The sequence below is a fragment of the Streptomyces sp. NBC_00094 genome (assembly GCF_026343125.1).
GTDB lineage: Bacteria > Actinomycetota > Actinomycetes > Streptomycetales > Streptomycetaceae > Streptomyces.
Window position 1 is genome coordinate 3561491 of record NZ_JAPEMB010000001.1, and the last position, 115084, is coordinate 3676574.

The 115084-nt window shown below is 70.3% G+C and carries 98 protein-coding genes and 6 rRNA genes (2 of these 104 cut by a window edge); 40 read left to right on the forward strand and 64 right to left on the reverse strand.

Annotation, left to right across the window (positions count from 1 at the left end; all coding sequences use genetic code 11):
* Both OG580_RS15440 and OG580_RS15445 read left to right on the forward strand, forming a co-directional pair.
* On the forward strand, positions 1-157 hold the 3' end of the coding sequence (locus tag OG580_RS15440; RefSeq protein ID WP_267044252.1) for an SDR family NAD(P)-dependent oxidoreductase. Its footprint begins 608 nt before the window's first position; the window shows 157 of its 765 coding nt (coding positions 609-765); the start codon falls outside the window, past its left edge; it ends in the stop codon at positions 155-157.
* 337 nt (positions 158-494) lie between these two features.
* Positions 495-908, forward strand: coding sequence for a hypothetical protein (locus tag OG580_RS15445; RefSeq protein WP_267048019.1), 414 nt, complete (start codon positions 495-497; stop codon positions 906-908).
* 60 nt (positions 909-968) lie between these two features.
* On the opposite strand, the gene OG580_RS15450 is transcribed toward OG580_RS15445, so the two are convergent.
* Positions 969-2162: an RtcB family protein gene (locus OG580_RS15450; protein ID WP_267044253.1), complete on the reverse strand. Its 1194-nt coding sequence runs from the start codon at positions 2160-2162 to the stop codon at positions 969-971.
* A gap of 174 nt (positions 2163-2336) precedes the next feature.
* On the opposite strand from OG580_RS15450, the gene OG580_RS15455 reads away from it, so the two are divergent.
* From OG580_RS15455 to OG580_RS15465, 3 genes are all read left to right on the forward strand, one after another.
* Positions 2337-3338, forward strand: coding sequence for a DUF3558 domain-containing protein (locus OG580_RS15455; protein WP_267044254.1), 1002 nt, complete (start codon positions 2337-2339; stop codon positions 3336-3338).
* Between the two features lie 122 nt (positions 3339-3460).
* On the forward strand, positions 3461-4189 hold the full coding sequence (locus OG580_RS15460) for a DUF3558 domain-containing protein (RefSeq protein ID WP_267044255.1): 729 nt from the start codon (positions 3461-3463) through the stop codon (positions 4187-4189).
* Between the two features lie 121 nt (positions 4190-4310).
* Positions 4311-5630: a DUF2637 domain-containing protein gene (locus OG580_RS15465; RefSeq protein WP_267044256.1), complete on the forward strand. Its 1320-nt coding sequence runs from the start codon at positions 4311-4313 to the stop codon at positions 5628-5630.
* Positions 5631-5705: 75 nt separating this feature from the next.
* On the opposite strand, the gene lysS is transcribed toward OG580_RS15465, so the two are convergent.
* Positions 5706-7430 carry a lysine--tRNA ligase gene (gene lysS, locus OG580_RS15470; RefSeq protein ID WP_267044257.1) on the reverse strand — a complete coding sequence of 575 codons (1725 nt, stop codon included), beginning with the start codon at positions 7428-7430 and terminating at the stop codon, positions 5706-5708.
* A gap of 189 nt (positions 7431-7619) precedes the next feature.
* On the opposite strand from lysS, the gene argS reads away from it, so the two are divergent.
* The gene (argS, locus tag OG580_RS15475; RefSeq protein WP_267044258.1) at positions 7620-9395 is read left to right on the forward strand and encodes an arginine--tRNA ligase; all 1776 of its coding nucleotides are present in this window, start codon (positions 7620-7622) and stop codon (positions 9393-9395) included.
* Positions 9396-9459: 64 nt separating this feature from the next.
* Here argS and OG580_RS15480 read toward each other — a convergent pair whose 3' ends face one another.
* From OG580_RS15480 to OG580_RS15510, 7 genes are all read right to left on the reverse strand, one after another.
* Complete coding sequence (locus tag OG580_RS15480; RefSeq protein WP_267048020.1) at positions 9460-9729, reverse strand: DUF1876 domain-containing protein; 270 nt, start codon at positions 9727-9729, stop codon at positions 9460-9462.
* 62 nt (positions 9730-9791) lie between these two features.
* Complete coding sequence (gene hemB / locus OG580_RS15485) at positions 9792-10796, reverse strand: porphobilinogen synthase (RefSeq protein ID WP_267044259.1); 1005 nt, start codon at positions 10794-10796, stop codon at positions 9792-9794.
* A gap of 128 nt (positions 10797-10924) precedes the next feature.
* The gene (locus tag OG580_RS15490; protein WP_267044260.1) at positions 10925-12595 is read right to left on the reverse strand and encodes a uroporphyrinogen-III synthase; all 1671 of its coding nucleotides are present in this window, start codon (positions 12593-12595) and stop codon (positions 10925-10927) included.
* Complete coding sequence (hemC, locus tag OG580_RS15495; protein WP_267044261.1) at positions 12592-13578, reverse strand: hydroxymethylbilane synthase; 987 nt, start codon at positions 13576-13578, stop codon at positions 12592-12594. Before hemC ends, OG580_RS15490 begins: the two co-directional genes overlap by 4 nt.
* Positions 13575-14966 carry a glutamyl-tRNA reductase gene (locus OG580_RS15500; protein ID WP_267044262.1) on the reverse strand — a complete coding sequence of 464 codons (1392 nt, stop codon included), beginning with the start codon at positions 14964-14966 and terminating at the stop codon, positions 13575-13577. The genes hemC and OG580_RS15500 overlap by 4 nt, the downstream gene beginning before the upstream one ends.
* Positions 14963-15757 carry a redox-sensing transcriptional repressor Rex gene (locus OG580_RS15505; protein WP_267044263.1) on the reverse strand — a complete coding sequence of 265 codons (795 nt, stop codon included), beginning with the start codon at positions 15755-15757 and terminating at the stop codon, positions 14963-14965. The genes OG580_RS15500 and OG580_RS15505 overlap by 4 nt, the downstream gene beginning before the upstream one ends.
* A gap of 272 nt (positions 15758-16029) precedes the next feature.
* Entirely contained in the window at positions 16030-16308 is a 279-nt protein-coding gene (locus OG580_RS15510; RefSeq protein ID WP_267044264.1) for a glutaredoxin family protein, read from the reverse strand.
* A 91-nt stretch (positions 16309-16399) separates the two neighbouring features.
* Between OG580_RS15510 and OG580_RS15515 the strand changes: the two genes are divergently transcribed.
* The 3 genes from OG580_RS15515 to OG580_RS15525 all read left to right on the forward strand — a co-directional run bounded on the left by OG580_RS15515 (position 16400) and on the right by OG580_RS15525 (position 20146).
* The gene (locus OG580_RS15515) at positions 16400-17362 is read left to right on the forward strand and encodes an HAD family phosphatase (RefSeq protein ID WP_267044265.1); all 963 of its coding nucleotides are present in this window, start codon (positions 16400-16402) and stop codon (positions 17360-17362) included.
* A gap of 446 nt (positions 17363-17808) precedes the next feature.
* Entirely contained in the window at positions 17809-18600 is a 792-nt protein-coding gene (locus OG580_RS15520; protein ID WP_267044266.1) for an ECF subfamily RNA polymerase sigma factor, BldN family, read from the forward strand.
* A 298-nt stretch (positions 18601-18898) separates the two neighbouring features.
* Positions 18899-20146 carry a DUF5667 domain-containing protein gene (locus OG580_RS15525; protein WP_267044267.1) on the forward strand — a complete coding sequence of 416 codons (1248 nt, stop codon included), beginning with the start codon at positions 18899-18901 and terminating at the stop codon, positions 20144-20146.
* 64 nt (positions 20147-20210) lie between these two features.
* Here the strand turns inward: OG580_RS15525 and OG580_RS15530 are convergent, their stop codons facing one another.
* From OG580_RS15530 to OG580_RS15595, 14 genes are all read right to left on the reverse strand, one after another.
* Complete coding sequence (locus OG580_RS15530) at positions 20211-21278, reverse strand: lysophospholipid acyltransferase family protein (protein ID WP_267044268.1); 1068 nt, start codon at positions 21276-21278, stop codon at positions 20211-20213.
* 15 nt (positions 21279-21293) lie between these two features.
* Complete coding sequence (locus OG580_RS15535; protein WP_267044269.1) at positions 21294-22352, reverse strand: NAD-dependent epimerase/dehydratase family protein; 1059 nt, start codon at positions 22350-22352, stop codon at positions 21294-21296.
* 137 nt (positions 22353-22489) lie between these two features.
* Positions 22490-22588: an AURKAIP1/COX24 domain-containing protein gene (locus OG580_RS15540; protein ID WP_003948845.1), complete on the reverse strand. Its 99-nt coding sequence runs from the start codon at positions 22586-22588 to the stop codon at positions 22490-22492.
* A gap of 166 nt (positions 22589-22754) precedes the next feature.
* Entirely contained in the window at positions 22755-22964 is a 210-nt protein-coding gene (locus OG580_RS15545; RefSeq protein ID WP_030223786.1) for a helix-turn-helix domain-containing protein, read from the reverse strand.
* 127 nt (positions 22965-23091) lie between these two features.
* Complete coding sequence (locus OG580_RS15550) at positions 23092-23907, reverse strand: phosphatase (protein ID WP_267044270.1); 816 nt, start codon at positions 23905-23907, stop codon at positions 23092-23094.
* 94 nt (positions 23908-24001) lie between these two features.
* A complete protein-coding gene (locus tag OG580_RS15555; RefSeq protein WP_267044271.1) occupies positions 24002-25177 on the reverse strand; it encodes an acetoin utilization protein AcuC in 1176 nt (391 codons plus the stop codon).
* Positions 25146-26345 carry an MFS transporter gene (locus OG580_RS15560; RefSeq protein ID WP_267044272.1) on the reverse strand — a complete coding sequence of 400 codons (1200 nt, stop codon included), beginning with the start codon at positions 26343-26345 and terminating at the stop codon, positions 25146-25148. The genes OG580_RS15555 and OG580_RS15560 overlap by 32 nt, the downstream gene beginning before the upstream one ends.
* 43 nt (positions 26346-26388) lie before the next feature.
* Positions 26389-27036 carry an HAD family phosphatase gene (locus OG580_RS15565; RefSeq protein ID WP_267044273.1) on the reverse strand — a complete coding sequence of 216 codons (648 nt, stop codon included), beginning with the start codon at positions 27034-27036 and terminating at the stop codon, positions 26389-26391.
* Between the two features lie 67 nt (positions 27037-27103).
* A 5S ribosomal RNA gene (gene rrf, locus OG580_RS15570) occupies positions 27104-27220 on the reverse strand.
* An 87-nt stretch (positions 27221-27307) separates the two neighbouring features.
* Positions 27308-30430, reverse strand: a 23S ribosomal RNA gene (locus tag OG580_RS15575).
* A gap of 288 nt (positions 30431-30718) precedes the next feature.
* Positions 30719-32244: ribosomal RNA gene (locus OG580_RS15580) — 16S ribosomal RNA — on the reverse strand.
* A 626-nt stretch (positions 32245-32870) separates the two neighbouring features.
* Positions 32871-32987 (reverse strand): 5S ribosomal RNA (rrf, locus tag OG580_RS15585).
* An 87-nt stretch (positions 32988-33074) separates the two neighbouring features.
* Positions 33075-36197: ribosomal RNA gene (locus tag OG580_RS15590) — 23S ribosomal RNA — on the reverse strand.
* Between the two features lie 288 nt (positions 36198-36485).
* Positions 36486-38011, reverse strand: a 16S ribosomal RNA gene (locus OG580_RS15595).
* The 16S, 23S and 5S rRNA genes sit together here, the layout of an rRNA operon.
* Before the next feature lie 754 nt (positions 38012-38765).
* On the opposite strand from OG580_RS15595, the gene trpS reads away from it, so the two are divergent.
* The gene (gene trpS, locus OG580_RS15600) at positions 38766-39764 is read left to right on the forward strand and encodes a tryptophan--tRNA ligase (protein WP_267044274.1); all 999 of its coding nucleotides are present in this window, start codon (positions 38766-38768) and stop codon (positions 39762-39764) included.
* Here trpS and OG580_RS15605 read toward each other — a convergent pair.
* Positions 39731-40774: a GlxA family transcriptional regulator gene (locus OG580_RS15605; protein WP_267044275.1), complete on the reverse strand. Its 1044-nt coding sequence runs from the start codon at positions 40772-40774 to the stop codon at positions 39731-39733. The genes trpS and OG580_RS15605 overlap by 34 nt on opposite strands.
* Positions 40775-40819: 45 nt before the next feature.
* Here OG580_RS15605 and OG580_RS15610 point away from each other — a divergent pair, with 45 nt between their 5' ends.
* On the forward strand, positions 40820-41422 hold the full coding sequence (locus OG580_RS15610; RefSeq protein ID WP_267044276.1) for a cysteine hydrolase family protein: 603 nt from the start codon (positions 40820-40822) through the stop codon (positions 41420-41422).
* Positions 41423-41440: 18 nt separating this feature from the next.
* Here the strand turns inward: OG580_RS15610 and proC are convergent, their stop codons facing one another.
* The 5 genes from proC to OG580_RS15635 form a co-directional block, all read right to left on the reverse strand.
* On the reverse strand, positions 41441-42250 hold the full coding sequence (proC, locus tag OG580_RS15615) for a pyrroline-5-carboxylate reductase (protein WP_267044277.1): 810 nt from the start codon (positions 42248-42250) through the stop codon (positions 41441-41443).
* 118 nt (positions 42251-42368) lie between these two features.
* Positions 42369-43106 carry an ABC transporter permease gene (locus OG580_RS15620; protein ID WP_267044278.1) on the reverse strand — a complete coding sequence of 246 codons (738 nt, stop codon included), beginning with the start codon at positions 43104-43106 and terminating at the stop codon, positions 42369-42371.
* A complete protein-coding gene (locus OG580_RS15625; RefSeq protein WP_267044279.1) occupies positions 43103-43957 on the reverse strand; it encodes an ABC transporter ATP-binding protein in 855 nt (284 codons plus the stop codon). Before OG580_RS15625 ends, OG580_RS15620 begins: the two co-directional genes overlap by 4 nt.
* Before the next feature lie 90 nt (positions 43958-44047).
* On the reverse strand, positions 44048-44572 hold the full coding sequence (locus OG580_RS15630; RefSeq protein ID WP_267044280.1) for a hypothetical protein: 525 nt from the start codon (positions 44570-44572) through the stop codon (positions 44048-44050).
* A 35-nt stretch (positions 44573-44607) separates the two neighbouring features.
* The gene (locus OG580_RS15635) at positions 44608-44925 is read right to left on the reverse strand and encodes an SH3 domain-containing protein (protein ID WP_267044281.1); all 318 of its coding nucleotides are present in this window, start codon (positions 44923-44925) and stop codon (positions 44608-44610) included.
* Between the two features lie 156 nt (positions 44926-45081).
* Between OG580_RS15635 and OG580_RS15640 the strand changes: the two genes are divergently transcribed.
* Complete coding sequence (locus OG580_RS15640; protein WP_267044282.1) at positions 45082-47253, forward strand: serine/threonine-protein kinase; 2172 nt, start codon at positions 45082-45084, stop codon at positions 47251-47253.
* A gap of 73 nt (positions 47254-47326) precedes the next feature.
* Here the strand turns inward: OG580_RS15640 and ilvD are convergent, their stop codons facing one another.
* From ilvD to OG580_RS15660, 4 genes are all read right to left on the reverse strand, one after another.
* The gene (gene ilvD / locus OG580_RS15645; RefSeq protein WP_267044283.1) at positions 47327-49180 is read right to left on the reverse strand and encodes a dihydroxy-acid dehydratase; all 1854 of its coding nucleotides are present in this window, start codon (positions 49178-49180) and stop codon (positions 47327-47329) included.
* Positions 49181-49329: 149 nt separating this feature from the next.
* Positions 49330-49953, reverse strand: coding sequence for a TetR family transcriptional regulator (locus OG580_RS15650; RefSeq protein WP_267044284.1), 624 nt, complete (start codon positions 49951-49953; stop codon positions 49330-49332).
* On the reverse strand, positions 49950-50786 hold the full coding sequence (locus tag OG580_RS15655) for a sugar phosphate isomerase/epimerase (protein WP_267044285.1): 837 nt from the start codon (positions 50784-50786) through the stop codon (positions 49950-49952). The genes OG580_RS15650 and OG580_RS15655 overlap by 4 nt, the downstream gene beginning before the upstream one ends.
* 251 nt (positions 50787-51037) lie before the next feature.
* Complete coding sequence (locus OG580_RS15660; RefSeq protein WP_267044286.1) at positions 51038-51970, reverse strand: Ppx/GppA phosphatase family protein; 933 nt, start codon at positions 51968-51970, stop codon at positions 51038-51040.
* A gap of 41 nt (positions 51971-52011) precedes the next feature.
* On the opposite strand from OG580_RS15660, the gene OG580_RS15665 reads away from it, so the two are divergent.
* Positions 52012-52866 (forward strand): hypothetical protein, encoded by an 855-nt coding sequence (locus OG580_RS15665; protein WP_267044287.1) that lies wholly within the window; start codon positions 52012-52014, stop codon positions 52864-52866.
* A gap of 123 nt (positions 52867-52989) precedes the next feature.
* Here OG580_RS15665 and OG580_RS15670 read toward each other — a convergent pair whose 3' ends face one another.
* Positions 52990-54843: a hypothetical protein gene (locus OG580_RS15670; RefSeq protein ID WP_267044288.1), complete on the reverse strand. Its 1854-nt coding sequence runs from the start codon at positions 54841-54843 to the stop codon at positions 52990-52992.
* A 217-nt stretch (positions 54844-55060) separates the two neighbouring features.
* Here OG580_RS15670 and radA point away from each other — a divergent pair, with 217 nt between their 5' ends.
* Positions 55061-56464, forward strand: a complete 1404-nt coding sequence (gene radA / locus OG580_RS15675) for a DNA repair protein RadA (RefSeq protein ID WP_267044289.1) — start codon at positions 55061-55063, stop codon at positions 56462-56464.
* 287 nt (positions 56465-56751) lie between these two features.
* Complete coding sequence (gene disA / locus OG580_RS15680) at positions 56752-57876, forward strand: DNA integrity scanning diadenylate cyclase DisA (RefSeq protein WP_267044290.1); 1125 nt, start codon at positions 56752-56754, stop codon at positions 57874-57876.
* 43 nt (positions 57877-57919) lie between these two features.
* Here disA and OG580_RS15685 read toward each other — a convergent pair whose 3' ends face one another.
* On the reverse strand, positions 57920-58807 hold the full coding sequence (locus OG580_RS15685) for a hypothetical protein (protein ID WP_267044291.1): 888 nt from the start codon (positions 58805-58807) through the stop codon (positions 57920-57922).
* Positions 58808-59031: 224 nt separating this feature from the next.
* Between OG580_RS15685 and OG580_RS15690 the strand changes: the two genes are divergently transcribed.
* From OG580_RS15690 to cseC, 6 genes are all read left to right on the forward strand, one after another.
* A complete protein-coding gene (locus tag OG580_RS15690; protein WP_267044292.1) occupies positions 59032-59715 on the forward strand; it encodes a phosphatase PAP2 family protein in 684 nt (227 codons plus the stop codon).
* A 32-nt stretch (positions 59716-59747) separates the two neighbouring features.
* On the forward strand, positions 59748-60683 hold the full coding sequence (locus OG580_RS15695) for an A/G-specific adenine glycosylase (RefSeq protein WP_267044293.1): 936 nt from the start codon (positions 59748-59750) through the stop codon (positions 60681-60683).
* Positions 60684-60893: 210 nt separating this feature from the next.
* Positions 60894-61466, forward strand: coding sequence for a SigE family RNA polymerase sigma factor (locus OG580_RS15700; RefSeq protein ID WP_267044294.1), 573 nt, complete (start codon positions 60894-60896; stop codon positions 61464-61466).
* The gene (locus tag OG580_RS15705; protein ID WP_267044295.1) at positions 61454-62203 is read left to right on the forward strand and encodes a hypothetical protein; all 750 of its coding nucleotides are present in this window, start codon (positions 61454-61456) and stop codon (positions 62201-62203) included. The genes OG580_RS15700 and OG580_RS15705 overlap by 13 nt, the downstream gene beginning before the upstream one ends.
* A 172-nt stretch (positions 62204-62375) precedes the next feature.
* Positions 62376-63080: a two-component system response regulator CseB gene (cseB, locus tag OG580_RS15710; RefSeq protein ID WP_267044296.1), complete on the forward strand. Its 705-nt coding sequence runs from the start codon at positions 62376-62378 to the stop codon at positions 63078-63080.
* A gap of 17 nt (positions 63081-63097) precedes the next feature.
* Positions 63098-64420 carry a two-component system sensor histidine kinase CseC gene (cseC, locus tag OG580_RS15715; protein ID WP_267044297.1) on the forward strand — a complete coding sequence of 441 codons (1323 nt, stop codon included), beginning with the start codon at positions 63098-63100 and terminating at the stop codon, positions 64418-64420.
* Positions 64421-64598: 178 nt separating this feature from the next.
* Here the strand turns inward: cseC and OG580_RS15720 are convergent, their stop codons facing one another.
* Positions 64599-66188, reverse strand: coding sequence for an MDR family MFS transporter (locus OG580_RS15720; RefSeq protein WP_267044298.1), 1590 nt, complete (start codon positions 66186-66188; stop codon positions 64599-64601).
* Between the two features lie 97 nt (positions 66189-66285).
* Between OG580_RS15720 and OG580_RS15725 the strand changes: the two genes are divergently transcribed.
* Positions 66286-66849 (forward strand): TetR/AcrR family transcriptional regulator, encoded by a 564-nt coding sequence (locus tag OG580_RS15725; RefSeq protein WP_267044299.1) that lies wholly within the window; start codon positions 66286-66288, stop codon positions 66847-66849.
* Between the two features lie 7 nt (positions 66850-66856).
* On the opposite strand, the gene OG580_RS15730 is transcribed toward OG580_RS15725, so the two are convergent.
* Positions 66857-67570, reverse strand: coding sequence for a M23 family metallopeptidase (locus tag OG580_RS15730; RefSeq protein ID WP_267044300.1), 714 nt, complete (start codon positions 67568-67570; stop codon positions 66857-66859).
* Between the two features lie 477 nt (positions 67571-68047).
* Here OG580_RS15730 and OG580_RS15735 point away from each other — a divergent pair, with 477 nt between their 5' ends.
* The gene (locus OG580_RS15735; RefSeq protein ID WP_267044301.1) at positions 68048-70792 is read left to right on the forward strand and encodes an NACHT domain-containing NTPase; all 2745 of its coding nucleotides are present in this window, start codon (positions 68048-68050) and stop codon (positions 70790-70792) included.
* Positions 70793-70865: 73 nt separating this feature from the next.
* Here the strand turns inward: OG580_RS15735 and OG580_RS15740 are convergent, their stop codons facing one another.
* On the reverse strand, positions 70866-73388 hold the full coding sequence (locus OG580_RS15740) for an ATP-dependent Clp protease ATP-binding subunit (RefSeq protein WP_267044302.1): 2523 nt from the start codon (positions 73386-73388) through the stop codon (positions 70866-70868).
* A 472-nt stretch (positions 73389-73860) separates the two neighbouring features.
* Here OG580_RS15740 and OG580_RS15745 point away from each other — a divergent pair, with 472 nt between their 5' ends.
* Positions 73861-74457 carry an SCO3374 family protein gene (locus OG580_RS15745; RefSeq protein WP_267044303.1) on the forward strand — a complete coding sequence of 199 codons (597 nt, stop codon included), beginning with the start codon at positions 73861-73863 and terminating at the stop codon, positions 74455-74457.
* On the opposite strand, the gene OG580_RS15750 is transcribed toward OG580_RS15745, so the two are convergent.
* From OG580_RS15750 to OG580_RS15795, 10 genes are all read right to left on the reverse strand, one after another.
* On the reverse strand, positions 74436-74771 hold the full coding sequence (locus OG580_RS15750) for an Lsr2 family protein (RefSeq protein WP_267044304.1): 336 nt from the start codon (positions 74769-74771) through the stop codon (positions 74436-74438). The genes OG580_RS15745 and OG580_RS15750 overlap by 22 nt on opposite strands.
* 191 nt (positions 74772-74962) lie before the next feature.
* Positions 74963-75508 (reverse strand): amino-acid N-acetyltransferase, encoded by a 546-nt coding sequence (locus OG580_RS15755; protein WP_267044305.1) that lies wholly within the window; start codon positions 75506-75508, stop codon positions 74963-74965.
* 9 nt (positions 75509-75517) lie between these two features.
* Entirely contained in the window at positions 75518-75970 is a 453-nt protein-coding gene (locus OG580_RS15760; protein WP_267044306.1) for a BlaI/MecI/CopY family transcriptional regulator, read from the reverse strand.
* Positions 75971-76227: 257 nt separating this feature from the next.
* Positions 76228-76407: a hypothetical protein gene (locus OG580_RS15765; protein WP_267044307.1), complete on the reverse strand. Its 180-nt coding sequence runs from the start codon at positions 76405-76407 to the stop codon at positions 76228-76230.
* Positions 76408-76421: 14 nt separating this feature from the next.
* Positions 76422-77015, reverse strand: coding sequence for a hypothetical protein (locus OG580_RS15770; protein ID WP_267044308.1), 594 nt, complete (start codon positions 77013-77015; stop codon positions 76422-76424).
* A gap of 115 nt (positions 77016-77130) precedes the next feature.
* Positions 77131-77937, reverse strand: coding sequence for a type III pantothenate kinase (locus OG580_RS15775; protein WP_267044309.1), 807 nt, complete (start codon positions 77935-77937; stop codon positions 77131-77133).
* A complete protein-coding gene (gene nadC / locus OG580_RS15780) occupies positions 77937-78959 on the reverse strand; it encodes a carboxylating nicotinate-nucleotide diphosphorylase (RefSeq protein WP_267044310.1) in 1023 nt (340 codons plus the stop codon). Before nadC ends, OG580_RS15775 begins: the two co-directional genes overlap by 1 nt.
* Positions 78960-80654, reverse strand: coding sequence for an L-aspartate oxidase (locus OG580_RS15785; RefSeq protein ID WP_267044311.1), 1695 nt, complete (start codon positions 80652-80654; stop codon positions 78960-78962). It abuts the gene before it with no gap.
* On the reverse strand, positions 80651-81655 hold the full coding sequence (gene panC, locus OG580_RS15790) for a pantoate--beta-alanine ligase (protein ID WP_267048021.1): 1005 nt from the start codon (positions 81653-81655) through the stop codon (positions 80651-80653). The genes OG580_RS15785 and panC overlap by 4 nt, the downstream gene beginning before the upstream one ends.
* A 194-nt stretch (positions 81656-81849) precedes the next feature.
* On the reverse strand, positions 81850-82851 hold the full coding sequence (locus OG580_RS15795; RefSeq protein ID WP_267044312.1) for a Rossmann-like and DUF2520 domain-containing protein: 1002 nt from the start codon (positions 82849-82851) through the stop codon (positions 81850-81852).
* 69 nt (positions 82852-82920) lie between these two features.
* Between OG580_RS15795 and OG580_RS15800 the strand changes: the two genes are divergently transcribed.
* Positions 82921-84126: a low specificity L-threonine aldolase gene (locus OG580_RS15800; RefSeq protein WP_267044313.1), complete on the forward strand. Its 1206-nt coding sequence runs from the start codon at positions 82921-82923 to the stop codon at positions 84124-84126.
* A gap of 38 nt (positions 84127-84164) precedes the next feature.
* On the opposite strand, the gene OG580_RS15805 is transcribed toward OG580_RS15800, so the two are convergent.
* Entirely contained in the window at positions 84165-84371 is a 207-nt protein-coding gene (locus OG580_RS15805) for a hypothetical protein (protein ID WP_267044314.1), read from the reverse strand.
* Positions 84372-84477: 106 nt separating this feature from the next.
* Here OG580_RS15805 and OG580_RS15810 point away from each other — a divergent pair, with 106 nt between their 5' ends.
* Positions 84478-85560, forward strand: a complete 1083-nt coding sequence (locus OG580_RS15810; RefSeq protein ID WP_267048022.1) for a DUF5937 family protein — start codon at positions 84478-84480, stop codon at positions 85558-85560.
* A 55-nt stretch (positions 85561-85615) separates the two neighbouring features.
* On the opposite strand, the gene OG580_RS15815 is transcribed toward OG580_RS15810, so the two are convergent.
* The gene (locus tag OG580_RS15815; protein WP_267044315.1) at positions 85616-86296 is read right to left on the reverse strand and encodes a response regulator transcription factor; all 681 of its coding nucleotides are present in this window, start codon (positions 86294-86296) and stop codon (positions 85616-85618) included.
* Between the two features lie 96 nt (positions 86297-86392).
* Positions 86393-87595 carry a sensor histidine kinase gene (locus OG580_RS15820; protein WP_267044316.1) on the reverse strand — a complete coding sequence of 401 codons (1203 nt, stop codon included), beginning with the start codon at positions 87593-87595 and terminating at the stop codon, positions 86393-86395.
* A gap of 97 nt (positions 87596-87692) precedes the next feature.
* On the opposite strand from OG580_RS15820, the gene OG580_RS15825 reads away from it, so the two are divergent.
* Together OG580_RS15825 and OG580_RS15830 are read left to right on the forward strand one after the other, a co-directional pair.
* Entirely contained in the window at positions 87693-88691 is a 999-nt protein-coding gene (locus OG580_RS15825) for an SAM-dependent methyltransferase (RefSeq protein ID WP_267044317.1), read from the forward strand.
* A gap of 34 nt (positions 88692-88725) precedes the next feature.
* Positions 88726-89868, forward strand: a complete 1143-nt coding sequence (locus tag OG580_RS15830; RefSeq protein WP_267044318.1) for an NADH-quinone oxidoreductase subunit D — start codon at positions 88726-88728, stop codon at positions 89866-89868.
* A 111-nt stretch (positions 89869-89979) separates the two neighbouring features.
* Here OG580_RS15830 and OG580_RS15835 read toward each other — a convergent pair whose 3' ends face one another.
* The 4 genes from OG580_RS15835 to OG580_RS15850 all read right to left on the reverse strand — a co-directional run bounded on the left by OG580_RS15835 (position 89980) and on the right by OG580_RS15850 (position 93656).
* A complete protein-coding gene (locus tag OG580_RS15835) occupies positions 89980-91128 on the reverse strand; it encodes a hypothetical protein (protein WP_267044319.1) in 1149 nt (382 codons plus the stop codon).
* Positions 91129-91258: 130 nt separating this feature from the next.
* Positions 91259-92260: an ABC transporter substrate-binding protein gene (locus OG580_RS15840; RefSeq protein WP_267044320.1), complete on the reverse strand. Its 1002-nt coding sequence runs from the start codon at positions 92258-92260 to the stop codon at positions 91259-91261.
* Positions 92261-92290: 30 nt separating this feature from the next.
* Positions 92291-92968: an ABC transporter permease gene (locus OG580_RS15845; RefSeq protein WP_267044321.1), complete on the reverse strand. Its 678-nt coding sequence runs from the start codon at positions 92966-92968 to the stop codon at positions 92291-92293.
* Position 92969: 1 nt separating this feature from the next.
* Complete coding sequence (locus OG580_RS15850) at positions 92970-93656, reverse strand: ABC transporter permease (protein ID WP_267044322.1); 687 nt, start codon at positions 93654-93656, stop codon at positions 92970-92972.
* A 145-nt stretch (positions 93657-93801) separates the two neighbouring features.
* On the opposite strand from OG580_RS15850, the gene OG580_RS15855 reads away from it, so the two are divergent.
* Positions 93802-94794 carry an ABC transporter ATP-binding protein gene (locus tag OG580_RS15855; protein ID WP_267044323.1) on the forward strand — a complete coding sequence of 331 codons (993 nt, stop codon included), beginning with the start codon at positions 93802-93804 and terminating at the stop codon, positions 94792-94794.
* A gap of 76 nt (positions 94795-94870) precedes the next feature.
* Here OG580_RS15855 and OG580_RS15860 read toward each other — a convergent pair whose 3' ends face one another.
* Positions 94871-95983, reverse strand: coding sequence for an esterase family protein (locus OG580_RS15860; protein ID WP_267044324.1), 1113 nt, complete (start codon positions 95981-95983; stop codon positions 94871-94873).
* A gap of 165 nt (positions 95984-96148) precedes the next feature.
* Here OG580_RS15860 and OG580_RS15865 point away from each other — a divergent pair, with 165 nt between their 5' ends.
* The 6 genes from OG580_RS15865 to OG580_RS15890 all read left to right on the forward strand — a co-directional run bounded on the left by OG580_RS15865 (position 96149) and on the right by OG580_RS15890 (position 101115).
* On the forward strand, positions 96149-98068 hold the full coding sequence (locus OG580_RS15865; protein ID WP_267044325.1) for a phosphatidylglycerol lysyltransferase domain-containing protein: 1920 nt from the start codon (positions 96149-96151) through the stop codon (positions 98066-98068).
* A gap of 28 nt (positions 98069-98096) precedes the next feature.
* The gene (gene folP / locus OG580_RS15870; RefSeq protein WP_267044326.1) at positions 98097-98957 is read left to right on the forward strand and encodes a dihydropteroate synthase; all 861 of its coding nucleotides are present in this window, start codon (positions 98097-98099) and stop codon (positions 98955-98957) included.
* Positions 98954-99451 carry a nuclear transport factor 2 family protein gene (locus OG580_RS15875; protein WP_267044327.1) on the forward strand — a complete coding sequence of 166 codons (498 nt, stop codon included), beginning with the start codon at positions 98954-98956 and terminating at the stop codon, positions 99449-99451. The genes folP and OG580_RS15875 overlap by 4 nt, the downstream gene beginning before the upstream one ends.
* 155 nt (positions 99452-99606) lie before the next feature.
* Positions 99607-99966 carry a dihydroneopterin aldolase gene (gene folB, locus OG580_RS15880; RefSeq protein ID WP_017240053.1) on the forward strand — a complete coding sequence of 120 codons (360 nt, stop codon included), beginning with the start codon at positions 99607-99609 and terminating at the stop codon, positions 99964-99966.
* On the forward strand, positions 99963-100562 hold the full coding sequence (gene folK, locus OG580_RS15885; RefSeq protein ID WP_267044328.1) for a 2-amino-4-hydroxy-6-hydroxymethyldihydropteridine diphosphokinase: 600 nt from the start codon (positions 99963-99965) through the stop codon (positions 100560-100562). Before folB ends, folK begins: the two co-directional genes overlap by 4 nt.
* 61 nt (positions 100563-100623) lie before the next feature.
* Complete coding sequence (locus OG580_RS15890; protein ID WP_267044329.1) at positions 100624-101115, forward strand: DUF3180 domain-containing protein; 492 nt, start codon at positions 100624-100626, stop codon at positions 101113-101115.
* Between the two features lie 86 nt (positions 101116-101201).
* Here OG580_RS15890 and OG580_RS15895 read toward each other — a convergent pair whose 3' ends face one another.
* The 7 genes from OG580_RS15895 to dacB form a co-directional block, all read right to left on the reverse strand.
* On the reverse strand, positions 101202-102083 hold the full coding sequence (locus OG580_RS15895) for a hypothetical protein (RefSeq protein ID WP_267044330.1): 882 nt from the start codon (positions 102081-102083) through the stop codon (positions 101202-101204).
* Positions 102084-102259: 176 nt separating this feature from the next.
* On the reverse strand, positions 102260-102868 hold the full coding sequence (gene folE, locus OG580_RS15900; RefSeq protein ID WP_056652716.1) for a GTP cyclohydrolase I FolE: 609 nt from the start codon (positions 102866-102868) through the stop codon (positions 102260-102262).
* Between the two features lie 98 nt (positions 102869-102966).
* A complete protein-coding gene (gene ftsH / locus OG580_RS15905; RefSeq protein ID WP_267044331.1) occupies positions 102967-104994 on the reverse strand; it encodes an ATP-dependent zinc metalloprotease FtsH in 2028 nt (675 codons plus the stop codon).
* A gap of 183 nt (positions 104995-105177) precedes the next feature.
* Positions 105178-105717, reverse strand: a complete 540-nt coding sequence (gene hpt, locus OG580_RS15910) for a hypoxanthine phosphoribosyltransferase (RefSeq protein ID WP_030219931.1) — start codon at positions 105715-105717, stop codon at positions 105178-105180.
* A 41-nt stretch (positions 105718-105758) separates the two neighbouring features.
* Positions 105759-106778, reverse strand: coding sequence for a tRNA lysidine(34) synthetase TilS (gene tilS / locus OG580_RS15915; RefSeq protein ID WP_267044332.1), 1020 nt, complete (start codon positions 106776-106778; stop codon positions 105759-105761).
* A gap of 207 nt (positions 106779-106985) precedes the next feature.
* On the reverse strand, positions 106986-108125 hold the full coding sequence (locus OG580_RS15920) for a zinc-dependent metalloprotease (protein ID WP_267044333.1): 1140 nt from the start codon (positions 108123-108125) through the stop codon (positions 106986-106988).
* A 104-nt stretch (positions 108126-108229) separates the two neighbouring features.
* Complete coding sequence (gene dacB / locus OG580_RS15925; protein WP_267044334.1) at positions 108230-109717, reverse strand: D-alanyl-D-alanine carboxypeptidase/D-alanyl-D-alanine-endopeptidase; 1488 nt, start codon at positions 109715-109717, stop codon at positions 108230-108232.
* A gap of 103 nt (positions 109718-109820) precedes the next feature.
* On the opposite strand from dacB, the gene OG580_RS15930 reads away from it, so the two are divergent.
* Positions 109821-110312, forward strand: coding sequence for an inorganic diphosphatase (locus OG580_RS15930; RefSeq protein WP_056652730.1), 492 nt, complete (start codon positions 109821-109823; stop codon positions 110310-110312).
* Positions 110313-110440: 128 nt separating this feature from the next.
* Positions 110441-112120 (forward strand): threonine/serine exporter ThrE family protein, encoded by a 1680-nt coding sequence (locus OG580_RS15935; RefSeq protein WP_267044335.1) that lies wholly within the window; start codon positions 110441-110443, stop codon positions 112118-112120.
* Positions 112121-112190: 70 nt separating this feature from the next.
* Here the strand turns inward: OG580_RS15935 and OG580_RS15940 are convergent, their stop codons facing one another.
* On the reverse strand, positions 112191-112910 hold the full coding sequence (locus tag OG580_RS15940; protein WP_267044336.1) for a DedA family protein: 720 nt from the start codon (positions 112908-112910) through the stop codon (positions 112191-112193).
* A gap of 152 nt (positions 112911-113062) precedes the next feature.
* On the opposite strand from OG580_RS15940, the gene OG580_RS15945 reads away from it, so the two are divergent.
* From OG580_RS15945 to OG580_RS15955, 3 genes are all read left to right on the forward strand, one after another.
* The gene (locus OG580_RS15945) at positions 113063-113431 is read left to right on the forward strand and encodes a YbjQ family protein (RefSeq protein ID WP_267048023.1); all 369 of its coding nucleotides are present in this window, start codon (positions 113063-113065) and stop codon (positions 113429-113431) included.
* A gap of 288 nt (positions 113432-113719) precedes the next feature.
* Positions 113720-115009, forward strand: coding sequence for an ion channel protein (locus OG580_RS15950; RefSeq protein ID WP_267044337.1), 1290 nt, complete (start codon positions 113720-113722; stop codon positions 115007-115009).
* A 33-nt stretch (positions 115010-115042) separates the two neighbouring features.
* Positions 115043-115084 carry the 5' end (the start) of a glutamate decarboxylase gene (locus OG580_RS15955; RefSeq protein WP_267044338.1) on the forward strand. It continues 1377 nt past the right edge of the window, so only the first 42 of its 1419 coding nucleotides appear in the window; its start codon is at positions 115043-115045; the stop codon falls past the right edge of the window.

Below are 115084 nucleotides of genomic sequence, written 5' to 3' on the forward strand. Positions count from 1 at the left end.
CAAGGTCTACGCGGGCGTGGCCGAACCCCTCACGGCGGACGACGTGGCCGACACGGTCACCTGGGCCTGCACCCGCCCCCCGCACGTCAACATCGACCTCCTGGTCGTCCGCCCCCGCGCCCAGGCCTCCAACACGAAGGTCCACCGCGAGCTGTAGGACGACCCACGGCACGTCCGGGTGAACAACCTCGATCCCCCGGACAACAACCGAAGACCCGACCTAACGTCGAAGACAACTCCATACAGAACGGCCCTCGACCCCGTACTACAGCTCCGTCACGGAGCGAGTCCGCACCACCAAGTTCGCCGAGCAGTACCACTCGGCCACATGGTCCCTGTGTGCACTCGAGGCCAGGACCATCGTCAACGAGCTCGGAATCCCCTACGGCAAGAAGTCACGGATCATCCGGCCACCCCGCCTCGAGTTCTCCCGACCGGACTACCTCCGCGGCTGCATCGACGCCGACGGGTCGCTCGGCTGGACCACGGAGGGCATCCCGTTCCTCTCGTTCACGTCGGCCAGCACAGCCCTGGCTGCGTACCTGTGCCACTACACGAAGAAGATCACGGGCACCGAGCGCATCGCCCGCCGCAACACCCGTGACCAGGTCTACGTCATCACGTACTACAAAGAGCAGGCGCAGCAGCTCGCCGAGCACCTCTACTACCCCGACTGCCTCGGCCTGGACCACAAGAAGGCCAACGCCGCCGCGATCCAGACCTGGGTGCGTCCAGCAGACATGAGGATCGCACCACCCCGTCGGCGCTGGACCGAGACGGACGACCGCGAACTCCTGCGGCTCAACGACCCCGCCGCCGCAGCCATCACGCTCGACCGAACCGAGCAGAGCTGCCACATGCGCTTGTGGCGGCTTCGCACCGGTCAGACACCGTCGCCCACCCGGTAACCCTCCACGAGGACCGATGACGGGGTGCCGCTGACGCGGCACCCCGTTCCGGTTCCACCCTCAGCCCTTCACGCAGACGACCTGCTTCAGCTGCGCGACCACCTCGACCAGGTCCCGTTGCTGCTCCATCACCCGCTCGATCGGCTTGTACGCACCCGGGATCTCGTCCACGACACCTGAGTCCTTACGGCACTCCACGCCCCGCGTCTGCTCCTCCAGATCCCGCGTCGAGAAGCGCCGCTTCGCCTCGCTCCGGCTCATCCGCCGACCCGCTCCATGCGAGGCCGAGTTGAAAGCCGCCTCGCTGCCGAGCCCCTTCACGATGAACGAGCTGGTACCCATGGAACCGGGGATGATCCCGAACTCCCCAGATCCGGCCCGGATCGCACCCTTCCGCGTGACCAGTAGGTCCACTCCCTCGTACCGCTCCTCCGCCACGTAGTTGTGATGGCAGGAGATCACCGGATCGAAGGCCACCTTCGCCTTCCGGAACTCCCGGCGGAGCACTTCCTGGAAGAGCGCCATCATCACGGCCCGGTTGTACTTCGCGTACTCCTGAGCCCAGTGGAGGTCGTTCCGATAGGCAGCCATCTGCGGGGTGTCGGCGACGAATACCGCAAGATCCCTATCCACCAAGCCCTGATTGTGCGGCAGCTTCTGCGCCTCGCCAATGTGGTACTCGGCAAGCTCCTTGCCGATGTTGCGCGACCCGGAGTGAAGAACGAGCCACACCCCACCCTGCATATCTATGCAGACCTCAGCATAATGATTCCCTCCACCCAGTGTCCCCATCTGCTGCTCCGCCCGCCCTCGACGGAACTTGACGGATTCCGTGATCCCGTCGAACCGCGACCAGAAGTCCCCCCACCCCGCCGTCGGGAACTGGTACAGCCGCCCCGGGTCCACCGCGTCCCGATGCAGTCCCCGCCCCACCGGAATCGCCTGCTCGATCTTCGACCGCAGTCGTGACAGGTCACCCGGCAGGTCGTTCGCCGTCAGCGAGGACTTGACCGCCGACATCCCGCAGCCGATGTCCACCCCGACCGCCGCCGGACAGACCGCCCCCTGCATCGCGATCACCGAACCGACCGTCGCGCCCTTGCCGTAGTGCACGTCCGGCATCACGGCCAGGCCCTTGATCCACGGCAGCGTCGCCGTGTTGCGCAGCTGCTGCATCGCGCCGGCGTCCACCGTGGAAGGATCGGTCCACAGACGGATGGGAACCTTCGCCCCCGGTACCTCTACGTACGACATACTTCCTCAATTCCCCCGAGAAGTCTGATAACGCAAAAACCGGAACCAAAGCCCGTACAGGTGACAACGGACCGGCATCAACAGCTGCGTGTGCGATAGACATTGTGTCCACCGGCCGGGTTCGCGCGGCAAACAGTTTTCGGGAAAGACTTCGGGAGAAGGGAGCCTGGGACCGTGCAGCGAAAGAAGTACGCCCCCGGCCGCACCGGGTCCACGGCACGTACCGCCGCCGTCCTCACCAGCGTCCTCGGACTGGGCCTCGGGCTCGGCCTCACAGGATGCTCGGCGGGCGCTCCGGTCGACGACATCGCCGTCGACGCCAAGGCCGGCGCCGTCACCCCCGCCGCACCCCCCGGCCGCTACCGCACCCTCTTCGAGCCCTGCGGCTCCGTCCCGCAGGCCATGCTCAAGGACCTGCTCCCGGGCGCCGCCGCGCTGCCCGAAGCCGAGCGCGCCACGGTGTACCGCGGCACCGCCGCCGTCACCTACGACACCGACCGGCGCGTCGGCTGCACATGGAAGGCCGACACCCCGGAGACCTCCCACCGGCTCGTCCTCGACGTCGAGCGGGTGGTGTCGTACGACCCCGCCGTCAGCGACGACGCCCGGGCGCAGGAGGTGTACCTCCGCCGGCAGCTCGCGGCGGGCATCCCCGTGCCCCCCACGGCCCCGCCCACACCCACCGGCACGGCGACGGGAACCGTCGGCGGCAGCGCGACGCCCCCCGGCGGCGCCACCGGCGGCACGGCCCCCACAGGCCCCACGAGCCCCACCGCACCGACGGGCGACACCCCACCCACCCTCGCCACCCTCGCCACCGGCCCCACCGCCGTCGGCACCCCGGCCTCCGGCACTCCGACCACCGGCCAGGCCACCGGCGCGACCACCGGCACGCCCTCCACCGGCCCCACGCCTCCCGGTGCCACCTCCACCGGCCTCGAACCCCGCGTCCTCGACGGCCTCGGCGACATCGCGTACCTCGACGACACCCTGAACACCGTCGGCGCGAACGGCCGTCAGCGCGCGGTCAGCGTGGTGTTCCGCACATCCAACGTCATCGTGACCGTCGCCTACCGGGAGCAGACCACCGGTCCCGCCGAGGCCCCCGACAGCGCGAAGCTGCAGGAAAAGGCCCGAAACCTGGCCCGGCTGCTCGCCGGACGCCTGGAGGAGTAGCCGTTCGGCTCCGATCCGTGAGCGGAGGGTGAGCACGTAACGTGTCGGCGTACCCGTGGCCGCCCGATGGCCGTGGCCGCCGACCGGCCGGCCTGACCGTACGACAAGCGACTGAAGGAACCATGCAGCGATCAGCCTCGCGACTCCCCCGCATACTCGCCTGCGCAGCCGTCCCGGTGATGCTCGTCGTCGCCGGCTGCTCCTCGGACTCCGGCGACTCCGGCAAGAAGGGGAGCCAGGACAACGCCGCCGCGTCGGCCTCCGCGGCCCCGAAGCCGTCGCCGACGCCGACGGTCGAGCCGGCGAAGTTCACGAAGCTGCCCGAGGCCTGCAAGTCGATCTCCGCCAAGACGTCGGCCTCCCTGGTGCCCAAGGCGAAGAGCAAGAACGGCACGCCGGCGGCCTCCAGCGACCTCGCCAGCCGCGGTGGCTGCTCGTGGAACGGCCTCGTCGACAAGGGCGTGAAGGGCTCGCACTACCGCTGGCTCGACGTCTCCTTCTACCGGTACGAGTCCGACGTGTCGCTCGGCAGCGGCCAGGAGCGCGCGCAGGAGAACCTGACGAAGGAGCTCGCCAAGATCCAGGAGACCCCTGGCGCGAAGAAGCTCCGCACCTCGACGGCCGTGGGCATCGGCGACGAGGCGAAGGCCGTCGCGTACGACCTGCGCAAGACGGACGAGGACTTCAGGTACGCCTCCGTCGTCGCGCGCACGGGCAACGTGCTGGTCCTGCTCTCGTACAACGGAGCCGGTTACGCGGGCGCCGCCGCCCCGTCGGAGAAGACCGTCATGGACGGCGCGGTGAAGGCGGCCAAGGAGGCCGTGGCCGCCGTCGCGGCAGCCAACAAGTAGTCACAAACCAGCACGGACCGGTACTCCGGTACGGAGCCCGTCCCTCCCCCGAGGGCCGGGCTCCGCACGCATGTGCCACTCTGTGCGCGCGAGATGTCGTTTGACGGGGAGGGGATCGCGGGTGGCCGCGATGCAGCTGACACGCACACACCGGATACTCATCGGCCTCGTCATCGCCGGTGCGCTGATCATCGCGGGCATCGGTTTCGCGGGTTCGTACGCCGCCGTCCGCGAGCTCGCCGTGGACAAGGGCTTCGGCACCTTCTCGTACTTCTTCCCGATCGGCATCGACGCCGGCATCTGCGTCCTGCTCGCGCTCGACCTGCTGCTGACCTGGCTCCGGATCCCGTTCCCTCTGCTGCGTCAGACCGCCTGGGTCCTGACGGCGGCGACCATCGCCTTCAACGGCGCGGCGGCCTGGCCGGACCCGCTGGGCGTCGGCATGCACGCCGTGATCCCGATCCTGTTCGTCGTGTCCGTGGAAGCCGCCCGCCACGCGGTGGGCCGGATCGCGGACATCACGGCCGACAAGCACATGGAGGGCGTGCGGCTCACCCGCTGGCTGCTCTCCCCGGTGCCGACGTTCCGGCTGTGGCGCCGGATGAAGCTCTGGGAGCTCCGCTCGTACGAGCAGGTCATCAAGCTGGAGCAGGAGCGGCTGATCTACCAGGCCCGGCTGCAGGCCCGTTACGGCCGAAACTGGCGCCGCAAGGCACCGGTGGAGGCGCTGATGCCGCTGCGTCTCGCCCGCTACGGCGTGCCGCTGGCGGAGACCGCGGCGGCGGGCCTGGCGGCGGCCGGCATCGAGCCGGCCCTCCTCCCGCCCCAGCCGCAGCCGGTCCACACGGTGCACCCGGTCCAGCCCCAGCAGCTGCCGCACGCGCCCCAGCAGCCCCAGCAGCCCCAGCAGCCCCAGCTCCCCCATCAGCCGCAGCAGCCCCTGCAGCAGCCCCAAGGACAGCCGGTCGCGCAGGGCCACCCCGACGCGCGGAACGGTCTGCCCGACGAGGCGGAGGCCCCGAACCACGACAGCCCGTGGTTCCAGTCGCCGCAGCTCCCGTCCGAGGCGATCGAGACGGCGTACGACCCGCAGTACGTCGACGGTCTGGCCCCCACTCCGGTCGCCGTGCCGCTCGGCCCGGAGGACGTCCCCGGCCCGCGCCACGAGCAGGGCCCCGAGGCGTTCGAGCCGTACCCGGAGTACGTGGAGGAGCCGGAGCAGCCCGAGCTCCCGGTCGACAACTTCGAGGAGACCGTCTACAAGATCACGTGGTCGTACGTCCACGAGCACAAGCAGTTCCCCGGCAAGGGTGAGCTGCAGCAGCTGGTGGCCGGTCACTACGGCGTCACGGACTTCCCCGACACCGACCTGCTGCACCAGCTGACCCCGGTGATCCAGCACCGCATCCAGCAGGAGATGGCCGACTTCGACACGGCCTGACAGACCTGGGACCACGGGAAAGGGCCGCCACCCGGCATCCGGGTGGCGGCCCTTTCACGACCTCACGTCACACGCTCACGCGCCGAGCAGCTTCCGCACCCGGTCCGCGCCCACGGCGAGAAGCAGCGTGGGCAGTCGCGGCCCGGTCTCCCGGCTCACGAGGAGCTTGTAGAGCAGGGCGAAGAAGGCGCGCTGGGCGAGCTTCAGCTCGGGCGTCGGCTTGGCCTCGGCGTCGAGACCGGCCATGACCTTCGGGACGCCGTAGACGAGCGTGGTGAGCCCGTCGAGCGACCAGTGGCTGTCCAGGCCCTCCAGGAGCAGGCGCAGCGACTCGCGGCCCTCGTCGTCCAGGGAGCCGAGGAGCTCGGTGTCGGGCTCGTCGCGGACGATGGTGCGCTGGTCGGCCGGGACCTGGTTGGTGATCCAGTTCTCGGCGCGGTCGAGTCGCGGCCGGACCTCGTCGAGCGAGGTGACCGGGTTCTCCGGATCGAGCTCGGTCAGGATCCGCAGGGTCTGCTCGTCGTGACCGGCCGTGATGTCCATGACCGAGGCGAGCGTCCGGTACGGCAGCGGGCGCGGCGTCCGGGGCAGCTCACCGGCGGCCGTACGGGCAGCGCGGGCGTGGGCGGCGGCGTCGGCGGGCAGCACGGAGCCGTCGGCGACCTTGGCCTCCAGCTTGTCCCACTCGTCGTAGAGCCGCTGGATCTCCTGGTCGAAGGCGATCTTGAAGGACTGGTTCGGCTTGCGGCGCGCGTACAGCCAGCGCAGCAGCGGAGCTTCCATGATCTTCAGCGCGTCGGCCGCGGTCGGGACGCCACCGCGCGAGGACGACATCTTGGCCATGCCGCTGATGCCGACGAAGGCGTACATGGGCCCGATGGGCTGCACGCCGTCGAAGATCTCGCGGACGATCTGGCCGCCGACGACGAAGGACGAGCCGGGCGAGGAGTGGTCGACGCCGGAGGGCTCGAAGATGACGCCCTCGAAGGCCCAGCGCATCGGCCAGTCGACCTTCCACACCAGCTTGCCGCGGTTGAACTCGCTGAGCTTCACGGTCTCGGCGAAGCCGCAGTTCGTGCAGGTGTAGGCCAGCTCGGTCGTCTCGTCGTCGTACGACGTGACGGTCGTGAGGTCCTTCTCGCACTGCCCGCAGTAGGGCTTGTACGGGAAGTAGCCCGACGCGCCGCCGGAGCCGTCGTCCTCGGCCGCCGCGCCGGAGCCCTCCTCGGCCTCCAGCTCGGCCTCGTCGAGGGGCTTCTGCGACTGCTTCTTCGGGGCCTTCTTCGTCCGGTACTGGTCGAGGATGGCGTCGATGTCGCCACGGTGCCTCATGGCGTGCAGGATCTGCTCGCGGTAGGTACCGGCCGTGTACTGCTCGGTCTGGCTGATCGGGTCGTACTCGACGCCCAGCTCGGCCAGCGACTCGATCATGGCGGCCTTGAAGTGCTCGGCCCAGTTCGGGTGGGGCGAGCCGGCGGGGGCCGGGACGGACGTCAGCGGCTTGCCGATGTGCTCGGCCCAGGACGCGTCGATGCCCTCGATGCCGTTCGGCACCTTGCGGTAGCGGTCGTAGTCGTCCCAGGAGATGAGGTGCCTGACCTCGTACCCGCGACGGCGGATCTCGTCGGCGACCAGGTGCGGGGTCATGACCTCGCGGAGGTTGCCCAGGTGGATCGGGCCGGACGGGGAGAGGCCGGAGGCGACGACGACCGGTTTGCCAGGCGCACGTCGCTCCGACTCGGCGATGACCTCGTCCGCGAAACGGGAGACCCAGTCGGTCTCGGTGCTGCTCTGAGCCACGGTCGGTACGTCCTTCTTCCTGAGGGGGTCTGCTGGCTGGCCTCGCTGCGGTACAGCCCTACGTGAGCCATTCTCCCAGACGTGAGCACGGACTCCGGGGTTGTCCACAGGCGGAGAAAACACGTTGCTCTCCCATGGGACACTTGACAAGCGAAATAGACCTGACGAACTCAACAGGAACGGAAGCTCATGGCCTCGGTCCCTTCCCTCGCTTCGACCGTGCAGCAGCGCCTCGCGGACGGACTCTCGGCAGCCCTGCCGGAGGCCGCGTCCGCCGACCCGCTGCTCCGACGAAGCGACCGGGCCGACTTCCAGGCCAACGGCATCCTGGCGCTGGCCAAGCAGCTCAAGGGCAACCCGCGTGAGCTGGCGACGAAGGTCGTCGACGCGATCCCGGCGAACGACGTCCTGAAGGAGATCGAGGTCTCGGGCCCCGGCTTCCTGAACATCACGGTGACCGACGCGGCGATCGTGCGGACCCTCGCGGCCCGCGCCGCCGACGCCCGGCTCGGCGTGCCGTTCAACGAGTCGGCCGGCACGACGGTCATCGACTACGCCCAGCCGAACGTGGCGAAGGAGATGCACGTCGGTCACCTCCGCTCCGCCGTGATCGGCGCGGCGATGGTCGAGATCCTGGAGTTCACCGGCGAGACGGTGGTCCGTCGCCACCACATCGGCGACTGGGGCACCCAGTTCGGCATGCTCATCCAGTTCCTCATCGAGCACCCGCACGAGCTCGACCACAAGGCCGAGGACGGTGGCGAGGTCTCCGGTGAGGAGGCCATGTCGAACCTGAACCGGCTGTACAAGGCGTCGCGTGCCCTCTTCGACTCCGACGAGGAGTTCAAGACGCGGGCCCGTGCGCGTGTCGTGGACCTCCAGGCAGGCGACGAGGAGACGCTCGCGCTGTGGCAGCGGTTCGTCGACGAGTCGAAGATCTACTTCTACTCGGTCTTCGACAAGCTCGACATGGACATCCGCGACGGCGATGTCGTCGGCGAGTCCGGCTACAACGACATGCTGGTGGAGACCTGCCGCATCCTCGAGGAGTCGGGCGTCGCGGTCCGCTCCGAGGGTGCGCTGTGCGTCTTCTTCGACGACGTGAAGGGTCCGGACGGCAACCCGACCCCGCTGATCGTCCAGAAGTCCGACGGCGGCTTCGGCTACGCGGCGACGGACCTGTCCGCGATCCGCGACCGGGTGCAGAACCTCAAGGCGACGTCCCTGCTGTACGTGGTGGACGCCCGCCAGTCGCTGCACTTCAAGATGGTCTTCGAGACGGCCCGCCGGGCCGGCTGGCTGAACGACGAGGTCAAGGCCGTCCAGCTGGCCTTCGGCACGGTCCTCGGCAGGGACGGCAAGCCGTTCAAGACCCGTGAGGGCGAGACGGTCCGGCTGGTCGACCTGCTCGACGAAGCCGTCGACCGGGCGACGGCGGTCGTCCGCGAGAAGGCCGAGAAGGTGGGCCTGACCGAGACGGAGATCGTCGAGAACGGCCTGCACGTCGGCATCGGCGCCGTGAAGTACGCCGACCTGTCCACGTCCGCGGCGCGGGACTACAAGTTCGACCTGGACCAGATGGTGTCGCTGAACGGCGACACGTCGGTGTACCTCCAGTACGCGTACGCGCGTATCAAGTCGATCTTCGGCAAGGCGGGCGACCGCACCCCGGCCGCCCACCCCGAGCTGGAGCTGGCTCCGGCGGAGCGTGCGCTCGGCCTCCACCTGGACCGGTTCGCCGAGACGGTGGCCGAGGCGGCGACCGAGTACGCCCCGCACAAGCTCACCGCGTACCTGTACCAGCTCGCCTCGCTGTACACGACGTTCTACGACCAGTGCCCGGTCATCAAGCCGGAGCCGCCGAAGGAGATCGCGGAGAACCGCCTCTTCCTCTGCGACCTGACCGCCCGCACCCTCCACCAGGGCATGGCGCTGCTGGGCATCCGGACGCCCGAGCGCCTCTGACGGCTCGGGACGGTAGCGAAGCGAAGCCCCCGGCACGGGAAACACCGTGCCGGGGGCTTCGTCGTCAACGAATCGTGTGCGAGGTCCTGCCCGAGACCTCGTCGATCTCCGTGTGAGCCTTCTGGAGCAGCTGTGAGGCGAGGTCCATGAGCGCGCGGGCGCCCGCGATCTCCTCGCCGACCCGCAGCTGATCAGGATCGGAGGGGTGCCGATTGGCCGTGCCGTGGGCCCGGAACTCGGTGCCGTCGGAGAGCCGGACCATGGCCGCCGCCCGCGTCCGGTCACCCTCCTCCTGGAACTCCATCTCCACATGCCATCCGACAAGCGTGTGCATCATGAGGACCACCTCCAGCGAGGTACCTGTCGGGTACCTCTCCAGAGTGCGCCGCCCGGCCTTCAGAGTCGAGCCGACCCCAGCTTCTGCGCGACCTCGGTCGCCCAGTAGGTCAGGATCATCCGCGCCCCGGCCCGCCGGATGCCGGTCAGGGTCTCGAAGATCGCCCGGTCCCGGTCGATCCAGCCCTTCTCGGCGGCCGCCTCGACCATCGCGAACTCACCACTGATCTGGTACGCGGCGACGGGGACGTCCACCGACTCGGCGACCTTGGCGAGCACGTCCAGGTACGGCCCGGCGGGCTTCACCATCACCATGTCCGCACCCTCCTCCAGGTCGAGGGCGAGCTCCCGCAGCGACTCCCGCAGGTTCGCCGGATCCTGCTGGTAGGTCTTGCGGTCGCCCTGGAGGGAGGAGCCGACGGCCTCACGGAAGGGGCCGTAGAAGGCGGAGGAGTACTTCGCGGTGTACGCGAGGATCGACACGTCCTCCTTGCCGATGGTGTCGAGGGCGTCCCTGACCACCCCGACCTGCCCGTCCATCATCCCGGAGGGCCCCACGACGTGGACGCCGGCGTCGGCCTGGACCTGCGCCATCTCGGCGTAACGTTCCAGCGTGGCGTCGTTGTCGACGCGGCCGTCGGCGTCGAGGACACCGCAGTGCCCGTGGTCGGTGTACTCGTCGAGGCACAGGTCCGACATGATGACGAGCTCGTCGCCGACCTCGGCCTTCACGTCACGGATGGCGACCTGGAGGATTCCGTCGGGGTCGGTCCCGGCCGTACCGGCGTTGTCCTTCTTGGCGTCCTCGGGCACACCGAACAGCATGATCCCGGAGACCCCGGCCTCCAGCGCCTCCACCGCGGCCTTCCGCAGCGTGTCCCGCGTGTGCTGCACGACTCCGGGCATGGTCCCGATCGGCACGGGCTCGGCGATGCCCTCCCGCACGAACGCGGGAAGGATCAGATCGGCCGGCCGCAGCCGCGTCTCGGCAACCATGCGCCGCATGGCGGGCGTCGTCCGCAGCCGCCTCGGCCGCGCCCCGGGAAAGGATCCGTACGAGTTCATCCTCCGAGGCTACGCCCGCGGAAACGATGCACTTACCGACCGCTTGTGGGCATACACAAGGGGTGCGGGCCCCCGAAGGGACCCGCACCCCAAGAAACCCGACGACGACGTCGGAAAGGAGAACCCGACTACGTCGTACGACGCCGCCGCGCACCCGGCCGGCGCTCACTGGGCCGCGTCACCGGATCCCCCGCCTCCAGCGCCGCCTCCCGGCGCCGCAAGCCGAAGTCCGCCAGCGCCTCCGCGAGCTTGTGCACGGAAGGCTCGGGCGACAGCACGTCCACCCGCAGCCCGTGCTCCTCGGCCGTCTTGGCCGTGGCGGGCCCGATACAGGCGATCACGGTCACGTTGTGCGGCTTGCCCGCGATCCCCACGAGATTCCGCACGGTCGACGACGACGTGAACAGCACGGCGTCGAAGCCACCGCCCTTGATCGCCTCCCGCGTGTCCGCCGGCGGCGGCGACGCCCGGACGGTCCGGTAGGCGGTCACGTCGTCGACCTCCCACCCGAGCTCGATGAGCCCGGCGACGAGCGTCTCCGTCGCGATGTCGGCCCGCGGCAGGAAGACGCGGTCGATCGGGTCGAAGACCGGGTCGTACGGCGGCCAGTCCTCAAGGAGACCGGCGGCCGACTGCTCACCGCTCGGCACCAGATCGGGCTTCACACCGAAGTCGACGAGCGCCGCGGCAGTCTGCTCGCCCACCGCCGCGACCTTGATCCCGGCGAAGGCGCGCGCGTCGAGCCCGTACTCCTCGAACTTCTCCCGCACCGCCTTCACCGCGTTGACGGACGTGAAGGCGATCCACTCGTACCGCCCGGTCACCAGGCCCTTGACCGCACGCTCCATCTGCTGCGGCGTCCGCGGCGGCTCGACGGCAATCGTCGGCACCTCGTGCGGCACGGCCCCGTAGCTGCGCAGCTGGTCGGAGAGCGAGGCGGCCTGCTCCTTGGTACGCGGCACGAGCACCCGCCACCCGAAGAGCGGCTTCGACTCGAACCACGACAGCTGGTCCCGCTGCGCCGGAGCGCTGCGCTCGCCGACCACGGCTATGACCGGCCGGTGGCCCTCGGGCGAGGGGAGGATCTTGCCCTGCTTGAAGACCTGGGCGATGGTGCCGAGCGTCGCGTTCCAGGTCCGCTGCCGGGTGGTCGTACCGGCGATCGTCACGGTGAGCGGGGTGTCCGGCTTACGGCCTGCCGCCACCAGTTCACCGGCGGCCGCCGCCACCGAGTCGAGCGAGGTGGACACGACGACGGTGCCGTCGGAGGCACCGACCTCTGCCCAGCACCGCTCGTCGGCGGTCCTGGCGTCCACGAACCGCACGTCCGTGCCCTGCGCGTCGCGCAGCGGGACACCGGCGTACGCGGGCACGCCGACGGCGGTCGCGACACCGGGAACGACCTCGAAGGGGATGCCCTCGGCGGCGCAGGCGAGCATCTCGGCGCCCGCGTTCCCGTCGAGACCGGGGTCGCCGGTCACCGCACGGACGACCCGCCTGCCGCCCCTCGCGGCCTCCATGACAAGATTGGCGGCATCCCTCAACACGGGGACTCCGGCGGCTGTTGACGCCTCGTCAACAACCGTCAGCTCAGGCGTGCTCACCCCCGCGCGCGCATGGTCGCGAACGACCTCGAGCACCTCCGGCTCGGCGATCAGGACGTCCGCGCCCGCGAGGGCCTCGACGGCCCTGAGGGTCAGCAGTCCGGGATCTCCCGGTCCTGCGCCGAGGAACGTGACGTGCCCGTGGCCGTTGAAGGCCGAGGACACTGGGCTGGTGGTCGGGCGGGTGGGGTTCAAAGTGCTCGCTCCCCCATAAGACCAGCCGCACCCTTGGCGAGCATCTCGTCCGCGAGTTCGCGTCCGAGCGCCATCGCCTCGTCGTGCGAGGTGGGTACGGGACCGGTGGTGGACAGCTGCACCAGCGTCGAGCCGTCGGTGGTGCCGACGACGCCGCGCAGGCGCATTTCGGTGACAACCTGCCCGTGACCGGGGTCGTCGGCCAGCAGGTCGGCCAACGCACCCACAGGTGCGGAGCAGCCGGCCTCCAGGGCGGCGAGCAGGGATCGCTCGGCGGTCACGGCGGCCCGCGTGAACGGGTCGTCGAGAGCGGCGAGCGTGGCGACGAGCTCGGCGTCGGACGCCGGGCACTCGATCGCCAGGGCCCCCTGGCCGGGGGCGGGCAGGACGGAGTCGACCGACAGGTGGTCGAGCGACAGGGAGCCGATCAGCTCCGCGGTCCCGCCGATGCGGTTGAGACCGGCCGCGGCGAGAACCACCGCGTCCAGCTCACCGCTGTGCACGTAGCCGACCCGGGTGTCGACGTTCCCCCGGATCGGGACACAGGTGATCTCCAGACCGTGGCTGCGCGCGTACGCGTGGAGCTGGGCCATGCGTCGCGGCGAGCCGGTGCCGACCCGGGCGCCCTTCGGCAGCCGGTCGAGCGTGACGCCCTCGGGCGCGATCAGCACGTCGCGAGGGTCCTCGCGCTTCGGGATCGCGGCCAGCACCAGTTCGGGGTGCTGGGTCGTCGGCAGGTCCTTCAGGGAGTGGACGGCGAAGTCCACCTCACCGGCGAGCAGCGCGTCGCGCAGGGCGGCGACGAAGACGCCGGTGCCGCCGATCTGCGCGAGGTGCTCCCGGGAGGTGTCCCCGTACGTCGTGATCTCCACGAGCTCGACGGGCCGGCCGGTCAGCTGCCGGACGGCATCGGCCACGTGCCCGGACTGGGCCATGGCGAGCTTGCTGCGCCTGGTCCCGAGCCTCAGTGCCCTCTCGGTCATACTCGCCCTCGGTTCTTGACGTCGGCGTCATTCAGGTCGGCCCGGCTGACGGATGCCACCGTCTCCGGGTCGAGGTCGAAGAGTGTCCGCAGCGCGTCCGCGTACCCGGCGCCGCCGGGCTCGCTGGCCAGCTGCTTGACCCGCACGGTCGGCGCGTGCAGGAGCTTGTCGACCACGCGTCGCACGGTCTGGGTGATCTCGGCGCGCTGCTTGTCGTCGAGGTCGGGCAGCCGGCCCTCCAGCCGGGCGACCTCGCTGGCCACGACATCGGCGGCCATCGTGCGCAGGGCGACGACGGTCGGGGTGATCTGCGCGGCGCGCTGGGCGGCGCCGAAGGCGGCCACCTCGTCGGAGACGATGCCCCGGACCTTGTCGACGTCGGCCGCCATGGGCGCGTCGGCGGAGGCCTCGGCGAGCGACTCGATGTCGACGAGCCGGACCCCGGGGATCCGGTGCGCGGCGGCGTCGATGTCGCGGGGCATGGCGAGGTCGAGCAGGGCGAGCGGGGTACGGCGGCCCTGGACGGCGTCCTCGACGGCCTCGCCGGTGAGGACGAGCCCGGTGGCGCCGGTGCAGGAGACGACGACGTCGGCACGTGTCAGTTCGTCGCCGACGGCAACCATGTCGACCGCGCGCGCGGTCACCCCCGTGCCGCCGGGCTCGCTCAGGATCTGCGCGAGCCGCTCGGCGCGGGCGAGGGTGCGGTTGGCGATGACGATCTCGGAGACGCCGGAGCGCGCGAGCGTGGCCGCGGCCAGCGAGGACATCGATCCGGCCCCGATGACGAGGGCGCGCTTGCCCTTGGCCCAGGTCTCGACATCCGTACCGAACGTACCGAACGCACCGTCCGAGCCGTCCGTGCCGTCGGCGAGCTGCTCCAGACCGAACGTGACGAGCGACTGCCCGGCCCGGTCGATCCCGGTCTCGCTGTGGGCACGCTTGCCGACCCTCAGGGCCTGCTGGAACAGGTCGTTGAGAAGGCGTCCCGCGGTGTGCAGCTCCTGGCCCAGCGCGAGGGTGTCCTTGATCTGGCCGAGGATCTGACCCTCGCCGACGACCATGGAGTCGAGCCCGCACGCCACCGAGAAGAGGTGGTGGACGGCCCGGTCCTCGTAGTGCACGTAGAGATAAGGAGTGAGCTCCTCCAGGCCGACGCCGCTGTGCTGCGCGAGCAGCGTGGACAGCTCGGCGACACCGGCGTGGAACTTGTCCACGTCGGCGTAGAGCTCGATGCGGTTACAGGTGGCCAGGACGGTGGCCTCGGCCGCCGGCTCGGCGGCGAGGGTGTCCTGCAGCAGCTTGGCCTGGGTGTCCGCCGACAGCGAGGCCCGCTCCAGGATGGAGACCGGGGCGCTGCGGTGGCTCAGCCCGACGACGAGAAGACTCATGCCGGCATCACGGCGGGGACGTCCCCGTCGGGTCCCTTGCGGCTGCTGCCCGCGGCACGGGTGGCGGGCGGCGCGGCCGGCGCATCGGTCGCCGCGCCCGTCTCCGGGCCCTCTTCGGCGCCCGCCTCCTCGCCGGCCTTCCGCTGCTCGTGGAAGGCGAGGATCTGGAGCTCGATGGAGAGGTCGACCTTGCGCACGTCCACGCCGTCGGGCACGGAGAGCACGGTCGGGGCGAAGTTCAGGATGGAGGTGACTCCGGCGGCCACGAGCCGGTCGCAGACCTGCTGGGCGACGCCGGCCGGGGTCGCGATGACGCCGATGGAGACGCCGTCCTCGTTGATGATCTTCTCGAGCTCGTCGCTGTGCTGGACGGGGATCCCCGCGACCGGCTTGCCGGTCATCGCGGGGTCGGCGTCGATCAGCGCGGCGACCCGGAAGCCACGGGAGGCGAAGCCGCCGTAGCCGGCGAGCGCGGCACCGAGGTTACCGATGCCGACGATGACGACCGGCCAGTCCTGGGTCAGTCCCAGCTCGCGGGAGATCTGGTAGACGAGGTACTCGACGTCGTAACCGACACCACGGGTGCCGTACGAGCCGAGGTAGCTGAAGTCCTTGCGCAGCTTCGCGGAGTTGACGCCCGCGGCGGCCGCGAGCTCCTCGGAGGAGACCGTGGGTACGGAGCGCTCCGACAGCGCGGTGAGTGCGCGCAGATACAGCGGAAGCCGGGCGACGGTGGCCTCGGGAATTCCTCGGCTACGGGTCGCCGGTCGGTGAGTTCGGCCAGTTGCCACGGTGCTCCTGCGGGATGAGCGGGGCTGCAGGCGGCCGTATGTCCCAAGACCGCCCCGTCGAATGCAGGCTATGTCTTTGTGAACGCGTGCACAAAGATGGTGTCCGTTTTGTCCGGCCAAAGTGACCGGGGTCACGCGGCTGGTTCCCATCCTCACGGAACCGCGGAGTGCCGCAGAGCGTTGAGATCCCGAAGGGGGCAAAACCGCACACACTCCTCACGATGCCGCCCCCGAAAGCCTACAAAACGTCCACGATGGTAACCGCCTTTCGGTCACGCACCCAGTTCGCGCCGGAGACGCTCGGCGTCCACGCGCCAGAAGGTGTGCTGCTCACCGTCGATCAGGACGACCGGGATCTGCTCCCAGTACGCCCGGTGGAGCTCCTCGTCGCGAGTGATGTCCTTCTCCTCCCAGAGTGCGCCTGTTTCGGCGCACACGGACTCGATCACCACCCGGGCGTCGTCACAGAGATGGCATCCCGGCTTGCCGATCAGCGTCACGGTGCGCGATCCGGCGTCGTTCTTCTTCTTCCGTCCGAACATGACGTCCATTCTGTCCAATTAACAGGGGAGCCCCGCAGTGTTCACGCCCCGGCATCGTCACAAGTCGGGAAGTACCGAACAGACTGGCTATGCTCACGACATGGCCGCTCTGGGATGGCTCACCCCCCGTAGGCGCTCCGCCACCGCGCGCAGCGTCCTCGCAGGCGAGGCCGCTGCCGAGGCAGCACGGAAGTCCTCACTCCAGCTGGAACAGGAGCGGGAGGCGGCCGCCGAGGCCGAGGCCCCGGAGACCGCCGCACCACCGGCCGAGCCCGAGTTCCCGGTCGTCGGCGACGTCCAGGCCGCGGCCTTCTTCGACCTCGACAACACCGTGATGCAGGGCGCCGCGATCTTCCACTTCGGCCGCGGCCTCTACAAGAGGAAGTTCTTCCAGCGCCGCGAACTCGCCCGCTTCGCCTGGCAGCAGGCATGGTTCCGGCTCGCCGGCGTCGAGGACCCCGAGCACATGCAGGACGCCCGCGACAGCGCCCTGTCCATCGTCAAGGGCCACCGCGTCTCCGAACTGATGTCGATCGGCGAGGAGATCTACGACGAGTACATGGCCGACCGCATCTGGCCCGGCACCCGCGGTCTCGCCCAGGCCCACCTGGACGCGGGCCAGAAGGTCTGGCTCGTCACGGCCGCCCCGGTCGAGACGGCCACGATCATCGCCCGGCGGCTCGGCCTGACCGGCGCGCTCGGCACCGTCGCCGAGTCCGTCGACGGCGTCTACACCGGCAAGTTGGTCGGCGAGCCCCTGCACGGACCGGCCAAGGCCGAGGCGGTACGGGCTCTCGCCGCCGCCGAGGGCCTCGACCTGAACCGCTGCGCCGCGTACAGCGACTCGCACAACGACATCCCGATGCTCTCGCTCGTCGGGCACCCCTACGCGATCAACCCGGACACCAAGCTCCGCAAGTACGCGAAGGCCCGGGAGTGGCGACTGCGCGACTACCGGACCGGCCGCAAGGCCGCCAAGGTCGGCATCCCCGCCGCCGCGGGCCTGGGCGCACTGGCCGGCGGCACCGCCGCCGCGGTCGCCCTGCACCGCCGCCGCCACTGACGCGACCGGGACACCCGCGAGACCGTCGCACCTCGGCGCGCCGCCGCCCTGCCGATACGTTTCGGCTGCGATCATCTGCGACAACCCCGGACCAAGCGCCCTCACCCGTCCGTGGTCGAACACCACCGCACAGGTCGACTCCCAGGCATTCCGGGCTCCCTACCCAGCAGCGGCCTCGATCACTCCACCGTTCTGCACTTGAGCACAACGCAACGCTCGTGCAGTCACACTCGTAAGCGATCCGATCAACAATCGGTCACGAACAGGGACTTGTTCCGACTGCAAGCAGTAACGAAAACGACGTAATCGGTGATTTGGGCAACTGGGTGTAGCGCTGCCTGTACGAAGCGTTATTCTCCTCAGACGCACAAAGGACCCCTCCCGTCGCCACGACGAGTGAACGGTCCCGTACTGCACGTGATGGAAGCTCTGCCTCTGGGAGTCCCGTGTACCCACACGTCGGGGTTGACACCTCGGGCCTGGCTACGCTGCGCGCAACGGTCCTCGACCACTTGCGCGGCTTCGTCCCCACCGCGTACGCCGGCCCTGTCCCCGCCTTCGCCTTCGCCTCACCGGCACCCGCCGGCCCTTGCTATGCCCTGGCCGACGGCAGCGCCGCCGTGGGCAGACGGGGAACCCGCGGCGGCGCCGGAACCTCGACACCCGCCCGCCGCCCCACCGCCGACAGCGACAGCGCTCGCATGATGGACCTGGTCGAGCGCGCCCAGGCCGGCGAAGCCGAGGCCTTCGGCCGCCTGTACGACCAGTACAGCGACACCGTCTACCGCTACATCTACTACCGCGTCGGCGGAAAGGCGACGGCGGAGGACCTCACCAGCGAGACCTTCCTGCGCGCCCTGCGCCGGATCTCCACCTTCACCTGGCAGGGCCGCGACTTCGGCGCCTGGCTCGTCACCATCGCCCGCAACCTGGTCGCCGACCACTTCAAGTCCAGCCGCTTCCGCCTCGAGGTCACCACCGGCGAGATGCTCGACGCCAACGAGGTCGAGCGCAGCCCCGAGGACTCCGTCCTGGAGTCCCTCTCCAACGCGGCCCTTCTCGACGCCGTCCGCCGCCTCAACCCCCAGCAGCAGGAGTGCGTGACCCTGCGCTTCCTCCAGGGCCTCTCGGTCGCCGAGACCGCCCGCGTCATGGGGAAGAACGAGGGCGCCATCAAGACCCTCCAGTACCGGGCCGTCCGCACCCTGGCCCGCCTTCTCCCGGACGACGCACGCTGACCGGTTCGCGCCCCCCACACGCGACCCCATCCACCGGTCCACGCCCCACCCCCCACACCACCCCCTACATCCCCACGACCCCCGTACTACTCACAGTCGGTGACCTCTCGGTGACGCACTGGTCCGATCATCTTTCGCGCGTAACCCAAGTGCCGCGCCGCTCGTTGTGCGGAATGCAGGCTCCCTGTGGTCACGCCATGCCCGCAGCCACTCACTCTTTCGTGTGGATGCGTTCAAGGCGTGCAACCTTCCGGACACCCCGGGGAGTCGACCGTCATGACGAGAGGAGGTGCCGCCAGTGATCGCGAACGTATCGGCGCACCGGCGGGCGAACGCCTTCGCCCAGGCCCTGGAGGACCGGGCGGCCGAGGGCGCGGCAGCCGAACAGCCCGAAGCTCCGCCCGAACCGGCGGAGCAGGGGCGGCTGTTGGCCTTGGCGAACGGTCTCGGCGAACTGCCGAAGCCGCAGCTGGACCCCGAGGTCAAGGTGGTGCAGCGAGCGCAGCTCGTCGCCGCCATGGAAGCGATGCTCATGGAGGGGAGCGCGGCCGCGGGCCCTTCGGTACCGGAACAACGGACACCGAGCGGCCGGGGAGCCCACCGGGCATCCCCGCTCCGCAAGCTCCGGCCCCGCTCCCGCTGGACCAAGGGCCTCGCCGCCGGCGGCCTCACGGTCGGTGTGGCCGCGGGAGCCTTCGGCGGAGTGGCCGCTGCCAGCTCCGACGCGCTGCCCGGTGACTCGCTCTACGGGCTCAAGCGGGGCATGGAGGACATCAAGCTCGGGATGGCGGACGACGACGCGGATCGCGGCGGCATCTACCTCGACCAGGCGTCCACCCGGCTCAGCGAGGCCCGCAGACTCATGGAACGCGGCCGCTCCGGCGACCTCGACCACGAGTCCCTCACCGAGATCCGTCGCGTCCTGGGCGGAATGAAGCACGACGCCGTCGAAGGCCACCGCCTGCTCCGCCAGGCGTACGAACGGGACGGCGAGATCGGCCCGATGGCCCGGCTCAACTCCTTCGCCCATGCCCACCGGGACACCTGGAACGGCATCCGCGACCGGCTCCCCGTCCAACTGGCGGACGTCGGCAGCGAGGTGACCGGGGTCTTCGAGGCCATGGACGAAGAGGTCGAGCCCCTCCAGTCGGTGCTTCCCCGCACCGTGGAGAAGGGCGCGGTCGGCACCCAGAGCCCGACCGGCGGGACCAGCACCCCGCCGAGCAACCAGGACCCGGACACCCAACATCCGCCGTCCGCCCAGGAGTCGTCCCCCACGGACAGCCACTCCGCGCCGCCCCGCCCGTCCGGTCCTCCCCCGAGCACCGGTACGAGCACCGAAAGCGGCAGCACCACATCACCGGAGGACGACGGTCTCCTCGGCGACAGCACCGGTGGGCTGCTCCAGCCGCCCTCCCCGACCGGCCCGCCGACGGCACCCTCGGACACGACCGCGACACCCTCCGAGGTGCCGGACGTGACCCTTCCGCCACTCCTGCCGGGCCTGCTACCAGGCCTCGGCATCGACAGCGAGGACGCTCGCTAGCAAGAGTGGAGGGCGCCCCACGGACGGGGGCGCCCTCCACTCTTTTCCCTGCCGCTCTCGTGACTCAGAAGAACACCGACCGCCGCTGCACCAGCAGCTTGTACAGCGTGTGCTGTATCTGCTCCCGGACCTGATCCGTCAGGTTGAACATCAGCATCGGATCCTCCGCCGCCTCCGGCGCGTACCCGTCCGTCGGGATCGGCTCCCCGAACTGGATGGTCCACTTCGTCGGCAGCGGCAGCGCCCCGAGCGGCCCCAGCCACGGGAAGGTCGGAGTGATCGGGACGTACGGGACGCCGAGCACCCTCGCCAGCGTCCGGGCGTTCCCGATCATCGGGTAGATCTCCTCCGCCCCCACGATCGAGCAGGGCACGATCGGCACCCCGGCCCGCAGCGCCGTCGAGACGAAACCGCCCCGTCCGAACCGCTGCAGCTTGTACCGCTCCGAGAACGGCTTCCCGATGCCCTTGAAGCCCTCCGGCATCACGCCGACGATCTCCCCGGCCCGCAGCAGCCGCTCCGCGTCCTCCGCACAGGCCAGGGTGTGCCCCGCCTTCCGCGCCAGCTCGTTGACGACCGGCAGCATGAAGACCAGGTCGGCCGCGAGCAGCCGCAGGTGCCGCCCCGCCGGGTGCCGGTCGTGCACGGCGACCTGCATCATCAGCCCGTCCAGCGGCAGGGTCCCCGAATGGTTGGCGACGATCAGGGCCCCGCCCTTGTCGGGGATGTTCTCGATGCCCTTCACCTCGACCCGGAAGTACTTCTCGTACAGCGGGCGCAGCAGCGACATCAGGACCTGGTCGGTGAGCTCCTCGTCGTAGCCGAACTCGTCGACCTCGTACTCACCGGTGATCCGACGCCGCAGGAACGCGAGCCCGCCCGCGAGCCGCCGCTCCCAGCCCCCGCTCCCGGCCACGACCCCGTCCGCTCCCCCGGGTCCGCTCCCCGTCCCGGCCGTGACCTCCGGCCCGGCCCCGGGCGGCACCTCTCCCCCGGCCCCCTCCGCGCCCTGAGAGCCCTGCTGCGCCCCCGGCAGGGCCCGTACGGCCGCCGCCTCCCCGTCGGCCCGGCTGGGCCGACGACGGGCCCGCGAGCGGTCGTCGTCGAACGGAATGACCTTGGCGTCCGCCATCGCTGTCCGGTCTCCTCAGGCGCCGTGGTGATGTGAGTGAACGGTGGTCGGGGCGAGGCGGCCGGCCACCCGGTCCACCGCCCCGGCGAGCATCTCGGGCGGCAACAGCCCCGGCCCCCGACTGCCCGCGAAGTCGGCGAAGGCCTCCGCCGTCGTATGGCGCGGCGAGAAACCGAGGACCTCGCGCATCTGCACCGTCGAGACGACCCGGCCATGGGTGAGCAACCGGATCTGCTCGGGCGCGAAGTCGGTGATCCCGACCGTACGCAGCGCCGTTCCCACCCAGGTGACCGCGGGCAGCAGCACCGGGACGGTCGGCCGCCCGAGCCGCCGCGCGCACTGGGAGAGCAGCAGCACCCCGTCCCCGGCCACGTTGAAGGTGCCGCTGTTCATGGTCGCCCTGCGGGGCTCGTGCGCCGCCAGGCGCAGGACGTCGATCACGTCGTCCTCGTGGACGAACTGGAGCCTCGGGTCGTAACCGAGCACGGTCGGCATGACCGGCAGCGACAGGTACTCGGCCAGCGGCGAGTCGACCCGCGGCCCGAGGATGTTCGCGAACCGCAGCACGCACACGGCCACGTCGGGACGGCGCCGGGCGAAGCCCCTTACGTACCCCTCGACCTCGACGGCGTCCTTGGCGAAACCCCCGCTCGGCAGCGACTTCGCCGGCGTGGTCTCGGTGAAGACGGCCGGGTCGCGCGGCGCGGAGCCGTAGACGCTCGTACTCGACTTGATCACGAGCCGCTTGATCCGCGGCGACTTCTGGCAGGCCCCGAGCAGCTGCATGGTGCCGATGACGTTGGTCTCCTTGACCGACGTACGGCCGCCGGCGCCGAGCGCCGTCCCGGTCACGTCCATATGGACGACCGTGTCGACCTCGTACTCGGCGAGGACCTTCGCGATGGCCGGCCGGCGGATGTCCGCCCGTACGAACTCGGCGGCGCCGAGCTGGTGCGCCGGGTCGACCGCGTCCACCGCGATCACCCGCTCCACTTCCGGATCCCGCTGGATACGCCGTACGAAACGGCCCCCGAGATGCCGGGCGGCACCGGTGACGAGCACGACCCTGCCCAAGATCAGCGCCTTCCGTCCGTCTTCCGTTGGTCGCCACCGTAGCGCCTTCGGATTTCGGCGGGATAAAAGCGTGGCCCTCCACCGCGAACGGTGAAGGGCCACGCCTGGTGCACGAAACGCTGCGATGCAGCGGTCGCTTACTTCTTGTTGCGACGCTGAACGCGCGTGCGCTTAAGCAGCTTGCGGTGCTTCTTCTTCGCCATCCGCTTGCGCCGCTTCTTGATAACAGAGCCCACGACTACCCTCGCTCACTTCTCGGAACATCCCCGCCTCCCGGCGGGAATCGGTGCGGGGCGTCTGGGCCCACACGACCTACGTCGGCCTAGCCTACCGCCCCGAGCACCGCGCTTGTAATCCGAGGGCCGTACGCGACTTTCCCGACCTTTTGCGGCAGCGCGCTCGCTACGCGGTCCCCACCCCCACGAAGGACTCCCTCAGGTACTCGTGAACCGCCTGTTCCGGCACCCGGAAGGACCTGCCCACCCGGATCGCCGGCAGATGACCGCTGTGCACCAAGCGGTACACGGTCATCTTCGACACGCGCATCACCGAGGCGACTTCCGCCACGGTCAGAAACTTGACCTCGTTGAGAGGTCGATCGCCAGCAGCCATGACCCACCTGTACCTTCCGCCGCGACGCACACCGGCTTCCCCTCCGGTGACTCTTCGTCGCCAAGCGCTCACTCGCCAGACTAGGGGCGGGTGGTACGAGTGGGGAAGAGGTGCTGCCATCGGCCGTTTACCGTGACAGAAACGCTCGATTGAGTACATAGCGCGTGAGCGGCCGGTAGTAGTCGGAGCGCACGCCGTCATCAAGCGGAACGACCACCGACACCTGCCCCTCCGCCTCACCCACGAACAGCGCCGGATCATCCGTATCGGCAAGACCGATGGCCTCGATACCCAGCTGACCTGCACCGCAGACCCATCCGTGATCCCCGACCACGAGCTCCGGCAGCGGCCCTCCGCACTCGGCCGCGCTGTCGAGCGCGGCCCTAACCGGCAGCGCGGAATGCGAGTGCGCCCCCGGCTCGCGTCCACCCCCCGGCAGCCCGGGCTCACGCACCAACGCGACCCCCCGTACGTAGTCGAGCAGGTACGTACGTACGCCGAACCGGGTCGTTATGTCGACACATCGCCCCTGCGCCGGGGTGAGAACAAGACATCCCGCCGCCGACAAAGCGTCTGCAAGCGCGACGTAGAAACCGAGCAGACGGTGCGGATGCCCCGTCCCGAACAGCACGGGAACCCGTCGCGCCGCCGCCGACCCCAACCGCGCGGCGAAGGCGTCGAGCCCCCTCAACGTACGCTCCGGATCGATGACGTCAGGCCCCGACCGGTGCGCCGGATCCCCCGACACCCCGCACTTGTCCGCCATCAACCTCAGCAGATCGGCCTCGCCCCACCCCCAGGCGGGATCGAGCCCCAGCAACACCCGCGGATCACGCGCGGCGAAGAGCCGATAACTCCGCAGGCTCTCCTCCCGCGACGTCGCCACCGTCCCCGCCAACCCCGCCGCCAACAGATGCGCCCGCAGCGCCCCGGTACTCAACACCCTCCCGATGCTGCCGGAACACCCCGCCGCCCGAGCCCAAACCCCTCGGACACCGCACGGTCGGCGTAACCACGGGAAGAACGGCCCACGGCGTCTACGGCAGCAGCCCCCGCAACGGGAAGGCCGCCTTACGCGTCGCGAGCACCGCCTGGTCCAACCGGTCCGCCGGGTCGTACCCCTCGGCCCAGTCCCGGAAGCCCACCGGCCACCGCCCGTCGGTCATCCGCGCCGGCCCGTGCTGCCGGGTACGCGCGTACGCCTCGTCCCGCCAGGACGAGGGGATCACCGACTCCGGATCCACCGGCTCATGCGCCGCGATCCCCACCAGATGCGTCCACGACCGCGGTACGACGTCCACCACCGCGTACCCACCACCACCCAGGGCCACCCAACGCCCCTCGGCATACGCGTGCGCCAGCTCGTGACAGGCCGACTGCACCGCCCGCTGCGCGTCCAGCGACACCGCCAGATGCGCGAGCGGGTCCTCGAAGTGGGTGTCCGCCCCGTGCTGCGTCACGAGCACCTGCGGCCTGAAGTCCGCGATCAGCTCCGGCACCACCGCGTGGAACGCCCGCAGCCACCCCGCGTCCCCCGTCCCGGCCGGCAGCGCCACGTTCACCGCCCCGCCCTCACCCGCCCCAGGCGCACCCGTCTCCTCCGGCCACCCGGTCTGCGGGAACAGCGTCCGCGGATGCTCGTGCAGTGAGATGGTCAGAACCCGCGGGTCCTCCCAGAACGCCGCCTGCACCCCGTCCCCGTGGTGCACGTCCACGTCCACGTACGCGACCCGCTCCGCCCCCAGCTCCAACAGCCGGGCGATGGCCAGCGACGCGTCGTTGTAGATACAGAACCCGGACGCGCTCCCCGGCATCGCGTGATGCAGCCCGCCCGCGAAGTTCACCGCGTGCGGGGCCTCCCCGCGCCACACCGCCTCCGCCGCCGCGACCGACTGCCCGGCGATCAGCGCCGACACCTCGTGCATCCCGGCGAACGCCGGGTCGTCGACCGTCCCGATCCCGTAGGCCTGGTCGGCATGGCGGGGGTCCGCAGAGGCCGCCCGCACCGCCGCCACATAGTCCTCACGGTGCACGAGCCGCAGCGTCGAATCCCCGGCCGGCGGCGCCGCGACCACATCCACGGCCCGGTCGAGCCCGTACGCCCGCACCAGCCCCATGGTCAGCGCGAGCCGTACCGGATCCATCGGATGCTCGGACCCGAAGTCGTACTGCGTGACAGCTTCATCCCACATCAACAGTGCGCGGCCGCTCATGACCGCCACCGTATCGGGCCTCCCGCGAACCGAACGACGTGGCGTACACCACCGTCACCAGGACCAGCACCATCGGCACCAGCATCGCCCCCCGATAGCTCCACGCGTCCCCCAACGCCCCCACCAGCGGGGCCCCGATCAGGAACCCGACGTAGTTGAAGACATTGAGCCGAGCGACCGCCGCGTCACTCGCCCCGGGGAACAGCTTTCCCGCCGCGGCGAAGGTCTGCGGCACGATCACGCTCAGCCCGAGCCCCAGCACCGTGAACCCGACGATCCCCACCCACGCCCCCGGCGCCACCGCCACCACCGCGAATCCCAGAGCCGCGAGCACCGCCCCGCCCCGGACGACCGTCGCCGCCCCGAGCCTCCGCACCCCGAGATCCCCCACGGCCCGCCCCAGAAGCGTCGTCACCATGTACGCGTTGTACGGCACCGTCGCCAGCTCCTCCGAACTGCCGAGCACGTCCTGGAGGTACTTGGCACTCCAGTTGGACACGGTGGAGTCACCTATATAGGCGAAGGACATCACGAGACAGAGCGGCAGCAGCAGCGCGAAGGCCACCCGGCCCCCCTCGCCCGTACGCACTCCGCCTCCCCCACCGACCTCGCCGACCACGTACCACCGGCTGCCCACGAGCGCGACGGGCAGCAGGATCGCCACGACCGGCAGGTACGACACGAAGAGCGACAGATGCCAGTGCGCCCCCACCCAGGCCAGCGAGGCACCCACGATCCCACCGAGGCTGTACGAGGCGTGGAAGCCGAGCATGATGCTCCGCCCGTACGCCCGCTGGAGGCTCACCCCCAGCATGTTCATGGAGGCGTCCAACGCCCCCACCGCGAACCCGAAGAGCCCGAGGGCGACCGCCACCTCCCACAGCTCCGTACCGGCCCCCACCCCCAGCAGGGCCAGCAGGACGACGGGCTGAGCCCACCGCAGCACCACCGCCGGCCCCACCAGGGCGACGATCTTCTCCGTCGCCACGCTCGAGACCCCGGCCAGGATCGGCACCGCGGCGAGAAAGACGGGCAGCAGGGCGTCGGAGATCCCGTACCGATCCTGGATCCCCGGTATTCGGGTCACGAGCAAGGCGAAGGTGACCCCCTGCACGAAGAAACTGACCGCCAGGGATCCCCGCCCACGCCGCAACCGCGCATCCGTCATGGCGGCTCAGCGTAGGGCCGGAACCTACCGAGGGGTAGATGGATCACAGTCCCAATGTCGCCGGGAGCTCGTCCATCCTGCCGAAGAACCCGGTGGCCCCCGCGAGCTTCGCCTCCGGAGTCATCGCCGTGAACCCGTAGACGTCCATCCCGGCCGCCACGGCAGCCTGAACCCCGAGCCGGCTGTCCTCGACCACCACACACCGCTCCGGCACCACCCCCATCCGCGAGGCCGCGTACAGGAACAGGTCCGGCTCCGGCTTGCCCCGGCCCACGTCCTCGGCGCTGAAGACGATCTCGTCCCGGAACCACGCGTCGAGCCCCGTCTTCCGATGCCCCACCCGAATCCGCTCATGACTCCCGGACGAGGCCACACAGTACGGAACCCCGGCCTCGGCCAGCCCCTTGAGCACCTCCGCAGCCCCCGCCACGGCCTCCAACTCCCGCTGGAAGGCCGCGAAGACCCGCGCGTGGAACGTCTCGTCGAAATCCACGGGCAGCCGCTTCCCCGTCCGCTCCTCGACCAGCTCGTGAATACGATGCATGGCCGACCCCATGTAGTCGCGCACCGATTCCTCGTACGAGGTGGGATGCCCGAGTTCCGTGAGATAACCGGCGAGGAGCGTATTGGAAAGAGGCTCACTGTCCACGAGCACACCGTCGTTGTCGAAGATGACCAAGTCGTATCGCATGGACCAAGCCTAGAACGCAAAAATGCCTCAACCCCCGGACAGAGTCCGGGGGTTGAGGCTAAAAATTGTTCGGCGGCGTCCTACTCTCCCACAGGGTCCCCCCTGCAGTACCATCGGCGCTGAAAGGCTTAGCTTCCGGGTTCGGAATGTAACCGGGCGTTTCCCTAACGCTATGACCACCGAAACACTATGAAGATATGAACCGCCGCACCACCCAAACGAGGGGGGCGTGTTCGTTACTTCAGAACTAACACAGTGGACGCGAGCAACTGAGGACAAGCCCTCGGCCTATTAGTACCGGTCAGCTCCACCCATTACTGGGCTTCCACATCCGGCCTATCAACCCAGTCGTCTACTGGGAGCCTTACCCTCTCAAGGAGGTGGGAATACTCATCTCGAAGCAGGCTTCCCGCTTAGATGCTTTCAGCGGTTATCCCTCCCGAACGTAGCCAACCAGCCATGCCCTTGGCAGGACAACTGGCACACCAGAGGTTCGTCCGTCCCGGTCCTCTCGTACTAGGGACAGCCCTTCTCAATATTCCTGCGCGCGCAGCGGATAGGGACCGAACTGTCTCACGACGTTCTAAACCCAGCTCGCGTACCGCTTTAATGGGCGAACAGCCCAACCCTTGGGACCGACTCCAGCCCCAGGATGCGACGAGCCGACATCGAGGTGCCAAACCATCCCGTCGATATGGACTCTTGGGGAAGATCAGCCTGTTATCCCCGGGGTACCTTTTATCCGTTGAGCGACGGCGCTTCCACAAGCCACCGCCGGATCACTAGTCCCGACTTTCGTCCCTGCTCGACCCGTCGGTCTCACAGTCAAGCTCCCTTGTGCACTTACACTCAACACCTGATTGCCAACCAGGCTGAGGGAACCTTTGGGCGCCTCCGTTACCCTTTGGGAGGCAACCGCCCCAGTTAAACTACCCATCAGACACTGTCCCTGATCCGGATCACGGACCGAGGTTAGACATCCAGCACGACCAGAGTGGTATTTCAACGGCGACTCCACCATGACTGGCGTCACGGCTTCAAAGTCTCCCACCTATCCTACACAAGCCGAACCGAACACCAATATCAAACTGTAGTAAAGGTCCCGGGGTCTTTCCGTCCTGCTGCGCGAAACGAGCATCTTTACTCGTAGTGCAATTTCACCGGGCCTATGGTTGAGACAGTCGAGAAGTCGTTACGCCATTCGTGCAGGTCGGAACTTACCCGACAAGGAATTTCGCTACCTTAGGATGGTTATAGTTACCACCGCCGTTTACTGGCGCTTAAGTTCTCAGCTTCGCCACACCGAAATGTGACTAACCGGTCCCCTTAACGTTCCAGCACCGGGCAGGCGTCAGTCCGTATACATCGCCTTACGGCTTCGCACGGACCTGTGTTTTTAGTAAACAGTCGCTTCTCGCTGGTCTCTGCGGCCACCCCCAGCTCACGGAGTAAATCCGATCACCAGTGATGGCCCCCCTTCTCCCGAAGTTACGGGGGCATTTTGCCGAGTTCCTTAACCATAGTTCACCCGAACGCCTCGGTATTCTCTACCTGACCACCTGAGTCGGTTTAGGGTACGGGCCGCCATGAAACTCGCTAGAGGCTTTTCTCGACAGCATAGGATCATCCACTTCACCACAATCGGCTCGGCATCAGGTCTCAGGCTTAATGTGTGACGGATTTGCCTATCACACGCCCTACACCCTTACCCCGGGACTACCACCGCCCGGGCTGGACTACCTTCCTGCGTCACCCCATCGCTTACCTACTACAAGTCTGGTTCGCCGGCTCCACCACTTTCCTTTCCCCGAAGGGTCCGGAACGGCTTCACGGGCTTAGCATCGCCTGATTCGATATTGGGCGTTTCAAAGCGGGTACCGGAATATCAACCGGTTGTCCATCGACTACGCCTGTCGGCCTCGCCTTAGGTCCCGACTTACCCTGGGCAGATCAGCTTGACCCAGGAACCCTTAGTCAATCGGCGCACACGTTTCTCACGTGTGTATCGCTACTCATGCCTGCATTCTCACTCGTGAACCGTCCACAACTCGCTTCCGCGGCTGCTTCACCCGGCACACGACGCTCCCCTACCCATCACAGCGGGCGTTGGCCCTATTGCTGCAATGACACGACTTCGGCGGTACGCTTGAGCCCCGCTACATTGTCGGCGCGGAATCACTTGACCAGTGAGCTATTACGCACTCTTTCAAGGGTGGCTGCTTCTAAGCCAACCTCCTGGTTGTCTCTGCGACTCCACATCCTTTCCCACTTAGCGTACGCTTAGGGGCCTTAGTCGATGCTCTGGGCTGTTTCCCTCTCGACCATGGAGCTTATCCCCCACAGTCTCACTGCCGTGCTCTCACTTACCGGCATTCGGAGTTTGGCTAAGGTCAGTAACCCGGTAGGGCCCATCGCCTATCCAGTGCTCTACCTCCGGCAAGAAACACACGACGCTGCACCTAAATGCATTTCGGGGAGAACCAGCTATCACGGAGTTTGATTGGCCTTTCACCCCTAACCACAGGTCATCCCCCAGGTTTTCAACCCTGGTGGGTTCGGTCCTCCACGAAGTCTTACCTCCGCTTCAACCTGCCCATGGCTAGATCACTCCGCTTCGGGTCTTGAGCGTGCTACTGAATCGCCCTATTCGGACTCGCTTTCGCTACGGCTTCCCCACACGGGTTAACCTCGCAACACACCGCAAACTCGCAGGCTCATTCTTCAAAAGGCACGCAGTCACGACCCATTGGGTAAACCCAATGAGCGACGCTCCCACGGCTTGTAGGCACACGGTTTCAGGTACTATTTCACTCCGCTCCCGCGGTACTTTTCACCATTCCCTCACGGTACTATCCGCTATCGGTCACCAGGGAATATTTAGGCTTAGCGGGTGGTCCCGCCAGATTCACACGGGATTTCTCGGGCCCCGTGCTACTTGGGTGTCTCTCAAACGAGCCGTTAATGTTTCAGCTACGGGGGTCTTACCCTCTACGCCGGACCTTTCGCATGTCCTTCGCCTACATCAACGGTTTCTGACTCGTCTCACAGCCGGCAGACTGTGAAAGAGAGATCCCACAACCCCGCATGCGCAACCCCTGCCGGGTATCACACGCATACGGTTTGGCCTCATCCGGTTTCGCTCGCCACTACTCCCGGAATCACGGTTGTTTTCTCTTCCTGAGGGTACTGAGATGTTTCACTTCCCCTCGTTCCCTCCACATGCCCTATGTGTTCAGGCATGGGTGACAGCCCATGACGACTGCCGGGTTTCCCCATTCGGAAACCCCCGGATCAAAGCCTGGTTGACGGCTCCCCGGGGACTATCGTGGCCTCCCACGTCCTTCATCGGTTCCTGGTGCCAAGGCATCCACCGTGCGCCCTTAAAAACTTGGCCACAGATGCTCGCGTCCACTGTGTAGTTCTCAAACAACGACCAGCCACCCATCACCCTGCTCCATAAAGAAGCAAGTTCACTGGGGCCGGCATCACGAAGGCAACGACCATACGGCCGCACCCTCAGATACCCAACAACGTGCCAAGCACAGCCGATTCATCGATCCCGTTTTCCACGCCGAAGCAGTACTCACGATCTCTCAGACAGCGACTGTGCCAACTAATCAACGTTCCACCCATGAGCTGACCGTGCAGAACGTTTGTCTGCAATCGGTACTGTGCTCCTTAGAAAGGAGGTGATCCAGCCGCACCTTCCGGTACGGCTACCTTGTTACGACTTCGTCCCAATCGCCAGTCCCACCTTCGACAGCTCCCTCCCACAAGGGGTTGGGCCACCGGCTTCGGGTGTTACCGACTTTCGTGACGTGACGGGCGGTGTGTACAAGGCCCGGGAACGTATTCACCGCAGCAATGCTGATCTGCGATTACTAGCAACTCCGACTTCATGGGGTCGAGTTGCAGACCCCAATCCGAACTGAGACCGGCTTTTTGAGATTCGCTCCGCCTCGCGGCATCGCAGCTCTTTGTACCGGCCATTGTAGCACGTGTGCAGCCCAAGACATAAGGGGCATGATGACTTGACGTCGTCCCCACCTTCCTCCGAGTTGACCCCGGCGGTCTCCTGTGAGTCCCCATCACCCCGAAGGGCATGCTGGCAACACAGGACAAGGGTTGCGCTCGTTGCGGGACTTAACCCAACATCTCACGACACGAGCTGACGACAGCCATGCACCACCTGTATACCGACCACAAGGGGGGCACTATCTCTAATGCTTTCCGGTATATGTCAAGCCTTGGTAAGGTTCTTCGCGTTGCGTCGAATTAAGCCACATGCTCCGCTGCTTGTGCGGGCCCCCGTCAATTCCTTTGAGTTTTAGCCTTGCGGCCGTACTCCCCAGGCGGGGAACTTAATGCGTTAGCTGCGGCACCGACGACGTGGAATGTCGCCAACACCTAGTTCCCAACGTTTACGGCGTGGACTACCAGGGTATCTAATCCTGTTCGCTCCCCACGCTTTCGCTCCTCAGCGTCAGTAATGGCCCAGAGATCCGCCTTCGCCACCGGTGTTCCTCCTGATATCTGCGCATTTCACCGCTACACCAGGAATTCCGATCTCCCCTACCACACTCTAGCCTGCCCGTATCGGATGCAGACCCGGGGTTAAGCCCCGGGCTTTCACACCCGACGTGACAAGCCGCCTACGAGCTCTTTACGCCCAATAATTCCGGACAACGCTTGCGCCCTACGTATTACCGCGGCTGCTGGCACGTAGTTAGCCGGCGCTTCTTCTGCAGGTACCGTCACTTTCGCTTCTTCCCTGCTGAAAGAGGTTTACAACCCGAAGGCCGTCATCCCTCACGCGGCGTCGCTGCATCAGGCTTTCGCCCATTGTGCAATATTCCCCACTGCTGCCTCCCGTAGGAGTCTGGGCCGTGTCTCAGTCCCAGTGTGGCCGGTCGCCCTCTCAGGCCGGCTACCCGTCGTCGCCTTGGTAGGCCATTACCCCACCAACAAGCTGATAGGCCGCGGGCTCATCCTTCACCGCCGGAGCTTTTAACCAGCCTCCATGCGGAAGCCGGTGTTATCCGGTATTAGACCCCGTTTCCAGGGCTTGTCCCAGAGTGAAGGGCAGATTGCCCACGTGTTACTCACCCGTTCGCCACTAATCCACCCCGAAGGGCTTCATCGTTCGACTTGCATGTGTTAAGCACGCCGCCAGCGTTCGTCCTGAGCCAGGATCAAACTCTCCGTGAATGTTTACCCGTAATCGGGTCGACACCACGAGAGCGGAACGATCGAGTCGGAATAAGACCGATCGTTCACAGCGTCCTCGCTGTGCGCCACCCGGCTAAGGGTGGACTTTTTCAAAGGAACCTCGACCATCCGAAGATGGACGGGGTATCAACTAATCTGGCGTTGATTTTTGGCACGCTGTTGAGTTCTCAAGGAACGGACGCTTCCTTTGTACTCACCCTCTCGGGCTTTCCTCCGGGCTTCCCTTCGGTATTTCGTGTTTCCGACTCTATCAGATCTTTCCGATCCGATTTCCTCGGTGCTTTCCGGTCCCTTTCGCTTTCGCGTTAGGCCCTTCCGGCGGTTCCGAGTCTATCAGATCTTTTCGGCCTGATTTCCTCGGTGCTTTCCGGTCCCTGAGCTTTCGCTCTGGTCCCTTCCTGCGTCTCCGACTCTATCAGATGTTTAGGGGTCCGATTCCCACGTCCGGCGCCTCCGCCGGCACGTCTCCAGACGTGCTCCGGGCCGGAGCGACCAGGTGCGTTGCCGTGCCGGCCCGGCCCACCGCGAGAGGAGTGGCCGGCTGATTGGCCCGTAAACGCAGAAAAGCCCCGCACCATAAGGTGCGGGGCTTTCCCACAATGATTGTTCGGCGGCGTCCTACTCTCCCACAGGGTCCCCCCTGCAGTACCATCGGCGCTGAAAGGCTTAGCTTCCGGGTTCGGAATGTAACCGGGCGTTTCCCTAACGCTATGACCACCGAAACACTATGAAGATATGAACCGCCGCACCACCCAAACGAGGGGGGCGTGTTCGTTACTTCAGAACTAACACAGTGGACGCGAGCAACTGAGGACAAGCCCTCGGCCTATTAGTACCGGTCAGCTCCACCCATTACTGGGCTTCCACATCCGGCCTATCAACCCAGTCGTCTACTGGGAGCCTTACCCTCTCAAGGAGGTGGGAATACTCATCTCGAAGCAGGCTTCCCGCTTAGATGCTTTCAGCGGTTATCCCTCCCGAACGTAGCCAACCAGCCATGCCCTTGGCAGGACAACTGGCACACCAGAGGTTCGTCCGTCCCGGTCCTCTCGTACTAGGGACAGCCCTTCTCAATATTCCTGCGCGCGCAGCGGATAGGGACCGAACTGTCTCACGACGTTCTAAACCCAGCTCGCGTACCGCTTTAATGGGCGAACAGCCCAACCCTTGGGACCGACTCCAGCCCCAGGATGCGACGAGCCGACATCGAGGTGCCAAACCATCCCGTCGATATGGACTCTTGGGGAAGATCAGCCTGTTATCCCCGGGGTACCTTTTATCCGTTGAGCGACGGCGCTTCCACAAGCCACCGCCGGATCACTAGTCCCGACTTTCGTCCCTGCTCGACCCGTCGGTCTCACAGTCAAGCTCCCTTGTGCACTTACACTCAACACCTGATTGCCAACCAGGCTGAGGGAACCTTTGGGCGCCTCCGTTACCCTTTGGGAGGCAACCGCCCCAGTTAAACTACCCATCAGACACTGTCCCTGATCCGGATCACGGACCGAGGTTAGACATCCAGCACGACCAGAGTGGTATTTCAACGGCGACTCCACCATGACTGGCGTCACGGCTTCAAAGTCTCCCACCTATCCTACACAAGCCGAACCGAACACCAATATCAAACTGTAGTAAAGGTCCCGGGGTCTTTCCGTCCTGCTGCGCGAAACGAGCATCTTTACTCGTAGTGCAATTTCACCGGGCCTATGGTTGAGACAGTCGAGAAGTCGTTACGCCATTCGTGCAGGTCGGAACTTACCCGACAAGGAATTTCGCTACCTTAGGATGGTTATAGTTACCACCGCCGTTTACTGGCGCTTAAGTTCTCAGCTTCGCCACACCGAAATGTGACTAACCGGTCCCCTTAACGTTCCAGCACCGGGCAGGCGTCAGTCCGTATACATCGCCTTACGGCTTCGCACGGACCTGTGTTTTTAGTAAACAGTCGCTTCTCGCTGGTCTCTGCGGCCACCCCCAGCTCACGGAGTAAATCCGATCACCAGTGATGGCCCCCCTTCTCCCGAAGTTACGGGGGCATTTTGCCGAGTTCCTTAACCATAGTTCACCCGAACGCCTCGGTATTCTCTACCTGACCACCTGAGTCGGTTTAGGGTACGGGCCGCCATGAAACTCGCTAGAGGCTTTTCTCGACAGCATAGGATCATCCACTTCACCACAATCGGCTCGGCATCAGGTCTCAGGCTTAATGTGTGACGGATTTGCCTATCACACGCCCTACACCCTTACCCCGGGACTACCACCGCCCGGGCTGGACTACCTTCCTGCGTCACCCCATCGCTTACCTACTACAAGTCTGGTTCGCCGGCTCCACCACTTTCCTTTCCCCGAAGGGTCCGGAACGGCTTCACGGGCTTAGCATCGCCTGATTCGATATTGGGCGTTTCAAAGCGGGTACCGGAATATCAACCGGTTGTCCATCGACTACGCCTGTCGGCCTCGCCTTAGGTCCCGACTTACCCTGGGCAGATCAGCTTGACCCAGGAACCCTTAGTCAATCGGCGCACACGTTTCTCACGTGTGTATCGCTACTCATGCCTGCATTCTCACTCGTGAACCGTCCACAACTCGCTTCCGCGGCTGCTTCACCCGGCACACGACGCTCCCCTACCCATCACAGCGGGCGTTGGCCCTATTGCTGCAATGACACGACTTCGGCGGTACGCTTGAGCCCCGCTACATTGTCGGCGCGGAATCACTTGACCAGTGAGCTATTACGCACTCTTTCAAGGGTGGCTGCTTCTAAGCCAACCTCCTGGTTGTCTCTGCGACTCCACATCCTTTCCCACTTAGCGTACGCTTAGGGGCCTTAGTCGATGCTCTGGGCTGTTTCCCTCTCGACCATGGAGCTTATCCCCCACAGTCTCACTGCCGTGCTCTCACTTACCGGCATTCGGAGTTTGGCTAAGGTCAGTAACCCGGTAGGGCCCATCGCCTATCCAGTGCTCTACCTCCGGCAAGAAACACACGACGCTGCACCTAAATGCATTTCGGGGAGAACCAGCTATCACGGAGTTTGATTGGCCTTTCACCCCTAACCACAGGTCATCCCCCAGGTTTTCAACCCTGGTGGGTTCGGTCCTCCACGAAGTCTTACCTCCGCTTCAACCTGCCCATGGCTAGATCACTCCGCTTCGGGTCTTGAGCGTGCTACTGAATCGCCCTATTCGGACTCGCTTTCGCTACGGCTTCCCCACACGGGTTAACCTCGCAACACACCGCAAACTCGCAGGCTCATTCTTCAAAAGGCACGCAGTCACGACCCATTGGGTAAACCCAATGAGCGACGCTCCCACGGCTTGTAGGCACACGGTTTCAGGTACTATTTCACTCCGCTCCCGCGGTACTTTTCACCATTCCCTCACGGTACTATCCGCTATCGGTCACCAGGGAATATTTAGGCTTAGCGGGTGGTCCCGCCAGATTCACACGGGATTTCTCGGGCCCCGTGCTACTTGGGTGTCTCTCAAACGAGCCGTTAATGTTTCAGCTACGGGGGTCTTACCCTCTACGCCGGACCTTTCGCATGTCCTTCGCCTACATCAACGGTTTCTGACTCGTCTCACAGCCGGCAGACTGTGAAAGAGAGATCCCACAACCCCGCATGCGCAACCCCTGCCGGGTATCACACGCATACGGTTTGGCCTCATCCGGTTTCGCTCGCCACTACTCCCGGAATCACGGTTGTTTTCTCTTCCTGAGGGTACTGAGATGTTTCACTTCCCCTCGTTCCCTCCACATGCCCTATGTGTTCAGGCATGGGTGACAGCCCATGACGACTGCCGGGTTTCCCCATTCGGAAACCCCCGGATCAAAGCCTGGTTGACGGCTCCCCGGGGACTATCGTGGCCTCCCACGTCCTTCATCGGTTCCTGGTGCCAAGGCATCCACCGTGCGCCCTTAAAAACTTGGCCACAGATGCTCGCGTCCACTGTGTAGTTCTCAAACAACGACCAGCCACCCATCACCCTGCTCCATAAAGAAGCAAGTTCACTGGGGCCGGCATCACGAAGGCAACGACCATACGGCCGCACCCTCAGATACCCAACAACGTGCCAAGCACAGCCGATTCATCGATCCCGTTTTCCACGCCGAAGCAGTACTCACGATCTCTCAGACAGCGACTGTGCCAACTAATCAACGTTCCACCCATGAGCTGACCGTGCAGAACGTTTGTCTGCAATCGGTACTGTGCTCCTTAGAAAGGAGGTGATCCAGCCGCACCTTCCGGTACGGCTACCTTGTTACGACTTCGTCCCAATCGCCAGTCCCACCTTCGACAGCTCCCTCCCACAAGGGGTTGGGCCACCGGCTTCGGGTGTTACCGACTTTCGTGACGTGACGGGCGGTGTGTACAAGGCCCGGGAACGTATTCACCGCAGCAATGCTGATCTGCGATTACTAGCAACTCCGACTTCATGGGGTCGAGTTGCAGACCCCAATCCGAACTGAGACCGGCTTTTTGAGATTCGCTCCGCCTCGCGGCATCGCAGCTCTTTGTACCGGCCATTGTAGCACGTGTGCAGCCCAAGACATAAGGGGCATGATGACTTGACGTCGTCCCCACCTTCCTCCGAGTTGACCCCGGCGGTCTCCTGTGAGTCCCCATCACCCCGAAGGGCATGCTGGCAACACAGGACAAGGGTTGCGCTCGTTGCGGGACTTAACCCAACATCTCACGACACGAGCTGACGACAGCCATGCACCACCTGTATACCGACCACAAGGGGGGCACTATCTCTAATGCTTTCCGGTATATGTCAAGCCTTGGTAAGGTTCTTCGCGTTGCGTCGAATTAAGCCACATGCTCCGCTGCTTGTGCGGGCCCCCGTCAATTCCTTTGAGTTTTAGCCTTGCGGCCGTACTCCCCAGGCGGGGAACTTAATGCGTTAGCTGCGGCACCGACGACGTGGAATGTCGCCAACACCTAGTTCCCAACGTTTACGGCGTGGACTACCAGGGTATCTAATCCTGTTCGCTCCCCACGCTTTCGCTCCTCAGCGTCAGTAATGGCCCAGAGATCCGCCTTCGCCACCGGTGTTCCTCCTGATATCTGCGCATTTCACCGCTACACCAGGAATTCCGATCTCCCCTACCACACTCTAGCCTGCCCGTATCGGATGCAGACCCGGGGTTAAGCCCCGGGCTTTCACACCCGACGTGACAAGCCGCCTACGAGCTCTTTACGCCCAATAATTCCGGACAACGCTTGCGCCCTACGTATTACCGCGGCTGCTGGCACGTAGTTAGCCGGCGCTTCTTCTGCAGGTACCGTCACTTTCGCTTCTTCCCTGCTGAAAGAGGTTTACAACCCGAAGGCCGTCATCCCTCACGCGGCGTCGCTGCATCAGGCTTTCGCCCATTGTGCAATATTCCCCACTGCTGCCTCCCGTAGGAGTCTGGGCCGTGTCTCAGTCCCAGTGTGGCCGGTCGCCCTCTCAGGCCGGCTACCCGTCGTCGCCTTGGTAGGCCATTACCCCACCAACAAGCTGATAGGCCGCGGGCTCATCCTTCACCGCCGGAGCTTTTAACCAGCTTCCATGCGGAAGCCGGTGTTATCCGGTATTAGACCCCGTTTCCAGGGCTTGTCCCAGAGTGAAGGGCAGATTGCCCACGTGTTACTCACCCGTTCGCCACTAATCCACCCCGAAGGGCTTCATCGTTCGACTTGCATGTGTTAAGCACGCCGCCAGCGTTCGTCCTGAGCCAGGATCAAACTCTCCGTGAATGTTTACCCGTAATCGGGTCGACACCACGAGAGCGGAACGATCGAGTCGGAATAAGACCGATCGTTCACAGCGTCCTCGCTGTGCGCCACCCGGCTAAGGGTGGACTTTTTTCAAAGGAACCTCGACCATCCGAAGATGGACGGGGTATCAACTAATCTGGCGTTGATTTTTGGCACGCTGTTGAGTTCTCAAGGAACGGACGCTTCCTTTGTACTCACCCTCTCGGGCTTTCCTCCGGGCTTCCCTTCGTTCTTGTGTCTCCGACTCTATCAGATCCTTTCGGCGCCTGATTCCCAGTCAGCGGGATTTGTCTTTCCGGCTGTTCGGCCGTTCCGACGAGTGAGACTTTAGCGAATTCCTGCCTCCGACGCTAATCGGGCGGCCTGCGCTCAAACCTTCGAACGCGGATTCCTCGTTTCGCAAAAACACACGGGAAGACGGACGGCGCGACAAGGCGTCGTCAGCTTCTGTGGGTCTTGCGGAATGGCTGTCCGGGGCCGACCGGAGTCGGTGCTCACGTCGGACAACTCGGAGAACACTACGGACCTGGTAATCCCGTGTCAACCCCGGTCCTCGGGCGTAGCCTCTCCGTATGAGTACGCATGCGCACACCACCCAGTGGTGGGCCGCCTGACCGGCGGCCCGCACTCGCGCATGTACCAAGCGGCCGCCGTCTCGGCGGCCGTTCGCGTATCCCCCTCCGGGAGCCGGGCCGTCGGGCCGGTGGCCCGTAGCTGAGGGAGAAGGAACGCGATGACGAGGATCTTCAGCGGGATCAAGCCCACCGGGCATCTGACGCTGGGCAACTACCTCGGGGCCGTACGGCGGTGGGTCGAGGTCGACCAGCATCGGGCGGAGGCGCTGTTCAGCGTCGTGGACCTGCACGCGCTGACCGTGGAGCACGATCCGGCGCGGGTGCGGCGGCTCAGCCGGCAGGCGGCGACGCTGCTGCTGGCCGCCGGGCTGGATCCGGAGCTGTGCACCTTGTTCGTGCAGAGCCATGTGGACGAGCACGCCAGGCTCTCCTATCTGCTGGAGTGCACGGCCACCGACGGCGAGCTGCGGCGGATGATCCAGTACAAGGAGAAGAGCGTGGCGGCGCGGGCGGCCGGGGAGGGTGTGCGGCTGTCGCTGCTGACGTATCCGGTGCTGATGGCGGCGGACATCCTGGCCTACGGGACCGATGAGGTGCCGGTGGGTGAGGACCAGACGCAGCACGTGGAGCTGACGCGGGACCTGGCGGTGCGGTTCAACCAGCGGTACGGGCACACGTTCACCGTGCCGAGGGCAACGCGGCCGAGGGTGGCGGCGCGGGTCATGGACCTGCAGGACCCCACGTCGAAGATGGGGAAGTCGCACGCGAACGGGGCCGGGATCGTCTATCTGCTGGACGACGCGGAGACCGTGCGGAGGAAGGTCATGCGGGCCGTGACCGACAGCGGGCGGGTCGTGGAGTACGACCGGGACGTCAAGCCGGGACTCGCAAATCTGCTCGATCTGATGGCGGCCGCGACGGACGGGAACCCGGAGGAGCTGGCCGGTGTATACGAATCGTACGGAGCGTTGAAGAAGGACACGGCGGACGCGGTCGTCGAGCTGCTGAGGCCCCTGCGGGAGCGGCATGCCGAGCTCGCGGCGGACCAGGGCTATGTGGATCAGGTGCTACGGGACGGGGCCGAGCGGGCCCGGGGGACGGCGCGGCCGTTGGTGGACCGGGCCTATCGCGCGATCGGGTTGTTGCCCGCGGGGTGACGGAAGGCGTTGCGGTAGTCGCGTGGGCTGGTGGCGAGGTGCGAGGCGAAGTGCTGGCGCATCGTGACCTCGCTGCCGAAGCCCGCGCGGCGGGCCACCTCGGGGAGGGGATGGTCGGTGAGTTCGAGGAGTTTCTGGGCGGCGGCGACGCGCTGGGTGATGAGCCAGTGCAGGGGGGTGGTTCCGGTGGTGGCCTGGAAGTGGCGGGCGAAGGAGCGGGGGGACATGCCGGCGTGGGCCGCGAGGCTCGCGACGGTGTGGGGTTCGTCGAGGTGCGCGAGGGCGTGGGCACGGACGACGGCGAGGGCATCGGCGTCGCGGTCGGCGCGTGGGGTGGGGTGCTCGATGAACTGGGCCTGGGTTCCCGTGCGGAAGGGGGCGGTGACCATGGAGCGGGCGACGGAGGCGGCAGCTTCGGCTCCGTGGGCGGTGCGGACGAGGTGGAGGCAGAGGTCGATACCGGCGGCGGTGCCGGCCGAGGTCCAGATGCCGGAGTCCTCGACGAAGAGCGCGTCGGGCTCGACCCGGATCTCGGGGTGGCGGGTGGCGAGGGTCTGGGCCAGGTGCCAGTGGGTGACGGCCCGGCGGCCGTCGAGGAGGCCGGCGCGGGCGAGGACGAAGGCGCCGGCGCAGAGGGAGGCGACGGGGATGCCCGCGGTGTGGGCGCGGCGGAGGGCGTCGAGGACGGCTGCCGGCACGTCGGCGTCGGGGTCCTCTATACCGGGGACGAGCACCAGGTCCGCGGGGGTGAGCTCGTCGAGCCAGGTGAGGGGGCGGTCCGGGGTGAGGGTGAGGCCGCCGCGGAGGGGGACGGGGGTGTGCGGGTCTGCGGCGACCCGGTGGAGGTCGAAGGGCGGGACGCCGCGCAGGGTGCGGTCGCTGCCCCAGACCTCGGTGATGACGGAGACGTCGAAGGCGCGGATGCCGGGGAAGGAGAGGAGGGCGATGCGCTGGGGGCTGGGGGCTGGGGTCGGCTGCACGGGTGGCAGTAAACCATCGATCGTCGGCATTCAACCCTCTGGGGGAGGTGGCCGGGCGGCGGCAGGATCGTCCGTATGGAGATCGCGGAGAACGCAGCGCTGGTGGTCGTCGACGTGCAGAAGGGCTTCGAGGAGGAGTTCTGGGGGAAGCGGAACAACCCTGCCGCGGAGGAGAACATCGCGGAGCTGATCGACCTGTGGCAGGAGACGGGGCGTCCGGTCGCCTTCGTGCGGCACGACTCCCTGGAGGGCTCGCGGTCGCCGTTGCGGAAGGGGTACGTGGGGAACGACTTCAAGGACTTCGTCGAGGAGCGGCGGGGGAAGGGCGCCGGGCCTGAGCTGCTGGTGACGAAGTCGGTGAACTCGGCCTTCTACGGGGAGCCGTCGCTGGACGGGTGGCTGGCCGGGCTGGGCGTCGCGCAGATCGTGATCGTCGGGATCCAGACGAACATGTGCAACGAGACGACGGCCCGGATGGGCGGGAACCTCGGGTACGAGGTGGTGTTCCCGCTGGACGCGATGCACACCTTCGACCTGGAGGGGCCGTTCGGCTGGTCGCGGACGGCCGAGGAGCTCTCGCAGGCCACGGCCGTCTCGTTGCACGGGGGTGGGTTCGCGCAGGTCGTGACGGTGCGGGATGTGGTGGAGGGGGCTTCGGCTTCCGCCGGGGTGCGGTGACCCCGGCGGAGGGAGGCGTCAGCCGTTGCCGGAGGCGAGTTCGCGGCTGCGGTCGCGGGCGGCTTCGAGGGCGGCGATGAGGGCGGCCCGGACGCCGTGGTTCTCCAGCTCGCGGATGGCGCTGATGGTGGTGCCGGCCGGGGAGGTGACGGCCTCGCGGAGCTTGACGGGGTGCTCGCCGCTGTCGCGGAGCATCACGGCGGCGCCGATGGCGGCCTGGACGATGAGGTCGTGGGCCTGGGCGCGGGGCAGTCCGAGGAGGATGCCGGCGTCGGTCATGGCCTCGACGAGGAAGTAGAAGTAGGCCGGGCCTGAGCCGGAGAGGGCGGTGGCCGCGTCCTGCTGGGACTCGGGGACCCGGAGGGTCTTGCCGACGCCGCCGAAGATCTCCTCGGTGTGGACGAGGTGGGCGGGGGTGGCGTGGCTGCCGCCCGAGATGACGGACATGCCTTCGTCGACGAGGACGGGGGTGTTGGGCATGACGCGGACGACGGGGGTGCCGGCGGTGAGGCGCTCCTCGATGAAGGAGGTGGGGATGCCGGCGGCGGCGCTGATGACGAGGCGGTCGGCGGCGACGTGGGGGGCGAGCTCGTCGAGGAGGCGGCCCATGTCCTGCGGCTTGACGGCCAGGATCAGGGTGTCGGCGCGCTTGGCGGCCTCGGCGTTGGTGACGGCCTCGACGCCGTAGCGGGCGTGGAGCTCCTCGGCGCGTTCGGTGCGGCGGGCCGTGACCAGGAGGTTCGCGGGGCGCCAGCCGGCGCGGATCATCCCGCTGAGGAGCGCTTCACCGATCTTGCCGGTGCCGAGGACTGCGACGGTCTGGGTCATGGGGCTTTCACCTCGCCGGAAGGGGCTTGCGCCTGTTCGGGCGGATGAATGCGTTGTCCATCCGCCTGAACATCCTCGCACCGGGTGGTGGGGCTGTGCGTGGCTGTCCGAGGGGCGGTCATGCCGTGCGGCGGCGGAGGGTGGCCGCGCCGAGGGCGAGGACGAGGACGGCGCAGCCGGCGACGACGAGGGCGTCGCGGACGAAGTCGCCGGTGACGTCGGGGTGGCGGAGGACCTGGTTCATGCCGTCGACGGCGTACGACATGGGCAGGACGTCGGAGAGCGCTTCGAGGGCGGGGGCCATCTGGTCGCGCGGGGTGAAGAGTCCGCAGAGCAGGAGCTGGGGGAAGATCACGGCCGGCATGAACTGGACGGCCTGGAACTCCGAGGCGGCGAAGGCGGAGACGAAGAGGCCGAGGGCGGTGCCGAGGAGGGCGTCGAGGAGGGCGACCAGGAGGAGGAGCCAGGGGGAGCCGACGACGTCGAGGCCGAGGAACCAGACGGCGAGGCCGGTGGCCAGGACGGACTGGACGACGGCGAGGAGGCCGAAGGCGAGGGCGTAGCCGGCGATGAGGTCGGCCTTGCCGAGGGGCAGGGCGAGCAGCCGTTCCAGGGTGCCGGAGGTGCGCTCCCTGAGGGTGGCGATGGAGGTCACCAGGAACATCGTGATGAGCGGGAAGATGCCGAGCAGTGAGGCCCCGATGTTGTCGAAGGTGCCCGGGCTTCCGTCGAACACGTACCGGAGCAGGAAGAGCATGACGCAGGGCACGAGGAGCATCAGGGCGATCGAGCGGGGGTCGTGGCGCAGCTGACGCAGGACGCGGGCGGCGGTGGCGAGGGTGCGGGCGCTGCTCATGACCGGGGCTCCTCGTGGGCGGTGTCGGGGTGGCCTGCTCGGGCGGCGGCCGCGTCGACGAGGCGGAGGAAGGCCTCTTCGACGGTGGCGGTGTCGTTGCGGCGGCGGAGGGCCTCGGGGGTGTCCTCGGCGAGGATCTCGCCCTCGCGCATGAGGAGGAGGCGGTGGCAGCGTTCGGCCTCGTCCATGACGTGGGAGGAGACGAGGAGCGTCGTCCCGCGGTCGGCGGCGATCTGGTGGAAGAGGTTCCACAGGTCGCGACGGAGGACGGGGTCGAGGCCGACGGTGGGTTCGTCGAGGACGAGGAGCTCGGGGGTGCCGAGGAGGGCGACGGCGAGGGAGACCCGGCTGCGCTGGCCACCGGAGAGCCGGCCGGCGAGGGAGTCGGCGTGCGAGGTGAGGTCGACGTCGGTGATGGCCCGGTCGACGGCGGTGCGGCGGTCGTGGCGCAGGGCGCGGCCGGGGAGCAGGACGGCGGCGAAGTAGTCGAGGTTCTGGCGGACGGTGAGGTCGTCGTAGACGGAGGGGGCCTGGGTGACGTAGCCGATGCGGGAGCGGAGGGTGGGGTCGCCGGCGGGGCGGCCGAGGACCTGGAGGGTGCCGCCGACCTTGGCCTGGGTGCCGACGATCGCGCGCATCAGGGTGGTCTTGCCGCAGCCGGAGGGGCCGAGGAGGCCGGTGATGCGGCCGGACGGGACGGTGAAGTCGAGGCCGCGCAGGACGGTGCGCTCGCCGCGGACGGCGGTGAGGGCCTGGGCGGTGATGGCCGCGGGGGTGGCTGTGCCGTCGGCGTTGTCGGTTGTGGGGGCCGGTTCCGTCGAGCCCGTCACACCCGTCGGGTAATTCATCATGTGATGAATAGTGCTCCTGGGGGTGCCGGCCGTCAAGCATCCGCGCAGGGCGGAGCCAGGCGGGGCGGGTGGAGGGTGGAGCGGGGGTGGTTACTTGCGCTTGGGCTTCTTGCGGGCGGCCGGGTTGCCCGTGCGGGCGTCGCGGCGCTTCTCGTACTGGGCGCGAGACGTCTCGTACTCCGCGCGGCGCAGCTTCTCGCCGGGCGCCTCGGTGAAGGAGCGGAAGAAGTAGGCGAGGAGCGAGCCGATGAAGCCGATCGCCTTGAGGCTGCGCAGGGACTCCTCGCGGGCCGGGTCGGCGGGGCGGCGGAGGAAGCCCTCCCAGGTCTTGCGGAAGGCGATGGCGCTGCAGACCGCGAACATGACGACGACCAGCACGTTCACGAAACTGCCGATGTTCGCGATCTCCAGGCCTTCGTAGGCGAAGCGCAGCACGAAGCAGGCCGCGACGGCGGCGGCCAGCGAGCCGGCGGCCACGCCGACGCGGCGCAGCGCGTAGTTGCCGCTGCGGTCGACCCAGGTCGTACCGAAGAAACGGATCTCCTCGGGCTGCGGGCCGCCTGCCGTCGTGCTGGGGGTCTGCTCCGTGCCGGGGGTCTGCTCGTCGTCGCTCACGAGGTCGATTATCCCCGGAGCGAGAGAGGAGAGCCTCAGGCGCAGCGCGATGCGACGTAGCCGTCGCTGCCCGTGTTCACGTACGCGTCGGAGACGTACTCGCCCGGGGCGATGTTGTCCCAGAGGTTGGTGGTGCCGTACGGGCCGCTGATCCATTCGCCGGGCTTCTGGCAGTGGATCGGCACCGTGGAGCCCGCTGCCAGCGCCCGGACGATCGGGTACTGGGTGCTCGGGCCCGAGCGCACGTTGACCCGGTAGCCGGGCGCGGTCGCGTAGCGCTTGACCGTGCCCGTCGTCGTCACGGCCACAGCCGTCGTCACGGCCGCGGTGGCCTGCTTGTCGTCGGTCCCCATGGTGTCCTCCCCCATTGGCGCAAAAGCGCTCCGCCGAGTTTCACTCTCTGCGACGCGCAGGCTAGCAAGCCCCTCCGACATCGCGAACACCATGGACTAGGCTCCGTCGGGTCGCGCACGCGCGCGATGTGACGGGGAATCACACGGGGGTGGGCGATGCCACCGTTGCGCAGCACCGGTGCCGACCGGGACGCGGAAGGGCCCGAGTACGCGGGCGGCTACCGCCTCCAGGCGTGTCTGGGATCCGGCGGCATGGGGGTCGTCCACCTCGCCGCATCGGCCTCCGGCCTGCGGCTCGCGGTCAAGGTCGTCCACGCTCGGTACGCGGAGGACCCTGAGTTCAGGGCTCGTTTCCGCCAGGAGGTCGCGGCCGCCCGGCGGGTCAGCGGGGCCTTCACCGCGCCGGTCGTCGACGCCGACCCCGATGCCGTACGCCCCTGGATGGCCACGCTCTACGTGCCGGGGCCGACCCTCGCCGACCAGGTGAAGCGGAACGGCCCCCTGTCCCCCGCCGAACTGCGCCGGCTCACCGCCGGGCTCGCGGAGGCGCTGCGCGACATCCACCGCGCCGGAGTCGTCCACCGGGACCTCAAGCCCAGCAACGTCCTGCTCACCGACACCGGTCCCAAGGTCATCGACTTCGGCATCTCCCGGCCCGTCGACAGCGACCTGCACACCGAGACGGGCAAGCTCATCGGCTCGCCGCCCTTCATGGCGCCCGAGCAGTTCCAGCGACCCCGCGAGGTCGGACCCGCGGCGGACGTCTTCGCGCTGGGTTCGGTCCTCGTGCACGCGGCGACCGGTCACGGCCCGTTCGACTCCGACAGCCCGTACATCGTGGCCTACCAGGTCGTCCACGACGATCCCGATCTGACGGGCGTGCCGGAGGAGCTGGCGCCGCTCGTCGCGCGCTGCCTCGCCAAAGAGCCCGCCGAGCGGCCGACCCCCGGCGAGATCATGTCTGCGCTGCTGCCGCCCTCGTACGAGGCGGAGGCTTTCATACCGGCGCAGCGGCGACGCCCCACCCTGCCGGAGGGCGAGCCCGGAATCTCGCCCGCCTGGGACGCGGACACCCCGGTCCGGACCACCACCGCGCCTCCCCCGCGCCGTCGGCGCCCGCGCGTCCGTCCGCGCATCCGTCCGCGGCTGACGGCCGCCTTGGTCGCGGTGCTCGCGCTCACCGGCGCCGGGCTGTACGGAGCGCTCAGCACTCCGTCGGGCGGCGGGCCCGCGGCGCCCGCCCGCCCCGACGAGGTGGCCACGGTCTTCGCCGGCTGGCGGACCTCGCTGCAGGAGCGCGGTCCCACGGCCGCCCCCGCCTGCGCGCACGGCGACGGCGCGCTGTACTGCGTGGCCCGGGGCGTCGGCATCGCCCGGCTCGACCCCGTCACCGGGCGGGTCCTCTGGTCGCGGACCACTCCCATCGACTCGGAGACCCCGACCACGCCCGTACTCCTGGGCAACGGCCTGGTCGGCGCCGCCGCTCCGACGGGCCCGCTGCGGGCGTACGCGGTCGGCGCCGGCACTCCCGGCTGGAGCGCCGAGGCGGATCTCCCCGAGCTGTACCGGCCGGCCGGCGACACCGTCGTCCTCTCCGACGGACGGGGCGGGCTCCGGGCCCTCGACAGCCGCAGCGGCAAGGAGCTCTGGCGGCACGGCCTGACCGGTTTCGAGCTGCCGCGGATCGGCACGTACGACGCGCCCTCCGGGCTGCTGACCGTCTCCGAGGTCTCGGCCGACGGCACGAGCACGCGGGTCGGCACGGTCCGGCCCCGGACCGGCGAGGTCGCCTGGCACCGGAGCCTGGAGGGCGACCTCGCCCCGGTGGGCCGTACCGGCGACGGAACGCTCGTCCTCGCCGACCACTACCAGGACCCGCTGATCGACGGGCTCGTCCTGCTGGCCCCCGACGGCGCCGCGAAGTCCGTACGACGGCTGTCCCTGCCCTACCGGATCGACGTCCGGGGCGTCGCCGTGCGCGGCGCGGTCGTCCACGTCCTCGACGCGAACGGGCACCTCACCGCCTTCGACACCGCCGCGCCGAAGGGGCGGGTGCTGTGGGAGCTGGAGACGGGCGCCGGAAACGTCTCCGTGCCGGTCCTCGGCGGCGACGACCGCCTCTACTTCTCCGTGCAGGACGGACGGCTCCTCGCCGTCGACACCAAGCGCGGGGCGCTGATCGGCCAGACCCGGCCCCGGCTGCGGAACGGGCGGCTCGGCTACGCGCCGATGGTGCCCGAGCCGCTGGCCGCCGGGGACCGGGTCTTCGGGACGGCGCCCGACGGCTCCGTCTTCGCGGTCGACGCGCGCGAGCCCGAGTCCTGGTGAGGCGCCGGTAGACACGACGACGGCGGGGAGTGGGCGCAGTGCCCGCTCCCCGCCGTCGTCACGTCTCCCGGGCTCAGCCCAGCTTCGTCACGTCCCGGACCGCGCCCTTGTCCGCGCTCGTCGCCATCGCCGCGTACGCGCGCAGCGCCGCCGACACCTTGCGCTGCCGGTTCTTCGGCTCGTACACGCCGTTCAGCGCCTCGCGGCGGGCGGCGAGGGTGGCCTCGTCGACGAGGAGCTCGATCGAGCGGCTCGGGATGTCGATACGGATCCGGTCGCCGTCCTCGACGAGGGCGATCGTGCCGCCCGAGGCAGCCTCCGGCGAGGCATGGCCGATGGACAGGCCCGACGTACCGCCGGAGAAGCGGCCGTCCGTGACCAGCGCGCAGGTCTTGCCCAGGCCCCGGCCCTTGAGGAACGAGGTCGGGTAGAGCATCTCCTGCATGCCGGGGCCGCCGCGCGGGCCCTCGTAGCGGATGACGACCACGTCGCCGTCGGTGACCTGCTTGTTGAGGATCTTCTCGACGGCCTCGTCCTGCGACTCGCAGACGACGGCCGGGCCCTCGAAGGTCCAGATCGACTCGTCGACACCGGCCGTCTTCACGACGCAGCCGTCCACGGCCAGGTTGCCGCGCAGGACCGCGAGGCCGCCGTCCTTCGAGTACGCGTGGGCCGCGTCGCGGATGCAGCCGCCGGCCGCGTCCACGTCCAGCGCCTCCCAGCGCTCGGACTGCGAGAAGGCGGTCGCGGAGCGGACGCAGCCGGGGGCCGCGTGGAACAGCTCGACGGCCTCGTCCGACGGGGCTCCGCCGCGGACGTCCCAGGTCTCCAGCCACTCCTTGATGGAGGGCGAGTGGACGGAACGGACGTCCTCGTTGAGGAGGCCCGCGCGGTAGAGCTCGCCGAGGATGGCCGGGATGCCGCCCGCCCGGTGCACGTCCTCCATGTAGTACGTGCGGTCCTTGGCGACGTTCGGGGCGACCTTGGCCAGGCAGGGCACCCGGCGCGAGACCTCGTCCATGTCGCCGAGGCCGTAGTCCAGCTCGGCCTCCTGGGCGGCGGCGAGCAGGTGCAGGATCGTGTTGGTCGAGCCGCCCATGGCGATGTCGAGGGCCATGGCGTTCTCGAAGGCGGCGCGGGTCGCGATCGAGCGCGGCAGGACGGAGGCGTCGTCCTCGTCGTAGTAGCGCCGGGTGATGTCGACGACCGTGCGGGCGGCGCTCTCGTACAGCGCCTTGCGGCCCGTGTGGGTGGCGAGGAGCGAGCCGTTGCCGGGGAGGGAGAGGCCGATCGCCTCGGTCAGGCAGTTCATCGAGTTGGCGGTGAACATGCCGGAACAGGACCCGCAGGTCGGGCAGGCGTTCTCCTCGATCCGGAGCATGTCCTCGTCCGAGATCTTGGGGTTCACGGCGTCGGACATCGCGTCGACCAGGTCGAGCGTGCGGACGGTGCCGTCGACCAGGACCGCGCGGCCGGACTCCATCGGGCCGCCGGAGACGAAGACCGTCGGGATGTTGAGGCGCAGGGCGGCCATCAGCATGCCGGGGGTGATCTTGTCGCAGTTGGAGATGCAGATCAGGGCGTCGGCGCAGTGCGCCTCGACCATGTACTCCACACTGTCCGCGATCAGGTCGCGGGACGGGAGGCTGTAGAGCATGCCTCCGTGGCCCATCGCGATGCCGTCGTCGACGGCGATCGTGTTGAACTCGCGGGCGATGCCACCGGCGGCCGTGATGGCCTCCGAGACGATCCGGCCGACCGGCTGGAGGTGGGTGTGGCCGGGGACGAACTCCGTGAAGGAGTTGGCGACCGCGATGATCGGCTTACGGCCGATGTCCGCGCCCGGTACACCGGAGGCGCGCATAAGGGCGCGTGCGCCCGCCATGTTGCGTCCGTGGGTGACTGTGCGGGACCTCAGCTCGGGCATCGTCGCTCGCTCCTCGTGATGGGTGTGCTTGCATTCGAGCGTACGCCGATGCTCCAAGATCTGGACAGCCTGTCCGTATGGCGGACGGCGTGTTCAGGTTTCGGTCAGGTACCGCTCGGGGGTTCGGTCAGGTACCGCTCGGGGTTCGGTCAGGTACCGCTGTCGGGTTCGGTCAGGTACCGCTGGAGCGTGGGGGCCACCTGGGCCACGATCTCCTCCGGGTCGACCGAGGCCAGCGGCTCGACCTCGATCACGTACCGCAGGATCACGATCCCGATCATGTGCGAGGCGGCCAGCTCCGCCCGGAAACGCGGGTCCGGTACGTCGAGTTCCGCCGCGATCCGCTCCAGGAGCCGCCGCAGCACGAAGGTCCGCAGCACCTTGGCCGCCGCCTCGTGGGTCAGCGCGGAGCGGACGATGGCGAGGAGCGGGGCGCGGCTGACCGGGTTCTCCCAGACGCCGATGAAGAAGCGCGCGAGCCGCTCGCCGATGGCCTCGCGCGGGCCGCCCAGGATCGCCGGGACGACGAGCGCCGGCTCGAAGGAGACCTCGATCGCGGCGGCGAAGACCTCGTCCTTCGTACCGAAGTAGTGGTGGACGAGGGCCGGGTCCACGCCGGCGGCCTTGGCGATGCCACGGACCGAGGTCTTGTCGTAGCCCCGCTCGGCGAACTGCGTACGGGCCGCTGCCAGGATGCGTTCGCGCGCGCCCGGTCCGCTGTCCTCTTCGGTACGGATCGGGCGGCCGCGCCGGCGCGGGGCCGGTTCGGTCATGGGCGCGGCACCCGGGTGGAGCGGCCGGCGGCGGACGCGAGGTGGAGCCGGGTGAAGGCCAGGGCCTCGGCGAGGTCGGCCTCGCGTTCGGCGGCTGACATCGCGCGGCGGGTGTTGACCTCGATGACGACGTGGCCGTCGAAGCCGGTGAGGGCGAGCCGCTCCAGGAGTTCGGCGCAGGGCTGCGTGCCGCGCCCCGGGACGAGGTGCTCGTCCTTGGCGGAGCCCTTGCCGTCGGCGAGGTGGACGTGGCCGAGGCGGTCGCCCATGCGGTCGATCATCGCGAGGGCGTCGGTGCGGGCGGTCGCGGTGTGCGAGAGGTCGACGGTGAAGTGCCGGTAGTCGTCCTTCGTGACGTCCCACTCGGGGGCGTACGCGAGCATCTCGCGGTCCTTGTACCGCCACGGGTACATGTTCTCCACGGCGAACCGGACGTCGGTCTCGTCGGCCATCCGCCAGATGCCGGTGACGAAGTCCTTCGCGTACTGGCGCTGCCAGCGGAACGGGGGGTGCACGACGACCGTCGACGCGCCGAGCCTCTCGGCCGCCGCCCGCGCGCGCTGGAGCTTGACCCACGGGTCGGTGGACCAGACGCGCTGGGTGATGAGGAGGCAGGGGGCGTGGACGGCCAGGATCGGGACCTGGTGGTAGTCGGAGAGGCGGCGCAGCGCCTCGACGTCCTGGCTGACCGGGTCGGTCCACACCATGACCTCGACGCCGTCGTACCCGAGGCGCGCGGCGATCTCGAAGGCCGTCGCCGTCGACTCCGGATAGACCGAGGCCGTCGACAGGGCGACCTTCGCATCCGGGATGCGCACCACTGGTTCTGCCACCCCGACAGGGTACGGGGCGGGCCGGGGGGCCGGGAGGTGGTTCCGGTCACGGGCCCCCCGCGGGGGGGGCGAGGACGGTCGGGGGAGGTGCGGGGGGCCGAGGACGGTCGGGTGCGACGCGCGCGGGCGGTCGGGGGAGGTGCGGGGGGCGAGGACGGTCGGGCGCCACGCGAGCGGGCGGTCGGGAGCGCGCGGGTCGCCGGTCGGGCGCCACGCGCGCGCGTGGCCGGTCGGGAGCGCGCGGTGGTCCGCTACTCCACCGGCAGGTGGTCCAGGCGGCGGAGGATCACGCCCTCGCGCAGGGCCCACGGGCAGATCTCCAGCTCCTCCACTCCGAGGAGGTCCATCGCTCCCTCGGCGACCAGCGCGCCCGCGAGGAGCTGCGACGCGCGGCCCTCCGAGACGCCCGGGAGGGCCGCGCGCTCGGGGACGGTCATCGCGGCGAGGCGCGGGACCCACTCCTCCAGGGACTTGCGGCTCAGGACGCGCTGGACGTAGAGGCCGTCCCCCGAGCCGGGCGCGCCCGCGATCCTGGCGAGCTGCTTGAAGGTCTTGGAGGTGGCCACGACGTGGTCGGGGCGACCGAAGCGGCTGAACTCGCCGACCGTACGGGCGATCTGGGCGCGGACGTGGCGGCGCAGGGCCTTCACGTCGGCGGCGTCGGCCCGGTCGCCCGGCAGCCAGCCCGAGGTCAGCCGGCCCGCGCCGAGCGGCAGGGAGACGGCCGTGTCGGGGTCCTCGTCGATGCCGTACGCGACTTCGAGGGAGCCGCCGCCGATGTCGAGGAGGAGCAGCTTGCCCGCGGACCAGCCGAACCAGCGGCGGGCGGCGAGGAAGGTCAGCCGGGCCTCCTCGTCGCCGGTGAGGACCTGGAGGTCGACCCCCGTCTCGTCCTTGACACGCGCGAGGACGGCATCGGCGTTGCTGGCCTCGCGCACCGCGGAGGTCGCGAACGGCAGCACCTCCTCGCAGCCCTTGTCCTCGGCCGCGAGGAGCGCGTCCCGGACGGTCGCGATGAGCCGCTCGACGCCACCGGGCGCGATCGCGCCCCGCTCGTCGAGGAGCTCGGCGAGCCGCAGATCCGCCTTGTGGGAGTGGGCGGGCAGCGGGCGGGCGCCGGGGTGGGCATCCACCACGAGCAGGTGCACTGTGTTCGAACCGACGTCGAGGACTCCGAGTCTCATGGACGGAACGCTACTGCTCCCGCCCGCATACGCTTGGTGTTGTGCCAAAGACGAAGAAGGCGAAGCCGGGCAAAGACAGCAGCGGCGAGACGGGTGTGAAGGCCGGTAAGTCCGTGAAGAGCACCAAGAAGCAGGGCAAGGGCGGGGAGCCGGACGAGAAGGGGCTGGACTTCGCGCGGGCGTGGGTCGAGTTCCCCGATCCCGCCGACGACGAGCAGGTGTTCCGCTGTGACCTGACCTGGCTGACCTCGCGCTGGACGTGCATCTTCGGCAGCGGGTGCCAGGGCATCCAGGCGGGCCGGGCCGACGACGGCTGCTGCACGCTCGGCGCGCACTTCTCCGACGACGACGACGAGAAGCGGGTCGCCTCGCACGTGGCCCGGCTCACACCGGACCTGTGGCAGTTCCACGACATCGGTACGGACTCGGGCTGGGTGCAGCTCGACGAGGACGGCGACCGGCAGACCCGCCGCTGGGAGGGGTCCTGCATCTTCCAGAACCGTCCCGGTTTCGCGGGCGGCGCGGGCTGTTCGCTGCACATCCTGGCCCTGAAGGAGGGCAAGGAGCCGCTGGAGACCAAGCCGGACGTGTGCTGGCAGCTGCCGGTGCGCCGGACGTACGACTGGATCGACCGGCCCGACGACACCCGCGTCCTCCAGGTGTCGATCGGTGAGTACGACCGCCGGGGCTGGGGCCCGGGCGGTCACGACCTGCACTGGTGGTGCACCTCGGCCACCTCGGCGCATGGTGCCGGGGATCCCGTCTACGTCACGTACCGGCCGGAGCTGACGGAGATGATGGGCACGGAGGCGTACGAGGTCCTCGTCGGGCTGTGCGAGGCCCGGCTGGCCTCGCAGCTGCCGCTGGTGGCGCCGCACCCGGCCGACCCCGTCTGATGCGCGGCTGAGTCCCGCAGAGCCACGCCGAGCCACGCCGAGCCACGCCGAGTCCCGGCCGAGTCCTGTCCGAGTCCCGCCCGACTCCCGGCTGATCCGCTGCCGGGTGTCGGGTGTCGGGCCTCAGGACGCGGGCGGCGGGGGCGGGTCCTCCGTCGACGGCGGGGGCGTACCCGGGTCGGTGGTGCCCGGATCCGTCGTTCCCGGATCGGTGGTGCCCGGGTCGGTCGTTCCCGGGCCGGTCGTCGGCGGCGGTTCCTCCGTCGTCGGCGGCGGGGTGGTCGGCTCCGTGGTGGGCGGTGTGGTTCCCGGTTCGGTCGTCGTCGGGGGCGGTTCCTCCGTCGTCGGCGGAGATGTCGTCGGCTCCGTGGTCGGCGGGGACGTCGGGGGCGTGGTCGGCGGGCTCGTCGGCGGCGTCGTCGGGTCGGTCGTCGTCGGCGGCGGGAGGCCCGGGCCGGAGGCCTGCGGCGGCGCGCTCCGGCCGTGGCCGTCGATCCTGACCACCGCACCCGAGGGGTTCACGCCGACGCGGGCGCTCCACGCGCCCGCGGGCTCGCGACCGTGGTCGACGCGGACGACGACCGTGACCGACTCGCCGGGGCGGAGCGTGCCGGAGGCCCGGCTCACGTACAGCCAGGGCGCGTCCGTCCACAGCTCCCAGGCGACGGGCGAACCGCCGTCGGCGGTGAGCGTGAGCATCGTCAGGTCGCCGCTGCTGCGCGCGCCGACCGTGAGCCAGCCGGCGGCGGGCTCACCGGGCCGCGAGGGTCCTGTGGGGCCTGTGGGACCGCCGGGGCTGACCACCTCCACCGAGACGTCGGGGGCGCGGCTGCCCCGGGTGAAGCGGGGCTCGGGGGTCGTCCGGGCGTTGCCCGCGTTCTCGTAGCGGCGGCCGTCCGTGTCCGTCGGCTCGTCCGCCTCTCGCGCGCTGATCCGCGTCCCGTCCCTGGCCCCCTCGTCCGCGACCGGTGCGCCGCGGTACGAGGTCCACAGCGCGAGGACCGGGGCGGCGACGACGGCCGCGACGACGGTGGTCGTCACCGCGCGGGCCCGCAGCCGGTCGCGGCGGGCCGTGTGGTCCTTCGGGTCCATGGGGAAGCCGGTGGGGGTGAAGCGCGGGGCGCCGGCACGCGCGCGCGGGACGTGCAGCATCGCCATGTACGCGGCGGCCCGGGGCGCCTCGACGAGCGGCAGCCGGTCCGGGGGCAGGGGCGCGGCGCCGGGCCAGGGGCCGGTGGCGCCCACCCGCTCGGCGCCCCGGCGGCAGCGCGGGCAGTCGTCGACGTGCCGGACGAGTTCGGCGCGCAGGGCGGCCGAGAGGAGCACCCGCTGGTCGCCTGTGAGGCGGGCGACGGTGGGGCAGCTGCCGGTCTCGACGACGGCGAGGGCGGCGCGGGTCCGCTCGACCTCGCAGGCGGCCGTGGCGAGGAGCTCGCGGGCGGCGAGCGGGTCGAGGGAGAGCACGGCGGCGATCTGGCGGTGGCTCAGGCCGTGCCGGACGGCGAGCTCCAGGGCCTCGCGCTGCTCGGGGGTGGTGCCGGCGGCCTCGGGCCAGGCGAGCCGGGCGAGTTCGGCGCGGCGGCGCTCCGCGGTCTCCTCGGAGACCGGGGGTGGTTCGGGCGCGGTGACGGCGGGGCGGCCGGTGTGGGCGCCCTGGCGCTTGCGGCGCTGCTCGCCGAGGCTCCGTAGGCAGGCCCAGCGGGCGAGCGCGTACAGCCAGGCCGTACGGCCCTCCTCGTCGGAGGGGCAGCGGCCGTGGTGGCGCTCGGCCACGGCGAGGACGTCGCCGAGGACGGCGGTGGCCGTGTCGTGGTCGCAGAGCACGGAGAGGCAGTACGTATAGAGCCCGTCGAGGGCGGCCTCGTAGCGGGCGGGGGGCCGACGGCCGAGCGTGCGCGGTTCCTGGTCCGCGGCGCCGCGATGCGCCCGGTGTGCGCCGGTGGTGCGGTTCGGGGAGTCCAGCCTGCTGCTCGTCACGGGGCGACGGTAGGCAGGGAGAGAGGCACTCTTCGTACCGGTTGAACACTTCTCATTCTTACGGGTGAAGCTATCGCTCGAAAGGGGACAGGAACCTCACATTCCGTCACTCGATCGTGGTCGGGCGCGGGCCTGCGCCTTGCTCTGGGTGGGCACGGGCTCCGGCCGACGCCTCGCCGTCGGCCCGCTGTCAGTGGGGGCGGCTACGGTGTGGACCATGGCTGCCCGTACGAAATCCGCCAAGGACCGGCCCTCTTACCGCTGCACCGAGTGCGGCTGGCAGACGGCCAAGTGGCTCGGCCGCTGCCCCGAGTGCCAGGCCTGGGGGACGGTGGAGGAGTACGGCGCGCCCGCTGTCCGGACGACCGCGGCCGGCCGGGTCTCCACCGCCGCCGTTCCCATCGGCCAGGTCGACGGCCGGCAGGCGACCGCCCGCTCGACCGGCGTCGACGAGCTGGACCGGGTCCTCGGCGGGGGCCTGGTGCCCGGCGCCGTCGTCCTGCTCGCGGGCGAGCCGGGCGTCGGCAAGTCCACGCTCCTGCTCGACGTGGCCGCGAAGGCCGCGAGCGACGAGCACCGCACGCTGTACGTGACGGGCGAGGAGTCCGCGAGCCAGGTCCGGCTCCGCGCCGACCGGATCAACGCGCTCAGCGACCACCTGTACCTGGCGGCCGAGACCGATCTGTCGGCCGTCCTCGGCCACCTCGACGCCGTGAAGCCCTCGCTGCTGATCATGGACTCGGTGCAGACCGTCGCCTCCCCCGAGATCGACGGCGCGCCCGGCGGCATGGCCCAGGTCCGCGAGGTCGCCAGCGCCCTCATCCGGGCCTCCAAGGAGCGGGGCATGTCCACGCTCCTCGTCGGCCACGTCACCAAGGACGGCGCCATCGCCGGGCCCCGGCTCCTGGAGCACCTGGTCGACGTCGTCCTGAGCTTCGAGGGCGACCGGCACGCGCGCCTGCGTCTGGTCCGGGGCGTGAAGAACCGGTACGGGGCGACCGACGAGGTCGGCTGCTTCGAGCTGCACGACGAGGGCATCACGGGCCTGGCCGACCCGTCCGGGCTCTTCCTGACCCGCCGGGACGTGGCCGTGCCGGGCACCTGTCTGACGGTGACCCTGGAGGGCCGTCGTCCGCTCGTCGCCGAGGTCCAGTCGCTGACCGTGGACTCCCAGATTCCCTCCCCGCGCCGGACCGTCTCCGGCCTGGAGACCTCCCGGGTCTCGATGATGCTGGCGGTCCTGGAGCAGCGGGGCCGGATCAGCGCGCTCGGCAAGCGGGACATCTACAGCGCGACCGTGGGCGGCGTGAAGCTCTCCGAGCCCGCGGCCGACCTGGCGATCGCGCTCGCCCTCGCCTCCGCCGCGAGCGACACCCCGCTCCCGAAGAACCTGGTCGCGATCGGCGAGGTCGGGCTCGCGGGCGAGGTCCGGCGCGTGACGGGCGTCCAGCGCCGGCTGGCCGAGGCGCACCGGCTGGGCTTCACGCACGCGCTGGTCCCGCCGGACCCGGGCAAGGTGCCGGCGGGCATGAAGGTGACAGAAGTCGCGGACATGGGGGACGCGCTGCGGGTCCTGCCGAGGAGCCGCCGCGCGGCGCGCCCGGAGGGTTCCGAGGGGTAGATCGGAGGGGCAGGACGTGCCGGGAGCCGCCCATCCGAGGGGTAGTCGGAGGGGCGGGACGTGCCGGGAGCCGCCCTGCCGAGCGGTAGTCGGACGGGCAAGGGGGTGCCGGGAGCCGTCCCTTCCGAGGGGTAGACGAGGGACCCGGAGGGGTAGACGAGGGGTCATGACAGGGGCCCTCCAGGACCTCGCGCCGCACCTCGGGGTGGCGCGCGGCGGAGGGTGGTGGGGTGGTGTCGCTAGACTTTGCCCTGGTCTCGCCCATCCGTACGAGCCGGAGGAGTGCAGTGGCAGCCAAGGACGGGGCAGCAGCTCCTGGAAAGTCCGGCGCAGGCTCCGGCAATGAAGCGCTCATGCGCGCAGCCCTGAGCGCGGTCGCGCCGGGCACCGCGCTGCGCGACGGCCTGGAGCGGATCCTCCGGGGAAACACGGGCGGTCTCATCGTGCTCGGCCTGGACAAGACGGTCGACTCGATGTGCACCGGCGGTTTCGTGCTGGACGTCGAGTTCGCCGCCACGCGCCTGCGCGAGCTGTGCAAGCTCGACGGCGCGATCGTCCTCGACAAGGACATCACCAAGATCCACCGCGCGGGCGTGCAGCTGGTCCCGGACGCCTCCATCCCCACCGAGGAGACCGGCACCCGGCACCGCACGGCGGACCGGGTCTCCAAGCAGTGCAACTACCCGGTCGTCTCCGTCTCCCAGTCGATGCGTCTGATCGCGCTGTACGTGAACGGAGAGCGCCGGGTCCTGGAGGAGTCGGCCGCGATCCTGTCCCGCGCCAACCAGGCACTCGCGACCCTGGAGCGGTACAAGCTCCGGCTCGACGAGGTGGCCGGCACGCTCTCCGCGCTGGAGATCGAGGACCTGGTCACGGTCCGGGACGTCACCGCCGTCGCCCAGCGCCTGGAGATGGTGCGCCGGATCGCCACCGAGATCGCCGAGTACGTGGTCGAGCTCGGCACCGACGGACGGCTCCTGTCGCTCCAGCTCGACGAGCTGATCGCGGGCGTGGAGCCGGAGCGCGAGCTGGTGGTCCGGGACTACGTGCCCGAGCCCACGGCCAAGCGCTCGCGGACGGTCGCCGAGGCGCTCACCGAACTGGACGCGCTCACCCACACCGAGCTCCTCGAGCTTCCCGTCGTGGCGCGGGCGCTGGGCTACAGCGGCTCGCCCGAGACCCTCGACTCGGCCGTCTCGCCGCGCGGCTACCGGCTCCTGGCCAAGGTGCCGCGGCTGCCGGGCGCGATCATCGAGCGGCTCGTGGAGCACTTCGGTGGGCTGCAGAAGCTGCTCGCGGCGAGTGTGGACGACCTCCAGGCCGTCGACGGGGTCGGCGAGGCCCGCGCCCGCAGTGTCCGCGAGGGCCTGTCGCGGCTCGCGGAGTCCTCGATCCTGGAGCGGTACGTCTGACCGGTCTCCCCATGGCCCCCGCCGCACGCGGTGGGGGCCCGGATCAGTCCTTGTCGAGCGTGAACGAGGCGGCCGGGACCGCCTTCGTACCCGGCATCGTCGCCTCCACCAGGTAGGTCCCGGGGCCTGCATGGCCCGCCGGGGCGGTGGCGCACTGCGGTGCGCTGCGCGCGCGGTCCCACTCCACGGTGTGGGTGACCGTGGAGCGCGCGGGGACGCGCAGCAGGAGCGGGTTGCCGGGGCGCGGGCAGTCGTCGGAGGCCCAGACGCCGTCGGCCTGCTTGTCGCTGATCGTCAGAACCGCGCTGCGCGGGCCGAAATCGGCCTTGCAGTCGGCGTTCGAGGTGTTCTTGGCGACCAGGTGGAAGCGGGGCTTCTCGCCCGCCTCGTAGGAGACCTTGGCACTGCGCAGCGTCAACTGCAGCGCGCCTGCGGGGCAGTTCGGGAGCGGGGAACCGGCCGGAACCTGCTGTCCCGCTCCGGTGCCCGCACCGCCGTCGCCGCCCGCGCCGTCGGTGTCGCCGTTCTTCCCGGTGCCCCCGGCGCCGGAGCCCGTACCGGCGTCGCCCGTACCCGCGTCCGTACCGGCATCGCCCGAACCGGAGCCCGAACCGGAGCCCGAGCCCGTGTCCGTACCGGAGCCGGCGGAGCCGCCGCCGTCGCCCGACGTCTCACCGGAGTCGCCCGACTCGTCGCGGCCACCGGGCTGTTGGCTGATCGCCGGGCCGGTGCCGGAGGGTCCAGGAGTGATCGAGGGGGGTGTGGGCGACGAACCGTTGGCGGCGTCGTTCGCCTTCTTCCCGCCGTCACCGGTGCTCACGGCCCAGACGGCGAGCAGCGCGAGAACCGCCACCAGGCACAGCGCCACCGCCCTCCGTCGCCAGTAGATGGTGGAGGGAAGCGGCCCGACCGGATTGCGCAAAGATCCCACGACCCGAACCTTACGAGAGATCCGGCCCAACTCCCGCCCCACCCGCCGCCCCAGACATCAAGTTTTGCCGATGATCACATCCGTTCACGGCGGGAACTTTCCGGGAACTGGCCCGAAACGTCCGGGAATCACGGATTCCGGCGCGGCCCCCCACTTTCGTCGGGGGTCGCTCTGGCCGTTGGCCCGGGGCGGCGGGCCCGGAATTCCGGTTAGCGTCATCCACCATGGACTCCCTCCTCGACCTCTCCGATCGGCTCTACCTCGACGTCGCCGACCTCGCCCACTCCACCCCGCACTGGTTCCAGTGGCTCGCCGAGGTGTGGACCGAAGCCGGGCTGCTGCTCTTCGGCGTGCTGTTCCTGGCCGGCTGGTGGCGCTCCCGTGACGGATCGAGCCGGATGATGGCGCTCGCGCTGCTCGCCCCGCTCGCCACCGCCTTCGGATACGTGGTGAGCGAGGCGCTGAAGTCGCTGGTCGACGAGGAGAGGCCGTGCCGCGCGGTCCTCGGGGCGCCCGCCGCGCTCGTGGAATGCCCGCCGTACGGCGACTGGTCCTTCCCCAGCAACCACTCGGCCATCGCGGGCGCCGCCGCCGTCGCGCTCGCGCTGTCCTGGCGCGGGATGGTCTGGCTGACCGTGCCGATGGCGCTGCTCATGGCCTTCTCCCGGGTCTTCGTCGGCGTGCACTACCCGCACGACGTGACCGTCGGCCTGCTGCTCGGCGCCCTGGTCGCCTTCCTCGTCATGCGGGCGGCGGAGCGGCCGGTGCGGTCCCTGGTGGAGACGGCCAGGTCGAGCCGGAACACGGCCGTCGTGTGGTGCGCGGGGCGCGGGGTCGCGGCGCACGCCTCCGCGCGCACCTCCACGCGCACCGACCGGCCCGACCGCGCGCGCCACGGCGCGCACTGATCCCGCCGCGGACGTGCCAGGATCGGGGTGCCATGACTTCCATCGACACTCCCCCCAGCCCCCCGGCCCCCACCTCCCCCGTGGCCCCCTCACTTCCCGCGGAGCTGCACGGGCCCGTCCTCGCCTGGTTCGACCGGCACGCCCGTGACCTGCCCTGGCGCCACCCCGAGGCCGGGGCCTGGTCCGTGATGGTCAGCGAGTTCATGCTCCAGCAGACCCCCGTCGTCCGGGTCCTGCCGGTGTACGAGCAGTGGCTCGCGCGCTGGCCCCGCCCGGCCGACCTGGCCGCCGACGCCCCCGGCGAGGCGGTCCGCGCCTGGGGCCGGCTCGGCTATCCGCGCCGGGCACTGCGCCTGCACGCGGCGGCCACGGCGATAACGGAGCGGCACGGCGGCGACGTCCCCAGGGACCACGGGCAGCTGCTCGCCCTGCCCGGCATCGGCGAGTACACGGCGGCCGCGGTGGCCTCCTTCGCGTACGGGCAGCGGCACGCGGTCCTGGACACCAACGTGCGCCGGGTCTTCGCGCGGGCGGCGACCGGCGTCCAGTACCCGCCGAACGCGACCACGGCCGCCGAGCGCCGGCTCGCCCGGGCGCTGCTCCCGGAGGACGAGGCCACGGCCTCCCGGTGGGCCGCCGCCTCGATGGAGCTCGGCGCGCTGGTGTGCACCGCGCGGAACGAGGACTGCGGGCGCTGCCCGATCGCCGAGCGCTGCGCGTGGCAGCTGGCGGGGAAGCCGGCACACGACGGCCCGCCGCGGCGCGGCCAGACGTACGCGGGCACGGACCGGCAGGTGCGGGGCCGTCTCCTCGCCGTGCTGCGCGAGGCGACGGACCCGGTGGGGCAGGCGGCTCTGGACGCGGTCTGGGACGAGCCGGTGCAGCGGGCCAGGGCCCTGGACGGCCTGGTCGCGGACGGCCTCGTCGAGCCACTGGAGGATGGGCGCTACCGCCTGCCGCTTTCCTGAGGGCGGGGTGGTGCTACCGCCTGCCGCCCGCCTGCCCGCCGCCCGCCCGCCTGCGGCAGGCGCCGCGCCCCCCTCCGTACCCGCTGTTACACAACCGACGGGTAGCCGTGCGTCCACCGACGGCTGCCCCGCACAGCCCCGTGACACAGCCTCCGTAGCGTCGTCCACGACACGAGGAAATGGCTGGTCACGGGGATGGAGGCGGTTCGGGTGAGGCACGGCGAGGTGCTCGACTTCGAGGAGTACGTACGCACGCGGCAGGATGCGCTGCTGCGCAGCGCACGCCGTCTCGTCCCCGACCCTGTCGACGCCCAGGACCTCCTCCAGACGGCGCTGGCCCGGACGTACGGCCGCTGGGACGGCATCGCCGACAAGTCCCTCGCCGACGCCTACCTGCGCCGGGTCATGATCAACACCCGGACCGAGTGGTGGCGCTCCCGCAAGCTCGAAGAGGTGCCGACCGAGCAGCTCCCCGACGCGAGCGTCGACGACCGGACCGAGCAGCACGCCGACCGGGCCCTTCTCATGGACATCCTGAAGGTGCTCGCGCCGAAGCAGCGCAGCGTCGTCGTCCTCCGCCACTGGGAACAGATGAGCACGGAGGAGACGGCGGCGGCCCTCGGGATGTCGGCGGGTACGGTGAAGTCGACGCTCCACCGCGCGCTGGCCCGGCTCCGTCAGGAGCTGGAGAGCCGCGACCTCGACGCCCGCGCCCTGGGTCGGACGGGAGAACGGGCGGACGGACGAGGCGACGAAGGGGGGCGGGGGCGGTGCGCGGCCTAGACGCCGACGACGGCAGAAGACACGACGACGCGTGCGGCGAGAGCGGCGGCGACGACCGGTACGGCACCGGGCGGCGCCGCCCTCGGCGTACCGTCAGGGCGGCGAGCATCACGGCGGTGGCCGGACTCGTCGCCGTCGGGCTGACCATGGCCGCCTGCTCCACCGGCGGGACGGGCTCCCGCGACGAGGGCGCGGCCCGCGTCGACGAGACCGCCGCGGCGGCGCCCACCCCCTCCTCCCCCGCCGCCACCAGCGGTCCGCAGTCCGCCGAGCGGGTGGATCCGATCGCGCTGCTCAAGGCCGACCCGAAGGTCGGTGAACGACTCAAGGACGACCTGAAGCCGTGCGTCGCGGACGCCTACCCGGTGGACACCTCCTACGGCAATCTCACCGGCAGCGCCGCCCCCGACGTCGTCGTCAACGTGATGACCTGCGGCGATGCCGTCGGTATCGGCACGTACGTCTACCGGAAGCAGAGCAACCGGTACGAGAACGTCTTCATGGCGGAGGACGCGGCCGTCTACGCCACGATCGACCGGGGCGACCTGATCGTCACCAAGCAGGTGTACGCGAAGGGGGACCCGGTCGCGTACCCCTCGGGCGAGGACGTGATCACGTACCGCTGGGCGGGGAACAAGTTCACCCAGCACGACTGGGTGCACAACGACTACAGCCGCGCGGTCGGCGACGGCGGCGCGGCCGTGGAGCCCGCGCCGAGCGAGCCCGCCGCGAGCTGAGCCGGGCGCCACCCGGGGACCCCGTCGCAGCACCGCACCACCGCACGACCACCGCGCAGCACCGCAGCACCGCAGCACCTCACCACCACCGCGCACCACCGCGCACCACCGCACCACCGCACCACCGCACCACCGCACCACCAAGCAGCACAGATCCCGAAGGGCGCCCACGATGGCCGAAACCCATGTCCTGTTCGTCGAGGACGACGACGTCATCCGTGAGGCCACCCAGCTCGCCCTGGAGCGGGACGGCTTCCGGGTCACGGCGATGCCCGACGGCCTCTCCGGCCTGGACGCCTTCCGGGCGCAGCGGCCGGACATCGCCCTGCTCGACGTGATGCTGCCGGGCATGGACGGCGTCAGCCTCTGCCGCCGCATCCGCGACGAGTCGACGGTGCCGGTCATCATGCTGTCGGCGCGCGCCGACTCGATCGACGTCGTCCTCGGCCTGGAGGCCGGGGCGGACGACTACGTCACCAAGCCCTTCGACGGCTCCGTCCTCATGGCCCGCATCCGGGCGGTCCTGCGGCGCTTCGGGCACGCCGGCGGCCCCGGCGCCGGCGAGCGCGGGGACGAGTCGGGGGACGGCGGCGGGCTGCTCGTCTTCGGCGACCTGGAGGTCGACACCGAGGGCATGGAGGTCCGCAGGGGCGGGGAACCGGTCGCGCTGACCCCGACCGAGATGCGGCTGCTCCTGGAGTTCTCGTCCGCGCCGGGCACCGTCCTGTCCCGGGACAAGCTCCTGGAGCGGGTCTGGGACTACGGCTGGGGCGGCGACACCCGGGTCGTGGACGTCCACGTGCAGCGGCTGCGCGCCAAGATCGGCCAGGACCGGATCGATACGGTCCGCGGCTTCGGCTACAAGCTCAAGGGCTAGGAGTGTCCTTCCGCCCCGTGAAGCCTCTCGCCCTCCGTACCGGGGTCCGCTGGAAGATCGCCGTCGCCATCGCGGCCGTCGGCGCACTCATCGCGGTCACGCTGAGCGTCGTCGTCCACAACGCCGCCCGCATCTCGATGCTCGACAACGCGCGCGAGGTGCAGATGGAGCGGCTGCTCTTCGCCCAGCGGATGTACGAGACGTCGAAGCCGAAGGAGCCCCGCTTCGGCACGAAGATCAACGACCCGGCGCTGCCGCCTCAGCTCGACCAGCTGATGCGGGACCGGCGGCGCGGGACGTACGTGCAGGAGCACCGGCACGGCGGGCCGCCCGACGTGTGGGCCGCCGTCCCGCTCGCCAACGGCGACGTGCTGTCGCTGCACATCCCCTTCGCCGACCGCAGCACGGCGATCATGAACGATCTGGACCGGGCGCTCGTCATCGGCTCGGTCTCGGTGGTGTTCGGAGGCTGTGCGCTCGGCGTGCTCATCGGCGGCCAGCTCTCGCGGCGGCTGCGGAAGGCCGCCGCCGCGGCCGGGCGGGTCGCCCAGGGCAACACGGACGTACGGGTACGGGACGCGATCGGCGGGGTCGTCCGGGACGAGACCGACGAGCTGGCCCGGGCGGTCGACGCCCTGACCGACGCGCTGAACGAGCGGATCGAGGCCGAGCGCCGGGTCACCGCGGACATCGCGCACGAGCTGCGCACCCCGGTGACCGGCCTGCTCACGGCGGCCGAGCTGCTTCCGCCGGGCCGGCCGACCGAGCTCGTACGGGACCGGGCGCAGGCGATGCGGACGCTGGTCGAGGACGTCCTGGAGGTGGCCCGGCTCGACAGCGCGTCGGAGCGGGCCGAGCTCCAGGAGATCTCGCTCGGCGAGTTCGTGGAGCGGCGGGTGCGGGCGCTCGACCCGGAGGTGGTCGTCCGGGTCGTCCACGAGTCCTGGGTCAACACCGACCCCCGACGCCTGGAGCGCATCCTGGGCAACCTGCTGGCGAACGCCGCCAAGCACGGCAAACCGCCGGTGGAGGTCACCGTCGAGGGCCGGGTCGTGCGCGTCCGCGACCACGGTCCGGGCTTCCCGGAGGCGCTCCTCAAGGAGGGCCCGAGCCGGTTCCGTACGGGCACGAGCGACCGCGCGGGCCAGGGCCACGGCCTGGGGCTGACGATCGCCGCGGGCCAGGCGCGGGTGCTCGGCGCCCGGCTGACCTTCCGGAACGTGGCCTCGGCGACGGCCCCGGAGGGGGTGGGCGGCGCGATCGCGGTGCTGTGGCTGCCGGACCACGCGCCGACGGCCACGGGCAGCTTCCCGGTGCTGCGGCTGTCGGGCACGCCTTAGGGCCTGGCGGGCGGATCAAGCGCGACCCCGGCCATGATCCGCCGGGCACCCCCTGTCCGCCGGGCACCTCCTGTCCGCCGGGCACCCCCTGGCTCTTGCCGATCCGGCCGGACACCCCGGGGAGTACGGCAGTGGGGCCGGTCCTGGAATGGACCGGCCCCACAGTCGTACCCGAGGGTCAGACCGATTCGGCGACCTTCGGGGCGTCGTCGTCCGCCGTCGGCTTCGACGGGGCTGCCGCCGGTCCCGCGCCGCGCAGCGCCACCTCCTTGACGAAGAAGGCGAGGGCGAAGCCGAGGACGGAGACGGCCGCGGCGACCAGGAAGGCGGAGTGGGTGCCGACGGAGACCGCGTGCTGGTACGCCTCGCGCAGCGCCTCCGGCAGCTTGGCCAGGCTTGCCGCGTCGAGCTGGGCGGTGTGCTCGGTGAGCCCGGATCCGCCGCGCGCCGCCATCTCGTCCTGGACCCGGCTCGTGAAGAGCGCGCCCATGATCGCGACGCCGAAGGAGGAGCCGAGCGTCCGGAAGAGGGTGGTGGAGGACGAGGCGACGCCCATGTCCTTCATCTCGACGCTGTTCTGCGCGACGAGCATGGTGATCTGCATGAGGAAGCCCATGCCGGCGCCGAGGAGGGCCATGTAGACACCGGAGGTCAGCCGCGAGGTGCCGGTGTCCATCTGTGAGAGCAGGAAGAGTCCTGCCGTCATGAGGACGCCGCCGACGATCGGGAAGATCTTGTACTTGCCGGTGCTGGTGGTGAACCGGCCGACGAGCAGCGAGACGACCATCATCGACATCAGCATCGGCAGGAGCAGGAGGCCGGAGTTGGTGGCCGAGGCGCCCTGGACGGACTGCTGGAAGATCGGCAGGTAGAGGACCGCGCCGAACATCACGAAGCCGGTGATGAAGCCGATCAGGGACATCAGGGTGAAGTTGCGGCTGCGGAAGATGTGCAGCGGCATGATCGGGTCCTCGGCCTTGGTCTCCACCCACAGGAAGGCGGCGAGGGCGGCGAGGCCGGCGACCGTGAGGCCGATGATGTTGGCCGAGCCCCAGGCGTACTCCGTACCGCCCCAGGTGGTGACGAGGACGATCGCGGTGATGCCGACGGTCAGCAGTGCGGCCCCGGCGAAGTCGATCCGGGTGCCCGCGGCGCGCTGCTTCTTCGGCAGGTGCAGGACGGTGGTGACCATGGCGAGGGCGACGGCGCCGAGCGGCAGGTTGATGTAGAAGGACCAGCGCCAGCCCCAGTGGTCGGTGATGGTGCCGCCGACGAGCGGGCCGCCGATCATGGCGAGGGCCATGACGCCGGCCATCATGCCCTGGTACTTGCCCCGCTCGCGGGGCGGGATCAGATCGCCGATGATCGCCATGACGCCGACCATGAGGCCGCCGGCGCCGAGGCCCTGGATCGTGCGGAAGCCGATGAGCTGGCCCATGTCCTGGGCCATGCCGCTGAGCGCCGAGCCGATCAGGAAGATCACGATCGAGGTGAGGAAGACGCCCTTGCGGCCGAACATGTCGCCGACCTTGCCCCAGAGGGGGGTGGAGGCGGCGGTGGCCAGGGTGTAGGCGGTGACGACCCAGGAGAGGTGCTCCAGGCCGCCGAGCTCACCGACGATCGTCGGCATCGCGGTGCCGATGATCATGTTGTCCAGCATCGCGAGCAGCATCGCGATCATGAGGGCGAGGAGGACGACACGGACGCTGCGCGCCGGCGGCGCCTTCCCCTCGGCCGCTTGCCCCATCTCGGTGGTCGCCATCGCCATCCCCTTACTTGCCGCCCGGCTAGTTACTAGGATGGGGACGGTAGACCCGTAACTTGCCGGTCGTCAAGTAAGTAAAAGTCGGAGAGCGAGAGCAGTCATGGCCCAGGCACGAGGCAACACCCGCCAGCGCATCCAGGACGTGGCCCTCGCGCTCTTCGCCGAGCAGGGCTACGAGAAGACCTCGCTGCGCGAGATCGCCGAGCACCTCGATGTCACCAAGGCCGCGCTCTACTACCACTTCAAGACCAAGGAAGACATCATCATCGGCATCTTCCAGGACCTCACCCGGCCCGTGGACGAGCTGATCACCTGGGCTCGGGAGCAGCCGCGCACGCTGGAGGTCAGGGAGGAGATCCTGCGCCGCTACCAGGCGTCCCTGATCAGCGCGTACCCGCTGTTCCGCTTCATGCAGGAGAACCAGGCGGCGGTCCGCGAGCTGAGCATCGGCCTGACCTTCAAGGAGCGGATGCTCGAACTGAGCGGCCTGATCCAGGAGCCCGACTTCGCCGTGCGCGACCGGGTGCGCTGCGTGAGCGCGATCTTCACGCTCCACGCGGGGATGTTCTTCATGGACAACGTCGAGGGCGACTCCGAGGAGAAGCGCGAAGCCGTCCTCGAGGTCGCCCTCGATCTGCTGAACCAGGCCCACGGGGCCAAGTAGCGGGAGCTTAGATGCTCACGCCGTGCGACCGCAGGAAGGCGGCCGGGTTCACGGCGGTGCCGTAGTTCGGGGTCGTACGGATCTCGAAGTGCAGGTGCGGGCCGGAGGAGTTGCCGGTGTTGCCCGAGAGGGCGATCTGCTGGCCGGCGCCGACCTTCTGGCCGACGTTCACCTTGATCTTCGACAGGTGGGCGTACTGCGAGTACGTGCCGTTGGCGTGCTTGACGACGATCGCGTTGCCGTACGCGGGGCCGTCGCCGCCACCGTTCGGACCGGCCTTCACGACGGTGCCCGCACCCGCGGCCTTGACCGGGGTGCCGACCGGGACGGCGAAGTCCTGGCCGGAGTGCTTGTGGGACCACATGGCGCCGCCCTGGTTGTAGCTGGCGGTGAGGGTGTACGAGGTCACCGGCTTGACCCACGAGGGGGTCGCCTTCTTGACGGCCTTCGCGGGGGCGGCCTTCGCGGCGGTCGCCTTCTGCACGGCGGCCTTCGTGGCGGCCGCCTTCTGTGCGGCGGCCTTCACCTGGGCGGCGACGTGGGCCTGGGCCTCGGCCTGGGCGGCGACGGCGGCGGACGCGGTCACGGCGACCGGGGCGGCGGCCTTGCCCTCGGCGGCGAAGGCGGACCCTGCTCCGGCCACCATCGACGCTCCCAGACCGGCGACGGTGAGAGCGACGGCGGTGACACGGGCGGCGGGGTTCATAACGCGCTTCGACATACGGGGGAAAACCTCCGGGGAAGTACGGGACCCGACGCGAACGGTGCGTGGCGCCGGGCTTGCTCATCCTTGGTAACCCGGACCCCCGCCCAGCCCAAAACACCCCATCTACGACATTGCGTCGTAGCGATCTCCGGGGGAGATCGACCCTTGACGGCCTTGGCTTCAACTCCTGAAACCGGACATACCGCCACAAGGAAACCCGTTTAACCGCACGTCGAGGGGGGCCGGAACTGCCCGAAAGGCCGCTCCCCGCCCGGTTCGGGACCCTTCAGGCCCAAAGTCCCGACGGTTGATCCCTGAACGTCCCGAATCACCACCAAAGGTCGCCACTATTCCGGTTAGTACCCCTCGAAACGCCTGTGCGCCTTGTCACCCGGCGCCGACCGCCAATGGGACCTGGGTCACGCAACCGAGCCGTCCGGAAGGCCGTCCCGCACTACGCTGACCGCTTCGGGGACCCACGGGGGGACACACATGGAACCGGCACTCATCGGCACGCGCCTCGCCTCAGCGGCGATCGGCCCACTCCTGAAGAAACTGCTGGTCAGCGATGGTCCAGGGGCGGGGCTCACGGGGAAGGCGGCCAAGATCCGGCTGTCCGGCCTCGTCTCCTTCCGCGGCGAGAAGCGCGCACTGACCGAGAAGGACGTCCACGGGCTCGCGGAGACGCTGGTCGAGCGCTCCCTGGGCGAGCGCGGGGAGGCCCCGTTCCCCGCCGACGAGACCGAGGCCGTGGCCCACACCCTGGGGACGACGCTTCTCGCCCTCGGCGAGCTCGACATGGACGACGTCCAGGCCGTCCGCCTCGGCCACCGCGACCTCGCCCGCCGCCTGCGCGCGGCGGCCCCGGCCCCCGACGGCCTCTCCACCGACTCGGTCCTCTACCTGGAGTCGATGACCGAGTGGGCCTGCCTCCACATCCTGGAGTTCTTCACCCAGCGGTCCACGTTCATCGCCCGCAGCCTGGTGGAGCAGACGCGCGGCCAGACGGAACTCATCGCGAAGATCGACGAGGTCATCCGCCGGACGCCGAGGACGGACGGCCGCGACGCGGAGTTCGAGCGCCGGTACCTGGCCCACCTGGCGAAGAAGCACGGGCGCCTCACCATCTACGGCATCGACCTGCACGACTCACCGGACCGGTGGCCGCTGGACGTGGCGTATCTGTCGCTGGAGGCGACGGGCGAAGGCGGCGCGGCGGACGGCGCGAGGGACGGTGCGGCGGACGGGCTGCTGCCCCCGCCGCACGAACCCGTCCCCCTCCGCGCCGACCTCGCCCTCGCCCGGCACGACAAGGTCCTCCTGCGGGGACTCGCCGGCGCGGGCAAGACGACGCTCGTGCAGTGGCTGACGACCTCCGCGGCGGCGGAGAAGCCGACGGACGGCATGGGCTACCTCTACGGCCGCGTCCCGTTCGTCCTCCCCCTGCGCACCCTCACCCGCCACGGCGAGCGGCTCCCCTCCCCCGACGGCTTCCTCTCCGCCGCCGGCTGCCCGCTCACCCCGCCCGAGGGCTGGGCCGACCGTGTCCTGGCGGCCGGACGGGGCCTGGTCCTCGTGGACGGCATCGACGAGATCCCCGAGGCCGAGCGCGGCCGGGCCCGGGACTGGCTCCGCGGTCTCCTCGACACGTACGAGGGCAACCGCTGGCTCGTGACCTCGCGCCCCACGGCCGTACGGGACGACTGGTTGGCCCCCGAGGGCTTCACCGAGCTGGCCCTCTCCCCCATGACCCGGGCGGAGGTCGCCACCTTCGTACGCCGCTGGCACGAGGCCGCCGGGCCGGAGGCCGCACCGTACGAGCAGCCGCTCCTCGACGCGCTGCGCACCGCCGAGCACGTCGCCCAGCTCGCCACCAACCCCCTGATGTGCGGTCTGATCTGCGCGCTCCACCGCGACCGGCGCGGCTTCCTGCCCCGTGGCCGCAAGGCGCTCTACGAGGCCGCCCTGTCGATGCTCCTCTCGCGCCGCGACCGCGAGCGCGACATGGGCGCCCCGTCCGGGCTCGTGCTCGACGAGGCCCCGCAGATCCAGCTGATCCAGCGGCTCGCGTACTGGCTGACGCTGAACGGCCGGACGACGCTGGACCGCGCCCACGCGGAGACGCTCGTCGCGGAGGCTGTCCCGGCGGTCCAGGAGGCCTCGGCGTACACCCCGGACGCGGTCTTCACCCATCTCCTCCACCGCAGCGGCCTGCTCCGCGAGCCGACGGCCGACACGGTCGAGTTCGTCCACCGCACGTTCCAGGACTATCTGGCGGCCAAGGCCCTCGTGGACCGCTGGGACATCGGCGTCCTGGTGCGGCACGCGGCGGACGACCAGTGGGAGGACGTCATCCGCATGGCGGTGGGCCACGCGCGCCCGCGCGAGTGCGCGGAGATCCTCCGCGAGCTGCTGGCCGCGGCGGACGCGACGGAGGACCGCCGGATCCGGCTGCGGCTCGTGATCCTGGCGGCGACTGCCTTGGAGCACGCGACGGAGGTGGCCCCGGAGGTACGGCAGGAACTACTGGCCCGCACGGCGGAGGTGATCCCGCCGCGCACGCCCATGGAGGCACGCGAGCTGGCCAGGGTGGGGCGCCTGGTCCTCGACCTCCTGCCGGGCCCAGAGCGACTGCGCGATCCGGAGGCCCAGATGGTGGTGACGGCGGCGACCCATGTCGCCTCCGACACGGCGATTCCCTACCTGGCTCGGTTCGCCGGTCACCCGTCCATCGTCGTCCGGTCCCAGCTCGTCTGGTCGTGGTCTCGGTTCGACACGGAGCGGTACAGCGAGGAGATCATCGCGCGACTTGACCCAGACGGGCTGGACTACACCCTCACGAACGACGACCAGGCCGCCGCGCTGGTGCGGATCAACCTGCGACCCGACTGCCTTGACATCCGGGATGGGCTCACGACGATCGGAATCAGGCTCCTAAGGCCACTGCTCCCCCATGTGCGAGAGCTCCGGCTGCTACACGAGGACTTCGGCTCACTACTCCGTGAGCTGTCCGACCTCCGCGTGTCCCAGGTGAAAGAGCTCCATCTGCGGGTCACATCCGGCGCACCCGCCTTCGAGGAGATCGCTCGTACTTTCCCCCGACTGCGCGAGCTCCACTTGTACGGCAATGACCAACCCACTCCGTACGACGTCGCGGCGCTCGGGCCCCTTCGAGAGCTGACCGTTCTCAACACCTACGGCACCGAACGGGGCAGGAGCACCCACATCGTCACGTAACACGGAAAAGGGGCGGCCCCGGAACCATCAGGTTCCGGGGCCGCCCCTTCAGCGCTACCGGCTCAGCGGAGCGTCACGCGTCCTTCGAGAGGTTCGGGCCGGTGCCGCCCGTCGCCTCGATCGGCGGGGCGTCCGGCAGTGCCGACTTCTCCTCGCCACGGAACGTGAACGCACGCTCCTCGCCCTCGCCCTCCGTGTCCACGACCACGATGTGACCGGGGCGCAGCTCGCCGAAGAGGATCTTCTCCGACAGCGTGTCCTCGATCTCGCGCTGGATCGTCCGGCGCAGCGGCCGGGCGCCCATCACGGGGTCGTAGCCCTTCTTGGCGAGCAGCTCCTTCGCGGACTGGGAGAGCTCGATGCCCATGTCCCGGTCCTTCAGGCGCTCGTCCACGCGGCCGATCATCAGGTCGACGATCTGGAGGATGTCGTCCTGCGTCAGCTGCGGGAAGACGATGATGTCGTCCACACGGTTGAGGAACTCGGGGCGGAAGTGCTGCTTCAGCTCGTCGCTGACCTTCGCCTTCATCCGCTCGTAGTTGGACTTCGTGTCACCCTGGGCCGCGAAGCCGAGGTTGAAGCCCTTCGAGATGTCCCTGGTCCCGAGGTTGGTGGTCATGATGATGACCGTGTTCTTGAAGTCCACGACCCGGCCCTGGGAGTCGGTCAGACGACCGTCCTCCAGGATCTGGAGAAGGGAATTGAAGATATCGGGGTGGGCCTTCTCGACCTCGTCGAAGAGGACGACGGAGAACGGCTTGCGGCGCACCTTCTCGGTGAGCTGACCGCCCTCTTCGTAGCCGACGTATCCGGGCGGCGAACCGAAGAGCCGGGAAACCGTGTGCTTCTCGCTGAACTCCGACATGTCGAGGGAGATCATCGCGTCCTCGTCGCCGAAGAGGAATTCGGCGAGGGCCTTCGAAAGCTCGGTCTTACCGACACCGGACGGACCGGCGAAGATGAACGAGCCACCGGGGCGCTTCGGGTCCTTCAGACCGGCTCGCGTACGACGGATCGCCCGCGAGAGGCCGATGACGGCGTCCTTCTGCCCGATGACGCGCTTGTGGAGCTCGTCCTCCATGCGGAGCAGGCGGCTGGACTCCTCCTCGGTCAGCTTGAAGACCGGGATGCCGGTGGCGGTCGCGAGGACCTCGGCGATCAGCTCGCCGTCGACCTCGGCGACGACGTCCATGTCGCCGGCCTTCCACTCCTTCTCCCGCTTGGCCTTCGCGGCGAGGAGCTGCTTCTCCTTGTCCCGGAGAGAGGCGGCCTTCTCGAAGTCCTGCGAGTCGATCGCGGACTCCTTGTCGCGGCGGACGCCGGCGATCTTCTCGTCGAACTCGCGGAGGTCCGGCGGCGCGGTCATCCGGCGGATGCGCATCCGGGAGCCGGCCTCGTCGATCAGGTCGATCGCCTTGTCCGGGAGGAAGCGGTCCGAGATGTACCGGTCGGCCAGGGTCGCGGCCTGGACGAGGGCCTCGTCGGTGATGGAGACCCGGTGATGGGCCTCGTACCGGTCGCGCAGACCCTTGAGGATCTCGATGGTGTGCGGCAGCGACGGCTCGGCGACCTGGATGGGCTGGAAGCGGCGCTCGAGGGCCGCGTCCTTCTCCAGGTACTTCCGGTACTCGTCGAGCGTGGTGGCACCGATGGTCTGGAGCTCACCGCGGGCCAGCATCGGCTTGAGGATGCTGGCGGCGTCGATCGCGCCCTCGGCGGCACCCGCACCCACGAGGGTGTGGAGCTCGTCGATGAACAGGATGATGTCGCCGCGGGTGCGGATCTCCTTGAGGACCTTCTTCAGGCGCTCCTCGAAGTCACCGCGGTAGCGGGAGCCGGCGACCAGCGCGCCGAGGTCCAGGGTGTAGAGGTGCTTGTCCTTGAGGGTCTCGGGCACCTCGCCCTTGACGATGGCCTGCGCCAGGCCTTCGACGACGGCGGTCTTGCCGACGCCGGGCTCGCCGATGAGGACCGGGTTGTTCTTGGTGCGGCGGGACAGCACCTGCATGACCCGCTCGATCTCCTTCTCGCGCCCGATGACCGGGTCGAGCTTGGATTCGCGGGCCGCCTGGGTGAGGTTCCGGCCGAACTGGTCCAGGACCAGGGACGTCGAGGGCGTGCCCTCGGCAGGACCGCCGGCCGTGGCGGCTTCCTTGCCCTGGTAGCCGGAGAGCAGCTGGATGACCTGCTGCCGCACCCGGTTGAGGTCGGCGCCCAGCTTCACGAGGACCTGGGCGGCGACGCCCTCGCCCTCGCGGATCAGGCCGAGCAGGATGTGCTCGGTGCCGATGTAGTTGTGGCCGAGCTGGAGGGCCTCACGGAGCGAGAGCTCCAGGACCTTCTTGGCACGAGGAGTGAAGGGGATGTGCCCGGACGGGGCCTGCTGCCCCTGTCCGATGATCTCCTCCACCTGCTGGCGGACCGCCTCGAGCGAAATCCCGAGGCTCTCCAGGGCCTTAGCGGCGACACCCTCACCCTCGTGGATAAGGCCCAGAAGGATGTGCTCGGTGCCGATGTAGTTGTGGTTGAGCATCCGGGCTTCTTCCTGAGCCAGGACGACAACCCGCCGCGCGCGGTCGGTGAACCTCTCGAACATCGTTAATCGCTCCTCAGAGCGGTCAGTCAGTTAGGGGTCGATCCCCTCCCTGTCCTTCCGCAGCTTAGTCCCGCAAGCGGGGACCGCTCATTCCAACTGCCGACATCCGTCCGGATCACCCCTCTTCCGCGGGGAGACCTGCCGCCGAACAACCGACAAATGCTCCAACCCGATGGTGCGAGATGATGTTCCCGCAGGCCAAGTAGTTAGCCGCGCCTTGAGTACGCCGATGGCGAACGTGAGACGCCGAAGCCCGCGAGTCGACCCTCTCCACTAGGAATGTCTTACCCGTAAGCACTGACACTCCATGCGGCACACCCCGGTTCCCTCCGCTACCAGCGAACACCCTTGCGCTGCCGAATGCGCCCGTACGCCCCATCACGGACACCTTGCGCGTGCGGAGCGGGACGTACCGTCACCGCGGACACGCCGGGGGCGTAACCAAGAGGCCTTCGCGGGAGTTGCGCCGGGCATGGCCCTCACCGTCCCGCCTCCCCGCTCGCCGCTCGACGGCGGTCTGGCGCGGTGGTACGAGGACGAGCTCGGCTGGGCGGCGGTGGCGGGACCCCCGGTCCAGCTGGTCACGGGGCTGCGCTTCGACGTCCTCGAGCTGCCCGCCACGGCCGGCCGTGGCGTCCTGCACCGGATGGGTGCGGCGACGGGGCCGGTCGCCCTCATGGGGCGCCGGATGCGGCTCCTCGTGGCCGCGGGGAGCGCGGAGGAGCTGCCGGGGCTGCTCGACTGGCTGGAGTGGGGCGGGATCTCGCTGGATCTCGCGATGCTCGGCACCGACGGCCGGATGACCGCGCCCCTTCCCCCGGGGAGGGGCGGTTCCGGCACGCCGGGTGCCGCTGTGTGGCTGCGGCCGCCCGTGCCGGGGCGCGAGGTCGAGTCCTCGCTTCCGGCCCTGCGGTCCGCGCCCTGGGGCGGGGGCGATGCGGGCGCCCCCTGTCTGGTGCGGCTCGTGACCGCCGCCGCGGTGGAGTGCCACCGGGCGCGGCTGCTGAGTGCCCGGACCCGTGGTCCGGCGCCCCAGCAGCTGTCGCCTCAGCGGTTCGCGTCCTCGTAGGCGGCCTTCACCTTCGCCGGGACACGACCGCGGTCGTTGACGTCGTGACCGTTCTCCTTGGCCCACGCGCGGATCTTCGCGGTGTCGGGGCTGCCGCCCACGGCGACCCGGCCCTTGCCACGCGTGGTGGCGCTGCGGCCACCGGTGCGACGGCCGCTCTTGGTGTACGGCTCGAGCAGGCCACGGAGCTTTTCCGCGTTGGCGGTGGTGAGGTCGATCTCGTAGGTCTTGCCGTCCAGCGCGAACGTCACCGTCTCGTCCGCCTCGACGCCGTCGAGGTCGTCGACAAGAAGGACCTGAACCTTCTGTGCCACCGGATTTCCTTTCATCGAAAATGCAGTACGCGGAAAGGAAACCGCTTTTCCCGGAAAAACACAAACCCCTGGGAGAGGTTCAGAACCCCGGCAACGCGGGAAACGTGCGCGATTCGGACATAGGGATCGACATCGGGATCGACATCGGGATCATCTAGGGGATCGCCTTGGGATCGCCGCGGGGTTCCGGGTCACAGGTGCAGAAGCATCCGACTGTTGCCCAAGGTGTTCGGCTTCACTCGTTCGAGACCGAGGAACTCGGCGACTCCCTCGTCATAGGAACGAAGGAGCTCGCTGTAGACATCTCCGTCGACCGGGGTCTCGCCGATCTCGACGAAGCCGTGCTTCGCGAAGAAGTCCACTTCGAAGGTCAGGCAGAATACCCGCCGCACCCCGAGCCATCGGGCCGTCTGCAACAACTTGCCCAGCACCTGATGTCCTACGCCGGCTCCCTTGAACTCGGGATCGACGGCGAGAGTACGGACTTCCGCGAGGTCTTCCCACATGACGTGCAGAGCGCCACAACCGACGACCTCGGCGTCCTCGTCGCGTTCCGCGACCCAGAACTCCTGGATGGACTCGTAAAGGGTCACGGTCGCCTTGTCGAGAAGGATCCCGCGCTGAACGAAAGGATCGACGAGACGGCGGACCGCGGCGACATCACTGGTGCGGGCCCTGCGTACGGTGACGGCTTTGGCGGGGGCCGCGGAAGCGGCCGGGGAAGCAGACGGCGACATGGGGGGACGCTATCGCTCCCGGCCCCCGGATCCCTCGGCACCCTTGCCCTGCTTGTCGCCCTTGTCGCCCGCGGCCTCTTCGGGCGGGGCGGGGACGGGGTTGTCACGCTGGACGATCCGGATGGCGTCGTTCAGCGCCTCCCGCTGGTCCTGCGACATCATGCCGAAGAAGGCGACGAGAGCGGCGGCCGGGTTGTCGCTCTGGGCCCAGGCCTCGTTCATCAGAGCGGCCGAGTAGGCGGCCCGGGTGGAGACCGCCGTATACCGATAGGCGCGGCCGTCGACTTCCCGGCGCACCCAGCCCTTCTGATGGAGATTGTCCATGACGGTCATGACGGTGGTGTAGGCGATGGACCGTTCCTGCTGGAGGTCTTCCAGAACTTCCCGGACGGTCACCGGGCGGTTCCATTGCCAGACGCGCGTCATGACGGCGTCCTCAAGCTCTCCCAATGGGCGGGGCACAGTGCCACCTTAGTTCGCAAAGGGTTGATAAGAGGTTATTTACCTGAGGAAACCCAACAAAAAGGACGCACGACCTCGAAAGGTCGCACGTCCCGGTGATGCGGGGGCCGTCGGTACGGGGTCCCCGGCGCGGGCCTCTTCGGCGCGGGCCTCTTCGGCTCGGGCCTCTTCGGCTCGGGCCTCTTCGACTCGGGCCTCTTCGGCTCGGGCCGCTTCGGCTCGGGCCGCTTCGGCTCGGGCCGCTTCGGCTCGGAGCCTCAGGAGGTCGCGGCGCCGTCCGCCTGACGGGTGGCCTCGGCGCGGGCGATGGCGGCGTCGACGACCGCGTCTTCCTTGGCCTTGTTCGGGCCGCCCTGGCTCTTGACGATCGTGACGACGAGGCCGATGAAGAACGCGGCCATCACGACGGGGGGCAGGAGCGCGGATACGTAGTCCATGCCGTCCAGAGTAGCTATCCGGCGACCCGCTCCTCGGGCGGGGGCGGGGGTACGGGCCTTCGGCGCGGCGGGAACACCTCGGAGGGCTTGGGCACCGGGCGGTCACCCGGGGTCGGCCCGGACGGCGGGTTCGGCTTCGGCCCGTCCACCGCCGCGCGTCCGCCGGGGAGGGCGAGCAGCCGGGCACGGGGCGCGATCGCCGCACCGACGGGCACGGCGGATCCCGTCGCCTGGGAGACCCGGGCGAGGCGTGTGCGTACGGAGCGCTCGGCGAGGATCCGGCAGCGCGTGAGCAGCTCGGCGGCGGCGGGGCTGGCGCGCAGCGCGCGCAAGGCGGCGAGGTCGTCGACCCCGGGGTCGTACCCGCCGGCCAGGGCCTCCCGGAGGAGCCCCAGATAGCCGGTGAGCGAGCCGGGGAGGGCCTCGCGGTAGCGGGCCAGGTCGTCGAGGAGGAAGGCGCGCAGCCGGCCGGCCTCGCGTACCGCCTCGTCCACGGAATCGGCCAGGCGCAAGCAGTCCTGGACGTCCTCGTCCTGGAGGGGGGCAGGGTGGAGGGCGATGGCAAGGGCGCGGCGGAGCACACGCAGCTCGTCCGCACTGAATGCCATGCCGCCGCGAGATCCGTATGGCGTGGGCATGGGCCGACACTACGCGCTAATCGGACAATTTCCTCTTAGCGATCATTCCGGCGCGCCGGAATGATCGCTACGGGCGGGACCGCCCTCACATCCGGGACACGTTCCGCTCGTACACCAGCCGCAGGCCGATCAGGGTCAGCCAGGGCTCGTGCTCGTCGATCTCGGCCGATTCGCCCAGGACCATCGGGGCGAGACCGCCCGTGGCGATGACGGTCACGGCGGAGGGGTCGCCGTTCGGGCCGACGAGTTCGCGCTTCATCCGGGAGACCACGCCGTCGACCTGGCCGGCGTAGCCGTAGATGATGCCCGACTGCATCGCCTCGACCGTGTTCTTGCCGATCACGTTCCGCGGGCGGGCCAGCTCGATCTTGCGGAGCATGGCCCCCTTCACGCCCAGCGCCTCGACCGAGATCTCGATGCCCGGCGCGATCGCCCCGCCCGCGTACTCGCCGCGCGCGGTGACCGCGTCGTACGTCGTCGCCGTGCCGAAGTCGACGACGATCGCGGGGCCGCCGTACAGCTCGACCGCCGCGGCCGCGTTGATGATGCGGTCCGCGCCGACCTCCTTCGGGTTGTCGGTGATGACCGGGACGCCCGTCTTGACGCCCGGCTCCACCAGGACCGCCGGCACGTCCCCGTAGTACCGGCGGGTCACCTCGCGCAGCTCGTGCAGCACCGAGGGGACCGTCGCGCAGATGGCGATGCCCTCGATGCCGTCGCTCAGCTCGACGCCGAGCAGCGGGTGCATGCCCATGAGGCCCTGGAGCAGGACCGCCATCTCGTCGGCGGTCCTGCGCGGGTCCGTGGAGATCCGCCAGTGCTCGACGATCTCCTCGCCGTCGAAGAGGCCGAGGACCGTGTGCGTGTTGCCGACGTCGATGGTGAGCAGCATCAGGCCCGCACCTCGCGCAGGTCCAGGCCGATGTCGAGGATCGGGGAGGAGTGGGTGAGCCCGCCGACCGCCAGGTAGTCGACGCCGGTCGCCGCGTACGCCGCGGCGTTCTCCAGGGTCAGCCGGCCCGAGGACTCCAGGACGGCGCGGCCCGCGACGAGCGCGACGGCCTCCGCGGTCTCGTCCGGGGTGAAGTTGTCGAGCAGGATCAGGTCCGCGCCCGCGTCCAGGACCTCGCCGACCTGGTCCATCGTGTCGACCTCGACCTCGATCGGCACCTCGGGGAACAGCTCCCGCACCGCCTTGAAGGCCGCCGCGACGCCGCCGGCCGCCACCACGTGGTTGTCCTTCACGAGGGCCGCGTCGGAGAGCGACATGCGGTGGTTGACGCCGCCGCCGCAGCGCACCGCGTACTTCTCCAGGGCGCGCAGGCCCGGGGTCGTCTTGCGGGTGTCGCGGACCTTGGCCTTCGTGCCCTCCAGGGCGTCCGCCCACGCGCGCGTGGCGGTGGCGATGCCGGAGAGGCGGCACAGGATGTTGAGCGCGCTGCGCTCGCCGGTCAGCAGGTCGCGGGTGCGGGCGGTGACGCTCAGGAGCGTCTGCCCGGCCTCGACGCGCTCGCCGTCCTCGACGTGCCGCTCGACCTCGAACTCGTCGGCGCACACGATCGACAGGACGGCCTCGGCGACGCGCAGACCGGCCACGACGCCGGCCTCGCGGGCGGTGAAGTCGGCGGTGGCGACGGCGTCCTCGGGGACGGTCGCCACGGTCGTCACGTCCACGCCGCCGTCGAGGTCCTCGGCGATCGCGAGGTGGGCGATGTCCTCGACCTGTACGGGGTCGAGACCGGCGTCCGCGAGGAGCTCGGCGAGGGCGGGGTCGAGCCCGCACTCGAACTCCTCGCCCTCGCCGCAGGCGCAGCCGTCGCCACAGCCGCCGGCCTCGGGGGCCGCGGAGGGGGCGCTGATCTGGATCAGAGGGACGTCCACGGGCTCGGGACGGGCTTCCTCGGGCGTGGTCACTTACGGCTCCCTGGGGGCGTCGAGGGTCGGGGGAAGGTCATGCGTGCCGGTCGTCCGGACGTCGAGGGTCCGCTCCGGTGTCAGGCGTACGACGAGATGCCGGCGCCAGTCCGTGTCGTCGCGGTCGGGGTGGTCCTCGCGCCAGTGGCAGCCGCGGGTCTCCTCGCGGCGGCGGGCGGCTGCGACCAGGACCCGGGCGACGCACAGCAGGTTGGTGGTCTCCCAGGACTCCACGCCCGGCTCGGCCGCCTTGGTGTCGTCGGTGCCGCCCTCCAGGGCGTCGCTGTGCAGGGCGTCGAGGGCCTCCGCGGCCCCCCGCAGGCTGCGCTCGGAGCGGAGCACCCCCGCGCCGGCCGTCATGACCCGCTGGATCCGGGTCCGGGCGCCCGCCACCGGCAGCGGCAGCGTCACCGGGGCCGGGTGCGGCACCGGGGCACCGGGCACGCGCGGGGCGGCGGCCGTGATCTCCTCGGCGATCCGCTCGGCGAAGACCAGGCCTTCGAGGAGCGAGTTCGAGGCGAGCCGGTTGGCGCCGTGGACACCCGTACAGGCGACCTCGCCGCACGCGTACAGGCCCGGGACCGTGGTCCGGCCGCGCAGGTCCGTGCGGACGCCGCCGGAGGCGTAGTGCGCGGCGGGCGCGACCGGGATCGGCTCGGTCACCGGGTCGATGCCGTGGAGGCGGCAGGCGGCCAGGATCGTGGGGAAGCGCTCCGCCCACATCTCGGCGCCGAAGTGCCGGGCGTCGAGGTACATGTGCTCGGTGCCCTGCTCCTGCATCCGGCGCATGATCGCCTTGGCGACGATGTCGCGGGGCGCGAGCTCGGCCAGCTCGTGCTGCCCGAGCATGAAGCGGACCCCGTCGCCGTCGACGAGGTACGCGCCCTCGCCCCTGACCGCCTCGGAGACCAGCGGCTGCTGGCCCTCGGAGTCGGCGCCGAGGAAGAGCACCGTCGGGTGGAACTGGACGAACTCCAGGTCGGAGACCTCGGCCCCGGCGCGCAGCGCGAGCGCGACGCCGTCGCCGGTGGAGACCGCCGGGTTGGTCGTGGCGGAGAAGACCTGGCCCATGCCGCCGGTGGCGAGGACCACGGCGGGGGCGTGGACGGCTCCGACGCCGTCGTGCTGCCCCTCGCCCATGACGTGCAGCGTCACCCCGGCCGTACGGCCCTCCGCGTCCGTCAGGAGGTCCAGGACGAGGGCGTGCTCGATGAAGCGCACTCCCCCGTCGCGTATCGCCTCGACCAGGGCCCGGGAGATCTCGGCGCCGGTCGCGTCGCCGCCTGCGTGGGCGATCCGGCGCCGGTGGTGGCCGCCCTCGCGGGTCAGCGCGATCTCGCCGTCGACGGTCTTGTCGAAGTCGGCGCCGGTCGCGATGAGACGGCGGACGGCGGCGGGGCCCTCGGTGACGAGCAGCCGCACGGCCTCCTCGTCGCAGAGGCCGGCACCGGCGACGAGCGTGTCGTCGAGGTGCTGCTCGGGGGTGTCGCCCTCGCCGAGCGCGGCGGCGATGCCGCCCTGCGCCCAGCGGGTGGAGCCGTCGTCCAGCCGGGCCTTGGTGACGACGACCGTACGGAGCCCGGCGGCCGTGCAGCGCAGGGCGGCGGTGAGGCCCGCGACCCCGGAGCCGACCACGACGACGTCGGCGTCGATGGCCCAGCCCGGCGCGGGCGCGTGCAGCCGTATTCCGGTCACTTGGTGGCTCCGAAGGTCAGGGGGATGTTGTCGATGAGCCGCGTCGTCCCCACCCGCGCGGCGACGGCGAGGACCGCCTCGCCTTCGTGGTCGTCGGCGACCTCGGTGAAGTCGGCCGGGTCGACGAGGGCCAGGTAGTCGAGGGCGAGCGGCGGCTCGGCCTTCGCCGCGTCGTCGAGGACGGTCCGGGCCGCGGCCCGGACGGCTTCGGCGCCGCCGCGCTCGGCCGCCTGCGCGACCGCGTGGGCGTCGGCGGCGGCCCGGGCCTCGCCGAGCCGCGAGAGCGCCTCGGCGCGGTTCCCGGACCTGCCCTGGGCTCCCGGCAGGGAGGCGGCACGCGCGCGCAGCGCCTCCTGGGCGGCGAGCCGCTCACGGGCGGCGAACAGCGCACGGGACAGCGCGAGGGCGGTACGGCGCTCCTCGGCGGACAGGTAGCGGTTGCGGCTGGAGAGGGCGAGGCCGTCGGTCTCGCGGACGGTCTCCACGCCGACGATCTCGACCGGGAAGTTCAGGTCGCGGGCCATGCGGCGGATCAGGGCGAGCTGCTGGGCGTCCTTCTGGCCGAAGAAGGCCAGGTCGGGCGAGGTCAGGTGGAGGAGCTTCGCGACGACGGTCAGCATGCCGTCGAAGTGACCGGGCCGGGAGGCGCCTTCGAGGCGCTCGCCCATGGGGCCGGCGGTGATCCGGACCTGGGGCTCGCCGCCCGGGTAGACCTCGTCGACGGAGGGCGCGAACACGACGCTCGCCCCCGCGTCGAAGGCCAGCTCCAGATCGGCCTCAAGGGTGCGGGGGTAGCGGTCGAGGTCCTCGCCGGCGCCGAACTGGAGCGGGTTGACGAAGACGGTGACGACGACGAAGCCCTCGGCGCCGACGCGCTCGCGGGCGGTGCGGATCAGGGTGGCGTGGCCGTCGTGGAGGGCGCCCATGGTCATGACGACGGCGTTGTGGCCGGGCAGCCCGTGATGGGCGGCGGCGTCCTGGAGGTCCTCGACCGTGGGCATCAGCTCGGCCGGCTGGTGGCGGGCGGGGCGGCCGTCGACGCTCCCGGCGGTGCCGGTGGTCTCGGCGGTGCCGGCAGTCTCGGTGGCCCCGGCAGTCCCGGTGGCCCCGGTAGTCCTGGTAGTCCCGGTGGCCCCGGTAGTCCCGGTGCTCTCGGCGGTCCCCGCCGTCTCGGCGCTCTCGCGGGCGAACAGGGTCATCGGTCGTCTCCTTGCGGCCCGTCGGCGGCGGGGCTGTCGGCGGCGAGCACGCCCAGCAGGTCCTCGGCCAGCTCGGGCTTGAGCAGGCCGTGTGCGAGCGCCCGGTCGGCGGTCGTGCGGGCCATCGCCAGATAGCCGGCGACGGTGCCGGGCGCGTGCTTGCGCAGCTCCGCGACGTGGGCGGCGACCGTACCGGCGTCACCGCGCGCGACGGGGCCGGTGAGGGCCGCGTCCCCGGACCGCAGGGCGTTGTCCAGAGCGGCGCCGAGGAGGGGGCCCAGCATCCGGTCGGGCGCGGCGACCCCGGCCTTGTGGAGCAGCTCCATCGACTGGGCCACCAGCGTGACCAGGTGGTTCGCGCCGAGGGCCAGGGCCGCGTGGTAGAGCGGCCGGGCGTCCTCGGCGATCCACTCGGGCTCGCCGCCCATCTCGATCACCAGGGCCTCGGCGGCGAGCCGCAGTTCCTCGGGCGCGGTCACCCCGAAGGAGCAGCCGGCCAGCCGCTGGACGTCCACGGGGGTGCCGGTGAAGGTCATGGCGGGGTGCAGGGCGAGCGGCAGGGCGCCGGCCCGGCGGGCCGGGTCGAGGACCCGTACGCCGTACCGCCCGGAGGTGTGGACGAGCAGCTGCCCCGGCCGTACGGCTCCGGTGTCGGCGAGGCCCTCGACCAGGCCCGGCAGCGCGTCGTCCGGGACGGTCAGCAGGACCAGGTCGGCGAGGGCGAGGACGCGGGCGGGCTCGACGACCGGGACGTCGGGCAGGAGCTCCGCGGCGCGGCGCCGGGAGCGGTCGGAGACCGCGGAGACGGCGACGGGGCGGTGGCCCGCGAGCCGGAGGGAGGCGGCGAGGGCGGGGCCCACGCGGCCGGCGCCGACGACGCCGACGGTGAGCCGGGCGGGCCGGTCCTCGGGACGGGGCTCTGGCGCTGCTGGTGCGTTCACGGTGGGTACGGGCCTTCCGTTCCAGTCCTCGGTGGGTACCGGACGATTTCTGGTCATGCTACGCCAGCGTTTCGCGCTGCTCCGTGGCTGTCCACAGGGTGTGGGCGGCGGTGTGATGATCGGCTCATGGAACCGATCAAACCGGTGGAAGCGACGGACGCGACGGACGCGACCGACTCGACGGACTCGATGAGTGAGGAAGCGGCCCGGCTGTACCGGGCGAAGGTCTGGGGCGGTGCCGAGCGGACGATGTGGCACACCTCCGTCGACGGGACGGTCGGGCACCGGCTGCGCGAGCTCGCCGACTGGGCGGAGCTCGCCGGCCACGGGGACCGGCCCCTCGACACGTACGGCAACGGGGCGGTGGAGGAGGTCGAGCGGCGTGTGGCCGAGGAGCTCGGCCTGCCCGCCGCCGTCTTCTTCCCGACCGGCACGATGGCCCAGCAGATCGCGCTGCGCTGCTGGGCCGGCCGCACGGGCAGCCCCGTCGTCGCCCTCCACCCGCTGGCCCACCCCGAGGTCCACGAGGGCGGGGCGCTCGGGGCGGTCTCCGGGCTCCGTACGATCCACCTGACCGACGCCCCGCGGCTGCCCACGGCCCAGGAGGTACGCGACCACCCGGAGCCCTTCGGGACGCTGATGCTGGAGCTCCCGCTGCGCGACGCCGGCTTCGTACTGCCGTCCTGGGACGAGCTGACCGAGGTGGTCGAGGCCGCCCGGGAGCGGGACGCGGTGGTCCACTTCGACGGCGCGCGCCTGTGGGAGTGCACGACCGCCTTCGGCCGCGGGCTCCCGGAGATCGCGGGGCTCGCGGACAGCGTGTACGTCTCGTTCTACAAGTCCCTCGGCGGCCTGTCCGGGGCCGCGCTCGCCGGTCCCGAGGACGTCATGGAGGAGGCGCGGGTCTGGCGGCACCGGTACGGAGGGCTCCTCTTCCAGCAGTACCCCACGGCGCTCTCCGCCCTCCGGGGCCTCGACGTCGAGCTGCCCCGGCTGCCCTCGTACGTGCGGCACGCGCGCGTGGTGGCCGACGCGGTGCGGGAGGAGCTCGCGGAGGCGGGCACGGGCTGGTTCCGGATCCACCCGGAGACCCCGCACACCCACCAGTTCCAGGTCTGGCTGCCGTACGACCCCGAGGCCCTGACGGCCGCGGCCCTCGCGCAGACCGAGGCCACCGGCACCGCCCTCTTCCGCCGCTGGTTCACCCCGGGAGCGGGCGGCCCGCCGGGGGTGGCCTTCACGGAGCTGACGGTGACGGAACCCGGCCTGGAGTGGACGGCGGCGGACGTACGGGCGGCGGTACGGGACTTCCTGTCCCGGATCGAGGGCTGAGCCGGCGGGGAGGGAGGCGAGAGGGAAGAGAGCGGGGCTCAGCAGGAGCGGGGACGCAGCCGGCGGCGCAGGGCCGTGAGGAGGCCGCCGCGCGCCGCCCGGCCGGCGAGGACCCGCTCGAAGCGGCGGCGGTCGCGGACCGACCGCAGGAGGGCGACGTCGTAGGTGCCGGGCGCCGGCGGCATCGGCTCGCCGAGCCGATCGGCGCGGTACGTGTCGAGGAGGTACTGATGCAGCGCGTTCATGACGTCACCGTGCGCCGCGACCCGGCGGCCTGGCGCGCCGATTGACGGCACTCGTCAAACGGCGCGACACCACCCCCTCCGTACCCCGCACCATGGGGACGTGAGCGTGACGATCGACATCACCGGACTGCCGCAGGAGCGCATCGCCTTCTGCCCCTCGCCCCTGGCCGAACTGGGCGCCGCCCTGCACGCCCTGTCCGAGCCCGCGCACCACCCCCGGCTCCACGCCTGGACGACCACGACCGCCGCCGCCCTCAAGCCCGAGCTCGCGGACCGGCTCCACGAGGCCGACTTCATGTGGAACGCCACCCGCTCGGACGTCCTGCTGCCGTCACGGCCCCGGGAGACCCTCGCGGAGGAGCTGGACGACCTCGACCGCATGGACGACGAGATCTTCGTGGGCTCCGCCCTGGAGATCTCCTGCAACAGCAAGTACAAGCACGGTGCCCCCTCCCCGCTCGTCGACGAGGGGATGCGCCGTCGCGCCCTCGACCTGGCCGCCGCGCGCGGGCCCCGGCAGACCGCCTTCGTGGAGCGGATGCTGGCCGACCCGCCCGGCACGCGCGCGTGGATCCGGCGGCTCCTGGAGGACTGCGACGCGGCCTTCTTCGCCGACACCTGGCGCCGCGTCGGCGTGCAGCTCTCCGCCGACGCCCGCCACAAGACCGAGCTGATGCGCCGCAAGGGCCTCGCCGAGGCCGTCTCCGCCGCCTCGGCCGCGATGGTCCTGGAGGAGGACGAGAAGGGCTCCCGGATCGTCGTCGACAAGCTGGTCCAGGGGCGTACGAGCGCCGAGGGAACGGGCGTGACGTTCCTGCCGACCGCCTTCGGCTGGCCACACCTCTTCGCGCTGCACACGCCCGGCTGGCAGCCGGTCGTCCAGTACCCGGTGCCCACCCGCGACCTCGGCGGCGCCGCCGCGACCGAGGAGGTCAAGCTGCGCCTGGAGGCCATCGCCCACCCCATGCGGATGCGGCTCTGCCGCAGCCTGGCCCGTGCCGCGAACACCACGAGCGAGCTGGCCGACGCGTACAACATCACCGCCCCCGAGGTCTCCCGGCACCTCGCGGTCCTGAAGAAGGCGGGACTGCTCACCACCCAGCGGCGCGGCCGGTACGTGCTCCACCAGCTCGACGTCTCCGTCGTCGCCCGGCTCGGCAGCGACTTCCTGGAGTCGGTCCTGCGGTAGGAGGGTCGAGCGCCGCGCGCGCAGGCCTGTGCGACGCCACCGGCCCGCGCGAGGCTTACGCGCCGCCGCCGCCCGCGCGGACCAGGCCCGACTCGTACGCGAGGACCACGACCTGGACCCGGTCGCGCAGGCCCAGCTTGGTCAGGATCCGGCCCACGTGGGTCTTCACCGTCGCCTCCGAGAGGACCAGCCGGGCGGCGATCTCGCCGTTCGACAGGCCCTGCGCGACCAGCATCATCACCTCGCGCTCCCGGTCCGTGAGCCGCGCGAGCGCGCTGTCGACGGCCCGGGTCTCCTTGCCCGTCGACGGCAGCATCGGCGAGAAGCGGTCGAGCAGCCGACGGGTCGTCGAGGGCGCCACCACCGCGTCGCCGCTGTGCACCGAACGGATCGCGCCCAGCAGCTCCGCCGGCGGCACGTCCTTCAGCATGAAGCCGCTCGCGCCCGCCTTCAGCCCCGAGAACGCGTACTCGTCGAGGTCGAACGTGGTCAGGATCAGCACCTTGGGCGCGTCCGGCTGGGAGCAGATCCGCCGGGTCGTCTCCACCCCGTCCAGCTTCGGCATCCGCACGTCCATCAGAACGACGTCGACCGCCGTGGAGCGCAGCACCTCCAGCGCCTCCACGCCGTCGCCCGCCTCGGCCACGACCTCCATGTCCGGCTGGGCGGCGAGCACCATGCGGAAACCGGTGCGCAGCAGCACCTGGTCGTCGACGAGCATCACGCGGATGGACATGAGGTCAGTTCCTTAAAGGTCGTCAGCGGGCGGGAGAGGTCGTCACGGCGGGAGAGGTCGCCGGCGGGCGGCGGCTTCGTCGGTCAGCGGGCATCGTCAGTGAGCGGGCTTGAGGGGGAGCAGGGCGCTGATGCGGAAGCCTCCGCCGGGACGAGGCCCCGCGTCCAGCGTGCCGCCGACCATGCCGACCCGCTCGCGCATGCCGATCAGACCGTGGCCCCTCCCGTCGGCGCCCCCGTCCTCGTACATCTCCTGCGGCGCACCGCGGCCGTCGTCCTCGACGAGCAGCCCGAGGCCGTCGTCGAAGTAGACCAGCCGGACACTCGCGCCGACGTCCGGCCCACCGTGCTTGCGGCTGTTCGTGAGGGCTTCCTGCACGATCCGGTACGCGGTGAGCTCCACGCCGCTGGGCAGCGGGCGCGGGCTCCCCTCGATCGCGAAGTCCACGGTGAGGCCGGCGCTGCGGACCTGCTCGACGAGGTCCTCGATCTGGCCCACGTCGGGCTGCGGCACGTACTCCCCGGCCTCCTGGTGCTCCCCGGTGCGCAGGATGCCGAGGAGGCGGCGCATCTCGGCGAGCGCCTGCCGGCCGGTGGTGGAGATGGTCTCCAGGGCCTGCTTCGCGGTCTCCGGGGAGGAGTCCATGACGTAGGCGGCGCCGTCGGCCTGGACCACCATCACCGACACGTTGTGCGCGACGACGTCGTGCAGCTCGCGGGCGATCCGGGCCCGCTCGGCGGCGACCGCGACCTTGGCCTGGGCCTCGCGCTCCTGCTCCAGGCGGGAGGCGCGCTCCTCCAGCTGCGCGAAGTAGGCGCGGCGGGTGCGGAGCGAGTCGCCGAGGACCCAGGCGAGCACGAACGGCACGGTCATGATGACCGTGAAGAAGATCTGGGCCGCGCCGGAGCCGGCGTCCTCCAAGGGCCATCGCAGCTGCGAGAGCGTGGAGGCGCCCAGTCCGCCGATGAGGGCGAGGCGGGAGGCCCAGCGGGGCCCGTCGTGCGCCGCGACCGTGAAGATGATCACGAGCATCGCGAAGTCGGCGATGAACGGCTGCAGGCCGAAGGCGAGCTGGGCGAGGCCGAGGGCGACCGAGAGCAGCAGCATCTTCTCGGGGGCACGTCGGCGCAGGGCCACGACCAGGGAGAAGAGCACGGAGACCACGCCGAACGCGAAGGGTTGTCCGACCGCCGGGGACATCGCCCCCACCCACAACAGGGCGAACCCGAGGAGGACGACGGCCCAGAAGGTGTCGACGCCCGTCGGGTGTCTGCGGAGGAAGTCGTAGAGACGCTGCACGTCACCCAGAGTAGGGAAGGCCGATAGGTGCAGGGATCAACCGTGGGGTCGATCCTTGGCGACGGGCCCGTACTCCCCGAGGTGGAGACTGGGGCCCGTGACGGATGACGTGACGGGTGAGACGTGCCAGTGGCAGGGGTGGCGTGAGGCCACCGAACGGGCGCTGTACGGCCCGGGAGGCTTCTATCTGAGCCCCGAGGGCCCCGCGGGGCACTTCCGCACCTCGGTCCACGCGTCGCCGCTCTTCGCGGCGGCCGTGGCCCGGCTGCTCGGCGAGGTCGCGGAGGAGCTGGGAACGGCCGAGGTCGCGCTGGTGGACGTGGGTGCGGGGCGGGGCGAGCTGCTCACCGCGGTGCTCGCGGCGACGGAGGGTACGGAGCTCGTGGTCCGGGCGTACGCGGTCGAGCGTGCCGCCCGGCCGGCGGGTCTCGACCCGCGGATCACCTGGACCGACCGGCTTCCGGAGGGCGTGCGCGGGCTCCTCTTCGCGAACGAGTGGCTCGACAACGTCCCGGTGGACGTGGCCGAGGCGGACGCGGCGGGCGTCGCCCGGTACGTGGAGGTCCGCGCCGACGGTACGGAGCGGCTCGGCGCGGCCGTCTCGGGCGCGGACGCGGAGTGGCTGGCCCGCTGGTGGCCGCTGCGGGAGCCCGGTGCGCGGGCCGAGATCGGGCGGCCCCGGGACGAGGCGTGGGCGGCGGCGGTGGCCTCGCTCGCCGCGGGCCGCGCGGTGGCCGTCGACTACGCGCACGTACGGGACTCCCGGCCGCCCTTCGGAACCCTGACCGGCTTCCGCGCGGGCCGCGAGGTGCCCCCGGTCCCGGACGGCAGCTGCGACCTGACGGCCCACGTGGCCCTGGACGCGTGCGCGGCGGAGGCGGGCGACGGCCTCCTCGTCGAGCTCGTCACGCAGCGGGAGGCCCTGCGGCGGCTCGGGGTGTCCGGCGGGCGGCCGCCGCTCTCCCTCGCCTCGGCCGACCCCGTCGGCTACGTCCGCGCGCTCGCCTCCGCCGGCGAGGCCGCCGAACTCACCGCCCGCGGAGGCCTCGGCGACTTCCTCTGGCTGACCCGGCGGGTCCCTCCCGCCACCGGCTGACCGGCGACCCGCGGGGCGGGGGATACTGTGCCGCATGACGGAGACGACGGTCGGAATCGGCGGCGCGGCGGAGAGCACCGACATGGTGCTGAACATCGGACCGCAGCACCCCTCGACCCATGGCGTGCTCCGCCTCCGCCTCGTGCTCGACGGCGAGGTGATCCAGCAGGCCGAGCCGGTGATCGGCTACATGCACCGGGGCGCCGAGAAGCTCTTCGAGGCGCGGGACTACCGGCAGATCATCATGCTGGCCAACCGTCACGACTGGCTCTCCGCCTTCTCCAACGAGCTCGGCGTCGTCATGGCCGTCGAGCGGATGCTGGGCATGGAGGTCCCCGAGCGCGCCGTGTGGACCCGTACGCTCCTCGCCGAGCTGAACCGGGTCCTCAACCACCTCATGTTCCTCGGCTCGTACCCTCTCGAACTGGGCGGGATCACCCCCGTCTTCCACGCCTTCCGGGAGCGCGAGGAGCTCCAGGCCGTGATGGAGGAGGTCTCCGGCGGCCGGATGCACTACATGTTCAACCGGGTCGGCGGCCTCAAGGAGGACCTGCCGGCCGGCTGGCTGGGGCGGGCGCGGCAGGCCGTCGCGGACGTGCGGTCGCGGATGGACGTGTACGACCGGCTGGTCCTCGGCAACGAGATCTTCCGGGGCCGTACGCGCGGGGTCGGCGTCCTGTCGCAGGCCGCGGTCCACGCGTACGGGGTGTCCGGGCCGATCGCCCGCGCCTCGGGCGTCGACTTCGACCTGCGCCGCGACGAGCCGTACCTCGCCTACGGGGAGCTCCAGGACACCCTGCGGGTCGCCGTGCGCGAGGAGGGCGACTGCCTGGCCCGCTTCGAGTGCCTGCTCGACCAGACGCACAACTCCCTGGACCTGGCGGACGCCTGCCTGGACCGGATGGCCGAGCTGCCGCAGGGCCCGATCAACCAGCGGCTGCCGAAGGTCCTGAAGGCGCCGGAGGGCCACACGTACGCCTGGACCGAGAACCCGCTCGGCGTCAACGGCTACTACCTGGTGTCGAAGGGCGAGAAGACCCCGTACCGGCTGAAGCTCCGCTCGGCCTCGTTCAACAACATCCAGGCGCTGGTCGAGCTGCTGCCGGGGACGCTCGTCGCCGACATGGTCGCGATCCTCGGCTCGCTGTTCTTCGTCGTCGGCGACATCGACAAGTAGGCCCCGCCCAGGGCCTGTCCGGACAGGCCCTGGGTTCAGGCGCGACGCCTCACGACGAAGTCGCGCCGCTCCCTGCCGGGGCGCCGGCCGGGAGCGCGCCGAGGCGGTGCGTCACGAGTTGACCGCGCCGCGCAGTTCGGCGAGGTCGAGCTGCTCGGTCTCGTCGTGCGCGGTCAGGTCGATGACCTGGCCGATCGCCCGGGGCAGCACGGGCGTGGCGGCCGGCGGGACGACGAGCGGGGTCTCGGCGGCGAGGGCCTCTTCGAGGACCTCCTCGCCCACGACGTCGGCGAGGTCCGTGTGCTGCACGGCCTCGATGGCCGCCGCGACCTTCTGCGTACCGAAGAAGTCGAAGCCGCCCTCGGGGCGCGGGACGGGCCTGCGGGCCGCGTACGGGACGATCGCCGCCGCCATCGGAACCGCCGGCATGGCCGCGATCCCCGCGGGCGGGACACGCACGGGCGCGGAAGCAGCGGAGGCGGGGGCGGACGCCTGCTCCTCCCCGGACGCGGAGGGCGCCGCGGGCAGTGCCGCCGGCGTCGTGGCGGCGGCGAGGGCGGGGGCGGCCGTACGGCTGTGCTGTTCGGTTCCGGCGGCCGCCGCGTGCTTCCCCTGCGGCTCCTCCGTCTCACGGGCCCGCTCGGCGAGGTCCCGCGCGCGGGCCGCCTCCGCGATGCGCCGGGCGCGCTGGGCGGCAGCGTTGCGCGGAAGGTCACGGAGGGCCTCGGCGGCCTTGCGGTACGACTCCGGGGTGGGCGTGGACCCGGCCGCCGGCAGCGCCTTCGGCTCGGCGCCGGTCGTGGCGGTCGCCTCCAGGGCCAGGACGCGGCGGCCCTCAAGGGCGCTGGCCCGCTCGGTCTCCGCGGTGGCGTACCGGCGGAGCAGGTCGGCGTGCTCGCCGCGCAGCCCGGCGAGCTCGACGCGCTTGGCGCGGAGCTTGGCGTCGAGCCGGGTCCGCAGCCCGCGGGACTCCTCCAGGTCGGACTCCAGCTCGGCGACCCGCTCGTCGGCCTTCCACTGGTCCGCGGTGCGGGCCCGGTCGAGCTCGGCGACGCGGACGCCGGCGCTCCGGTCCCAACTGCGCATGAGGACGGCACCGGTGACGGCCGCCGCCGCCGCGGCGACCGCGAGCAGCCTCACGGCCAGCAGATCGCCGGGCAGCCAGGCGGCCGCGGCGCACACGACCGCGGCGCCGGCGACCACGGAGGGCGGCAGCAGCTTGTGCAGAGGCGGGGAATGGCGGTGGCGTCCACGTGGCATGGCCTGAAATTTACCGTGAGTAGGCGCCATGTGGGGTGTCGGCCCGGCAATCTCTTGGCCACTTCTCGCCATAAGAAGTGGCCATGAACCGTTCCGGTTCCGTTTCGGGCCGACCCCCCTCTCCCACGACCTACTTGTTGAGCAGCCCCTTCGCCGTCAGGTACTCCTTCGCGACGTCCTCCGGCTTGGCCCGCTCGGCATCCACCTTGCGGTTCAGTTCGGCGAGATCCGCTGTGGTGAGCACCGCCGTGAGCTTGTCGAGGGCGGTCGCGATCTCGGGGGCGCCGGCGTCCTTCGCGTTGACCACGGGCAGGACGTTGTCGGCGTTCTGCAGCTTCTTGTCGTCCTCCAGGAAGACGAGGCCGAAGCTGTCGATCGTGGCGTCCGTGGTGGTCGTCAGGACGAGCTGGTCCACCCCGTCCTTGACGGCCTGCTTGGCCTGCGGGGTCCCGACCCCCTTGGGGTCGATGCCGGCCACGTCGATCCCGTACGCCTTCTTCAGACCGGGCGCGCAGAACGGCCGCACCGCGCATTCGTCACCGGCCGCGATCTTCACCTTGAGCTTCGCGCGGCCGAGATCGGAAAGCGTCGTCAGCTTGTTCTTCTCGGCGAATTCCCTGGTCACCGCGAACGCGTTCTGATCGACCGCGCCACCGACCGCGAGCACCTTCAGTCCGCGCGGTTCGGCCAGCTTCCGCAGGGCCTCGACCGTGGCGGCCGCGTCGCCGCTCGCGACCGGCTTCTCCTCGGGCGCCTTCGGGCCGTTCACCTTCGCGTTGAGGAATTCCGCGATCGTCGCCGCGTATTCCGGTACGACGTCTATCTCGCCGCTCTCCAGGGAGGGCTCGTACAGTTCACGGTTCTTCACAGTGGTGACGGATACGGAGTATCCGGCGGCCCGCAGCGACTGGGCGTACAGCTCGGCGAGCACCTTCGACTCCGTGAAGGCCGCCGCGCCCACGACCAGCGAGCCCTTCTCCCCGCCGGCGGACGCGTCGCCGGCGCTGCCGGAGTCCTTCTGCTTGCCCCCCTCCAGGCTTTCACCACCGCACGCGGCGAGCGCGACGGCCAGCGCCGTCGTTCCCAGCACCGCACCCGCGATACGCGAGACCCTGTTCACAAGACCACCCATCTCATTCATCGGCTTCCGTAGGTCGTTCAGTCATTTCGATGCGCGTGCACGCGCCGGGCCCGCGAGCAGCCGGTCCGCGCCCGCGAGCACGCCCTCCACCAGGAGCGCGAGCAGCGCCACGAGCACCGCGCCCGCGACCACCTGAGCCGTGTCGTAGAGGGCGAAGCCGGCCGTGATGATCCGGCCCAGACCGCCCTGGCCGACCATCGCCGCGACCGTCGCCGTCGCGACCACCTGCACCGCGGCCGAACGCACCCCCGTCATCACCACCGGCCTGGCCAGTGGCAGTTCGACCCGGAAGAAGACCTGACCGCCCGTCATCCCCATGCCCCGTGCGGCCCGCACCGCGGCCCGGTCCACCTCCCGCACCCCCACGTACGCGTTGGTGAGGAGCGGCGGTATCGCGAACAGCACCAGGGCGACGACGGTCGGCACGTACCCGGCGTTCCGCAGGGGCGAGACCATGAACAGGGCCAGCACCGCGAAGACGGGGACGGCCCGGCCGACGTTGGACACGTTCACCGCGAGCGCCCCGCCCCGGCCGAGGTGGCCGAGCCGGAGTCCGAGCGGCAGCGCGATCGCCGAGGCGATCAGCAGGGCCGCCCCGCTCACGTACACGTGCTCCGCGAGCCGCTGCCCGATGCCCTCCTCACCGGTCCAGTGCGTGCCGGTGGTGAGCCAGGACCAGGCGTCCGTCAGAACCCCCACCTCACGCACCCCCCGGCGCGGTCCGTATCCGGGCCCAGGGCGTGAGGAGCCGCTGGAGTCCCAGGAGCAGCAGGTCGGCGGCGACCGCGAGCAGCACGCACAGCACGGAGGCGGCGAGCACCTGCGCCTTGAAGAAGGTCGGCAGCGCGTCCTCGATGAGATTGCCGAGCCCGCCACGCCCGACGACCGAACCGACCGTCGTGAGCGCGATCGTGGAGACCGTCGCCATCCGTACGCCGGCCATCAGGACCGGCAGCGCCAGCGGGAGTTCGACCTGCCACAGCAGCCGCCACGACCCGTACCCCATGCCCCGGGCGGCCTCGCGCGTCTCGGCCGGCACGGCGTCGAGCCCGGCCAGCGCGTTCCGCACGAGGATCGTCAGCGCGTACAGCACGAGGCCGGTGACCACGAGCGCCGCCGAGAGCCCGAAGACGGGCAGCAGCAGCGAGAACATCGCGAGCGACGGAACCGTGTAGAGCAGGGTCGTCAGCCCGAGGACCGGACCCGCGAACCGCGGCCTGGCCCGCACGAGCAGGGCCAGCGGCACCGCGACGAGAAGGGCGAGGAGCACGGACACGACCGTGATTCCCACATGCTGGAGGGTCGCCTCCGTCAGCTCCTCGCTGCGCGTGCGCAGGTACTCGCCGCAGATCCAGTCGTTGGTGACCAGACAGTTCGGCGTGCTCATCCGCCCCTCCCCCCGGGTCGTCCGCCCGCTCCGAACGTTTGTCTGACGACCCTAACCCCCGCCGCCGACAATCACCCGGATCCGCCACAATGCGGCAACACGCCCTTCACACACCCCCGGTGTCCAGGGGTCAGAATGGGGAACCATGATCCGGTTCGAGAACGTGACCAAGCGGTACGAGGACGGCACGACCGCCGTCGACGACCTCTCCTTCGAGGTCGCCGAGGGCGAACTCGTCACCCTGGTCGGGCCGTCCGGCTGCGGCAAGACGACCACGATGATGATGGTGAACCGGCTCGTCGAACCGACCTCGGGCCGCGTCCTCGTCGACGGCCGCGACATCGCCGGCGTCGACCCGGTCGCCCTGCGCCGCAAGATCGGTTACGTCATCCAGCAGGTCGGGCTCTTCCCCCACCGCACCGTCCTCGACAACACCGCGACCGTCCCCGCCCTTCTCGGCTGGAAGAAGGCCGCCGCCCGCGCCCGCGCCGCCGAACTCCTCGACCTCGTCGGCCTCGACCCGGCCGTCCACGGCTCCCGCTACCCCGCCCAGCTCTCCGGCGGACAGCGCCAGCGCGTCGGCGTCGCCCGCGCGCTGGCCGCCGACCCGCCCGTCCTCCTCATGGACGAGCCCTTCGGCGCCGTCGACCCCGTCGTCCGCGAACGCCTCCAGAACGAGTTCCTCGCGCTCCAGGCCACCGTCCGCAAGACGGTCCTCCTCGTCACCCACGACATCGAGGAGGCCGTCCGCATGGGCGACCGCATGGCCGTCTACGGACACGGCCGCATCGAGCAGTTCGACACCCCCGCCACCGTGCTCGGCTCCCCCGCCACCCCGTACGTCGCGGACTTCGTCGGCAGCGACCGCGGGCTGAAGCGCCTCGCGGTCACCCCCGTCACCGAGGCCGACCTCGACCCGCTCCCGAAGGACGCCGGGACGAAGGCGGACGAGGCCGGAGCGGACAAGGCGGGCGCCCCCGCCCCCGTACCCCTCGGAACGTCCCTCAAGGACGCCCTCGCCGTGCTCCTCCAGCACGACACCGGCCACCTCACGGTCACCGACGCGACCGGCCGCCCCCTCGGCGTCCTCACCCCGGCGGGCGTCCACCGCGCCCTGCGCCGGGCCACCGTGGAATAGGCCCGGCACCGGCTCGCATCAAGCCGGCGTAGGCCCTACGCCGGCCCGCATCGAGCCGCCGCGGCATGGCCCGGCGTCAGCTCGCGCTGAGTCGCCCGGCCATCCAGGCCATCCCCGGCGGGATCTCCCGGTTCCACGTGTTGAAGTTGTGGCCGCCGCTCTCCAGCGTGATCGACGAGACCCGCGCCGGGCTCTTCACCTTCTTGACGAAGTCGAGCGTCCCCCGCAGGTTGCTCTCCCCCTGCTTCGACGTCGTCACCAGGAACGACGACTTCCCCTGCGGCATGTGGTCCAGGCTCCACAGCAGGTTCGCCCGCTTCCGCAGCCGGTCGTCCCCGTGGAAGAGGTCCCCCGTCGTCACGTCCTCCGCCGCCCGGTAGTACGCGGAGAACCCCGCCCCCGCCGCGTACCGGTCCGGATGGTGCAGCGCGATCTTCAGCGCGCAGTACGCACCCGTCGAGTTCCCCATGACGCCCCAGTTCCGGGGCTTCGTCCCCACCCGGTACGTCTCCGAGACCACCTTCGGCAGGTCCTCCGCGAAGAAGGTCTCCGTCTGCGGACCCCCCGGGATGTCCACGCACTCGGTGTCCCGCGGCGGCGCCACCGTCGGACGCAGCATCACCAGGATCATCGGCTGCATCTTCCCGGCCTTCACCTGGCTGTACGCCGTCCCCGGGTACTTCAGCCCCTTGATCAGGTTCTCCGCCATCCCCGGGTACCCCGTGAGCACCACCGAGGCCGGGAACGTCTTCTTCTCGTACGCCTTCTGGAAGTACTCCGGCGGCAGATAGACGTAGGCCGGCGAGGTGATCCCCGACCGGTCCCCCACGACGACCACCTTCTGTATCTGACCGCCGACGTCCGGACGGGAGCCGCCCGGCACGTCGAGCGACTGCTTCCCCACCACCTTCAGGTCCTTCGAACCGGCCGCGTGGTCGACGACCACGCCCATCTCCTGCTCCTGCCCGAACAGGTCCGCCCACGAGCCGTAGAAGAGGAAGGAACGGTTCGCCGCGAGACCCACCGCCGCGAAGAGCGCCACCTGGGTCGCGAGCAGCAGCCCCACACGCCCCACGACCGCCCGCCACCCGCGCCGCGCGAGCCGCGGCCACAGCAAGACCGTGGCGAGAAACAGCACCACGGCCAGCGCCACGGCCAGCACGAGGACTTTGTCGCTGGTGAGCCCCATGAGACGACCGAGCCTTCTTTCCGAGATTTTCCTGTGAACCGATGAACCCGGCTCCACGCGACTCCGTCCTAGAGGGCGCACCAGCCGGCACGGCCCGCCGAACGCGCCGCAGGGCCCGGCCGGAGTCAGAGACCCCTCGCAGGACCACGGGAAGTACGGGAAGCCATGTCTGTCACGGTAGATGGGGACAAATCGCGATTGGTTCCGGTTCGGGTACGCCGGATTCTTCACGGCCCCCGACCCGAGAACGTCCCCGCCCTGGTCGGAACGGCCTGCACCATCGGCGGCCTCATCGACATCGCCGCCGGGGTCTTCCCCCGCTTCCGCGCCAGCCGCATGCACGCCGTCGCCGAAGTCCTCCCCGGCACCCTCGGCCACCTCTCCGCCGCCCTCTCCCTCAGCGCCGGCGTCCTCCTCCTGCTCCTCGCCCACGGCCTCAAGCGACACAAGCGCCGCGCCTGGCGCGCCGCCGTCGTCCTCCTCCCCGTCGGCGCCGCGGCCCAGTTCGTCTGGCGCCACTCCGTCATCGGCGCCCTCTTCTCCCTCGTACTCCTCGCCCTCCTGCTGCGCCACCGCGACGAGTTCGCCGCCCTCCCCGACCCGCGCAGCCGCTGGCGCGCCCTCGCCAACTTCGTCGTCATGGGCGCCGGATCCATCGCCCTCGGCCTCGTCATCGTCAGCGCCCACCCCCGCCGCGTCGTCGGCGACCCCAGCCTCACCGACCGCCTCGAACACGTCCTGTACGGACTCCTCGGCTTCGAAGGCCCCGTCGCCTACACCCGCGACGTCGACTGGACCGTCGGCTACTCCCTCGGCGCCCTCGGCATGCTCACCGCCCTCACCACCATCTACCTCGCCTTCCGCCCCGAGCACCCCGCGGCCCGCCTCACCCACGACGACGAGACCCGGCTCCGCGCCCTCCTCGACCAGCACGGCGGCCGCGACTCCCTCGGCCACTTCGCCCTCCGCCACGACAAGGGCGTCGTCTTCTCCCCCAGCGGCAAGGCCGCCGTCTGCTACCGCGTCCTCTCCGGCGTCATGCTCGCCAGCGGTGACCCCATCGGCGACGTCGAAGCCTGGCCCGGCGCCATCGAACGCTTCATGGACGAGGCGAAGGCCCACTCCTGGACCCCCGCCGTCATGGGCTGCTCCGAGACCGGCGGCCAGGTCTGGACCCGCGAGACCGGCCTCGACGCCCTCGAACTCGGCGACGAGGCCATCGTCGACGTCGCCGACTTCTCCCTCTCCGGCCGCGCCATGCGCAACGTCCGGCAGATGGTCAAGCGCATCGAACGCAACGGCTACACCACCCGGGTCCGCCGCGTCCGCGACCTCGACGACGAGGAACTGGAACAGGTCCGCCGCGCCGCCGCCGACTGGCGCGGCACCGACACCGAACGCGGCTTCTCCATGGCCCTCGGCCGCATCGGCGCCCCGGGCGACGGAGACGCCGTCATAGCGACCGCCCACAAGACGGACTCCGCCGACTCCGCCGCCCCGAACGCCCCGGACGCCCCGAACGCCTCCCCCTACGGAGACCTCAAAGCGATCATCCACTTCGTGCCCTGGGGCCCCGACGGCATGTCCCTCGAACTCATGCGCCGCGACCGCTCCGCCGACCCCGGCATGAACGAACTCCTCATCGTCGCCGCGCTCCAGGCCTCCCCCGCCCTCGGCATCGACCGCGTCTCCCTCAACTTCGCGATGTTCCGCTCCGCCCTCGCACGCGGCGAGAAGATCGGCGCCGGCCCCGTCCTCCGCGTCTGGCGCGGACTCCTCGTCTTCCTCTCCCGCTGGTTCCAGATCGAGTCGCTCTACAAGTTCAACGCCAAGTTCCGGCCACGCTGGGAACCCCGCTTCGTCGTCTACCGCAACAGCCGCGACCTGCCCCGCATCGGCCTCGCCGCCATGCGCGCCGAAGGGTTCGTCACCCTCTCCCTCCCCCGCCTCTTCCCCCGCAGCCGCCCCGCTCCGGCCCCCCGGCCGTGCGCCCACATCGTCCCGGCCCCCGCTTCCGCTTCCACCTCCCCTTCCACCTCCGCCCCCGCTTCCTCCTCCGCCGGGCGCAAGGTCCGCGCGGCCTGATGCCACCCCAGGGCCCTACGCTGGACACATGAGTACGACGATCGACCGGGGTACAGCCCAGGGCCTGCCGGAGTGGGACCGCTGCGCGGTCATGGGCGTGGTCAACGTGACCCCCGACTCCTTCTCCGACGGCGGCCGCTGGTTCGACACCACGGCCGCCGTCAAACACGGCCTCGACCTCGTCGCCCAGGGCGCCGACCTCGTCGACGTCGGCGGCGAGTCCACCCGCCCCGGCGCCACCCGCGTCGACGAGGAGGAGGAACTCCGCCGCGTCGTCCCCGTCGTCCGCGGCCTCGCCGCCGAAGGCGTCACCGTCTCCGTCGACACCATGCGCGCCGCCGTCGCCGCCCGCGCCGTCGAAGCCGGCGCCGTCCTCGTCAACGACGTCAGCGGCGGACTCGCCGACCCCGCGATGGTCCCCGCCGTCGCCGCCGCCGAAGTGCCCTTCGTCGTCATGCACTGGCGCGGATTCAGCCAGGACATGAACAGCCTCGCCGTGTACGACGACGTCGTCACCGAGGTCGTCAGCGAACTCCGCATCCGCCTGGAGGCCGTCATCGCCGGCGGCATCGCCCCCGAGCGCATCGTCGTCGACCCCGGCCTCGGCTTCGCCAAGCTCGCCCCCCACGACCTGGCCCTCGTCGCCCACCTCCCCGAGCTCCGCGCCCTCGGCCGGCCCCTCCTCGTCGCCGCCTCCCGCAAGAGGTTCCTCGGCCACGTCCTCACCCGCGACGGCGCCACCCCGCCCCCCGCCCGCGAACGCGACGCCGCCACGGCCGCCGTCTCCGCCATCGCCGCCCACGAAGGCGCCTGGGCCGTCCGCGTCCACGAGGTCAGGGCCACCGCCGACGCCGTACGCGTCGCCAGGGCCGTCGAGGGAGCCGCGTGAGCCGCGGCGCCGACCGGGGCCGCGCCGCCGCCGAAGCGGCCGTGGAAGCCGTCAACACCGCCTTCTACGAGGCGATGGAGACCGGCGACTTCGACGGCGTCTCCGCCCTCTGGCTCGACGACGGAGCCACCCCCATCACCTGCGTCCACCCCGGCTGGCCCGTCCTCACCGGCCGCGGCGAGGTGCTCCGCTCGTACGCCCTGATCATGGCGAACACCGAGTACATCCAGTTCTTCCTCACCGACCTCAGGATCTCCCTGGCCGGCGGCACCGCCGTCGTCACCTGCACCGAGAACATCCTCAGCGGCGGCCCCGCCGAGGACGGCGCCGAGCTCGGCCCCCTCGTCGGCCAGCTCGTCGTCGCCACCAACGTGTTCCGCGACACACCGGACGGCTGGCGGATCTGGTCCCACCACGCCTCCCCCGTCCTCACGGAGGACGACGAGACGGACACCGAGCCCCCCGGCACGGACGGCACGGAACCCCGGGCCTGACCCGGACCCGACCCGCCCCGAACCCCGCGCGCGACCCACCCATGGCCCCCGAGGGCAAGCGCTGTCGGTCCCCGCAGGTAGATTCGATGGTGGACACCCGGCCGTCCGCAACCGGCTGCGTGGCCACCCGAACTACGACAGCAGGAGTGATTCGCGTGGATCGTGTCGCGCTGCGCGGCCTCAAGGCCCGAGGCCACCACGGCGTCTTCCCCAAGGAGCGCGAGGAGGGCCAGACCTTCATCGTGGACCTGGTCCTCGGCCTGGACACCCGCCCGGCGGCCGCCGACGACGACCTGGCGAAGACCGTGCACTACGGCATCGTCGCCGAGGAAGTCGTCGACGTCGTCCAGGGCGAACCCGTCGACCTCATCGAAACCCTCGCCGAGCGCATCGCCCAGCAGTGCCTCAGCCACGCGGGGGTCCAGGAGGTGGAAGTCGTCGTGCACAAGCCGGACGCACCCATCACCGTGCCCTTCGACGACGTCACCATCACGATCACCCGGAGCCGACGATGAAATCGACGCACAGCGATCCCACCGTCCAGCCCGTACCGGCCTCCGTCGTCGCCACCGTCGACGCGGCCGACACGACGCTCTCCAACCCCCGCTGGGCCGTCCTCGCCCTCGGCGCCAACCTCGGCAACCGCCTGGAGACCCTCCAGGGGGCCGTCGACGCCCTCGCCGACACCCCCGGCCTCCGGGTCAAGGCCGTCTCCCCCGTCTACGAGACGGAGCCCTGGGGCGTCGAGCCCGGCAGCCAGCCCTCGTACCTCAACGCCGTCGCGCTCGTGAAGACGACCCTGCCGCCGTCCTCGCTCCTGGAGCGGGCCCACGCCGTCGAGGAGGCCTTCCACCGCGTCCGCGAGGAGCGCTGGGGCTCCCGCACCATCGACGTCGACATCATCACGTACGCGGACGTGGTCTCCGACGACCCCGTCCTCACCCTCCCGCACCCCCGCGCCCACCAGCGCGCCTTCGTCCTCGCCCCCTGGCACGACGTGGACCCCGCCGCCCAGCTCCCCGGCCACGGCCCGGTCGCCGCACTCCTCGACGCCCTCGGCACCGAGGGCGTCACTCCCCGTGTCGACCTGGAACTCCGTCTGCCCGAGTAGTCGTTACGCTTCGTGGCAGACCGCCCACGACCACGACCGACGACCACGCGAAGGACACCCGGTGAAACAACTGCGGCTGAAGGTACTCACCGGACTGTTCCTCGTGGCCGGCATCCTCTCCTGGGGCGGCGCCCGCCTCTGGGACTCCGTCGGCACCCTCCCCAGCGTGCCGCTCGCCGCGCCCATCGTCCTCAGCGTGATCGCGGTCGTCCTCACCGCGACCGCCCTCTCGATCCGCTCCCGCCTCAAGGCCCAGCGCGAGCGCCGCCCCGGCGCCAAGGGCGTCGAACCTCTGATGGCGGCCCGCGCGGTGGTCTTCGGCCAGGCGAGCGCCCTGGTAGCCGCCCTCGTCGCCGGCATGTACGGCGGCACGGGCGTCTACCTCCTCGGCTCCCTCGACGTCCCGGCCCGCCGCGACCAGGCCCTCTACGCGGCCCTCGCGGTCGTCGCGGGCATCGGCGTCATCGCGGCCGCCCTCTTCCTGGAGCGCGTCTGCAAACTCCCGGAGGACCCTGAGAACAACGGCGAAGGCCCGGGCAAGGCCCGGGCCTGAGACTCAGCGACAGAGCTCGTCGAGGTCCTCGGAGCGAAGCCTGTCGCCCGCGCCGACGTCACCCTGGCCCCGGGCTCCGCGCCGCACTACCAGGGCTCCCGCACCAGGTGCCCGTTGACCAGGAAGGTCGGATACGGGGCCAGCCGGTAGCTGTAGAAGGTGAAGGGCTTGGTGCCGAGGGCGGGGCGGGGGCGGACCTCCTGGACCCTGATCCAGGAGGACTCCGGTGGGTCGATCCGGTGGTCCTCGGGGACGAACGTACCCCGGCTCTGCCAGCGGTCCGTGACGATGAGGTGGGACGCCGGACTGCGATCTTTGGGCGTGAAGCGCGCACCGATGATCCGTGCCAGCTCGGCAAGGAACGGGACATTCGCGCTGACGACCGTACGAGCCCGCCCATGCTTGTGCCGGTAGCCGTCACCATCGATGTAGCCGTCGAGGAAGCCGTTGAACGTGTCGATGTCCCGCAGCACCACCCGGGGAAAACGCTGCCGCATGTGGTGAGCGTCGCCGCCCACGTAGTGCCTCATCGCGTCAGAGAGGTACGAGGAGACCACCCGGACGCGGAAGCCCGGCAGATCCCGCCTCAGGTACCCGGACGGCCGCGTCACCGGCTCCAGCCGAGCAGCGAGCCCCGTGCACGTCGTGAGGGCTGCCGCGTACCGGGACGCGAAGCTCTCCTCGTTGACGACCAGGGACACATAGTTCTTGCCGACCGTGCCATCGGCGCAGGTCGCCCCCACGAAGTAGCCGAACTCGTAACCCGGCCGGATCGTGAAGCGCTCGCGGCACAGCTTGCGCGCGTGCGTCCACGCCACGGTCGTGCCCGCCGCGTCTCCGGCATGTGTCCAGCCGTCCGGCGTGGCGAGCAGTAGGTCGGGGCTGGCGATGAACGTCATGTGGTCGGTGACCACCTCGACGGCGGCGCGAGCCTTGGCCCCGGCCACCGCCACGACGGTGGTCCGCACCGTCCGGTCTCCGTCCAATGCCCACATCAGGTCACCAGGAGCCACACTCTTCGCCTGGGCGCACCCCCCGACCACGTTCACCAACTGCTTGCTCGCCAGCCCGTACCCCATACCGCCCCCTCGATCAGCGATCAACCTCACCGATCCGGACGCTATGGGGCACTCTCGGCAGACCGCTACGAGCGAGCCAATATCAGGGACATAGCCTCAGCCCGTGTAGTAGCGTCACGAAGTTGACCACGAACCGCCGAGGTCGTCGTCTTGGCACCGGGCTTACGGATGCCGCGCACCGACATGCACATGTGCTCCGCCTCGATCACGACGATCGCGCCGCGGGCATCGAGGATGCGCATCAGGGAGTCGGCGATCTGGGTCGTGAGCCGCTCCTGCACCTGCGGGCGCCGGGCGAAGACGTCGACGAGTCGAGCCAGCTTCGACAGTCCCGTGATCTTTCCCGAATCCGCAGGGATGTAGCCGATGTGGGCAACCCCGTGGAACGGCAAGAGATGATGTTCGCACTGGCTTACGATTTCGATGTCCTTCACGAGGACCATCTCATCGTGGCCGAGATCGAACGTCGTGGTCAGGACGTCCTCGGGCTTCTGCCAAAGTCCGGCGAACATCTCCTTGTACGCCCGCGCCACACGCGCCGGCGTCTCTCGCAGTCCCTCGCGGTCCGGGTCCTCTCCGACCGCGATGAGGAGCTCTCGTACGGCGTTCTCGGCGCGCTTCTCGTCGAACTCGCCGATCCTGCCCTCGCCGTCCAGCGTCACCGGGTCGGTCATCTGTGCCTCGTTCCGTCTGAACCGATACGCGAAATGCCGCGCCCTCACAGGCTAAAACCTGTGAGGGCGCGGCATCCATTCCGGGGTCGCCGGGACCGTCAGTCCTCGGGGGTGTCCACCGGGGCGATCTCGATGCCCTTGGTGGTGTCCACGGGGGCCGACGAGCCGTTCGCCGTGCCGTTCGCGCTGTTCGTCAGGGCGAGCTCCTTGGGGGAGAGCACCGGCGGACGCGTGGACGGCGTGCGGCGGGAGGAGCCGGTCCAGGCCGGGCGGGCCGGGCGCTTGACGATGGGGGCGAAGATCTCGGCGATCTCCTCCTTGCCCAGCGTCTCCTTCTCCAGGAGGGCGAGGACCAGGTTGTCGAGAAGGTCACGGTTCTCGACGAGGATCTCCCAGGCCTCGTTGTGCGCGGTCTCGATGAGCTTCTTGACCTCTTCGTCGACCAGCGCCGCGACCTCTTCCGAGTAGTCCCGCGGGTGCGACATCTCGCGGCCGAGGAACGGCTCCGTGTTGTCGCCGCCGAACTTGATGGCACCGAGACGCTCGGTCATCCCGTACTGCGTGACCATCGCGCGAGCCGTGGCAGTGGCCTTCTCGATGTCGTTCGCCGCGCCCGTGGTCGGGTCGTGGAAGACGAGCTCCTCGGCCGCGCGCCCGCCCAGCATGTAGGCGAGCTGGTCGAGCATCTCGTTGCGCGTGGTCGAGTACTTGTCCTCGTCCGGGAGGACCATCGTGTAGCCCAGGGCACGGCCTCGGGACAGGATGGTGATCTTGTGGACGGGGTCGGAGTTCGGCGAGGCCGCCGCGACCAGGGCGTGACCGCCCTCGTGGTACGCGGTGATCTTCTTCTCCCGGTCCGACATGATCCGGGTCCGCTTCTGCGGGCCCGCGACCACGCGGTCGATCGCCTCGTCCAGCGCGCTGTTGTCGATCAGCTTCTGATCGCCGCGAGCGGTGAGGAGCGCCGCCTCGTTGAGGACGTTGGAGAGGTCCGCACCGGTGAAGCCGGGGGTGCGTCGGGCGACGGCGCCGAGGTCGACGTCCGGCGCGACCGGCTTGCCCTTCTGGTGGACCTTGAGGATCTCCAGACGGCCCTGCATGTCCGGACGGTCGACGGCGATCTGCCGGTCGAAGCGGCCGGGGCGCAGGAGGGCGGGGTCGAGGATGTCGGGACGGTTCGTGGCGGCGATCAGGATGACGCCGCCCTTGACGTCGAAGCCGTCCATCTCGACGAGCAGCTGGTTCAGGGTCTGCTCACGCTCGTCGTGACCGCCGCCGAGGCCGGCGCCGCGGTGGCGTCCGACGGCGTCGATCTCGTCGACGAAGACGATGGCGGGCGCGTTGGCCTTGGCCTGCTCGAAGAGGTCGCGGACACGGGAGGCGCCGACGCCGACGAACATCTCGACGAAGTCGGAGCCGGAGATCGAGTAGAACGGCACCCCGGCCTCGCCGGCGACGGCGCGCGCGAGGAGCGTCTTGCCGGTTCCGGGCGGGCCGTAGAGCAGGACGCCCTTCGGGATCTTGGCGCCGACGGCCTGGAACTTCGCGGGCTCCTGGAGGAATTCCTTGATCTCGTGGAGTTCCTCGACGGCCTCGTCCGAGCCGGCGACGTCGGCGAAGGTGGTCTTGGGCGTGTCCTTGGTGATGAGCTTCGCCTTGGACTTGCCGAACTGCATGACGCGCGAGCCGCCGCCCTGCATCTGGTTCATCAGGAAGAGGAAGACGACCACGATGAGGACGAAGGGGAGGAGGGAGAGCAGGATCGAGACGAAGGGCGACTGCTTCGTCGGGGAGACGGTGTAGCCCTTCTCGATCTGCCCGGCCTCGAACTTCTCCTGCAGCTTGTCCGCGACGTCGACGCCCTGGGAGCCGATGTAGCTGGCCTGGACCTTGCTGCTGTTGTCGATCTTCTGACCGTCGACGAGCTCGATCTTGATGATCTGCTCGTCACCGGTGGTGACCTTTGCCTGCTTGACCTGGTTCTTGTCGATCGCCTGGACGACCTTGCCGGTGTCCACCGTCTTGTAGCCCTCGGACGAGCCGACGACCTGCATCAGCACGACCACGGCGAGGACGGCCAGCACGATCCACATGACCGGCCCACGGAAGTATCGCTTCACGTCCATCCATACGGGGCGAGAACGCCCCGTCCCTCCTGCCCGTAGGAAAATGCTGCTGTGAGTGCTGCTATGTGAAAAAGCTGTTCTTCGGACGGTACCTCAGCATCGTCGCCCGCGACCGCCTTCCCGTGGTTCAACGGAGGGAAGGCGGTGCGGGTTCCCCGTTCAGCCGGGTGTTCAGCCGGGTGCTCAGCCGCCGTAGACGTGCGGGGCGAGCGTGCCGACGAACGGCAGGTTCCGGTACTTCTCCGCGTAGTCGAGGCCGTAGCCGACGACGAACTCGTTGGGGATGTCGAAGCCGATCCACTTGACGTCGATCGCGACCTTGGCGGCCTCGGGCTTACGCAGGAGGGTGCACACCTCCAGGGAGGCGGGCTCGCGCGAGCCGAGGTTCGACAGCAGCCAGGACAGGGTCAGGCCGGAGTCGATGATGTCCTCGACGATCAGGACGTGCTTGCCCTTGATGTCGGTGTCGAGGTCCTTGAGGATCCGGACGACGCCGGAGGACTGGGTACCGGCGCCGTACGAGGAGACGGCCATCCAGTCCATGGTGACGGGGGTGGACAGGGCGCGAGCCAGATCCGCCATCACCATCACCGCGCCCTTGAGGACGCCGACGATGAGCAGGTCCTTGCCCGCGTATTCCGCGTCGATCTTCGCGGCCAGCTCTGCCAGCTTGGCGTCGATCTCTTCCTTGGTGATGAGCACCGACTGGAGGTCGGTGCCCATGTCCTTCTCGTTCACCCGGGTCACTTTCGTTGCAGCGTGCGTCAACCTTGCCGGATGACCAGTCTGCCACCCTGGCGGCGGGCTTCGACTCGGCCGGGCAGGTTGATGGCTCCTTGGCCGCGCCAGCCGGTGATGAGCCGGTCGACTTCCTCGATGTGGCGGGCGAAGAGGGATCCGGCGGGAGCGCCCTCGGCGATGACGGCGCGGCGCAGGACGCGGCGGCGTACGGCGGGGGGCAGGCCGACGAGCTTGGAGCACTCGAGGGTGCCCGCCTCGTCGCGTACGGCGGTCTCGGCGTCGGCGGCCCAGGTGTCGAGGGCGTCGGCGTCGTCGCGGGAGAGCTGGGCCGTACGGGCGAGGGCTTCGACGACGCCCTTGCCGAGGGCCTTCTCGAGGGCGGGGAGGCCTTCGTGGCGGAGCCGGGAGCGGGTGTACGCGGGGTCGCTGTTGTGGGGGTCGTCCCAGACGGCGAGTTCCTGCGCGATGCAGGCCTTGCGGATCGTCTGGCGGTCGAGCTGGAGGAAGGGGCGGCGGTAGCGGCCGGCGGCCCCGGAGATGGCGGCCATGCCGGAGAGGGAGCGGATGCCGGAGCCGCGGGCGAGGCCGAGGAGGACGGTCTCCGCCTGGTCGTCGCGGGTGTGGCCGAGGAGGATCGCGGCGGCGCCGTGCCGTTCGGCGGCGGCGTCGAGGGCGGCGTAGCGCGCGTCGCGGGCCGCGGCCTCGGGTCCGCCTTCGCGGCCGACGGTGACGGCGACGGCCTCGACGGGGGTGAGGCCGAGGGCGGTCATGCGTCCGGCGACCTCGGCGGCCCGGGTGTCGGAACCGTCCTGGAGGCCGTGGTCGACGGTGATGCCGCCGGCGCGTACGGGGAGCTTCCGCGTCTCGAAGGCGAGGGCGGAGGCGAGCGCCATGGAGTCGGCGCCTCCGGAGCAGGCGACGAGCACGAGGGGTTCGTGTCCGTCGTGCGCGGTGGCGGGGTCGGTCTGGTGCTCGGTGAGAACGTCGTGGAGTACGCGGCGGACCGCCAGGCGTATCGCCGCGACCGCAGGATGGGGACCCATGTCCGGTGCCCTTCGTGATGGGGTGGGGTGCCTCGGTCGGAGTCTTAACGGTCGGAAAGGGGGGTTCGGTCACTCAGAGTGCGTCGATGGTGACAGAAACCCGGCCGTTACCCGAGCATTGCACGCCTCACCCCATGCTCAGGGTCCCTCGGATGGGTGATTGGCGGGTTGTTCTCCTGCGTTGCTACGCCGTCCGGCGCACCTGTCTCACGAGTCTGCCTTACGGTGCACCCTCGCGATCCAGTCGGCGGGTGCGGCGATCTCGGCCTTGGTGGGGAGCGTGTTGGGGGAGGTCCACACGCGGTTGAAGCCGTCCATGCCGACCTGGTCGACGACGGCGCGGACGAAGCGCTCGCCGTCGCGGTACTGGCGGAGTTTGGCGTCGAGGCCGAGGAGCTTGCGCAGGGCGAGGTCGAGGCGGGAGGCGCCGCGGGCGCGTCGCTGCTGGAACTTCTCGCGGATCTCGGCGACGGAGGGGACGACCTGGGGGCCGACGCCGTCCATGACGTAGTCGGCGTGGCCTTCGAGCAGGGACATGACGGCGGTGAGGCGGCCGAGGATCTCGCGCTGCTCCGGGGTCTGGACGATCTCGACGAGGGAGGGGGAGGGTTCGCCCACCTCGCCCTCGGGGCGGCCGCCGGCGAGGGCCTGGGCGGCTTCGCGGAGGCGTTCGACGACGGTGCCGGGGTCGACGTCGGTGGCGGCGAGAAAGGACTGGATCTCGCCCTGGAGATGGTCGCGGAGCCAGGGGACGGCGGTGAACTGGGTGCGGTGGGTCTCCTCGTGGAGGCAGACCCAGAGCCGGAAGTCGTGCGGCGAGACGTCGAGTTCGCGTTCGACGTGGACGATGTTGGGGGCGACGAGGAGGAGTCGGCCGCCGCCGTTGGCGCCGGCGGGGAGTTCGCGGGTGGCGGGGGCGAAGGTCTCGTACTGGCCGAGGATGCGGGAGGCGAGGAAGGACAGGAGCATCCCGAGTTCGACGCCGGTGACCTTGCCGCCGACGGCGCCGAGGACGGCGTTGCCGGGGGTGGTGGAGCGGCGTTCCTGCATCTTGCCGAGGAGGGGGGTGAGGAGTTCGCGGAAGCCGGCGACGTTGGCCTTGATCCAGCCTGCGCGGTCCACGACGAGGACGGGGGTGTCGTGGACGTCGGCGCCCTCGGGGAGCATCCGGGTGTAGGCGCGGACGTGTTGCTCGGAGGCTTTGGCGTGCTTGCGGAGTTCGGCGACGACCTCGCGGGCCTCGTCGCGGCTGACTTCGGGTCCGGGCCGCACGAGGCGGGTCGCGGTCGCGACCGCGAGGTTCCAGTCGACCATCCCGGATGTGCCTGCGCCACCGATGCTCGTCATGCGTCAACCGTACGGTCTCGGCGCCCGATCGGTGCGGGTTCGGTGCGGGTCGGGTCCGGCGAGGCGGCGTGTGTCGTGGGGGTGGCGCGCCGCTGGAGCGGGCGTCAGCCCGTGGTCGCGAGGGCCGCGGCGAGACGGTCGAGGGCGGGTTGCGCCTCGTACGGGGAGAGGGTGCGCCCGGCGAGGAAGGCGAAGGCGAGGAGTCGTCCGTCGGCGGTGACGACCGTGCCGGCGAGGGCGTTGACGCCGGTGAGGGTGCCGCTCTTGGCGCGGACGAATCCGGTGCCGTCGGGTGCGGTGCCGAAGCGGCCGGCGAGGGTGCCGGTGAAGCCGCCGACGGGCAGGCCGGTGAGGAGCGGGCGGAGGGCCGGGCGGGCGGGGTCGGCCGCGCGGGTGAGGAGGGCGGTGAGGAGGGTGGCGGAGACGCGGTCGCGGCGGTCGAGTCCGCTGCCGTCGGCGAAGCGGGTGCCGGCGAGGGGGAGGCCGAGTTCGGCGAGTTCGTCCCGTACGGCCTTCTCGGCTCCTTCGAAGCTCGCGGGCTGCTTGCGGGCGAGGGCGGTCTGCCGGGCGAGGGCCTCGGCGAGGTCGTTGTCGCTGTGGGTGAGGGTGCGCTCGGCGAGGTCGGAGAGGGGGGCGGAGTACGTACGGGCGAGGGGGGCGGCCTTCGGGGCGCTCCCGGGGGTGCCGGTGGCCTTGGCGGGGGCGTCCGTGGCCTTGGCGGGGGCGTCCGTGGCGTGGTTGCGGGTGCCGGTGACCTTGGTGGGGGTGCCGGTGACCTTGACGCCGGCGTCGGCGAGGAGGCCGGCGAAGGCGGTGGCGGTGTCGCCGGCCGGGTCGGCGGTGCGGGGCGCGGGGCCGCTGCGGCTGTCGTCGAGGCGCCCCTCGTGGGTCATGAGGGCGGTGACGGGGGCGATGTTCTCGTTGGGGCCGATGGGGTGGAGCTCGGGGCCCTGGTAGAGGCTCGTGTCGTAGGCGAGCCGTACGGAGGCGTGGCCGCGGGCCGTGAGGGCGCGGGCGGTGTCCGCGGCGAGGGCCTTGAGCCGGGCCGGGTCGAGGGTGGGGTCGCCGCCGCCGACGAGGGTGACGGTGCGGCCGTCGGCGGAGGCCGTGACGGTGGTGGGGATGCGGTGGTCGGGGCCGAGGGCGGAGAGCGCGGCCCCGACGGTGGCGATCTTGACGGTGGAGGCCGGCGTCATGGGGGTCGTGGCGCCCTCCCCGTACAGCTGGGTGCCGGTGGCGGTGTCGACGACGGAGGCCGTACGGAGCGGGCCGAGGCCGGGGGCGGCGAGGAGCGGTACGAGGGCGGCGGCGAGGTCCGCGGGGCGGCCGGCGGGGCGCTCGGCGGCGGCCGGGGCGGGCAGCGCGGGGAGCACGCCGGGGGCGCTGGGGGCGGGCGCGGGGCGGCGGGGTGCGACGGGGACCGGGGGCGGGGCGTGATGCGCGCCACCCGCCGCGGGGGCGGCGGCCCGGGCCCGCTCGGCCGTACGCTGACCCGAGTCCCACGGGCCGGCCGAGGTCACCGCCACGGCGGCCAGGGTCAGACCGAGGGCGGCGGAGCCCGCCGTGAGCTGCCACATCCTCGGCTCCGGCATGAGATGACCAGCCCCTTTCGCGATCACGGTCGTCCGTGAGGGACACTTAATCACCGCGCGTCGTCGCGAGCATTCACTTGTGTTGATTCAGGAGGAGCCACCCGTGGAGTTCGACGTTCTCATCGAGATCCCGAAGGGATCGCGGAACAAGTACGAGGTCGACCACGAGACGGGTCGCATCCGCCTGGACCGTCGTCTCTTCACGTCGACGGCCTACCCGACCGACTACGGCTACGTCGAGAACACCCTCGGTGAGGACGGCGACCCGCTGGACGCGCTGGTCATCCTCGACGAGCCGACGTTCCCGGGCTGCCTCATCAAGTGCCGCGCCATCGGCATGTTCCGCATGACGGACGAGGCGGGCGGCGACGACAAGCTGCTGTGCGTCCCGGCCACCGACCCGCGCATGGAGCACCTGCGGGACATCCACCACGTGTCGGAGTTCGACCGCCTGGAGATCCAGCACTTCTTCGAGGTCTACAAGGACCTGGAGCCGGGCAAGTCGGTCGAGGGCGCCGACTGGGTCGGCCGCGCCGAGGCCGAGGAAGAGATCGAGAAGTCCTACGCGCGCGCCAAGGAGCAGGGCGGCCACTGAGGCTGTGCTCTTCTGAGCTTCTGATCGTGTGACAGGCGGTGCACCTCTTCGGGGGTGCGCCGCCTTTCGCACATCCGTCGCACACTCATACTGGAAGCCACGGTTCCCGAGGTAGTGAGGCGGACAGAGTGGTGGCGGAGCCGGACGGCTCGAAGGGTGCTCCGGGCGAGGTTCCGGAGGACCGGAAGCCGCAGTCGGACGAGGCGCGGAGCGCGTTCGTCCCGCCGGCCGGGGTCGAGCAGCCAGCGCCGCCGGAGGAGGAGCATCCGACCTCCGAGTTCGCGCTTCCCCCTGGGCTGACGGCGGAGCCGCCGGCGGAGCAGGAGGGTTCGGCGTTCGCGACGCCGGCCGGGTACTCGGCGGACGCGGCGCAGCACTCGCCGCCCGCTTTCACCCCGGCGTACGGGGTGCCCTTGGTGCGGCTGCCGCACGGTGCCCCGTGGCAGGACCGGATGCGGACCATGCTGCGGCTGCCGGTGGGTGACCGGCCGATGCCGGAGGCGACGCGCAAGGAGGACGAGGCGGGGCCCTCGGTGCCGCGCGTCCTCGACCTGACCCTGCGCATCGGCGAGCTGCTGCTCGCGGGCGGGGAGGGCGCGGAGGACGTCGAGGCGGCGATGTTCGTGATCTGCCGCTCGTACGGTCTTGACCGGGTCGAGCCGACGGTGACGTTCACCCTGCTCTCCGTCACGTACCAGCCGTCGCTCGTGGACGACCCGATCACGGCGAACCGGACGGTACGGCGCCGGGGCACGGACTACACGCGGCTCGCGGCGGTCTACACGCTGCTCGCCGACATCAACGCGCAGGCGCACGAGGTGACGCCCGAGGAGGCGTACCGGCGGCTTGCGGAGATACGGCGCAACCGGCATCCGTATCCGGGGTGGGCCCTGACGGCGGCGGCGGGCGTGCTGGCCGGTGCGGCCTCGGTGCTGCTCGGCGGCGGTCCGACGGTCTTCCTGGTGGCGGCGCTCGGCGCGGTGCTCGGCGACCGGCTGGCGTGGCTGTGCGCGGGGCGCGGGCTGCCGGAGTTCTACCAGTTCCTGGTGGCGGCGATGCCGCCTGCGGCGATGGGCGTGCTCCTGACGCTGCTCCACGCGGATCTGCGGCCTTCGGCGGTGATCACCGGTGGGCTGTTCGCGCTGATCCCGGGGCGGGCGCTGGTGGCGGCGGTGCAGGACGGTCTGACCGGTTTCTACATCACGGCCTCGGCCCGGCTCCTGGAGGTCGCGTACTTCTTCGTGGCGATCGTGGTGGGCGTGCTGTCCGTGCTGTACATCGCGGTGCAGTTCGACGCCCAGCTGAACCCGGAGGGGGCGCTGCGGGCGGTGGAGCGGCCGGTGACGCAGATCCTGGCGTCGATGGTGCTGTGCGCGACCTTCGCGATCCTGTTGCAGCAGTCGCGGGCGACGGTGCTCTTCGCGACGCTGAACGGTGGGGTCGCGTGGGTGATCTACGCGTCGATCGCGGTGACCGCGGGCGGGTCCACGGTGATGGCGACGGCCGTGGCGGCGGGTCTGGTGGGACTCTTCGGGCAGCTGATCGCCCGCTACCACCACACGTCCTCGCTGCCGTACGTGACGGCGGCGATCGGGCCGCTGCTGCCCGGTTCGGCGACGTACTTCGGGGTGCTCGCGATCGCCCAGAACAACCTGGACCAGGGCTTCGCCTCGCTGGCGAAGGCGGCGGCCCTGGCGCTGGCGATCGCGATCGGGGTGAACCTGGGAGGCGAGCTGGCGCGCTTCTTCATGGCGGCCCCCGGCGCGGCGTCGGCCCGACGGGCCGCCAAGCGCACCAGGGGCTTCTAGGGCGCCAAGGCAAGACACCCCCTAAGGCCTGTCCGGCCTTAGGGGGTGTCTTGCCTGAGGCCTGTCCGGCCTAGCGCTTGGCGTGGCGGCCGCGGGGGCCCTGGGGGTTGGGGGTGCCGGGGGCGTCGTGACCGCCGTGGCCGGCCTGGTCGTCGTCGGCCTTGGCCTTCTTCGACTGGGAGCGGGCCCGGAGGTACTCGATCACGATCGGGACCACCGAGATCAGCACGATCAGGATGAGGATGGCCTCGATGTGCTGGTGCACGAACTCGATCTTGCCGAGGGAGGCGCCGAGCAGGGTCACGCCCGCGCCCCACAGCAGACCGCCGATGATGTTGAACGTGATGAACTGGCGGTAGTTCATCTTGCTGACGCCGGCGATGATCGGCGTGAACGTCCGCACGATGGGGACGAAGCGGGCCAGGATCAGCGACTTCGGGCCGTGCTTCTCGAAGAACTCGTGCGCCTTCTCCACGTTCTCCTGCTTGAAGAGCTTGGAGTTGGGGCGTGTGAAGAGCGCCGGGCCGACCTTGCGTCCGAAGAGGTATCCGACCTGGTCACCGATGACCGCCGCGGCCACGATCAGCGTGCACATCAGCCACAGCGGCATGTCCAGCTTGCCGGTCGTGATCAGCAGACCGGTGGTGAAGAGCAGCGAGTCACCGGGCAGGAAGAACCCGATGAGGAGGCCGGACTCGGCGAAGACGATCGCCAGGACACCGATCGGACCAAAGGTATCGATCAGAAAGTCGGGGTCCAGCCAGCTCGGTCCGAGGGCAAGCGTGTTCACGGGTTCCGGGCTCCTGCGGTCGGTGGGGGCTTGGGGGACGGCTGGCCCCAAGCTATCAACGTGAGCGGGACGCGCCCGGTTCCACCCGGCTCCCACGGGATGCGGAGCGGGCCCCCGGGCCCGAGTGTGGGTGGCCAGGAGGTGCAATGCCGATGGGCATCGAGGAGTACGGAGGCGGCCAGGGTCCGCACCCGGATGTGATGGTCGTGACGACGAACGACGTGCCGGGCTTCGAGGTCCGGCAGGTCATCGGTGAGGTCTTCGGGCTCACCGTGCGCTCCCGCCATCTGGGCAGCCAGATCGGCGCGGGACTCAAGTCGATGATCGGCGGTGAGCTGAAAGGTCTGACGAAGACACTGGTGCAGACCCGCAACCAGGCGATGGAACGGCTGGTGGAACAGGCCCAGGCGCGCGGCGCGAACGCCGTACTGATGTTCCGCTTCGACGTGACGGAGGCGGCGGACGTGGGCACGGAAGTGTGCGCGTACGGCACAGCCGTGGTGATCGCCCCGCGCGCCTGAGAGCGGACGGACCGGCCCGCGGCTCAGGCACCGCCTCCGCGGGTCGGGTCGACAGGCGCCGGGCCGCCGCCATCCTCCGGAGCTCCCCGATCCGCGCGGCCGGCAGCGCACCGTGACCCCGGCGAGGTCGGCGGCCTGTCCTACGGAGCAGCCCCTCGGCCGTCCGCCCTTTCCCTCGGTACGCGCGTCCGCCTCGGGCCTGACGTGACGTGAGGCGCAAGCACCTGCATGCCCGTTCCGCCCGGATTTCGGGATGTTGTGCAGCATTTGCTCACTTATGGTGGGTCGGTGGCCACTGATCATGTTCCGCCCGCGCCGTCGCCCTCCCCTTCGGAGGCCCCCCGCCTGGTCCAGCTGCGGCAGATCCCGCCCGCGCTGGCGATCGGCGTCGGGGCGAGCCTGGTGCTCCTGGGGATCAGTGCCCTCGCGGAGGAGTTCCAGGGCGTGCTCTGGAACGACCTGCCGGACGCCCTCGGCATCGGCGGCTACTCCTCCCTCTGGATCATCGTCATGCTCACGGCGACCGGTATCGCCGTGGGCCTCGTCGTATGGAAGGTGCCGGGACACGCCGGCCCCGACCCGGCCTCCGGCGGTCTCGGCGGGGCGCCGCTCGCCCCCGGAGTGGTGCCGGGCCTGCTGATCGCGGCCACCTTCGCGCTGGCCGGCGGGGTCAGCCTCGGCCCCGAGAACCCGATCATCACGGCCAACATCGCCCTCACCTACTGGCTCGGCCGCAAGGCGGCGCCGGCGGTGCCCGCCGCCGCCTGGGTCGCCCTCGCCTCGGCCGCCACCATCGGCGCCCTCTTCGGTACGCCGGTGGCCGCCGCCCTCGTGATCTCCGAGGCCCTGGCGGGGCAGCCGGGCCGCGGCTCCCTCTGGGACCGCCTCTTCGCGCCGCTCGTCGCCGCCGGCGCCGGAGCGATGACCACGGAGCTGCTCGCCGAGCCGACCTTCGACATGGGGCTGCCGCCGCTGACCGACCCCGGTTGGGGCGACCTCCTCGCCTCCCTGACCATCGCCTCCGCCGCGGCCGTCTTCGGGCTGGCCTCCTGCTACCTCTTCCCCTACCTCCACGCCGTCTTCGGGCGGCTGCGCCACCCGATGCTGATGCTGCCCCTCGGCGGTCTCGTCCTCGGCCTCCTGGGCGCCCTCGGCGGGCAGCTGACCCTGTTCAAGGGGCTGGATCAGGTCAAGGAGCTCACCACCTCGATCGGCAGCTGGTCCTCCGGCGAGCTGGCCAAGCTGGCCGTGATCAAACTCTTCGCCCTCCTCGTCGCCGCCTCCTGCGGCTTCCGGGGCGGCCGCATCTTCCCCGCCGTCTTCATCGGGACCGCGTTCGGACTGCTCGCCCAGGCGCTCGTCCCCGAGGTCCACCCCGCCGTCGCCGTCTCCTCCGCCGTCCTCGGCGTCCTGCTCGCCACCACCCGGCTGGGCTGGATCAGCCTCTTCACCGGGGCCATCCTCGCCCCCTCCCCCGCGATGCTCGCCGTGCTCTGCCTGGCCTCTCTCCCGGCCTGGCTGATCGTCAGCGGACGTCCTCAGCTCGAGCTCGACGAACACGGCGCCTCCCTGCACTGACCCCTCTCCCCCACCCGGACAGAAGGAGCCCCCATGCCGCTGCACCAGGGTCCCGACCCCTCCCATCCCCAGCAC

What these genes read in the sequence shown, in the direction of transcription:
- OG580_RS15450 (WP_267044253.1), bottom strand. Translation starts at nt 2,162, where the DNA reads ATGTCGTACGTAGAGGTACCGGGGGCGAAGGTTCCCATCCGTCTGTGG.
- OG580_RS15460 (WP_267044255.1), top strand. Translation starts at nt 3,461, where the DNA reads ATGCAGCGATCAGCCTCGCGACTCCCCCGCATACTCGCCTGCGCAGCC.
- argS (WP_267044258.1), top strand. Translation starts at nt 7,620, where the DNA reads ATGGCCTCGGTCCCTTCCCTCGCTTCGACCGTGCAGCAGCGCCTCGCG.
- OG580_RS15480 (WP_267048020.1), bottom strand. Translation starts at nt 9,729, where the DNA reads ATGCACACGCTTGTCGGATGGCATGTGGAGATGGAGTTCCAGGAGGAG.
- hemB (WP_267044259.1), bottom strand. Translation starts at nt 10,796, where the DNA reads ATGAACTCGTACGGATCCTTTCCCGGGGCGCGGCCGAGGCGGCTGCGG.
- hemC (WP_267044261.1), bottom strand. Translation starts at nt 13,578, where the DNA reads ATGACCGAGAGGGCACTGAGGCTCGGGACCAGGCGCAGCAAGCTCGCC.
- OG580_RS15500 (WP_267044262.1), bottom strand. Translation starts at nt 14,966, where the DNA reads ATGAGTCTTCTCGTCGTCGGGCTGAGCCACCGCAGCGCCCCGGTCTCC.
- OG580_RS15510 (WP_267044264.1), bottom strand. Translation starts at nt 16,308, where the DNA reads ATGGACGTCATGTTCGGACGGAAGAAGAAGAACGACGCCGGATCGCGC.
- OG580_RS15515 (WP_267044265.1), top strand. Translation starts at nt 16,400, where the DNA reads ATGGCCGCTCTGGGATGGCTCACCCCCCGTAGGCGCTCCGCCACCGCG.
- OG580_RS15530 (WP_267044268.1), bottom strand. Translation starts at nt 21,278, where the DNA reads ATGGCGGACGCCAAGGTCATTCCGTTCGACGACGACCGCTCGCGGGCC.
- OG580_RS15545 (WP_030223786.1), bottom strand. Translation starts at nt 22,964, where the DNA reads ATGGCTGCTGGCGATCGACCTCTCAACGAGGTCAAGTTTCTGACCGTG.
- OG580_RS15555 (WP_267044271.1), bottom strand. Translation starts at nt 25,177, where the DNA reads ATGAGCGGCCGCGCACTGTTGATGTGGGATGAAGCTGTCACGCAGTAC.
- OG580_RS15560 (WP_267044272.1), bottom strand. Translation starts at nt 26,345, where the DNA reads ATGACGGATGCGCGGTTGCGGCGTGGGCGGGGATCCCTGGCGGTCAGT.
- OG580_RS15565 (WP_267044273.1), bottom strand. Translation starts at nt 27,036, where the DNA reads ATGCGATACGACTTGGTCATCTTCGACAACGACGGTGTGCTCGTGGAC.
- trpS (WP_267044274.1), top strand. Translation starts at nt 38,766, where the DNA reads ATGACGAGGATCTTCAGCGGGATCAAGCCCACCGGGCATCTGACGCTG.
- OG580_RS15605 (WP_267044275.1), bottom strand. Translation starts at nt 40,774, where the DNA reads ATGCCGACGATCGATGGTTTACTGCCACCCGTGCAGCCGACCCCAGCC.
- OG580_RS15610 (WP_267044276.1), top strand. Translation starts at nt 40,820, where the DNA reads ATGGAGATCGCGGAGAACGCAGCGCTGGTGGTCGTCGACGTGCAGAAG.
- proC (WP_267044277.1), bottom strand. Translation starts at nt 42,250, where the DNA reads ATGACCCAGACCGTCGCAGTCCTCGGCACCGGCAAGATCGGTGAAGCG.
- OG580_RS15620 (WP_267044278.1), bottom strand. Translation starts at nt 43,106, where the DNA reads ATGAGCAGCGCCCGCACCCTCGCCACCGCCGCCCGCGTCCTGCGTCAG.
- OG580_RS15625 (WP_267044279.1), bottom strand. Translation starts at nt 43,957, where the DNA reads ATGATGAATTACCCGACGGGTGTGACGGGCTCGACGGAACCGGCCCCC.
- OG580_RS15635 (WP_267044281.1), bottom strand. Translation starts at nt 44,925, where the DNA reads ATGGGGACCGACGACAAGCAGGCCACCGCGGCCGTGACGACGGCTGTG.
- OG580_RS15640 (WP_267044282.1), top strand. Translation starts at nt 45,082, where the DNA reads ATGCCACCGTTGCGCAGCACCGGTGCCGACCGGGACGCGGAAGGGCCC.
- ilvD (WP_267044283.1), bottom strand. Translation starts at nt 49,180, where the DNA reads ATGCCCGAGCTGAGGTCCCGCACAGTCACCCACGGACGCAACATGGCG.
- OG580_RS15650 (WP_267044284.1), bottom strand. Translation starts at nt 49,953, where the DNA reads ATGACCGAACCGGCCCCGCGCCGGCGCGGCCGCCCGATCCGTACCGAA.
- OG580_RS15660 (WP_267044286.1), bottom strand. Translation starts at nt 51,970, where the DNA reads ATGAGACTCGGAGTCCTCGACGTCGGTTCGAACACAGTGCACCTGCTC.
- radA (WP_267044289.1), top strand. Translation starts at nt 55,061, where the DNA reads ATGGCTGCCCGTACGAAATCCGCCAAGGACCGGCCCTCTTACCGCTGC.
- OG580_RS15690 (WP_267044292.1), top strand. Translation starts at nt 59,032, where the DNA reads ATGGACTCCCTCCTCGACCTCTCCGATCGGCTCTACCTCGACGTCGCC.
- OG580_RS15695 (WP_267044293.1), top strand. Translation starts at nt 59,748, where the DNA reads ATGACTTCCATCGACACTCCCCCCAGCCCCCCGGCCCCCACCTCCCCC.
- cseB (WP_267044296.1), top strand. Translation starts at nt 62,376, where the DNA reads ATGGCCGAAACCCATGTCCTGTTCGTCGAGGACGACGACGTCATCCGT.
- OG580_RS15720 (WP_267044298.1), bottom strand. Translation starts at nt 66,188, where the DNA reads ATGGCGATGGCGACCACCGAGATGGGGCAAGCGGCCGAGGGGAAGGCG.
- OG580_RS15725 (WP_267044299.1), top strand. Translation starts at nt 66,286, where the DNA reads ATGGCCCAGGCACGAGGCAACACCCGCCAGCGCATCCAGGACGTGGCC.
- OG580_RS15730 (WP_267044300.1), bottom strand. Translation starts at nt 67,570, where the DNA reads ATGTCGAAGCGCGTTATGAACCCCGCCGCCCGTGTCACCGCCGTCGCT.
- OG580_RS15735 (WP_267044301.1), top strand. Translation starts at nt 68,048, where the DNA reads ATGGAACCGGCACTCATCGGCACGCGCCTCGCCTCAGCGGCGATCGGC.
- OG580_RS15740 (WP_267044302.1), bottom strand. Translation starts at nt 73,388, where the DNA reads ATGTTCGAGAGGTTCACCGACCGCGCGCGGCGGGTTGTCGTCCTGGCT.
- OG580_RS15745 (WP_267044303.1), top strand. Translation starts at nt 73,861, where the DNA reads ATGGCCCTCACCGTCCCGCCTCCCCGCTCGCCGCTCGACGGCGGTCTG.
- OG580_RS15755 (WP_267044305.1), bottom strand. Translation starts at nt 75,508, where the DNA reads ATGTCGCCGTCTGCTTCCCCGGCCGCTTCCGCGGCCCCCGCCAAAGCC.
- OG580_RS15765 (WP_267044307.1), bottom strand. Translation starts at nt 76,407, where the DNA reads ATGGACTACGTATCCGCGCTCCTGCCCCCCGTCGTGATGGCCGCGTTC.
- OG580_RS15770 (WP_267044308.1), bottom strand. Translation starts at nt 77,015, where the DNA reads ATGGCATTCAGTGCGGACGAGCTGCGTGTGCTCCGCCGCGCCCTTGCC.
- OG580_RS15775 (WP_267044309.1), bottom strand. Translation starts at nt 77,937, where the DNA reads ATGCTGCTCACCATCGACGTCGGCAACACGCACACGGTCCTCGGCCTC.
- panC (WP_267048021.1), bottom strand. Translation starts at nt 81,655, where the DNA reads ATGCCCACGGTCGAGGACCTCCAGGACGCCGCCGCCCATCACGGGCTG.
- OG580_RS15795 (WP_267044312.1), bottom strand. Translation starts at nt 82,851, where the DNA reads ATGACCAGAAATCGTCCGGTACCCACCGAGGACTGGAACGGAAGGCCC.
- OG580_RS15800 (WP_267044313.1), top strand. Translation starts at nt 82,921, where the DNA reads ATGGAACCGATCAAACCGGTGGAAGCGACGGACGCGACGGACGCGACC.
- OG580_RS15805 (WP_267044314.1), bottom strand. Translation starts at nt 84,371, where the DNA reads ATGAACGCGCTGCATCAGTACCTCCTCGACACGTACCGCGCCGATCGG.
- OG580_RS15815 (WP_267044315.1), bottom strand. Translation starts at nt 86,296, where the DNA reads ATGTCCATCCGCGTGATGCTCGTCGACGACCAGGTGCTGCTGCGCACC.
- OG580_RS15830 (WP_267044318.1), top strand. Translation starts at nt 88,726, where the DNA reads ATGACGGAGACGACGGTCGGAATCGGCGGCGCGGCGGAGAGCACCGAC.
- OG580_RS15835 (WP_267044319.1), bottom strand. Translation starts at nt 91,128, where the DNA reads ATGCCACGTGGACGCCACCGCCATTCCCCGCCTCTGCACAAGCTGCTG.
- OG580_RS15840 (WP_267044320.1), bottom strand. Translation starts at nt 92,260, where the DNA reads ATGGGTGGTCTTGTGAACAGGGTCTCGCGTATCGCGGGTGCGGTGCTG.
- OG580_RS15850 (WP_267044322.1), bottom strand. Translation starts at nt 93,656, where the DNA reads ATGAGCACGCCGAACTGTCTGGTCACCAACGACTGGATCTGCGGCGAG.
- OG580_RS15855 (WP_267044323.1), top strand. Translation starts at nt 93,802, where the DNA reads ATGATCCGGTTCGAGAACGTGACCAAGCGGTACGAGGACGGCACGACC.
- OG580_RS15860 (WP_267044324.1), bottom strand. Translation starts at nt 95,983, where the DNA reads ATGGGGCTCACCAGCGACAAAGTCCTCGTGCTGGCCGTGGCGCTGGCC.
- OG580_RS15865 (WP_267044325.1), top strand. Translation starts at nt 96,149, where the DNA reads ATGTCTGTCACGGTAGATGGGGACAAATCGCGATTGGTTCCGGTTCGG.
- folP (WP_267044326.1), top strand. Translation starts at nt 98,097, where the DNA reads ATGAGTACGACGATCGACCGGGGTACAGCCCAGGGCCTGCCGGAGTGG.
- folK (WP_267044328.1), top strand. Translation starts at nt 99,963, where the DNA reads ATGAAATCGACGCACAGCGATCCCACCGTCCAGCCCGTACCGGCCTCC.
- folE (WP_056652716.1), bottom strand. Translation starts at nt 102,868, where the DNA reads ATGACCGACCCGGTGACGCTGGACGGCGAGGGCAGGATCGGCGAGTTC.
- ftsH (WP_267044331.1), bottom strand. Translation starts at nt 104,994, where the DNA reads ATGGACGTGAAGCGATACTTCCGTGGGCCGGTCATGTGGATCGTGCTG.
- hpt (WP_030219931.1), bottom strand. Translation starts at nt 105,717, where the DNA reads ATGGGCACCGACCTCCAGTCGGTGCTCATCACCAAGGAAGAGATCGAC.
- tilS (WP_267044332.1), bottom strand. Translation starts at nt 106,778, where the DNA reads ATGGGTCCCCATCCTGCGGTCGCGGCGATACGCCTGGCGGTCCGCCGC.
- OG580_RS15920 (WP_267044333.1), bottom strand. Translation starts at nt 108,125, where the DNA reads ATGACGAGCATCGGTGGCGCAGGCACATCCGGGATGGTCGACTGGAAC.
- dacB (WP_267044334.1), bottom strand. Translation starts at nt 109,717, where the DNA reads ATGCCGGAGCCGAGGATGTGGCAGCTCACGGCGGGCTCCGCCGCCCTC.
- OG580_RS15945 (WP_267048023.1), top strand. Translation starts at nt 113,063, where the DNA reads ATGGGCATCGAGGAGTACGGAGGCGGCCAGGGTCCGCACCCGGATGTG.